The 110,529-nt window shown below is 61.6% G+C and carries 114 protein-coding genes, 1 tRNA gene and 2 pseudogenes (2 of these 117 running past the window's edge); 42 read left to right on the top strand and 75 right to left on the bottom strand.

The features are described 5' to 3' along the window. On the bottom strand, positions 1 to 1,515 hold the 5' portion of the coding sequence (locus AC0L25_RS03155; protein WP_473594169.1) for an ABC transporter ATP-binding protein/permease. The gene continues 372 nt to the left of window position 1, outside the view; the window shows 1,515 of its 1,887 coding nt (coding positions 1–1,515); the start codon lies at positions 1,513 to 1,515; its stop codon lies beyond the left edge, outside the window. A gap of 235 nt (positions 1,516 to 1,750) precedes the next feature. Here AC0L25_RS03155 and AC0L25_RS03160 point away from each other — a divergent pair, with 235 nt between their 5' ends. After that, entirely contained in the window at positions 1,751 to 2,029 is a 279-nt protein-coding gene (locus AC0L25_RS03160) for a hypothetical protein (RefSeq protein ID WP_473594170.1), read from the top strand. Positions 2,030 to 2,188: 159 nt separating this feature from the next. On the opposite strand, the gene AC0L25_RS03165 is transcribed toward AC0L25_RS03160, so the two are convergent. Then, positions 2,189 to 2,869, bottom strand: coding sequence for a DsbA family oxidoreductase (locus tag AC0L25_RS03165; RefSeq protein ID WP_473594171.1), 681 nt, complete (start codon positions 2,867 to 2,869; stop codon positions 2,189 to 2,191). A gap of 23 nt (positions 2,870 to 2,892) precedes the next feature. Next, positions 2,893 to 4,713, bottom strand: coding sequence for an extracellular solute-binding protein (locus AC0L25_RS03170; protein WP_473594172.1), 1,821 nt, complete (start codon positions 4,711 to 4,713; stop codon positions 2,893 to 2,895). A 232-nt stretch (positions 4,714 to 4,945) separates the two neighbouring features. Here AC0L25_RS03170 and AC0L25_RS03175 point away from each other — a divergent pair, with 232 nt between their 5' ends. Beyond that, positions 4,946 to 5,572 (top strand): invasion associated locus B family protein, encoded by a 627-nt coding sequence (locus tag AC0L25_RS03175; protein WP_473594173.1) that lies wholly within the window; start codon positions 4,946 to 4,948, stop codon positions 5,570 to 5,572. A gap of 107 nt (positions 5,573 to 5,679) precedes the next feature. On the opposite strand, the gene hspQ is transcribed toward AC0L25_RS03175, so the two are convergent. Continuing rightward, on the bottom strand, positions 5,680 to 6,003 hold the full coding sequence (gene hspQ, locus AC0L25_RS03180; protein WP_029352484.1) for a heat shock protein HspQ: 324 nt from the start codon (positions 6,001 to 6,003) through the stop codon (positions 5,680 to 5,682). Between the two features lie 202 nt (positions 6,004 to 6,205). Further along, on the bottom strand, positions 6,206 to 7,417 hold the full coding sequence (locus AC0L25_RS03185; RefSeq protein WP_473594174.1) for a UbiH/UbiF family hydroxylase: 1,212 nt from the start codon (positions 7,415 to 7,417) through the stop codon (positions 6,206 to 6,208). A gap of 105 nt (positions 7,418 to 7,522) precedes the next feature. Here AC0L25_RS03185 and AC0L25_RS03190 point away from each other — a divergent pair, with 105 nt between their 5' ends. The 8 genes from AC0L25_RS03190 to AC0L25_RS03225 all read left to right on the top strand — a co-directional run bounded on the left by AC0L25_RS03190 (position 7,523) and on the right by AC0L25_RS03225 (position 15,804). Further along, complete coding sequence (locus AC0L25_RS03190; protein ID WP_473594175.1) at positions 7,523 to 8,413, top strand: DUF2182 domain-containing protein; 891 nt, start codon at positions 7,523 to 7,525, stop codon at positions 8,411 to 8,413. 12 nt (positions 8,414 to 8,425) lie between these two features. After that, entirely contained in the window at positions 8,426 to 9,040 is a 615-nt protein-coding gene (locus tag AC0L25_RS03195) for a DUF1326 domain-containing protein (RefSeq protein WP_473594176.1), read from the top strand. A gap of 35 nt (positions 9,041 to 9,075) precedes the next feature. After that, complete coding sequence (gene pcsA / locus AC0L25_RS03200; RefSeq protein ID WP_473594253.1) at positions 9,076 to 9,855, top strand: phosphatidylcholine synthase; 780 nt, start codon at positions 9,076 to 9,078, stop codon at positions 9,853 to 9,855. An 18-nt stretch (positions 9,856 to 9,873) separates the two neighbouring features. Beyond that, positions 9,874 to 10,851 (top strand): quinone oxidoreductase family protein, encoded by a 978-nt coding sequence (locus AC0L25_RS03205; protein ID WP_473594177.1) that lies wholly within the window; start codon positions 9,874 to 9,876, stop codon positions 10,849 to 10,851. Between the two features lie 228 nt (positions 10,852 to 11,079). Further along, positions 11,080 to 12,657, top strand: a complete 1,578-nt coding sequence (locus tag AC0L25_RS03210; protein ID WP_473594178.1) for an ABC transporter ATP-binding protein — start codon at positions 11,080 to 11,082, stop codon at positions 12,655 to 12,657. Next, complete coding sequence (locus AC0L25_RS03215) at positions 12,654 to 13,766, top strand: ABC transporter permease (RefSeq protein WP_473594179.1); 1,113 nt, start codon at positions 12,654 to 12,656, stop codon at positions 13,764 to 13,766. Before AC0L25_RS03210 ends, AC0L25_RS03215 begins: the two co-directional genes overlap by 4 nt. Then, a complete protein-coding gene (locus AC0L25_RS03220) occupies positions 13,766 to 14,686 on the top strand; it encodes an ABC transporter permease (protein ID WP_473594180.1) in 921 nt (306 codons plus the stop codon). The genes AC0L25_RS03215 and AC0L25_RS03220 overlap by 1 nt, the downstream gene beginning before the upstream one ends. A gap of 50 nt (positions 14,687 to 14,736) precedes the next feature. Continuing rightward, positions 14,737 to 15,804, top strand: a complete 1,068-nt coding sequence (locus AC0L25_RS03225; protein ID WP_473594181.1) for a BMP family ABC transporter substrate-binding protein — start codon at positions 14,737 to 14,739, stop codon at positions 15,802 to 15,804. A 170-nt stretch (positions 15,805 to 15,974) separates the two neighbouring features. Here the strand turns inward: AC0L25_RS03225 and rimO are convergent, their stop codons facing one another. Continuing rightward, positions 15,975 to 17,288 carry a 30S ribosomal protein S12 methylthiotransferase RimO gene (gene rimO / locus AC0L25_RS03230; RefSeq protein ID WP_473594182.1) on the bottom strand — a complete coding sequence of 438 codons (1,314 nt, stop codon included), beginning with the start codon at positions 17,286 to 17,288 and terminating at the stop codon, positions 15,975 to 15,977. A 183-nt stretch (positions 17,289 to 17,471) separates the two neighbouring features. After that, positions 17,472 to 18,158, bottom strand: coding sequence for a TerC family protein (locus AC0L25_RS03235; RefSeq protein WP_473594183.1), 687 nt, complete (start codon positions 18,156 to 18,158; stop codon positions 17,472 to 17,474). Between the two features lie 206 nt (positions 18,159 to 18,364). Here AC0L25_RS03235 and AC0L25_RS03240 point away from each other — a divergent pair, with 206 nt between their 5' ends. From AC0L25_RS03240 to AC0L25_RS03250, 3 genes are all read left to right on the top strand, one after another. Next, positions 18,365 to 19,162, top strand: a complete 798-nt coding sequence (locus tag AC0L25_RS03240) for a helix-turn-helix domain-containing protein (RefSeq protein ID WP_473594184.1) — start codon at positions 18,365 to 18,367, stop codon at positions 19,160 to 19,162. A gap of 68 nt (positions 19,163 to 19,230) precedes the next feature. Continuing rightward, complete coding sequence (locus AC0L25_RS03245; protein WP_473594185.1) at positions 19,231 to 19,629, top strand: SRPBCC family protein; 399 nt, start codon at positions 19,231 to 19,233, stop codon at positions 19,627 to 19,629. A 29-nt stretch (positions 19,630 to 19,658) separates the two neighbouring features. After that, positions 19,659 to 20,015, top strand: a complete 357-nt coding sequence (locus AC0L25_RS03250) for a VOC family protein (RefSeq protein ID WP_473594186.1) — start codon at positions 19,659 to 19,661, stop codon at positions 20,013 to 20,015. 1,422 nt (positions 20,016 to 21,437) lie between these two features. On the opposite strand, the gene AC0L25_RS03255 is transcribed toward AC0L25_RS03250, so the two are convergent. Next, a tRNA-Ser gene (locus tag AC0L25_RS03255) sits at positions 21,438 to 21,527 on the bottom strand. A 413-nt stretch (positions 21,528 to 21,940) separates the two neighbouring features. Here AC0L25_RS03255 and AC0L25_RS03260 point away from each other — a divergent pair. From AC0L25_RS03260 to AC0L25_RS03295, 8 genes are all read left to right on the top strand, one after another. Further along, positions 21,941 to 23,167 carry a septal ring lytic transglycosylase RlpA family protein gene (locus tag AC0L25_RS03260; RefSeq protein ID WP_473594187.1) on the top strand — a complete coding sequence of 409 codons (1,227 nt, stop codon included), beginning with the start codon at positions 21,941 to 21,943 and terminating at the stop codon, positions 23,165 to 23,167. 114 nt (positions 23,168 to 23,281) lie between these two features. After that, entirely contained in the window at positions 23,282 to 24,448 is a 1,167-nt protein-coding gene (locus tag AC0L25_RS03265; protein WP_473594188.1) for a D-alanyl-D-alanine carboxypeptidase family protein, read from the top strand. Between the two features lie 63 nt (positions 24,449 to 24,511). Continuing rightward, positions 24,512 to 25,186 (top strand): dTMP kinase, encoded by a 675-nt coding sequence (gene tmk / locus AC0L25_RS03270; RefSeq protein ID WP_473594189.1) that lies wholly within the window; start codon positions 24,512 to 24,514, stop codon positions 25,184 to 25,186. Continuing rightward, positions 25,183 to 26,238, top strand: a complete 1,056-nt coding sequence (locus AC0L25_RS03275; protein ID WP_473594190.1) for a DNA polymerase III subunit delta' — start codon at positions 25,183 to 25,185, stop codon at positions 26,236 to 26,238. The genes tmk and AC0L25_RS03275 overlap by 4 nt, the downstream gene beginning before the upstream one ends. Before the next feature lie 30 nt (positions 26,239 to 26,268). Continuing rightward, positions 26,269 to 27,873, top strand: a complete 1,605-nt coding sequence (gene metG / locus AC0L25_RS03280) for a methionine--tRNA ligase (RefSeq protein WP_473594254.1) — start codon at positions 26,269 to 26,271, stop codon at positions 27,871 to 27,873. Next, on the top strand, positions 27,873 to 28,667 hold the full coding sequence (locus tag AC0L25_RS03285; RefSeq protein WP_473594191.1) for a TatD family hydrolase: 795 nt from the start codon (positions 27,873 to 27,875) through the stop codon (positions 28,665 to 28,667). The genes metG and AC0L25_RS03285 overlap by 1 nt, the downstream gene beginning before the upstream one ends. 3 nt (positions 28,668 to 28,670) lie before the next feature. Continuing rightward, on the top strand, positions 28,671 to 29,492 hold the full coding sequence (locus tag AC0L25_RS03290; protein ID WP_473594192.1) for an MBL fold metallo-hydrolase: 822 nt from the start codon (positions 28,671 to 28,673) through the stop codon (positions 29,490 to 29,492). Between the two features lie 12 nt (positions 29,493 to 29,504). Beyond that, on the top strand, positions 29,505 to 29,975 hold the full coding sequence (locus tag AC0L25_RS03295; protein ID WP_473594193.1) for a YbaK/EbsC family protein: 471 nt from the start codon (positions 29,505 to 29,507) through the stop codon (positions 29,973 to 29,975). Between the two features lie 17 nt (positions 29,976 to 29,992). Here the strand turns inward: AC0L25_RS03295 and AC0L25_RS03300 are convergent, their stop codons facing one another. Then, the gene (locus AC0L25_RS03300; protein ID WP_473594194.1) at positions 29,993 to 30,652 is read right to left on the bottom strand and encodes a TetR/AcrR family transcriptional regulator; all 660 of its coding nucleotides are present in this window, start codon (positions 30,650 to 30,652) and stop codon (positions 29,993 to 29,995) included. Positions 30,653 to 30,895: 243 nt separating this feature from the next. Here AC0L25_RS03300 and AC0L25_RS03305 point away from each other — a divergent pair. Together AC0L25_RS03305 and AC0L25_RS03310 are read left to right on the top strand one after the other, a co-directional pair. After that, positions 30,896 to 31,643 (top strand): annotated as a pseudogene (locus AC0L25_RS03305) (homocysteine S-methyltransferase family protein). 294 nt (positions 31,644 to 31,937) lie between these two features. Continuing rightward, positions 31,938 to 32,849, top strand: a complete 912-nt coding sequence (locus tag AC0L25_RS03310; RefSeq protein WP_473594195.1) for an agmatinase — start codon at positions 31,938 to 31,940, stop codon at positions 32,847 to 32,849. 78 nt (positions 32,850 to 32,927) lie between these two features. Here the strand turns inward: AC0L25_RS03310 and AC0L25_RS03315 are convergent, their stop codons facing one another. From AC0L25_RS03315 to AC0L25_RS03325, 3 genes are read right to left on the bottom strand one after another with little or no spacing between them, the layout of a single operon-like run. Further along, positions 32,928 to 33,644, bottom strand: a complete 717-nt coding sequence (locus AC0L25_RS03315; RefSeq protein ID WP_292513732.1) for a Bax inhibitor-1/YccA family protein — start codon at positions 33,642 to 33,644, stop codon at positions 32,928 to 32,930. A 21-nt stretch (positions 33,645 to 33,665) separates the two neighbouring features. Next, positions 33,666 to 34,439, bottom strand: a complete 774-nt coding sequence (locus tag AC0L25_RS03320) for an anti-sigma factor family protein (RefSeq protein ID WP_473594255.1) — start codon at positions 34,437 to 34,439, stop codon at positions 33,666 to 33,668. Positions 34,440 to 34,447: 8 nt separating this feature from the next. Further along, complete coding sequence (locus AC0L25_RS03325; protein ID WP_473594196.1) at positions 34,448 to 34,966, bottom strand: sigma-70 family RNA polymerase sigma factor; 519 nt, start codon at positions 34,964 to 34,966, stop codon at positions 34,448 to 34,450. 339 nt (positions 34,967 to 35,305) lie between these two features. On the opposite strand from AC0L25_RS03325, the gene AC0L25_RS03330 reads away from it, so the two are divergent. The 3 genes from AC0L25_RS03330 to mazG all read left to right on the top strand — a co-directional run bounded on the left by AC0L25_RS03330 (position 35,306) and on the right by mazG (position 38,791). After that, a complete protein-coding gene (locus AC0L25_RS03330) occupies positions 35,306 to 36,475 on the top strand; it encodes an OpgC family protein (protein WP_473594197.1) in 1,170 nt (389 codons plus the stop codon). A gap of 184 nt (positions 36,476 to 36,659) precedes the next feature. After that, positions 36,660 to 37,844, top strand: coding sequence for an amino acid aminotransferase (locus tag AC0L25_RS03335; protein ID WP_473594198.1), 1,185 nt, complete (start codon positions 36,660 to 36,662; stop codon positions 37,842 to 37,844). Positions 37,845 to 37,966: 122 nt separating this feature from the next. Continuing rightward, complete coding sequence (mazG, locus tag AC0L25_RS03340; RefSeq protein WP_473594199.1) at positions 37,967 to 38,791, top strand: nucleoside triphosphate pyrophosphohydrolase; 825 nt, start codon at positions 37,967 to 37,969, stop codon at positions 38,789 to 38,791. Between the two features lie 9 nt (positions 38,792 to 38,800). On the opposite strand, the gene hflX is transcribed toward mazG, so the two are convergent. The 8 genes from hflX to dusB form a co-directional block, all read right to left on the bottom strand. Then, complete coding sequence (gene hflX, locus AC0L25_RS03345) at positions 38,801 to 40,189, bottom strand: GTPase HflX (RefSeq protein ID WP_473594200.1); 1,389 nt, start codon at positions 40,187 to 40,189, stop codon at positions 38,801 to 38,803. Then, positions 40,190 to 40,435 (bottom strand): RNA chaperone Hfq, encoded by a 246-nt coding sequence (gene hfq / locus AC0L25_RS03350; protein ID WP_006202172.1) that lies wholly within the window; start codon positions 40,433 to 40,435, stop codon positions 40,190 to 40,192. Between the two features lie 145 nt (positions 40,436 to 40,580). Then, positions 40,581 to 41,441 (bottom strand): D-amino-acid transaminase, encoded by an 861-nt coding sequence (locus tag AC0L25_RS03355; protein WP_473594201.1) that lies wholly within the window; start codon positions 41,439 to 41,441, stop codon positions 40,581 to 40,583. 187 nt (positions 41,442 to 41,628) lie between these two features. Then, positions 41,629 to 42,990: a nitrogen assimilation response regulator NtrX gene (gene ntrX / locus AC0L25_RS03360; protein ID WP_065008746.1), complete on the bottom strand. Its 1,362-nt coding sequence runs from the start codon at positions 42,988 to 42,990 to the stop codon at positions 41,629 to 41,631. Next, entirely contained in the window at positions 42,980 to 45,310 is a 2,331-nt protein-coding gene (locus AC0L25_RS03365) for a sensor histidine kinase NtrY-like (RefSeq protein WP_473594202.1), read from the bottom strand. Before AC0L25_RS03365 ends, ntrX begins: the two co-directional genes overlap by 11 nt. A gap of 170 nt (positions 45,311 to 45,480) precedes the next feature. Continuing rightward, the gene (gene ntrC, locus AC0L25_RS03370; protein WP_473594203.1) at positions 45,481 to 46,941 is read right to left on the bottom strand and encodes a nitrogen regulation protein NR(I); all 1,461 of its coding nucleotides are present in this window, start codon (positions 46,939 to 46,941) and stop codon (positions 45,481 to 45,483) included. Next, complete coding sequence (locus AC0L25_RS03375; protein WP_192363203.1) at positions 46,938 to 48,080, bottom strand: two-component system sensor histidine kinase NtrB; 1,143 nt, start codon at positions 48,078 to 48,080, stop codon at positions 46,938 to 46,940. Before AC0L25_RS03375 ends, ntrC begins: the two co-directional genes overlap by 4 nt. Then, positions 48,077 to 49,105, bottom strand: a complete 1,029-nt coding sequence (gene dusB / locus AC0L25_RS03380; RefSeq protein ID WP_473594204.1) for a tRNA dihydrouridine synthase DusB — start codon at positions 49,103 to 49,105, stop codon at positions 48,077 to 48,079. The genes AC0L25_RS03375 and dusB overlap by 4 nt, the downstream gene beginning before the upstream one ends. 235 nt (positions 49,106 to 49,340) lie before the next feature. On the opposite strand from dusB, the gene AC0L25_RS03385 reads away from it, so the two are divergent. Continuing rightward, positions 49,341 to 50,570 (top strand): bifunctional 2-C-methyl-D-erythritol 4-phosphate cytidylyltransferase/2-C-methyl-D-erythritol 2,4-cyclodiphosphate synthase, encoded by a 1,230-nt coding sequence (locus tag AC0L25_RS03385; protein WP_473594205.1) that lies wholly within the window; start codon positions 49,341 to 49,343, stop codon positions 50,568 to 50,570. Next, positions 50,567 to 51,076 (top strand): CinA family protein, encoded by a 510-nt coding sequence (locus tag AC0L25_RS03390; protein ID WP_473594206.1) that lies wholly within the window; start codon positions 50,567 to 50,569, stop codon positions 51,074 to 51,076. Before AC0L25_RS03385 ends, AC0L25_RS03390 begins: the two co-directional genes overlap by 4 nt. On the opposite strand, the gene AC0L25_RS03395 is transcribed toward AC0L25_RS03390, so the two are convergent. The 14 genes from AC0L25_RS03395 to AC0L25_RS03460 form a co-directional block, all read right to left on the bottom strand. Next, entirely contained in the window at positions 51,052 to 51,510 is a 459-nt protein-coding gene (locus AC0L25_RS03395) for a type II toxin-antitoxin system RatA family toxin (RefSeq protein ID WP_473594207.1), read from the bottom strand. The genes AC0L25_RS03390 and AC0L25_RS03395 overlap by 25 nt on opposite strands. A 12-nt stretch (positions 51,511 to 51,522) precedes the next feature. Beyond that, on the bottom strand, positions 51,523 to 52,488 hold the full coding sequence (lipA, locus tag AC0L25_RS03400; RefSeq protein WP_473594208.1) for a lipoyl synthase: 966 nt from the start codon (positions 52,486 to 52,488) through the stop codon (positions 51,523 to 51,525). Between the two features lie 133 nt (positions 52,489 to 52,621). Next, on the bottom strand, positions 52,622 to 52,879 hold the full coding sequence (locus tag AC0L25_RS03405) for a GlsB/YeaQ/YmgE family stress response membrane protein (protein ID WP_352951474.1): 258 nt from the start codon (positions 52,877 to 52,879) through the stop codon (positions 52,622 to 52,624). A gap of 96 nt (positions 52,880 to 52,975) precedes the next feature. Further along, complete coding sequence (lpdA, locus tag AC0L25_RS03410) at positions 52,976 to 54,439, bottom strand: dihydrolipoyl dehydrogenase (protein ID WP_473594209.1); 1,464 nt, start codon at positions 54,437 to 54,439, stop codon at positions 52,976 to 52,978. A 217-nt stretch (positions 54,440 to 54,656) separates the two neighbouring features. After that, positions 54,657 to 55,295: an SGNH/GDSL hydrolase family protein gene (locus tag AC0L25_RS03415; RefSeq protein WP_473594210.1), complete on the bottom strand. Its 639-nt coding sequence runs from the start codon at positions 55,293 to 55,295 to the stop codon at positions 54,657 to 54,659. 141 nt (positions 55,296 to 55,436) lie between these two features. Further along, positions 55,437 to 56,846, bottom strand: coding sequence for a pyruvate dehydrogenase complex dihydrolipoamide acetyltransferase (locus tag AC0L25_RS03420; protein WP_473594211.1), 1,410 nt, complete (start codon positions 56,844 to 56,846; stop codon positions 55,437 to 55,439). 18 nt (positions 56,847 to 56,864) lie between these two features. Next, positions 56,865 to 58,295 carry a pyruvate dehydrogenase complex E1 component subunit beta gene (locus tag AC0L25_RS03425; RefSeq protein ID WP_473594212.1) on the bottom strand — a complete coding sequence of 477 codons (1,431 nt, stop codon included), beginning with the start codon at positions 58,293 to 58,295 and terminating at the stop codon, positions 56,865 to 56,867. 15 nt (positions 58,296 to 58,310) lie between these two features. Beyond that, the gene (gene pdhA, locus AC0L25_RS03430; RefSeq protein WP_473594213.1) at positions 58,311 to 59,357 is read right to left on the bottom strand and encodes a pyruvate dehydrogenase (acetyl-transferring) E1 component subunit alpha; all 1,047 of its coding nucleotides are present in this window, start codon (positions 59,355 to 59,357) and stop codon (positions 58,311 to 58,313) included. A 171-nt stretch (positions 59,358 to 59,528) separates the two neighbouring features. Continuing rightward, positions 59,529 to 59,852, bottom strand: coding sequence for an FtsB family cell division protein (locus AC0L25_RS03435; protein WP_473594214.1), 324 nt, complete (start codon positions 59,850 to 59,852; stop codon positions 59,529 to 59,531). Between the two features lie 187 nt (positions 59,853 to 60,039). Next, on the bottom strand, positions 60,040 to 61,314 hold the full coding sequence (gene eno / locus AC0L25_RS03440) for a phosphopyruvate hydratase (RefSeq protein ID WP_473594215.1): 1,275 nt from the start codon (positions 61,312 to 61,314) through the stop codon (positions 60,040 to 60,042). Between the two features lie 405 nt (positions 61,315 to 61,719). Then, complete coding sequence (locus AC0L25_RS03445; RefSeq protein ID WP_473594216.1) at positions 61,720 to 62,085, bottom strand: PRC-barrel domain-containing protein; 366 nt, start codon at positions 62,083 to 62,085, stop codon at positions 61,720 to 61,722. Between the two features lie 83 nt (positions 62,086 to 62,168). Beyond that, positions 62,169 to 62,372 (bottom strand): dodecin family protein, encoded by a 204-nt coding sequence (locus AC0L25_RS03450; protein ID WP_352951465.1) that lies wholly within the window; start codon positions 62,370 to 62,372, stop codon positions 62,169 to 62,171. Positions 62,373 to 62,474: 102 nt separating this feature from the next. Further along, entirely contained in the window at positions 62,475 to 63,305 is an 831-nt protein-coding gene (gene kdsA, locus AC0L25_RS03455; protein WP_473594217.1) for a 3-deoxy-8-phosphooctulonate synthase, read from the bottom strand. Then, on the bottom strand, positions 63,302 to 64,210 hold the full coding sequence (locus tag AC0L25_RS03460) for a VOC family protein (RefSeq protein ID WP_473594218.1): 909 nt from the start codon (positions 64,208 to 64,210) through the stop codon (positions 63,302 to 63,304). Before AC0L25_RS03460 ends, kdsA begins: the two co-directional genes overlap by 4 nt. Before the next feature lie 128 nt (positions 64,211 to 64,338). On the opposite strand from AC0L25_RS03460, the gene AC0L25_RS03465 reads away from it, so the two are divergent. Then, the gene (locus AC0L25_RS03465; RefSeq protein ID WP_281034054.1) at positions 64,339 to 64,464 is read left to right on the top strand and encodes a hypothetical protein; all 126 of its coding nucleotides are present in this window, start codon (positions 64,339 to 64,341) and stop codon (positions 64,462 to 64,464) included. Positions 64,465 to 64,492: 28 nt separating this feature from the next. Here the strand turns inward: AC0L25_RS03465 and AC0L25_RS03470 are convergent, their stop codons facing one another. Next, positions 64,493 to 64,783 carry a Dabb family protein gene (locus AC0L25_RS03470; RefSeq protein WP_473594219.1) on the bottom strand — a complete coding sequence of 97 codons (291 nt, stop codon included), beginning with the start codon at positions 64,781 to 64,783 and terminating at the stop codon, positions 64,493 to 64,495. Between the two features lie 105 nt (positions 64,784 to 64,888). After that, positions 64,889 to 65,023 (bottom strand): hypothetical protein, encoded by a 135-nt coding sequence (locus AC0L25_RS03475; protein ID WP_473594220.1) that lies wholly within the window; start codon positions 65,021 to 65,023, stop codon positions 64,889 to 64,891. Between the two features lie 148 nt (positions 65,024 to 65,171). Between AC0L25_RS03475 and AC0L25_RS03480 the strand changes: the two are divergent. After that, positions 65,172 to 65,440: pseudogene (locus AC0L25_RS03480) on the top strand (class I SAM-dependent methyltransferase); the annotation flags it as partial. Positions 65,441 to 65,560: 120 nt separating this feature from the next. Beyond that, a complete protein-coding gene (locus tag AC0L25_RS03485) occupies positions 65,561 to 66,553 on the top strand; it encodes a glycerophosphodiester phosphodiesterase family protein (RefSeq protein WP_473594256.1) in 993 nt (330 codons plus the stop codon). Between the two features lie 96 nt (positions 66,554 to 66,649). Here AC0L25_RS03485 and AC0L25_RS03490 read toward each other — a convergent pair whose 3' ends face one another. Continuing rightward, a complete protein-coding gene (locus AC0L25_RS03490; RefSeq protein ID WP_473594221.1) occupies positions 66,650 to 67,915 on the bottom strand; it encodes an NAD(P)/FAD-dependent oxidoreductase in 1,266 nt (421 codons plus the stop codon). A 246-nt stretch (positions 67,916 to 68,161) separates the two neighbouring features. On the opposite strand from AC0L25_RS03490, the gene AC0L25_RS03495 reads away from it, so the two are divergent. After that, entirely contained in the window at positions 68,162 to 68,764 is a 603-nt protein-coding gene (locus AC0L25_RS03495) for a 5-formyltetrahydrofolate cyclo-ligase (RefSeq protein ID WP_473594257.1), read from the top strand. On the opposite strand, the gene AC0L25_RS03500 is transcribed toward AC0L25_RS03495, so the two are convergent. Then, positions 68,761 to 69,234 carry an Lrp/AsnC family transcriptional regulator gene (locus AC0L25_RS03500; RefSeq protein ID WP_023675099.1) on the bottom strand — a complete coding sequence of 158 codons (474 nt, stop codon included), beginning with the start codon at positions 69,232 to 69,234 and terminating at the stop codon, positions 68,761 to 68,763. The two genes, AC0L25_RS03495 and AC0L25_RS03500, sit on opposite strands and share 4 nt — an antisense overlap. Positions 69,235 to 69,393: 159 nt before the next feature. Here AC0L25_RS03500 and ald point away from each other — a divergent pair, with 159 nt between their 5' ends. Both ald and AC0L25_RS03510 read left to right on the top strand, forming a co-directional pair. Next, entirely contained in the window at positions 69,394 to 70,509 is a 1,116-nt protein-coding gene (gene ald / locus AC0L25_RS03505; RefSeq protein WP_473594222.1) for an alanine dehydrogenase, read from the top strand. A 201-nt stretch (positions 70,510 to 70,710) separates the two neighbouring features. Then, positions 70,711 to 72,012 carry an outer membrane protein gene (locus tag AC0L25_RS03510; protein ID WP_473594223.1) on the top strand — a complete coding sequence of 434 codons (1,302 nt, stop codon included), beginning with the start codon at positions 70,711 to 70,713 and terminating at the stop codon, positions 72,010 to 72,012. A 239-nt stretch (positions 72,013 to 72,251) separates the two neighbouring features. Here the strand turns inward: AC0L25_RS03510 and AC0L25_RS03515 are convergent, their stop codons facing one another. The 7 genes from AC0L25_RS03515 to AC0L25_RS03545 form a co-directional block, all read right to left on the bottom strand. Further along, complete coding sequence (locus AC0L25_RS03515) at positions 72,252 to 72,719, bottom strand: DUF1203 domain-containing protein (protein ID WP_473594224.1); 468 nt, start codon at positions 72,717 to 72,719, stop codon at positions 72,252 to 72,254. A 77-nt stretch (positions 72,720 to 72,796) separates the two neighbouring features. Next, complete coding sequence (gene dapB, locus AC0L25_RS03520) at positions 72,797 to 73,603, bottom strand: 4-hydroxy-tetrahydrodipicolinate reductase (RefSeq protein ID WP_473594225.1); 807 nt, start codon at positions 73,601 to 73,603, stop codon at positions 72,797 to 72,799. Between the two features lie 316 nt (positions 73,604 to 73,919). After that, positions 73,920 to 74,477 (bottom strand): OmpA family protein, encoded by a 558-nt coding sequence (locus tag AC0L25_RS03525; RefSeq protein WP_473594226.1) that lies wholly within the window; start codon positions 74,475 to 74,477, stop codon positions 73,920 to 73,922. Positions 74,478 to 74,575: 98 nt separating this feature from the next. Beyond that, the gene (locus tag AC0L25_RS03530; RefSeq protein WP_473594227.1) at positions 74,576 to 75,139 is read right to left on the bottom strand and encodes a GNAT family N-acetyltransferase; all 564 of its coding nucleotides are present in this window, start codon (positions 75,137 to 75,139) and stop codon (positions 74,576 to 74,578) included. Then, a complete protein-coding gene (sseA, locus tag AC0L25_RS03535) occupies positions 75,139 to 75,996 on the bottom strand; it encodes a 3-mercaptopyruvate sulfurtransferase (protein ID WP_473594228.1) in 858 nt (285 codons plus the stop codon). The genes AC0L25_RS03530 and sseA overlap by 1 nt, the downstream gene beginning before the upstream one ends. 51 nt (positions 75,997 to 76,047) lie before the next feature. Further along, positions 76,048 to 76,791, bottom strand: coding sequence for an alanyl-tRNA editing protein (locus AC0L25_RS03540; protein WP_473594229.1), 744 nt, complete (start codon positions 76,789 to 76,791; stop codon positions 76,048 to 76,050). Continuing rightward, the gene (locus tag AC0L25_RS03545; RefSeq protein ID WP_473594230.1) at positions 76,791 to 77,825 is read right to left on the bottom strand and encodes a cysteine synthase A; all 1,035 of its coding nucleotides are present in this window, start codon (positions 77,823 to 77,825) and stop codon (positions 76,791 to 76,793) included. The genes AC0L25_RS03540 and AC0L25_RS03545 overlap by 1 nt, the downstream gene beginning before the upstream one ends. Positions 77,826 to 78,038: 213 nt before the next feature. Between AC0L25_RS03545 and AC0L25_RS03550 the strand changes: the two genes are divergently transcribed. Beyond that, positions 78,039 to 78,860, top strand: a complete 822-nt coding sequence (locus AC0L25_RS03550; protein ID WP_473594231.1) for an SDR family oxidoreductase — start codon at positions 78,039 to 78,041, stop codon at positions 78,858 to 78,860. Between the two features lie 239 nt (positions 78,861 to 79,099). Here AC0L25_RS03550 and AC0L25_RS03555 read toward each other — a convergent pair whose 3' ends face one another. Continuing rightward, positions 79,100 to 80,533: a DEAD/DEAH box helicase gene (locus AC0L25_RS03555; RefSeq protein WP_473594232.1), complete on the bottom strand. Its 1,434-nt coding sequence runs from the start codon at positions 80,531 to 80,533 to the stop codon at positions 79,100 to 79,102. 390 nt (positions 80,534 to 80,923) lie between these two features. Between AC0L25_RS03555 and AC0L25_RS03560 the strand changes: the two genes are divergently transcribed. Both AC0L25_RS03560 and AC0L25_RS03565 read left to right on the top strand, forming a co-directional pair. Then, positions 80,924 to 82,456, top strand: a complete 1,533-nt coding sequence (locus AC0L25_RS03560; protein ID WP_473594233.1) for an acyl-CoA carboxylase subunit beta — start codon at positions 80,924 to 80,926, stop codon at positions 82,454 to 82,456. Positions 82,457 to 82,461: 5 nt separating this feature from the next. After that, entirely contained in the window at positions 82,462 to 83,535 is a 1,074-nt protein-coding gene (locus AC0L25_RS03565; RefSeq protein WP_473594234.1) for a M48 family metallopeptidase, read from the top strand. A 34-nt stretch (positions 83,536 to 83,569) separates the two neighbouring features. Here the strand turns inward: AC0L25_RS03565 and AC0L25_RS03570 are convergent, their stop codons facing one another. Together AC0L25_RS03570 and AC0L25_RS03575 are read right to left on the bottom strand one after the other, a co-directional pair. Then, a complete protein-coding gene (locus tag AC0L25_RS03570) occupies positions 83,570 to 85,573 on the bottom strand; it encodes a hypothetical protein (protein WP_473594235.1) in 2,004 nt (667 codons plus the stop codon). Continuing rightward, the gene (locus tag AC0L25_RS03575; protein WP_473594236.1) at positions 85,570 to 87,102 is read right to left on the bottom strand and encodes an NAD(P)H-hydrate dehydratase; all 1,533 of its coding nucleotides are present in this window, start codon (positions 87,100 to 87,102) and stop codon (positions 85,570 to 85,572) included. The genes AC0L25_RS03570 and AC0L25_RS03575 overlap by 4 nt, the downstream gene beginning before the upstream one ends. Before the next feature lie 397 nt (positions 87,103 to 87,499). On the opposite strand from AC0L25_RS03575, the gene AC0L25_RS03580 reads away from it, so the two are divergent. Next, a complete protein-coding gene (locus AC0L25_RS03580; RefSeq protein WP_006205430.1) occupies positions 87,500 to 87,838 on the top strand; it encodes a P-II family nitrogen regulator in 339 nt (112 codons plus the stop codon). Positions 87,839 to 87,892: 54 nt separating this feature from the next. Beyond that, positions 87,893 to 89,302: a type I glutamate--ammonia ligase gene (gene glnA / locus AC0L25_RS03585; protein WP_287342273.1), complete on the top strand. Its 1,410-nt coding sequence runs from the start codon at positions 87,893 to 87,895 to the stop codon at positions 89,300 to 89,302. A gap of 167 nt (positions 89,303 to 89,469) precedes the next feature. Here glnA and AC0L25_RS03590 read toward each other — a convergent pair whose 3' ends face one another. Continuing rightward, positions 89,470 to 90,510 carry a glutamine synthetase beta-grasp domain-containing protein gene (locus tag AC0L25_RS03590; protein ID WP_473594237.1) on the bottom strand — a complete coding sequence of 347 codons (1,041 nt, stop codon included), beginning with the start codon at positions 90,508 to 90,510 and terminating at the stop codon, positions 89,470 to 89,472. Between the two features lie 317 nt (positions 90,511 to 90,827). Between AC0L25_RS03590 and AC0L25_RS03595 the strand changes: the two genes are divergently transcribed. After that, complete coding sequence (locus AC0L25_RS03595) at positions 90,828 to 91,022, top strand: DUF2735 domain-containing protein (protein WP_473594238.1); 195 nt, start codon at positions 90,828 to 90,830, stop codon at positions 91,020 to 91,022. Positions 91,023 to 91,109: 87 nt separating this feature from the next. Here the strand turns inward: AC0L25_RS03595 and AC0L25_RS03600 are convergent, their stop codons facing one another. The 7 genes from AC0L25_RS03600 to AC0L25_RS03630 all read right to left on the bottom strand — a co-directional run bounded on the left by AC0L25_RS03600 (position 91,110) and on the right by AC0L25_RS03630 (position 99,417). Next, complete coding sequence (locus AC0L25_RS03600) at positions 91,110 to 92,999, bottom strand: MFS transporter (RefSeq protein ID WP_473594239.1); 1,890 nt, start codon at positions 92,997 to 92,999, stop codon at positions 91,110 to 91,112. 280 nt (positions 93,000 to 93,279) lie between these two features. Continuing rightward, positions 93,280 to 94,071 carry an ATP12 family chaperone protein gene (locus AC0L25_RS03605; protein ID WP_473594240.1) on the bottom strand — a complete coding sequence of 264 codons (792 nt, stop codon included), beginning with the start codon at positions 94,069 to 94,071 and terminating at the stop codon, positions 93,280 to 93,282. 11 nt (positions 94,072 to 94,082) lie between these two features. Continuing rightward, positions 94,083 to 94,958, bottom strand: coding sequence for a DMT family transporter (locus AC0L25_RS03610; RefSeq protein WP_473594258.1), 876 nt, complete (start codon positions 94,956 to 94,958; stop codon positions 94,083 to 94,085). Between the two features lie 50 nt (positions 94,959 to 95,008). Then, positions 95,009 to 95,989 carry an RluA family pseudouridine synthase gene (locus AC0L25_RS03615; protein WP_292515827.1) on the bottom strand — a complete coding sequence of 327 codons (981 nt, stop codon included), beginning with the start codon at positions 95,987 to 95,989 and terminating at the stop codon, positions 95,009 to 95,011. A 132-nt stretch (positions 95,990 to 96,121) separates the two neighbouring features. Further along, positions 96,122 to 96,499, bottom strand: coding sequence for a fluoride efflux transporter CrcB (gene crcB / locus AC0L25_RS03620; RefSeq protein WP_029352249.1), 378 nt, complete (start codon positions 96,497 to 96,499; stop codon positions 96,122 to 96,124). A 68-nt stretch (positions 96,500 to 96,567) separates the two neighbouring features. Beyond that, positions 96,568 to 97,878 carry a replication-associated recombination protein A gene (locus AC0L25_RS03625; protein WP_473594241.1) on the bottom strand — a complete coding sequence of 437 codons (1,311 nt, stop codon included), beginning with the start codon at positions 97,876 to 97,878 and terminating at the stop codon, positions 96,568 to 96,570. A 51-nt stretch (positions 97,879 to 97,929) separates the two neighbouring features. Further along, positions 97,930 to 99,417 (bottom strand): DegQ family serine endoprotease, encoded by a 1,488-nt coding sequence (locus tag AC0L25_RS03630; RefSeq protein WP_473594242.1) that lies wholly within the window; start codon positions 99,415 to 99,417, stop codon positions 97,930 to 97,932. 133 nt (positions 99,418 to 99,550) lie between these two features. On the opposite strand from AC0L25_RS03630, the gene AC0L25_RS03635 reads away from it, so the two are divergent. Both AC0L25_RS03635 and AC0L25_RS03640 read left to right on the top strand, forming a co-directional pair. After that, complete coding sequence (locus tag AC0L25_RS03635; RefSeq protein ID WP_473594243.1) at positions 99,551 to 99,829, top strand: hypothetical protein; 279 nt, start codon at positions 99,551 to 99,553, stop codon at positions 99,827 to 99,829. Continuing rightward, positions 99,830 to 100,177, top strand: a complete 348-nt coding sequence (locus AC0L25_RS03640) for a hypothetical protein (protein ID WP_473594244.1) — start codon at positions 99,830 to 99,832, stop codon at positions 100,175 to 100,177. A gap of 66 nt (positions 100,178 to 100,243) precedes the next feature. Here the strand turns inward: AC0L25_RS03640 and rplQ are convergent, their stop codons facing one another. From rplQ to rplP, 19 genes are all read right to left on the bottom strand, one after another. After that, complete coding sequence (rplQ, locus tag AC0L25_RS03645) at positions 100,244 to 100,675, bottom strand: 50S ribosomal protein L17 (protein ID WP_077377576.1); 432 nt, start codon at positions 100,673 to 100,675, stop codon at positions 100,244 to 100,246. A gap of 136 nt (positions 100,676 to 100,811) precedes the next feature. Beyond that, on the bottom strand, positions 100,812 to 101,822 hold the full coding sequence (locus AC0L25_RS03650; protein ID WP_023799278.1) for a DNA-directed RNA polymerase subunit alpha: 1,011 nt from the start codon (positions 101,820 to 101,822) through the stop codon (positions 100,812 to 100,814). Positions 101,823 to 101,922: 100 nt separating this feature from the next. After that, positions 101,923 to 102,312 carry a 30S ribosomal protein S11 gene (gene rpsK / locus AC0L25_RS03655; RefSeq protein WP_023799279.1) on the bottom strand — a complete coding sequence of 130 codons (390 nt, stop codon included), beginning with the start codon at positions 102,310 to 102,312 and terminating at the stop codon, positions 101,923 to 101,925. A 139-nt stretch (positions 102,313 to 102,451) separates the two neighbouring features. Further along, positions 102,452 to 102,820 (bottom strand): 30S ribosomal protein S13, encoded by a 369-nt coding sequence (rpsM, locus tag AC0L25_RS03660; RefSeq protein WP_029352234.1) that lies wholly within the window; start codon positions 102,818 to 102,820, stop codon positions 102,452 to 102,454. A 191-nt stretch (positions 102,821 to 103,011) separates the two neighbouring features. Beyond that, on the bottom strand, positions 103,012 to 103,632 hold the full coding sequence (locus tag AC0L25_RS03665; RefSeq protein ID WP_473594245.1) for an adenylate kinase: 621 nt from the start codon (positions 103,630 to 103,632) through the stop codon (positions 103,012 to 103,014). After that, the gene (secY, locus tag AC0L25_RS03670; protein WP_065008707.1) at positions 103,629 to 104,969 is read right to left on the bottom strand and encodes a preprotein translocase subunit SecY; all 1,341 of its coding nucleotides are present in this window, start codon (positions 104,967 to 104,969) and stop codon (positions 103,629 to 103,631) included. The genes AC0L25_RS03665 and secY overlap by 4 nt, the downstream gene beginning before the upstream one ends. A 191-nt stretch (positions 104,970 to 105,160) precedes the next feature. Next, positions 105,161 to 105,634 carry a 50S ribosomal protein L15 gene (gene rplO, locus AC0L25_RS03675; protein WP_029352230.1) on the bottom strand — a complete coding sequence of 158 codons (474 nt, stop codon included), beginning with the start codon at positions 105,632 to 105,634 and terminating at the stop codon, positions 105,161 to 105,163. Between the two features lie 22 nt (positions 105,635 to 105,656). Then, positions 105,657 to 105,854: a 50S ribosomal protein L30 gene (gene rpmD, locus AC0L25_RS03680; protein ID WP_006205449.1), complete on the bottom strand. Its 198-nt coding sequence runs from the start codon at positions 105,852 to 105,854 to the stop codon at positions 105,657 to 105,659. A 25-nt stretch (positions 105,855 to 105,879) separates the two neighbouring features. Then, positions 105,880 to 106,443, bottom strand: coding sequence for a 30S ribosomal protein S5 (gene rpsE / locus AC0L25_RS03685; protein ID WP_006333394.1), 564 nt, complete (start codon positions 106,441 to 106,443; stop codon positions 105,880 to 105,882). 80 nt (positions 106,444 to 106,523) lie between these two features. Further along, on the bottom strand, positions 106,524 to 106,883 hold the full coding sequence (gene rplR / locus AC0L25_RS03690; RefSeq protein WP_473594246.1) for a 50S ribosomal protein L18: 360 nt from the start codon (positions 106,881 to 106,883) through the stop codon (positions 106,524 to 106,526). A gap of 85 nt (positions 106,884 to 106,968) precedes the next feature. Then, positions 106,969 to 107,502, bottom strand: a complete 534-nt coding sequence (gene rplF / locus AC0L25_RS03695; protein WP_023799285.1) for a 50S ribosomal protein L6 — start codon at positions 107,500 to 107,502, stop codon at positions 106,969 to 106,971. Between the two features lie 92 nt (positions 107,503 to 107,594). Further along, positions 107,595 to 107,993 (bottom strand): 30S ribosomal protein S8, encoded by a 399-nt coding sequence (gene rpsH, locus AC0L25_RS03700; protein ID WP_006205453.1) that lies wholly within the window; start codon positions 107,991 to 107,993, stop codon positions 107,595 to 107,597. Positions 107,994 to 108,005: 12 nt separating this feature from the next. After that, entirely contained in the window at positions 108,006 to 108,311 is a 306-nt protein-coding gene (gene rpsN, locus AC0L25_RS03705; protein ID WP_029352223.1) for a 30S ribosomal protein S14, read from the bottom strand. 27 nt (positions 108,312 to 108,338) lie between these two features. Beyond that, the gene (gene rplE / locus AC0L25_RS03710) at positions 108,339 to 108,917 is read right to left on the bottom strand and encodes a 50S ribosomal protein L5 (RefSeq protein ID WP_023799287.1); all 579 of its coding nucleotides are present in this window, start codon (positions 108,915 to 108,917) and stop codon (positions 108,339 to 108,341) included. Continuing rightward, positions 108,910 to 109,224 (bottom strand): 50S ribosomal protein L24, encoded by a 315-nt coding sequence (rplX, locus tag AC0L25_RS03715; RefSeq protein WP_013531428.1) that lies wholly within the window; start codon positions 109,222 to 109,224, stop codon positions 108,910 to 108,912. Before rplX ends, rplE begins: the two co-directional genes overlap by 8 nt. Before the next feature lie 12 nt (positions 109,225 to 109,236). Next, positions 109,237 to 109,605, bottom strand: coding sequence for a 50S ribosomal protein L14 (rplN, locus tag AC0L25_RS03720; RefSeq protein WP_006205457.1), 369 nt, complete (start codon positions 109,603 to 109,605; stop codon positions 109,237 to 109,239). A gap of 71 nt (positions 109,606 to 109,676) precedes the next feature. After that, positions 109,677 to 109,916 carry a 30S ribosomal protein S17 gene (gene rpsQ / locus AC0L25_RS03725; protein ID WP_023799288.1) on the bottom strand — a complete coding sequence of 80 codons (240 nt, stop codon included), beginning with the start codon at positions 109,914 to 109,916 and terminating at the stop codon, positions 109,677 to 109,679. An 11-nt stretch (positions 109,917 to 109,927) separates the two neighbouring features. After that, positions 109,928 to 110,128, bottom strand: coding sequence for a 50S ribosomal protein L29 (gene rpmC, locus AC0L25_RS03730; RefSeq protein ID WP_023799289.1), 201 nt, complete (start codon positions 110,126 to 110,128; stop codon positions 109,928 to 109,930). 13 nt (positions 110,129 to 110,141) lie between these two features. Continuing rightward, on the bottom strand, positions 110,142 to 110,529 hold the 3' portion of the coding sequence (rplP, locus tag AC0L25_RS03735) for a 50S ribosomal protein L16 (protein WP_023799290.1). The gene runs 26 nt beyond the window's last position; 388 of the gene's 414 nt are visible here — the last part of the coding sequence; the start codon falls outside the window, past its right edge — the gene reads right to left on this strand; it ends in the stop codon at positions 110,142 to 110,144.

The following is a 110,529-nucleotide window of genomic DNA, read 5'->3' on the forward strand; positions in this document are numbered from 1 at the left end:
GTTCATTCCTTCGCGGCTTTCATCGGCCATGTTTTCGATGAAATCGCCAAGGCCCGCTCTGTGCAGAGCCGATGCAACCTGCGTGTCGGTATAATCGCGCTCTGAGCCGGGCAGGCAGACCAGTTGCTTCAGCGAGACCTGCTGCAGCTTGACCTCCTGGGCGGCATAGAAACTTTCGACCCCTTCCGGGAAGACGATGGTACCGCGGCCATAGGGCCACAAGCCGTTGATCGCCTTGATCAGCGATGTCTTGCCGCAGCCCGATTCGCCCTTCAGGAACGTCCACTCGCCGCGCCGGAAGCGCAAATTCGCAGCGCTCAGGAAGGGTGTGGCGTCCTCGCCCTGATGGGTCAGCTCCAGTTTCTGGATGGTCAAGCCGAAAACCGGGTTCTGACGATCATAGCGGAAATCGGAGCAGCCGGTGAGACTGTAGAATTCCTGTGGGTGCTGGACGTTTTCGATCGCGTTGGCGAGTTCGGTCACGCGTTGGCTGTTGGCCCGCAGAGCCGCAATGGAAGGCATGACATGGATGAACCACGAACACTGACTGATCAGCGAGTTGACCATCTCGGAGCCGGTTATGTAGCCCTTGAGATCGAAACGGTTATGGATGTAGGGCACCAGGCCCGGCGCATAGGCGACAATGCGGGCGCCGATGAAATTGTAGACCAGCTCGAAAGAACGGTAGCTGGTGTTGACGATGTTCAGCCTTGCCCAGGTGCGGTCGATGTCGACATAAAGCCGGTCGTGCATGGTCTTTTGCACATTCTCGCCCTGCGAGGCGGCGACGTGGAAACTGCGGCGCAGGAACGTCGTCAACTCGCCGCGATAACTGCCTTCGGACTGCTGCATCCGGATGTTGAGCCGCTCCAGCAGTCTGCCGAGCTTCACCGCGATCCAGGTGTTCAGCGGCACGTATATGGCGACCGCCAGGAAAGCCAGGGCCGCGCTGCCGTAGCTGCCGAGGAACTCCAGCCCTTTCACCTCCGCCGAGGTTTCAAGCAGTTTCTGGCCGACGAAATAGAGCGATGTGGCGACAGCCATCACCCCCATGGCGAGGCCGATCGCTCCGCCGGTCATGTCCTTGATCGACTCCTGGACGCGCTGGTCGATGTTGTCGGGAGCAGTAGCGCCGGAGGAACCATGCTGGGCATGAAAATGCGTGTGATTGGTGTCGAGAAGCGCTGCGTTGAAACGGCTGTCCAGCCAGCCGCGCCATTTGCGATGCAGCGTCGCGGAAACAAAAGTGCGGATGCCGGTAAAGCCCGCGTCCTTGAGCACGACCAGAAGGATGAGCACGCCGGCGTTGGTCAGCAGCGATGCGAGCGGCGTGGTGTTCGCGGCATCGTGGTAGAAGGCGATCGAGTTGACCAGTTCCCCGGATGCTTCGGCGAACCAGACGCCGGCCTTGCTGGAGAGCGCGGTAAACAGCGCGATGACCAGCGTCAGCGTCCAGGCCTCCACCCAGCGGTCCGAGAACCAGTAGGCCCGCATCAGTCCCCAGAAGCTGCGCATCGAGGAAACCGGTGTCAGGAGCGGCGGCCTTGCGGCACCGCGGAGCCATTTTTCCGATATTGAATGTCGCTCTGGTCTACCGACCCGAATCACAATCCCGCCCAAACCTCTTTTAGTTTTGTTACAGACAGTAACACCAATTGATCATTTTCAATTATCTTTTCTCGGGCTGCGAAGGATTGATCCGCTCGCCGTTGCCATCAAGCAACAGAATTCAGGACTGCAATGTCATGCCATGTCGTTCCCGAAGGAACGTTATCTGTGTAGTTTCAATGGTTTACTGATCCGTTCGCGCGGGCGCCGGCATCTTCCCCATGGGAAGCTCTTTCCACAGTTTTGTGAAGGCAAGAGCGAGGCCGATCAGCCGATTTTTATGCTGCTGAAGATGGACGCGCGCGAAAAAGTGCCGTCTCGAGACGTCTTTGTTGCCATGTCGGACCTGGCGGCGGCCGGAAAAGTAACCGGAATGGGGTTGGCTGAAGCGCTGCGCAGGGATGCCGCCAAGCTCGCCTAATGGAAACAGCTGCAGCAAAGGGGTCGCTTTCTTGCAAGTCGTCAACCAGGGCAAATCGTCAGCCAAGGGACAAGTCATCAACCAAGGGATCAACCTGCACCAGCAGCAACGGCACTGATTTTCGTTAGCAACGCCAAGGTAACGGTGGAGGAGCGCCTATCAGTTCGCTTTCTCCAACTCGCCCCGCGCCTTGGCCGCCGCGACCTGCCGAATGGCGTCGGTGAGCGTGTCAGCGTCCTGCGCGCCCATCACCGCATACCTGCCCTCAAGCAGGAAGCACGGCACGCCCGTGATACCCATGCGCGAAGCGGTGGCGATTTCGGTGCGCACCGCCTCGGCATCGGCGTCCGTCGGCAAAAGCGTCTCGACCACGGATGCATCCATGCCGGCCTCGCGGGCGGCGTTGATCAGCACGACATGATCGCCGAGATTGGCGCCTTGCTCGAAATTCAACTGGAACAGACGTCGCACCAGCCGGTTCTGCATAACCTCGCCGGCGGCACCAGCCCAGCGGATGACGCGGTGCGCGTCCAGCGTGTTGGGCGCGACCTTGATGGCGGCGAAGGCGAAGTTGATCCCCTCGGCTTCGCCCAGTGGCTCGATGCGGGCGTGGATCTCGCGGACGCGTTCGTCGCTGCCGAACTTGGCCACCAGGTACTCGCGGCGATCTTTGCCTTCGGGTGGGATGGTCGGGTCGAGCTGGAACGGCCGCCAGCGTATGTGCACGTCGACATCGCTTGCCGCGGCGATCGCTTTGTCGAGCCGCTTCTGGCCGATGAAGCACCAAGGGCAGACGACATCCGAGACCACATCGACGGTAATCGACTTCTCGTCGCTCATCCTGGTCTCCTGTTCCGAAGAGGTCACTTCGGCTTGCGCCACCATGTCGGCAGTCGATAGCCAGATATGGGGGTCTTTCGCGGATGTTCCAGATAGCTCCAGTAGGCGAGCCATTGCTGCGTGTTGTGCTGCATCGGAACCATGTAGTGGCCGGAGATCAACAACCTGTCGAGGACCCGGACGGCGGCAACATAATCTTCGCGGCTGCGGGCGTCGAGCATCGCCTCTAGTGCGGCATCTATCGCCGGATCGGCGACGCCGGCGAGGTTGAATGACCCTTCGGCATTGGCGGCCGCTGACCCCCACCGTCCGAGCTGCTCGATGCCCGGCGACAGCGAGTTCTCGAAGCCGCTGGTGCCGATCAGCACATCGAAATCGAAACGTTGCTTGCGCGACTGGATCTGGTCGCCGTCAAGGCTGCGGATGGTGACAGCGATGCCGATCTTCGCCAGCGTGCGCTGGTAGATGGCGGCAAGGCGCTCCTCGTTCTGCGAGGCGGTCAGGATCTCGAAGCCGAAGGGTTCCCCCTCGGGATCGAGCATCACTCCATCCTGCAACGTGTAGCCCGCGCCCTTCAATATGTCGAAGGCAGCTTTCAGCACCTTGCGGTCCTGGCCCGAGCCGTCGGTGACGGGTGGCCGCCAGGTGCCGTCCATGACATCGGCTGGCACACGACCCGGGTAGGGTGCCAGAAGCGCCTTTTCCCTGTAGTCGGCCGGATGGCCGAGCGCGGAAAGCTCGGAATTCTGCCAATAGCTCATGGTGCGCATATACTTGCCGCCAAACAAGTTCTTGTTGGCCCATTCGAAGTCGTAGAGCATGCCGAGCGCGCGTCGAACGACCGGACTGGAAAACTTCTGCAGCCGTGTGTTGAACAGAAACCCCGTCACCACAGGCGGGATCCCGGTGTCGAACGTTTCGGCGATCACGTCGCCCTTGTGGAAGGCCGGGAAGTCGAGATCGCGCTCGCGCTTGACCGGATCGCTGTCGTCGTCGATGGCGCAGATGCCTTTCTTGAAAGCTTCCAGCTTGGCGTTGGCATTGAGGAAATATTCTATGGTGATCTGGTCGTAATTGTCGAAACCGCGCTTGGCGGGGATGTCCTTGCCCCAATAATTTGGGTTGCGCTTGAACACGATGCGCTGGCCGGGCGCCACATGCGCCACGGTGTACGGGCCGCTGCCGATCACCGGGTTCAGCGTGGTCCTGTCGAAGGTCTCCTTGTCGAAAGCGTGCTTCGGTATGATCGGCGTCATCGCGATGACCAACGGGGTCTCGCGGTTAGCCTTGTCATTGAATTGAAAGCGCACGCTGCGGTCGCCGATTTTTTCGAGTTTAGCGACCATGCTCATACGGGCGCTGTAGGGTGGCCGGCCTTTCTCGGTAAAAACGTCGTACGTGAACAGCACGTCTTCCGCAGTCACCGGTTGGCCATCCGACCACTTGGCGCTCGGATCGAGGTGGAATTCGATGCTCTTGCGCTCCGGATCCATGTCGGCAGTGTCGGCAAGCAGGCCATAAAGACTGAAGGCTTCATCGTCGTTGCGCTGCATCAATGGCTCGAAGACGAGATTGCCGAAAATCCTATCGATCATGCCGCGTGCCGTTGTGCGCAGGCTTTTCAGGATGAACGGGTTGAGATTGTCGAAGCTGCCGACGACGCAATAGGTGATGCTGCCGCCCTTCGGCGCATCGGGATTGACGTAGTTGAAATGCGTATAGTCGGCCGGCAGCGCCGGCTCGCCTTGCATGGCGATCGCGTGTTTCGGTTCAGACACAGCTGGCTGAAGCGAAAGTGTGATAGACGAGATCGCGGCGATCAGCCAAACAAGAACGCGGCCCATGACCGTCTCCTTACTGGGTCGGCTTGATGATTCGGAGCGCACCCTAACATGAGCCGGCCGCCTCCCGGCCAATCGCGAGCTCAAGAATTGCGACTATCGGGCTGGATTCGGCACCGCTTGCAGTGTAACACGCCGTTCGAAGTCATTCTGTTGCCTCATTTCGGCAACAGTTAGCTGGACCACACGGCGCGAAGAAGCCGGTCCTGGGATCATTTGAGAGGAAGTGCACGATATGACGAGCCTGAACAGCAACGCGTACCGCTTGTCGGTCATGGCCGCTGGCGTGGTCGGCTTTCTGGGCGCACAACTTCCCGCTGCTCTTGCGCAGCAGCAGCAGATTCCGCAGGGCTGGTTCAAAGCCTGCACCAAGCAGGAAGACGTCGACATCTGCAATGTCCAGAACATCACCACTGCCGGCAACGGCCAGCTCGTCACCGGCGTCAGCCTGATCGAATTGAAGGGCAAGGTGAACCGCAAGGTGTTCCAGGTGACGGTTCCGACCGGCCGCCTGGTTCCTCCCGGCATTGGCCTGCAGATCGATGCCGGGAAGGCGCAGAAGCTCGATTATGTGATCTGCTTCCCTGACCGGTGTGTGGCGGAAGTGCCGCTGACCGACCAGCTCGTCGCCTCCTTCAAGAAGGGTTCGAACCTGACGCTCACCTCGGTCAATTTCCAGAACCAGCCGAACCCGATCAAGGTCGCGCTGACCGGCTTTAGCGGCGCCTTCGACGGGCCGCCGCTGCAGCAGTCGGACATCGAGGATCGGCAGAAGAAGCTTCAGGATTTCGTTGCCAAGAACAATCAGGACTTCGCCAAGAAGCTCAAGGAAGAGCAGGACAAGGCGAAGACCGCCAACTGATCGCCCCTCAGGCGCAATTTCTAAGGAAAAAGCGGGGTCATGCCCCGCTTTTTTTCGTTTCGGCCAGCCATTTCCTGATCCCGGTCAGGCCCGCAATTTCGTCAAGGTCAATGTCTTGACTGGCGTCTCGGCTCGTAGCGCCCGTCCGGCCTCTTGTCGAACATCTCGCCGATCTCCGGATGCCGCACCGGTTCGCCAGACTGATCCTCGAGCAGGTTCTGCTCAGACACATAGGCGATGTATTCCGTTTCCGAATTCTCAGCGAGCAAGTGGTAGAAGGGCTGGTCCTTGCGCGGCCGCACATCCGCGGGGATCGCCTCGTACCATTCGTCGGTGTTGGCGAATTGCGGGTCGACATCGAAAATGATGCCGCGGAACGGAAACAGCCGGTGGCGCACCACCTGCCCGATCGAGAATTTGGCTGTTTTCATCATCGTACTCACCACTAAGTCCTAGGAGCGCCGCGTCCTTGGAATGCGCAAAGACTCTCTAAGACTTTGAATTTACGCATTACGCTTCAAAAAATCGAGCCCGACTTAGGGCTGATACCTGACCCTACTTGACGCAGACGCCGCATCAATTCAATGCCGCAGCGCTTGACGCCCCGTCACTACGGGCTAGCCCGAGGGCGTGCTACCGCTTGACTTGTTTTCTTAAGCCGCCGACGAGCGCCGCAAAACCACTGCCGGGCCGCAGCCCTTCGCGCATGAAAAAGGCGCGAAGCGGCGCGAAGCCGCCGAGCACGCCGAGGCCAGCGCTGCGCGCCATCTGTGCCGGCAGCATGTCCGAGAGCAGCGACTTGTTGAGCAGGTTGACCGCACTGCTGCGCGCCAGGATGTCGGGCCAGCGCTTGAAATCATAGGCTGCGAGTGCCTTGACGGTGCCCGGGTCAGCCCTGTTTTTGCAAGCAATTCCAACCAGATCATCGATATCCCTGATACCAAGGTTGAGACCTTGCGCGCCGATCGGCGGAAACAGATGGGCGGCTTCGCCGACAAGGGCCACCCGGTTACGCGCGAAGCACCGGGGCGTCACGCCGGAAAGCGGGTAGATCTGCCGGCCGGGTTCGACAGAAACCCGGCCCAGCATCGATTGCATCCGCTGTTCGACCCGCATCGAAAGCGTAGCATCGTCCAGTGCGGCGAGTTCTTTCGCCGTTTCCGGTTCTACTACCCAGACAAGGCTGGACCGGTTGCCGGGCAGGGGAACCTGGGTGAACGGACCGGTCTCGGTGTGGAATTCGGTCGAGGTGAAAGCGTGGTCGCTGCGGTGTCCGAAATTGAGAACCAGTGCGGCCTGCGGATAGGACCGCGCGGATGTCGAGATGCCGGCAGCCTCGCGGGCCGGCGACAGACGGCCATCGGCAGCGACCGCGAGCGATGCTGCAACCTCGCTGCCGTCAGACAGGATCGCATGGGCATGATCGGCGTCGAGGCGCCAGGTCTCCACCATCGCTTTTCGCCATTCGATGCCGGAATGCGCGGCAACAGTCCCGGCAAGTGCGGGGTTGAGCGCGCTGTTGGGCAAGTTCAGCCCGAACTGCTCCTCGCCGATTTCGCTGGCACGAAAAATGACCACCGGGCTGCGGATCAGCCGGCTGGTTGCATCGACGATGCGCATCACCTTCAGCGGTGCGGCTTTGGACCTCACCTCATCGAGGACGCCCAACCGTTCTAGGATATTCAGGGCCGGGTTCATCAAGGCCGTCGTGCGGCCGTCTTGGCCATTTGCCTCAGGTCCGACGAGCGTTACGGGAAAGCCGGCATCCGCAAAACCAAGCGCTGCGATCAGCCCTGCCGGGCCGTTGCCGGCAACCAGTATCCGTGCTGTCTCCCGATGGTCCAAATTCGGCTTCCCGGTTGCGATGCGAGGCGGTCGGTCCGACCTGAATGAGCTATAGGTCAGATCATGTAGCTTGATCAACGCGGCGATTCGGCCCATTCGATTGCCATGATCGGCCAAGACCATGATTTCAGTCATCTCGACCGTTTCGGCCGTGCCGCGGCGAGCGTCTCGCGCAATCCTCGACTGGCGGTGAACATCGTTTTGGGTGCCGGCGTCCTCCTGGCCTGGCTGCTTCTCGGCGCCATGGCGATTCGCGGCGCCGAAAGCCGGGTTCCGGGCATCGATGCACCCGGTGACACATTGCTCAGATATCTGCCGCAACTGCCGCTGCCGGATTTTCTTGAGCGCTTCTTCACCCTTTGTCTTGCACCTGCGCCGCTCGACGGGGGCAGCCGCGCGCAGGCCGGATCGCTCATCGTCATGTGGTTCCTGATGGCGGTCGCCACCATGCTGCCCTCGGCGGCGGCGATGATCCGCACCTATTGCGAGATCGCCGATACCGCGCGGATCAAGGCCGCACCGGTCGTCCATCCGCTGGTCCTGGTCGCCGGTTATCTCAGCGTGTGGTTGGCTGCGTCGGCAGCGTTCGCGGCGCTGACGCTCATCGTCCACGCCTCATCTGTGCAGATACTCGATCCGGTGGTCGGAGCGATCGGAGCAGCCGCACTTTTGGTTGCCGGCCTCTACCAGTTCAGCGGCCTGAAGGAAGCCTGCCTGATGAAATGCAAAAACCCGTTCTCGATCCTGTTTTCGAACTGGAGCGCGCGGCCCGGCCGGATTTTCCGGCTCGGCATGGAACAGGGCGTCTGGTGCCTCGGCTGCTGCTGGGCGCTGATGCTGGTGATGTTCGCCGTCGGTGTGATGAACGTGTTCTGGATGGCGCTGATCGGCCTGTTCACCTTGATCGAAAAACAGACGACGGGCAGGCTGCCAACCCGGATCGCCGGTGCGATACTGCTTGTCTGGGCAACCACCCTGCTAGTAATCTCGGCATAGGGAGAGAATTCGATGGCAGATCAAGGCTGGGCAATGAAGGGAGAGCTGGTGCTCTCCTGCAATTGCACGGTTTTTTGCCCTTGCGTGCTGTCTCTCGGCAGTCATCCGCCGACCGAGGGCTATTGTCAGACCTGGGCGGGGTTCCGCATCGATGCCGGCCATTTCGGCGAGGTCGACCTGTCCGGCCTCAACCTTGGGCTGGTCATGGAAATCCCCGGCTATATGAGCCGCGGCAACTGGACCGCCGGACTGTTCATCGACAAGCGCGCCTCAGTCCACGCGGTCAAGGCATTGACGAAAATTTTCACCGGCAAGGCCGGCGGAACCACCTCGCTGCTCTCCATCCTGGTCGGAAAGTTTCTTGGCGTCGAGCAAGTACCGATCACCTACGAGACGCGTGACAGGACGCGGATCTTCCAGATACCGAAAATCATCGACGGAGCGGTGACGCCGATCCCGGGCAAGGACCGCGACAAGGATACGGTGATCAGCAATTCGGAGTACTGGATCGCACCGGAAATCATCGTCGCCAAGTCCGACAAGAGCAAGATGCGTGCCTTCGGCCGCAACTGGAATTTTGCCGGCCGCTCGGCCGAAATCTGCAAGCTGGACTGGCGGGGCCCGTGAGCAAAAGAACAACGGCCAGGAAAATCACTGACAGAATTCCGAGGCCAAAGAAGAAAGTCACGTGGCCGCAGGCGCGCGCGTTTTCGGTCCATCTGCTAACCGCGTCGGGCTCGTTCCTGGCGTTTCTGTCGCTGGTGGCTGCGAGCGAGCAGCGCTGGACGGCGATGTTCTGGTGGCTGGGGCTGGCGCTGTTCGTCGACGGTATCGACGGGCCGATCGCCAGGAAACTCGAGGTCAAGGAAATCCTGCCGACATGGTCGGGCGAACTCCTCGACAACATCATCGACTACGTCACCTACGTGCTGATACCGGCCTTCGCGCTTTACCAGCGCGGCTTCATGGGTGAGGGCCTGTCGTTCCTGTCGGCGGCGATCATCGTGGTGTCGAGCGCGATCTACTATGCCGACACCGGTATGAAGACCAAGGAAAATTTCTTCAAGGGGTTTCCGGTGGTCTGGAACATGGTGGTGTTCACGCTGTTCGTCATCGATCCGGGACAATGGGTTTCCTTCGCCGTGGTCGTGGTGGCCGGCATTCTGACCTTCGTGCCAATCAATTTCATCCACCCGGTGCGGGTGGTGCGGCTGCGCCCGATCAACCTTGGCATGACGCTGCTATGGTGCGCTTTCGGAGCGCTGGCGCTGGCGCAGGCAGCTCTTGCCGCCTTCTACGACCAGATCGGTGTCTTGGGTGAGCAGGTTAGTGTCTTCACCAAGATCGGCATCACGGTCACCGGGCTTTACCTCGCGTGCATCGGCGGTATCATGCAGCTCTTTCCAACGCTCGGCGCCAAGCCGGACGACAATAAAGCTTGATCCCAAGAGAGCCAGAAAATGTCCAAAGCGATCCGTATCCACGCCAATGGCGGTCCGGAGGTTCTGACCTATGAGGACGCCGATCCGGGCCAACCCGGCTCAGGACAAATCTTGGTCAAGCACACGGCGATCGGCCTCAATTTCATCGACGTCTATCATCGCTCCGGCCTTTATCCGCCGCCAGGCGGTTTCCCGCTTATACCCGGCAGCGAGGCGGCCGGGGTGGTGGTGGAAGTGGGCGCGGATATCGACTGGCTGAAGCCGGGCGATCGCATCGCCTACGCCGTGACGACTGGCGCCTATGCCGAGCAGCGCGTGATCGCCGCCGACCGCGTGGTGAGGGTGCCGGACGGCATCAGCGACGAGCAGGCGGCCGCCATGATGCTGAAAGGGATGACGGCGGAGTATCTGCTGCGCCGTACCTTCAAAGTGAAGGCGGGCGACACGATCCTGTTTCACGCGGCGGCCGGAGGCGTCGGACTGATCCTCGGCCAATGGGCCAAGCATCTTGGCGCAACCGTGATCGGCACCGCCAGCTCCACCGACAAGATCGAACTCGCCAAGGCGCATGGCTTCGACCATGTCATCAACTACCGCGAGCAGGATTTCGTCGCCGGTGTGCTGGCCATCACCGGCGGCATGAAATGCGATGTCGTCTATGATTCGGTAGGCAACGACACCTTTCCGGCCTCGCTCGACTGCCTGAAGCCGCTCGGCATGTTCGCCAGCTTCGGTCAATCGTCAGGACCGGTCCCGCCGTTCAGCATGTCGTTGCTGGCCCAGAAAGGTTCGCTGTTTGCAACCCGTCCGACGCTGTTCGTCTACAATGCCAGGCGCGAAGACCTGGAGGCGTCCGCCGCCGCGCTGTTCGAAATCGTGCTCAGCGGCGCGGTCAAGATCAAGATCAACCAGCGCTACGCGCTCAAGGATGCTGGCAAGGCGCATTCCGACCTTGAAGGCCGCAGGACGACCGGGACAACCATTCTTGTCCCCTGAGCCTTGCTATCGCTTAGAGCGGCGTGCGTCCACTTGGACGCACAAAAGCACGCTCTAACATTTTAATCTACGCATCGTGCTTTCCGAAAATCGATTTCGATTTTCGGGCCGATGCGTTAGGTTTCCGCTGAAATTCTTGAAGCTCTTTCAAGACGGGTGCCGCTTTGCGATGACAGCAGGCCGCGCATACGATGCCTGCGGGAACACAGAATATATCTGGCAAACCAGATGGGAGGCACTGTGAGTGCAAATCAGGACGACGCAAACCTGCTTGAGGTCCGTGGCCTTACCAAAACGTTCGGCACGCTGACCGCGTGCGACCATGTCGATCTCAACGTCGCAAAAGGCGAAATCCACGCGTTGCTCGGCGAGAACGGCGCCGGCAAGTCGACGCTCGTCAAAATGCTGTTCGGAACACTGGAGCCCAATTCGGGCGAGATTTTCTGGAACGGTCAGGCGGTCACGATCACCAATCCCGGCCTTGCGAAGAAGCTCGGCATCGGCATGGTGTTCCAGCATTTTTCGCTGTTCGAGGCGCTGACGGCGGCCGAGAACATCGCGCTGTCGCTGGACGACGGTTCGCCGATCAGCACGATTGCCGCGAAGGCAAGGGCGCTTTCCTACAGCTACGGCCTGCCGCTCGACCCGCAATCGCTGGTCGGCGACCTGTCGGTCGGTGAGCGCCAGCGTATAGAGATCATCCGCTGCCTTCTGCAGACGCCGCAGCTCATCATTCTCGACGAGCCGACTTCGGTGCTGACGCCGCAGGAAGCCGACAAGCTGTTCGCGACGCTCGAACGGTTGCGCTCGGAAGGAAAATCCATCCTCTACATTTCGCACCGCCTGGAAGAGGTCAAGCGCATCTGCGACCGCGCCACCGTGCTGCGCCACGGCAAGGTGGTTGGCCATTGCAACCCGCGCAAGGAAACCGCGGCATCTCTGGCACGCATGATGGTCGGCAACGACGTTCAGGCGGTGGTGCGCGAACCCGCCCAGGGTATCGAGACCGCGCAGCCGCTGCTTGAAATTCGCACACTCAGCCGCAGGCCGTCGACGCCGTTCTCGATCCCGCTCAGGAACATCAACCTGACGGTACGCGCCGGCGAAGTGATCGGCATTGCAGGCGTTGCCGGCAATGGCCAGGGCGAGTTCTTCGAATCCGTTTCCGGCGAGGTGCCGCAGCAGGATGCCGCCTCGGTGCGCATCCGCGGCAAGGATGCCGGCGGCCTCAGCATCACCGGCAGGCGGCTGATCGGCGCTGCCTTCGTGCCGGAAGAGCGGCTCGGCCACGGTGCAGCACCGCGCATGAAGCTTTCGGAAAACCTGCTTCTGTCGCGCCATGCCACCGACGGCAAGGTGTTTGTCGGCGCCGGCGGCATGGTCAAAAGCGATGCGATCTATGCCGCTGCCCAGCGCATCATCAAGTCGATGGATGTGCGCAAGAGCGCCCCGGACCCGGAGGCGGCAGCGCTTTCAGGCGGCAATCTGCAGAAGTTCATTGTTGGGCGCGAACTCGACCGTAGGCCAAGCGTCATGGTCGTCAATCAGCCGACATGGGGCGTCGACGCTGGTGCGGCCGCCCACATTCGCCAGATGCTGATCGAATTGGCGCGCAGCGGCTCAGCGGTGCTGGTCATCAGCCAGGATCTCGACGAATTGTTCGAGATATCCGACGCGATCGCGGTGATGCACAATGGCGAATTATCGAAGCCCTTGCCGATCGCTGAGGCCACGTTTGAAAAGATAGGACTGCTGATGGGCGGGGCCGAGCCCGGCCACGCCGAACACGCTCTGGAGACGTCATGATGCGCCTCGAACTCGTCAAACGGCCGCAGCGCTCGATGCTGTTCTCGGCGCTGTCGCCCTTCATTGCGTTCGTGTTGACGATCATTGCGGGCGCCATCCTGTTCGCACTGCTTGGCGTCAATCCTTTGAAGGCGTTCCAAATTTACTTCCTCGAGCCGGTCAGTCAGGTCTGGCAGCTGCATGAGCTGGCGATCAAGGCGGCACCGCTCATCCTGATCGGGGTCGGCCTGTCGGTCTGCTACAGAGCCAACATCTGGAACATCGGTGCAGAAGGCCAATTCATCCTGGGCGGCATCGTCGGCTCGAGCATTCCGGTGCTGTTTCCGCAGTTTGAAGGGCCGCTGGTGCTGCCGCTGATGCTGCTGTTCGGCATGGTCGGCGGTGCCGCCTATGCCACCATTCCCGCTGTGCTCAAGACGCGCTTCAACACCAACGAGATCCTGACCAGCCTGATGCTGGTTTATGTCTCGCAGCTGTTCCTCGACTGGCTGGTGCGCGGACCGTGGCGCGATCCGAAGGGTTTCAATTTCCCGCAGACGATACAGTTCAACGATTCGGCCATTCTCCCCGAACTGATGCCGGCCTCCGGCCGCGCCAATTGGGGCTTCGTGTTCGCGCTGGTCGCGGCGGTGCTGGTCTGGATCCTGATGAGCCGCATGCTGAAAGGCTTTGAGGTCCGCGTGCTCGGCTCAAGCCCCAGGGCAGGGCGCTTCGCCGGCTTCGGTATCAACCGAATGGTGTTCTTCGCCTTCATGCTGTCGGGTGCACTCGCCGGACTTGCCGGCATCTCGGAGGTCTCCGGCGCCATCGGCCAGCTGCAGCCGGTGATTTCGCCCGGCTACGGCTTTGCCGCCATCATCGTGGCGTTCCTCGGCCGGCTCAATCCGCTCGGCATCGTCGCTGCGGGCCTGGTGCTGGCACTGACCTATCTCGGCGGCGAGGCGGTGCAAAGCGCGCTCGGCATCTCCGATAAGGTGGCGCGCGTGTTCCAGGGCATGCTCCTGTTCTTCGTGCTCGGCTGCGACACGCTCATTCACTACCGCATTCGTCTGATCGGCTTTGCCGCGCCGAAGCTTGAATCCGCGCCGAAGCTGGAGGAGGCCCGCTGATGGACATCACCGTCAACATTCTTTTGACCATCGCAACCGCGGCGACGCCTTTGCTGATCGCGGCGATCGGCGAGCTGGTGGTCGAACGTTCCGGCGTGCTCAATCTCGGTGTCGAAGGGATGATGATCATGGGGGCGGTCGGCGGTTTCGGCGCCGGCTATCTCACCGGATCGCCGTGGATCGGGTTGTTGGCGGCGATCGCCTTGGGTGCGGTGTTTTCGCTGCTGTTCGCCGTCATGACGCTGTCGCTGGCCACCAACCAGGTGGCGACCGGCCTGTCGCTGACGCTGCTCGGCCTCGGGCTTTCCGGCATGATGGGCACTAGCTTTGTCGGCCAGCCCGGCGCGAGGCTGCCAAACCTCGACATTCCCGGCCTGACAGCGATCCCCGTCCTCGGCAGGTTGTTATTCGGCCAGGACCCGATCTTCTACATTTCGATTGCATTGACCGCCGCGGTCATGTGGTTCCTGTTCAGGACCCGCACCGGACTCACGCTGCGCTCGATCGGCGACAGTCACACATCGGCCCATGCCCTTGGCATCCAGGTCAACCGCTACCGCTACCTGGCAGTGATCTTCGGCGGCGCCTGTGCAGGCCTTGCCGGGGGCCACCTGTCGCTGGTCTATACGCCGCAATGGGTGGAGAACATGACCGCCGGGCGCGGCTGGATCGCGTTGGCGCTGGTCGTGTTCGCGTCATGGCGGCCATGGCGGGTGCTGGCTGGCGCCTATATCTTCGGCGCGGTATGGATCGGCCAGCTTCATGCACAGGCTTTTGGTATTCCGGTTCCCTCGCAACTGCTTTCTTCATTGCCCTATCTGGCAACCATCGTGGTTCTCGTTCTAATCTCGCGTAACAAGCGTTTGACGATGATGAACACACCGGCTTCCTTGGGGCAGCCATTCGTTCCGGATCGTTGACAATAAAAACAAACGGGAAGCTCCAAGGCTTAACTCAGAGAGGTAACACGATGAAAAAACTGCTTATTGCGCTGGTAGCCACGGCGGCAGCATTGTCGGCGGCGGTGACCGCCGAAGCGCAGGAAAAGCTGAAAGCCTGTTGGGTCTATACCGGCCCGATCGGCGATTTCGGCTATTCGTACCAGCATGACCAGGGCCGTCTGGATGTAGAGAAGGCACTCGGCGACAAGGTCGAGACCGCTTATCTGGAGAACGTCTCCGAGGGTCCCGATGCCGATCGTGCCTTCGAGCGCCTGGCGCGCGAAGGATGCAAGATCATTTTCGGCACGTCATTCGGCTTCATGGACCCCGAAGTGAAGGTCGCCAAGAAGTTTCCCGACGTGATGTTCGAACACGCGACCGGCTACAAGACGGCCGAAAATCTCGGCATCTACAACGCACGTTTCTACGAAGGCCGCTACATCCTCGGCCAGATCGCGGCCAAGCAATCGAAGTCGGGCGTCGCCGGCTACATCGTTTCGTTTCCGATTCCCGAAGTGGTGATGGGCATCAATTCCTTCATGCTCGGCGCCCAATCGATCAAGCCAGATTTCAAGGCGAAGATCGTCTGGGTCAATTCATGGTTCGATCCGGGCAAGGAAGCCGATGCCGCCAAGGCTCTGTTCGACCAGGGTGCCGACATCATCGTCCAGCACACCGACTCGACCGCTCCCCTGCAAGTCGCCGAAGAGCGCGGACTGCAGGGCTTCGGCCAGTCTTCGGACATGATCAAGTTCGCTCCCAAGGCACAGTTGACCTCGATCGTCGACGATTGGGGCCCGTATTATATCGGCCGGGTGAAGGCTGCACTCGACGGCACCTGGAAGCCTGGCAATGTCTGGCTGGGCATCAAGGACGGCGCCGTTAAGATGGCCCCTTACACCAACATGCCCGATGACGTGAAGGCGATGGCGGAAGCCACCGAGAAGAAGATCGTCGAAGGATGGAACCCGTTCACCGGGCCGATTGCCAAGCAGGACGGCACGCCGTGGCTGAAGGAAGGCGAAGTCGCCGACGACGCTACGCTGCTCGGCATGAACTTCTACGTCAAGGGCGTCGACGACAAGCTGCCGCAGTAAGCGCAGACGGGGCCAATCATGAGAAGGAAGGGCGCCGCATGGCGCCCTTTCGCTTTGCGCATGACCCCGAAATCGGGATCGATTTCGGAAAGGATCATGCGCAAAATCAAAGTGCTACAGCGTTCTTTGCGCGTCCGAAATGACGCGTGGTGCTGTAGAGCGAGATACGATCAGACCGCCGAACCGTAGAGATCGTAGGCGTCGGCACGGTCTATCTTAACGGTGACGATGTCGCCGGCGCGCAACGGGCGCCGCGACTGGATATGCACCGAGCCGTCGATTTCGGGTGCGTCGTATTTGGTGCGGCCCTTCGCCGAGGTACCATGCGCCTCGTCGATCAGGACAGGCAGGCGTTTGCCGACCTTCCTGGCAAGCTGCGTCGCCGAGATCTTCTGCTGGCGCTGCATGAAGCGGTGCCAGCGCGCTTCCTTGATTTCCTGCGGCACCTGTTCGAGGCCGAGATCATTGGAGCGGGCGCCCCTGACCGGCTCGTATTTGAAACAGCCGGCGCGATCGATCTTGGCTTCGTCCAGCCAATCGAGCAGCATTTCGAAATCGTCGTCCGTCTCGCCGGGGAAGCCGACGATGAAGGTGGAGCGGATCGCCAGATCCGGACAGATTTCGCGCCAGCCGCGAATGCGGTCGAGGGTCTTTTCGCCACGGGCAGGCCGGCGCATGTTCTTCAGAACCTGCGGCGAGGCGTGCTGGAACGGGATGTCCAGATAGGGAAGGATCTTTCCTTCGGCCATCAGCGGGATGACATCGGCGACATGCGGGTAGGGGTAGACATAGTGCATGCGTACCCAAACGCCGAGCTTGCCGAGTTCCTCCGACAGATCGAGGAATTTCGCCCGCACTTCGCGATCGCCGAACATGCTGGTCTGGTATTTGATGTCGATGCCGTAGGCGCTGGTGTCCTGCGAAATGACCAGTATCTCCTTAACGCCGGCCTTGGCCAGTTTCTCGGCTTCGCGCAAAACGTCGGCCGCCGGCCGCGAGACGAGGTCGCCGCGCAGCGCCGGGATGATGCAGAAGGTGCAGCGGTTGTTGCAGCCTTCCGAAATCTTGAGATAGGCATAGTGGCGCGGCGTGAGCTTGACGCCTTGCGGCGGCAACAGGTCGACATAGGGATCGTGGCTCGGGGGCGCGGCCTCATGCACCGCAGCCATCACGCTCTCGTATGCCTGCGGACCGGTGATGGCGAGAACGTTGGGGTGTTTCTCGCGGATGACGTCAGGTTCGGCGCCCAGACAGCCGGTGACGATGACCCTGCCGTTCTCCGAAAGGGCGGAGCCGATGGCGTCGAGCGATTCATCGCGAGCCGAATCAAGAAAGCCGCAGGTGTTGACGACGACCAGATCGGCGCCGTCATGCTTGCGCGCGATCTCGTAGCCTTCGGCGCGAAGGCGTGTGATGATGCGCTCTGAATCCACGAGGGCTTTTGGGCATCCAAGGCTGACGAAACTGACGCGAGGGGCAGACATGTGCGGTTTCCAATGGACGCGGGCCGGAAACCCTAAGGCCCGGCCCGGAAGTCTCGATACATGTTGATCTTTTGAACTTTCGCAGAAGCTCAATTGCACGGCGCAATAGCATAGTTCCGCAATCAAGCAAACCGAGGAATGGCTTGGCGCCGCTCGGCGGGCCTGCACTGCCAAGGGTCAGGCTCAATGACCGCCCGGTCCGAACCAGGGCGCCAGGAATGCAAACTGTTCGGGGAACTGCTGCACGGCACCATCCAGAAGCATCTTCACGGCGACGTAGAGAATGATCACGAGGCCGATATAAGCAATCCAGCGGTACTTATGCAGGAGGCGTGCGACAAACGAAGCGGCGAAGCCCATCAACGCAATCGACAGCGCCAAGCCGATGATCAGGACCGTCGGATGGTCCATCGCCGCGCCTGCGACTGCAAGGACGTTGTCGAGAGACATCGAAACGTCGGCAATGACGATCTGCCAGGCTGCCTGAGCGAAGGTCTTGCGCGGTCCCTTGCCGCCAATCGTCCCGCTTTTGTCGTAATCGACATTCGACAACGATTCCGTCGCGTCATGTTCCTGCTCGTGGCTGACACGCAACTCGCGCCACATCTTCCAGCACACCCAAAGCAGCAGCAGGCCGCCGGCTATGAGGAGAATCGGGCCGATGGTGAGGAGCCACTGAGTGATCAGGGCGAAGAAGATGCGAAGCACGGTGGCCGCCACAATGCCGACGAGAATCGCCTTCTTGCGCTGATCCGACGGCAGGCCTGCCGCAGCAAGGCCGATGACGATGGCATTGTCGCCGGCAAGCACAAGGTCGATGGCGATGACCTGGAGCAGGGCCGACAGGCCAGCGGCGGTAAAAATTTCCATCAGCTGGAATTTCCTTGCTTAGTCGCCGATCGTTCACGTGGAGTGCCCGGACGCCCTAACGTGTATGGTTCCCGCGCGTCAAGAGACCGCTTGAGGACAAGGCCGGCAAACCGCCTGATCGGGGGTAGAAATCGCCGAGAGCCGCAATAGATTTCGGGGACCGAAGAGTACGACGCCTTAGAAAGTGTTCCTCACAGGAGAGGCTCGTGACGTCTGACGACAACACACCCGTCCTTTCCGGGGCGCCCATCCTTTCCCAAGCAATCGGGGAGTACCGCGAGGTCGATCCTCCGGCCGCACTCGATGGGCATTTCCAGTGTGTCTGGTCCAATACATTGCGCCCGGACGCGGGGAACTTATCGGCCGTGGTCCCCGACGGCTGCGTCGACATCACCTGGATCGACGGCGATCTGGCCGTAGCGGGCCCAGACGTGGCCGTTGTCCTCTCTGCGCTGACACCTGGCTCTACCGTGATCGGTACCCGCTTCCGACCGGGTGCGGCAAGCCGGTGGCTCGGCCTGCCGATGTCGGAGATCGTTGGCCGCCGGTTGGCGCTCAGCCACTTCTGGGGAGCGCTGGCGCGCGAAATCGCCCAGAGAATTGGCGATGCATCCTCCACGACGGAGCGGATGCGGGCGATGCAAGCGGCACTCTCTAGGCTTGCGCCCGATGTCGAGCCGCCGCCTGCGGACATGGGATTTGCCTTCAACGCGCTGAAAACGGAAGCAGCCGGTCCGGGCATGGCGGTGATCCTCGACCGGCTCGACGTCAGCCCGCGAACGCTTCGCCGCCGCTGCCAAGAGGCTTTCGGTTATGGTCCAAAGACGCTCGACCGCATTCTCCGCTTCCAGCGGTTTCTGAACCTGGCGCGGCAGTCCGCCGAGCCGCGCCTAGCCGATCTTGCGTTCGAGGCGGGTTATTCCGACCAGGCGCATCTGACGCGCGAGGTGCGGCGCCTGTCGGGCTTCTCGCCCGCGACGGTTCTGCGACAGCTCGGCGCCTGAACTGGCCGTTTCGTTCAATACGCCACAGCCAGCTCCGTCTAGTCTGCCTTCGTTGAAAGGAGGCAGATATGACCGTCTACAAATCCCGCATCATCACCGTGCCCATCGACCGGGACTGGCGCGAAGTCTATGACTTCGCCTCCATCCCGGAGAATTTCCAGCGCTGGGCGGCAGGCCTCGGCCGGCACTTCGAAAGATCGGGCGAAGAATGGACCGCGCAGGACCCCGACGGCCGGCTCATCCGCATCCGCTTCTCCCGGCCCAATGAATTCGGTGTCCTCGATCACATCGTCTTTGCCGAGGACAAGGAAACCCGCAATGCGGTGCGCGTGGTTCCCAACGGGACCGGCGCCGAGGTCATGTTCGTGCTGTTGAGGACGCCGGAGATGACGGAGGAGATATTCGCTGCCGACGCCGAGGCCGTGCAGCGCGACCTCAATACCCTGAAGGCAATGCTCGAACGCTGAGTTTCCAAAAACCGCGAAAGGAGAAGACCATGGCCAAATCCAGCAACGACAAGCGCATCGACTATGTCGAGTTTTCCGTCGGCGACATCACGCGCTCGCGCGGCTTCTATGGCAAGGCCTTCGGCTGGTCCTTCAAGGACTATGGGCCGAGCTATTGCGAGTTCAACGACGGCCGCCTGACTGGCGGCTTCGCCCTCGGCGGCCAGGGCAAGGCGGCAGGCGGGCCGCTGGTGATCCTCTACGCCGACCAGCTCGACGAGACCCAGCGCCACGTCGAGGAGGCCGGCGGGAAGATCGTCAAGCCCGCCTATTCCTTCCCGGGCGGCCGCCGCTTCCACTTCTCCGATGCGGACGGCTACGAATTGGCAGTGTGGTCGGAGAAGTGAGGAAGCGGAAAGGGGCGCCGAGCCGAGCCGGCGCCTCTTTCGAATGGGTTGGACGCCCACCAAGGATCCGATTGTACGGCTGGTTGTCGCTGCGCTAAACCTCCTCAAAGGTGCCGGCGCTGCTGTTTAAGCGATGTACAATTATTGTCCGATGGCGTAGCCCCCGCATCGCCAGACGGTCCTCCTCTATTCCTGCAGATCGTTGCGATCAAACTCAAACCACTTCGGGTTGAATTTGATCGCAGGTAACGCAAGTTTATCTCATCCGCCTTTCCGCGACGGACGGCGGAATTGATGGGTGCTTCAAAGTCCTTTGCCAGTCTGCGGTTGCGGTTAATCCAGGCAAAAAGCGTTCGACCTCACGACACCAAAGCACTCGATCTTACAGACGTGAGCTATGACCGAAATAGGTGATGGGCATGGTGAGCGACTTTCAAAACGGGCTCTTAACCGCAGAGCGTTGAGTTATCGCAACGCCCCTTGCGCGGCCAATAGCTTGTGCTTTTCGAAGATCGCTAGCTTCTGCGGATAAGTGATCCGCACCTTGGCGTTGCACCCGTCGCATCTGAAGTGCGCGATCGTTCTCAGCGCAGAGCCCTTCCTTACTGCCGGATGCGAGCAATCCGGACAGTCGAATGTGAGGACAACGTCCAACAAGTCTTCGGCTAAACCCATTTCCATCCCCTTCACAAGCGCTGTGGCTACACTCTGGCGAGACTCAATGGGCAATTACGATGCCAATCCGGCTGTGCCAAAGGGGGACTAGAACTATTCGCCTCGGAACACCGCCAAACTAGTGCGCTTTCTCTGCGCCCTTTGAGCGACGAAAACCGGACTGCCTCCAGAAATTCGCGCTCACTGGTAGTAATATTTCGGAAGATTGCGACAATCGTCGCCGCCAAGGCTTCGGCATCGCGACTTAAAGGATCGATGTGTTCATCTGCGCAAACTTGATCAAACATGCGCTCCCAAATCATGAGGCGGGTGCGATTGAAACGCCGGCGCGGCATTTGCGAGCGTCCGGCCCGCTCGTGCACAAGAAGCCGGTCTTCTCAAGAAACGCGTCTTGAGTGGTTGTTCCCGGTTACAAGCTTTTGTCATGCCGCAAACGGTAGGACAAAGAATAGAACGCCTTTGTTGCGCGTATCATTGCGCAGGCTATCGCAAGCTGCGCCTCAAACTTGGCGTTTTCCTTTTATGTCGTGTTATGCACGGGCCGCGGCGCACTCGGGTTGAGCGATGCCGTTCTGCTATTTCTGGAGGCGACGAAGCCGGATGAGTTGGCGTTGCACGGCCGAGAGCACTGAGCACCGCTCTTGTTCCCAAGCTTATCGGAGCAGGTTCAGAAGCGAAGCAACCTGTGCGCTGAATTCAACGTAGGTATGCTGGTATTGTAGATCATCCAGCAATATCAATGGTATCTGGCGGAGGGAGTGGGATTCGAACCCACGGTGGGCTTGCACCCACGCCGGTTTTCAAGACCGGTGCCTTAAACCGCTCGGCCATCCCTCCATCGTGATTTTTCAACCACTTGGATGCTCGTCCTGATCTCAACTCGTACCGGTTGACGCTGCCTGCGCCTAGAGATCGTCCGCGCCTCAATGCTCTAGTGCGCCTAGCGAAGTCCTGTCAACCGGCCGCGGCCCTTTCGTGTCAGCGTCAGGGCATCGACGCTTGACGGCGAGGCTGAAGCAAGGCGAACAGCGAGCGCCGAGGGTCGAAAAGCGGTGATTTTTCACAGCGATCGCCGCGACGGTTTGTGCCACAATCTCGCCCGGTTCCGACCACAATGGGTTAATACGGTAATAAACAATTCCTGTGCACAAGGGATTGCGAATCAAGGTGGCGCTGGCATTTGTCGGGTGGGTTTTGGCCCTGCCGACGGTTAAGTTGCGGTGTCTTTGTTGAGAGGGGACAATCGAAAAATGCAAAGCACGGCGCGCCCGCGTCTTCGTCGCGCTTCCGCGTTCGCGTTGCTTGCCTTGTCGGCTGCCTTGCTGGCGGCTTGCGCCGCGCCACAGCCGAAGGCGATGGTCAACAAGAAACCCCGCTCCAAGGAATATTTTTCCGAATCCGAATACGGCGTGAAGGCCAGCCCGCGCGTCACCTTCAAGATGTCGGGCCTGCAGCGTGGCGGCGGACGCGACCAGCTCGGCAAGCCCTATCAGGTGCGCGGCAAGTGGTATTACCCGAAGGAAGACAAGCGTTATGCCAAGATGGGTCTCGCCTCCTGGTATGGCGAAGCCTTCCACGGGAGGCTGACCGCCAACGGCGAAGTCTACGACATGACACATCTGACCGGTGCGCATCCGACAATGCCGCTGCCGAGCTATGCACGCGTCACCAATCTGAAGACCGGCAGCTCGGTCGTCGTGCGCGTCAACGATCGCGGTCCTTACCATGACGGGCGCATCATCGATGTGTCGAAGCGCGCCGCCGAAATGCTCGACTATGCCAATATTGGCACGGCCAAGGTGAAGGTCGAATATGTCGGCCGGGCGCCGCTTCACGGCAATGACGACCAGTATCTGATGGCCTCTTACCATCCCGGCAACAGGGCGCCGGATCCGTCGGACGGCCTGCCCACCGGTGTCATGATCGCCATGAACGGACCATCGCCGAGCACGGCGTTGGCCGCCGCCGCTGCCTTTCCCGGTCAGTTGACGAATTCCGCATCAGCAGAGCCTGTCGTGGCGGCGCAGACGCCGGCCGCTGGGAGTGTGACGCTGCCCGATTTCGGGCCGATCGTGCCGGAACGCCCGCAGATCGGTCTGCCGCCGCAATCGCCGTTCAACGTAGCGACGCTGTCTTACGCGAACGAACGCGTGCAGCGCGCCTCCAATGTCTTTGCCGCGCTGGATGGCGCCGGCATGTCGCCCGCCGAAATCCTTCAATCGTGGAAACGGCAGATTCCTTCGGCCGCTTCGCCCACGGACTATATCGCGGCGGGCTCGTTCGAGTATGCCGCCGAGGCGCAGCGTGTGGCAACCCAGCTTTCCGGCTTCGGCAAGACCGAAATCCAGCGCTCCGAATTCGAGGGTAAGGACTGGTATTCGGTCAATCTCTATTCGGATGGCCATAGTGGTCTGGACGAGATGCTGCAGGCGGCATGGTCGCATGGCGCACCAGACGCGCTCGTGGTTCGGAACTGACCGGCAAAACCTGAAGTTTTGCCCTGTTGTCCATCGCGCGGTTGATCGGCCGGGACAAAGCCTGATAACTTGTAGAGCTTGCCGAGAAATACCGGCTGACAGGTCGAACTTCTCATGAAATTTCGCTTCGCCGCGCCTCTCGCCGGGCTCCTGGGTTTTGGCCTCCTGCTGCTTTCGCTGGCGCCGGCCGCGGCGCAGCTTTTCGAGACCAAGGCCGAGCAGGCCTTCATGATCGATGCCGAAACCGGAACGGTGCTGTTTTCCAAAGATGCCGACAGGCCAATTCAGCCGGCGTCGCTGGCCAAGCTGATGACGATGGAGGTGGTTTTCAACGCCATCAAATCGGGGCGCGTAACGCTCGACGACACATTCGTGGTAAGTGAGAACGCATGGCGCACCGGCGGCGCGCCATCCGGAACGTCGACAATGTTTGCCAAGCTGAAGTCAACGATCCGGCTTGAAGACCTGATCCAGGGCGTGACGGTTCAGGCCGCCAATGACGGCTGCATCATCATCGCCGAAGGTTTTGCGGGATCGGAGGCGAATTTCGCGACTGAGATGACCGAGCGCGCAAGACAGATTGGCCTCGATAAATCGACATTCGTCAATTCAACCGGTCTGCCGGCCGACGGTCAGCAGACGACGGTTCGAGAGCTTGCGCTTCTGGCCCTGCATATCTGGCGCGAGTACCCGGACCTCTATCGCTATTACGGCCAAAAGGATTTCACCTGGAACAAGATCACCCAGAGGAACCGCAACCCTCTGCTGGCGATGGATATCGGCGCCGACGGCCTGGCGATCGGCAGGAGCGAGTCATCCGGGTTTGGCGTCGTCGGCTCGGTCAGCCACAGTGGCAGGCGGGTCATTGCGGCGATGAGCGGCCTGGCAAGCGACCGCGAGCGCGCCGAGGAAGCGCGAAAGCTGCTCGACTGGGGCCTTCGTTCCTTTGAGAAAACCGAGATTTTCGCCAAGGACGAGGTGGTCGGCGAGGCCCAGGTTTTCGGCGGTGTGAAATCCGGCGTGGCGCTGAAGGCAAAAGCGCCCGTGGTCATCTTCCTGCCCATCGCCAACCGCGACAAGCTGACCGCCAAGATCGTCTATGACGGGCCGGTTGCAGCACCGGTGGAGGAGGGGCAACCAGTGGGTGCATTGCGGGTCTGGATCGGTGATACGCTGAGCCAGGAGACGCCGCTTTTCGCCGCCGAGTCGGTTGGCGTCGGCTCGCTGCCGCAACGCGCGCTCGATGCCGCCAAGGAACTGGCGGTTGGTTGGCTGCGTTAGCACCACGGCGTGGACCTTTTCTCAAGTCAGGACTATTACGGTCCCCCAGCATGGATAAAGGCTTTGGCGTACGGGTTCTTCATCACCTTCGAAGGCGGAGAAGGGGCAGGCAAGTCGACGCAGATCGAACGGCTGGCCAGGAAGATGCGTGCTAAGAAATACGATGTCCTTGTCACGCGTGAGCCGGGCGGCTCGCCGGGCGCGGAGGCGGTGAGGCATGTCCTACTTTCAGGCGCTGCCGAGCCATTCGGCCCCCGGATGGAGGCGCTGCTTTTCGCCGCCGCGCGTTCCGACCATGTCGAGCAGGTCATCCGGCCGGCGGTCGAACGCGGCTCGATCGTGCTTTGTGATCGCTTCATGGACTCCTCGCGCGTTTACCAGGGCGTCACTGGCGGCCTCGACCCGGCGTTCATGGGCGCGCTGGAGAAGGTCGCCATCAACGGCATGGTCCCCGATATGACGCTGATCTTCGATATCGACCCGGCCGAAGGGCTGCGGCGCGCTACGGCACGGCGGGGCACCGATGCCGGCGCCGACCGCTTCGAAAAGGAAACGCTTGATATCCACCAGCGCCGCCGCGAAGCCTTTCTGGCAATCGCCGCGGCAGAACCCGAGCGCTGCATCGTCGTCGACGCGTCCGCCGACCCCGACACCGTGGAGAATGTCGTCACCGCTGCCGTGTTCGCGGCGCTGGAGACGATGACGCCGGCGCACAGGAAGCAGGCGTCGCCAGGATGATTTTCGAACGGATCGCGCCAGAACAGCACGACACGCTCGACGGCGTACCGGAGCCGTCCGAGACCCTGCGTCTGGTCGGGCATGGCCAAGCGGCGAATATGCTGGCCGCCGCCTATCGCTCCGGGAAGCTGCCGCATGCACTGATCTTTGTCGGGCCGGTTGGCATCGGCAAGGCGACGCTCGCCTTTCATCTGGCGCATCATCTGCTGAAGCATCCCGAATTCGCACAGGCGCCGGACGTTCTCGCCGTTCCTGATCCGGCGTCATCGCTGTTTCGCCAGATCGCAACCGGCGCGCACCCTTCGGTGCTGCATCTGACCCGCCCGCCGAACGACAAGACGAAGAGCTTTAAGACGGTCGTCACCGTCGACGAGATCCGCAAGGTCAGCCGCTTCCTGTCGCTGACCTCGCATGACGGCAGCTACCGGGTGGTGATCGTCGATCCGGCCGACGACATGAATACCAATGCTGCCAACGCTTTGTTGAAGAATCTTGAAGAACCACCGGCACGCACACTGTTCATCCTCATCGTCCATGCGCCGGGCAGCCTTTTGCCGACGATCCGCTCGCGCTGCCAGATGGTGCGGCTGACGCCGCTCGATGCCGAGAGCCTGATGACGGTTCTGGAGAATTTCGAACCACCGCCACCGGACGATCCCGCGGCGCGCGCGGCACTGGCGAAGCGGGCAGGGGGCAGCGCCCGCACCGCAATCCTGCTGACGCAGTATGGCGGGTTGGAAATCGCCGAGACGCTCGACGCTCTGGCGACGGCAAGAAAGAGCGATGTTGCCGGCGCCTATCGGCTTGCGGAGGCCGTCGCCGGGCGCGACCAGGCGATCCAGTTCGATATCTTCAATCGCCGTGCGCTCGATCTGCTCTCGACCGGGGCGAGCCAGGCGGCGCTGGCGGGCGATCTGGCGCGGGCCAAAACGCTGTCGGATACTTGGCACGAGGCTTTGAACGCTATATCTGAGACCGACACCTACAATCTCGACAAGAAGCAGCACGCCTTGACCATGATCGACCGCCTGAATTCTGCAATGCGAATGTGACGGCCCATCGGGATGGCAATCGCCGTTTCGATGCGATATCTCACCGACATCTTTCATTCAGACATTCATGACGGCTCATCCATGGCACGCGAAAAATACTACCTCACGACGCCGATTTTCTATCCGAACGGCAAGCCGCATATCGGTCATGCCTACAATGTCATCGCCAGCGACACGCTGGCCCGCTTCCAGCGGCTCGACGGCAAGGACGTCTTCTTCGTCTCGGGAACCGACGAGCACGGTTTGAAGATGCAGCAGACGGCGGACGCCGAAGGCCTGACGCCGAAAGCGCTTGCCGATCGCAACTCGGCGATCTTCCGCTCGATGCTTGAAGCGACCGGCTGTTCGAACGACGTTTTCATCCGCACCACCGAGGAGCGCCACTACAAGGCCTGCCAGGCGATCTGGACCCGCATGGCGGAAAATGGCGACATTTACCTCGACCGCTATAGCGGCTGGTATTCGGTGCGACAGGAAGCCTATTTTGACGAGGCCGAAACCAAGGTCGGCGACGACGGCATACGTCGCGAACCGCTCGGCTCGCCCGTCGAATGGACCGAGGAAGAGAGCTATTTCTTCTGCCTTTCCGCCTATCAGGACAGGCTGCTCGCGCTCTACGAGAACAGCCCCGAATTTGTCGGACCGGCGGAGCGGCGCAACGAAATCGTCAGCTTCGTCAAATCCGGACTGAAGGATCTGTCGATCTCGCGGACCACGTTCAAATGGGGCGTGCCGGTGCCGGGCGACGACAAGCATGTGATGTATGTCTGGGTCGATGCACTGACCAACTACATCACGGCTGCCGGTTATCCGGATACGGCCGATGACAGATGGTCCTTCTGGCCGGCGAACGTCCACGTCATCGGCAAGGACATCGTCCGCTTCCACGCCGTCTACTGGCCGGCCTTCCTGCTGTCGGCAGGGATCGAACTGCCGAAGCGCGTGTTCGCGCATGGCTTTCTGTTCAACCGCGGCGAGAAAATGTCGAAGTCGGTCGGCAATGTCGTCGATCCGTTCGCGATGATCGAGCATTACGGCCTCGACCAGGTGCGCTATTTCTTCATGCGCGAAGTGCCCTTCGGCCAGGACGGTAGCTACAGCCACGACGCCATCGTCAACCGCACCAATGCCGACCTCGCCAATGATCTTGGCAATCTGGCGCAGCGCTCGCTGTCGATGATCGCCAAGAACTGCGGCGGCGTGGTGCCAAAGCGCGGCGAACTGAGCGATGCCGACAAGGCGATCCTCGATCAGGCAAGTGCGGCCCTTGTCACGGCACGCAAGGCGATGGCCGAACAGGGCATTCATCTGGCGCTGGCGGCGATCTTTGGCGTGGTGGCTGAAGCCAACCGCTATTTCGCCGGGCAGGAGCCATGGGCGCTGAAGAAGACCGATCCCGTGCGCATGGAAACCGTGCTGTGGACGACGGCGGAGGTGATCCGGCGCATCGCGATCCTTTGCCAGCCCGTCGTCCCGACCTCGGCGGCAAAGCTGCTCGACATGCTGGCGGTGCCGGCTGACAGCCGCGACTTCGCGCATGTGGCCGAGGCTCATGCGCTGGTTTCAGGCACGGCTCTGCCAGCACCGGAACCGGTGTTTCCACGCTATGTCGAGCAAACGGATGCGAACATCTGATGTTGGTCGACAGTCATTGCCATCTCGACTTTCCGGATTTCGCAGAGGAGCGGGCGGCCATCGTCGCCCGCGCTTTAGCCGCTGGAATCGGTCGCATGGTGACGATCTCGACGCGTGTGAAGCGGTTTCAACAAGTACTTGAGATCGCTGAATCTTTCAACGAAGTCTATTGCTCGGTCGGCACCCATCCGCACAATGCCGCCGAGGAGCTGGACGTGACTGTCGAGGAGCTTGTCCGGCTGTCCGCTCATCGCAAAGTGGTGGCGATCGGCGAGGCCGGGCTCGACTATTTCTACGATCATGCGCCGCGCGATGCGCAGGCGCAGGGCTTTCGCATCCATATCGCCGCCGCGCGTCAAACGGGCCTGCCGCTGGTCATCCACGCGCGCGATGCCGACAGCGACATGGCTGATATCCTCGAGGACGAAACAGGGAAGGGCGCCTTCCCCTTCATCCTGCACTGTTTTTCGTCCGGGCGTAGACTGGCCGAAGTCGGCGTGGCGCTCGGCGGCTACGTTTCCTTTTCCGGCATCCTGACCTTCAAGAATTCGGCCGAGCTGCGCGCCATCGCCGCCGATGTGCCACGCGACCGCCTGCTGGTCGAAACCGACGCGCCATACCTCGCGCCGATACCGTTTCGCGGCAAGCGCAACGAGCCTGCGTATGTGGCGCATACAGCCAAGGTGCTGGCCGAAACGATCGGTGTCAGCGAGGCCGAAATCGCTGCCGTCACCACGGACAATTTCTTCCGGCTGTTCGAGAAGATGCCGCGCCCAAACCCGCTGAGCTCCTGACGCATGAGCGGCCGGCTGCGCCTCACCATTCTCGGCTGCGGCTCATCGCCGGGCACGCCGCGCATCACTGGCGACTGGGGCACTTGCGATCCGGCTAATCCGAGGAACCGGCGCATGCGCACCGCAGCGCTCGTCGAGCGGATCGCGGCAAACGGCGACAGGACCACCGTCGTCATCGACACCGGGCCAGATTTCCGCGAGCAGATGCTGCTGGCATCGGTCAGGCGCATCGATGCTGTCGTCTATACGCACCCCCATGCCGACCATATCCACGGCATCGACGATTTGCGTGGCTTTGTGCTTGAGCAGCGTCATCTCATCGATATCCACGCCGACCAACCCACCATGCTGCGGTTAAGGGAAGCTTTCGGCTACTGTTTCGAAACACCGCTGGGCAGTTCCTATCCGCCCATCGTCGAGCCGCATATCATCGACCACGTCAGACCGGTCGTAATTGAAGGCGAGGGGGGTGCCCTCACCCTCGTGCCGCTGCCGCAGATCCACGGCGACATCATATCGCTTGGTTTTCGCATAGGCGGGCTCGCCTATTGCCCCGATATTAGTGATTTCCCGGACGCTACCGCCGAACGGCTGCGGGATTTGGACGTGCTGGTCATCGACGCGCTGCAATACAGGACGCATCCGAGCCATCTGTCGCTTGGCCAGGCACTCGGCTGGATTGAAAAACTGGCGCCGGGAAAGGCCGTTCTGACGCACATGCATGTGCCGCTCGACTATGCCGCGGTGATGGCCGAGACGCCGGCCGATGTCGAGCCGGCTTATGATGGTATGATAATAGAAATCCCTTTTGAACCAGCACGATAGGTTCTGTTCTTCATGACTGGCAGCATTGATCGTGTGACCAAGGCAGCGGCCGATGCCGGCCTCGACATCGAAATTAGGCGCATGGGTGCCTCCACCCGCACCGCCGAGGAAGCCGCCGCGCAATGCGGCTCCACAGCGGCCCAGATCGTCAAATCTTTGGTGTTCCAGGGGGAAACCAGCGGAAAGCTGTTTCTCTTCCTGGTTTCCGGCTCCAATCAGCTGGATCTAGCCAAGGCTGCCGCACTGACCGGCGAGCCGCTGAAGCGCGCCGACCCGCGGCAGATCCGCGACGAGACCGGATTTGCCATCGGCGGCGTGGCGCCGATCGGCCATCTGATTGCGATCCCGGCGTTCGCCGACGAAACGCTGCTCGGTTTCGACCGCATATGGGCAGCGGCCGGCGCGCACGACGCAGTGTTCGCAGCCGAGCCACACGCAATGATCAAGGCAGCGCAGGCTGTCGTAGCGACGCTGGCAGCCTGAATCGAACGTGCCGGACCCTATTCGGCGGCGATGGCGGTGGGGGTGGGCGGCAGCATGATGTCGGGCGTAGCCAGCGCGAACAGCATCTTTACTACGCTGCGGAAGGCGAGGATCTGGCGTCCGAGGACACGGGGATCGCCGAGCCCCCGCGACATGATGATGCCGCCATCGATCACACAGGAGAACATGATGGCCACGTCGTCGAGATCCATGCCTTTGCGGGCAGGATAAACGGTCCCGATCTCGTTCAGCGCATCGCGAAACCGCCCGTTCCAGGAACGTACGGCGTCGGCGGCGATGTCGCGAACGTTGCGATCGAAAAGGCGTTCCTGATAGGTGAACGTCGCGATCAGGCAGCCGGGGTGGCCGTTCGGCAGGTCACCCATCAGCTCGGCAAGCAGCTTGAGCGTGATCAGGAACGATTGCAACGGATCATCGGACAACTGCCGGCCGCGGTGAAATACATCATCGAAGATGCGGTCGTTCTCCTCGACGTAGCGCAGCATCAAGGCGCGGGCGAGTTCGTTCTTGTCCTTGAAATGATAGAAGAAGCCGCTCTTGGTGATGCCGGCTTCGGCGATCACCTCTTCGATGGACGTCGCGCCGAACCCCTTGGCGAGCACCGACGCCTCGGCGATCTCCAGAATGCGTTCGCGCGTTTCCGCACCCTTGCGCATGACCGAATGCCCTCAAATTTACTGTACCGGCGGTATGGTTTTCACACCCGCCAACATCGGCACCGATAGCAATACGACCGGCCCAGCGCGGCTATCCGTCTGTAATTACTGCGGTTTCCGCTTCGATGGAGTACCGGACCACAAGCCTTCTACCGCACCGCCGGCACGTGCTGCTAAAACTTGGCTATTCCGAACCGACCGCCACCAGGGCGACACGGTGTCATCTTACCACTGGAGACAAACATGGCCAAGTACCGCCAGAATCTGCCACAACTCGCCAATAGAACATTCCTGAGTGATGGCGGCATGGAAACGACCCTCATCTTTCACGAAGGCCTCGACCTTCCGCATTTTGCTTCATTCACGCTGATGGCAACCCCTGAAGGCCGGCAGAAACTGAGGGAATATTACGTCCGTTATCTGACCATTGCGCGCAGCAGCGGGACCGGCTTCATCCTCGACACGCCGACGTGGCGGGCCAACCCGGATTGGGGAACCTTGCTCGGCTACGGGCCGGAAGCGCTACGCGCCGTCAACGAGGCCTCGATCGAGTTTCTTCTCGACCTGCGCAAGGAGTTCGAGACCGCGGAAACGCCCTGCGTCATCAGCGGCGCGATCGGACCGCGCGGCGACGGCTACAAAGCCGGCAAGATGGACGCCAACGAGGCGGAAGCCTATCACGCGACGCAGATCGAGAGTTTCGCGCGGACCGAGGCCGACATGGTGGCGGCCTATACGCTCACCAATTTCAAAGAGGCAATCGGCGTGGCGCGGGCGGCCAAGGCGCATGCCATGCCGTGCATGATCTCGTTCACCGTGGAGACCGACGGGAAGTTGGTGACCGGGATGGCGCTCGGCGAGGCGATAGACAGGGTCGACGATGCCACGGACGGTGCGCCGGCCTACTATATGCATCCTAGGCGGCTGCTGCGGCACTGACCACCGGCACATCGCGGCGATCTGCGAGGCCTGCGTGCCGCAAGCGGCGTAAGGAGGACCTGTGTGCGTCCAACGAGACGCACACAGGTCAACCGCAGCTCCGCTTGGTTTCAAGGAACAAGGAACTGCGGTTGGGCCGAAAGCAGCGCAATCAAACCCACATCGCAGTTCCATAACCTATCTTATGCGACTTTGGCATGGGTGGAATCTCAGCGTGAACCGACGAAAGACTCTCTGATTTTTGCGTCGATTGGCTTAGCGTAGGATTTCGCCGCTACCGCAAACGACCCGATCCTGCACCCTCAACACCAAAATCTCAGCTAACCATCATTAAGATCATCAAGAAATGACCGCCTCGCCTCCCTTTCTTGGCTTTCCCGATCGCCTCGCCGATGGTCGCATGCCCCGTGCGGTGATCTTCGGAGCCGGTCACGGCAGCACCTATCCCGGCAAGGACAGCAGCGGCTATGCCTTGGCAGCCGATGCCATCCGCGCTGCGAGCCAGGTCGATGCCGAGCTCGTCGAGCACTGGGATTTCGATCTCGGCGGTCCCCTGTTCGACGGCAAGCCGGTCTGCTGCATCGACGACGGCGACATCCCGACCACCATGCATGACAATCCCGGCAACCGAGCCCGGATCGAGGCGAAGACGCGCGAGATCCTGGCATTGCCGGCCGTACCGATCCTGCTCGGCGGCGACGATTCCGTGCCCATTCCTTTCCTCGCCGGCTTTGCCGATCACGGGCCGGTCTGGATCCTGCAGATCGACGCCCATATCGACTGGCGCGACGAGTTGCATGGCGAGCGCTACGGCTATTCCAACCCGATGCGCCGGGCGAGCGAGATGCCGCATGTCGCCGGTATCGTGCAGGTCGGCATCCGTGGCGTCGGCAGCGCACGCCTCAGCGAAATCGAAGCGGCGCGGCGCTATGGCAGCCGCTTCGTGACCGCCCGCGAGGTTCACGCCCAGGGCGTCGACGCTGCTCTCCGGCATATTCCGGAAGGAGCGCGGATCGTCGTCACCCTCGACTGCGACGGCCTCGATCCCGGCATCATGCCGGGCGTGGCGGCGCGTACGCCCGGCGGCCTCACCTACACGCAGGTGATCGACCTGATCGCGGGCCTCGGCAGGCGGGCCAGGATCGCAGGATTCGACCTTGTCGAGCTCTATCCTCCGGCCGACATTGACGGCCTGTCGGCCCTGACCGCCGCGCGCCTTCTCGTCAATGTGATCGGCACCATCGACCGGCAGGTTTGAAGCATCGCCCCGACCGGCTGCGCAACCCACGTCGCGGCTCCAAACCGCTGCCGCGACATGCAGGTTGATTTGATGGGCCTATTCGCGCTCGCCAGTGAAGTTCAGCAGCAGCTGGAAGATGTTGATGAAGTTCAGATAGAGCGAGAATGCACCGAAGACGGCGAGCTTCTGCTGCGATTCCGCACCGAAGTTTTCGGCGAACTGCTCCTTGATCGTCTGCGTATCCCAGGCGGTGAGACCGATAAAGACGGCGATGCCGATCACCGAGATGGCGAACTGGAGCGCAGTCGAGCCGAGGAAGATGTTGACGATGCTGGCAATCACCACGCCGATCAGGCCCATGATCAGGAAGGACGAGAACTGGGTCAGGTCGCGTTTGGTCGTGTAGCCGTAGAGGCTGGTCGCGCCGAACATGGTGGCGGCGATGAAGAAGGTGCGCGCGATGCTGGTCCCGGTGAAGACCAGGAACACGGACGCCAGCGACAGGCCCATGACCGCACAGAATGCCCAGAACATCGCCTGAGCGCCGGCCGCGGACATCGTCTGTATCCGGAACGAGAACAGCAGCACGAAGGCGAGCGGTGCCAGCATCACCACCCACTTCAACGGGCTGGAAAAGATCGGCACGTAGAGGGCTGGCGTGGAAGCCACCACGAAGGCGATCACGCCGGTAACGACGAGGCCAACTCCCATGTAGTTGTAGACGCGCAGCATGTGCTGGCGGAGGCTTTCGTCATAGACGGCGCCGGTTTGGGCTCCGACGCCGGTGCGGTATCCTAGATTGGGGGTGTTCATGCGGGCTCTCCTTTGTGAAGGTCAGTAAAGCGTGTTGGCGAGCGTTTCTGCGGTGCGATCGAGATCGCGGACGCCGCTTCGGGCGACGACTGCGTAAGCAACTTCGCCGATCTGGAAATAGGCCGAGGAAATTTCGCCCGACGGGGCGACGGTCGGCTGGACCACGTCGAACGTTCCGGGCCTGATCGCGAACAGCGAGACCAGTCCCAGATCCCTTGTTTCGACAGCCATCTCGACGCTCGGGCCGAACTGCGATGGATAGATCTGCACGTCGCGGACCTTCCAGCCCTTGGGCAGCGACGGCATGACGATCGCCGTGGCGGCGCGGATTTCGTCCGCATCGTAATTCGGCGCTTCGGGCTGGGATGACATGGCCTCGCGCATGATCGTCGTCCTGTGCGCACGGATCGCCTCCTCCAGATAGACAGGCGGCTGGGTCGAGGCGACGACTTTCGTCACCGATATCGGCCCGACGATTCCGTTCGCCAGCCAGCCCGCAGCCACCAGGACTGCGACTGCCGCAGCCCGCTGCAACGTGCGTAAGGCGCGCCCTCGAGCCAGTCCCCGTTCCAGCCGCCGTGCCGCATCGGCCGTTGCCGGCCGCGCCATGCCCTTGGATCCGGCAAGCGCCACGCGCAGTTCGTCGCGCGTCCTGAGGTCGGACATCACGCGAGCGGCCGCCTCCGGACGGGCGGAAAGAAACGCCTCGACTTCGATGCGGCGGGCAACGTCCAGCTGGTCGTCGACATAGGCGTCGAGGTCGGCATCGGTCACCGGGTCGCGCGGTTCGCTCATCACAGACATCACGGGCCTCCCACGATCTTGAGGTGGCTTTTCCCAGGTGCCGGCAATTTGTCCTCCATCTCGCGGAGCGCTGCGCGCGCCCTGCCGATGCGCGACATCAGCGTTCCCAGTGGCACGCCGCTGGCCTCGGCCGCCTGGCTGTAGGTAAGTCCCTCTATGGCGACGAGATGCAGCGCCGAACGCTGCTCATCCGGCAATTTGAAAAAAGCTTCGCGCACCTGTGCCAGGCGGACGGAATGCTCCTGGGGAGCCTGCAGGATGGCGTCGACAAGATATCCGGCCTGCTCGACGCGCACCGCTTCAGACTTGCGGGACCGCAAACCGTCAATGAAAGCATTGTGGACGATCGACAGCAGCCATGCGCGCAGGTTTCCGCCGGAGCGGAATGTGCCGCGCCGCTCATAGGCACGCACCAGCGCGTCGTGCACCAGATCCTCTGCTTCTGCGCTGTCGCGCGTCAGCGAACGCGCGTAGCGCCGCAGGGACCCAAGCTGTCCTATGATATCGAAGCGTGGCATCGACCCTCTCATGTCCTGTTTACGGAGCATGGCAGGTTTTAATCCCACTCCTTGATTTTTTTGCGATCCGAGAAGGTCAAGGACAACCGGTGCAACGCCGACAGCGCGCCCACCGCTTCCTGGTCCGCGAACGATCCCTCAGTCGCTATAATTCGCCGCGCGGCTTTAGCGCACCGGGGATTTCGATGTTTATCCCTGAATTAATTAGTGACGCGGAAAATCGCGAAGGTGTCATCTTTTTCGGGGCACTTGCGAGTTATAGGCAGGAAACATTCACCGCCGAATCTTCCGTTCGCCGACGGCCCTTTGGGCCCTCCTCGTTCAACGAATCGACCCGACATGACAAGCGATGTGTCAGCCCAGCGGGATACCCGCATCGATGTCTTCCGCGCGCTAGCGTTGCTGACGATCTTCGTCAACCACGTGCCGGGGACGATCTTCGAGTATTTCACGCACAAGAATTTCGGCTTTTCCGATTCGGCCGAAGCCTTCGTGCTGATCTCGGGGATTGCCGTTGGGCTCGCCTACGGATTGAAGTTCCAGCCGGGGAATCGGTTGCTCATCACCCTGAAGGCTTGGCGGCGTGCCGGTGTCCTCTATGTCACCCACGTCATGACCACTGTCGCGACGCTGGCGATCTTCTCGGCGGCTGCATTGCATTTCTCGCGGCCCGATCTTTTGAAGCTGATCAACATCCAGATGATCATCGAAGACACGCCGGAAGCGCTGCTCGGCATCGCGGCGCTCGGGCATCAGATCGGCTATAACAACATTCTTTCCATGTATGCCGTCGTACTTCTGATGATGCCGCTTTTCCTCTGGATCGGCACTTTCAGCCTGCGCCTGATGCTTGCTGCGTCCGCTCTCCTCTGGCTCATCGTCGGCATTTTCCAGATCGCGCCTTCGAATTTTCCCGGCGACGGCTTCTGGTTCCTGAACCCGCTCTCCTGGCAGTTTCTTTTCGTCATCGGGATCGCCGGCATGCTGCATATCAAGCGCGGGGGCGAAATCCGCTTCAACTGGATGATGGCGAGCGCGGCCGTCGGGTATCTCGTCGGCGCGCTGATTTGGGTGCGGCTGCCGCTGTGGGGCATCGAGACGGCCTCCGGCCTGCCTACCGTGCTGACCGGCTTCGACAAGACGTTCCTGTCGCTGTCGCGCCTCATGCACATTCTGGCGATCGCCTATCTGATCGTGGCAATCCCGGCGCTTTCCAACCTGGCGAAAACGAGGCCCGGGCACCCGCTCGCGGTTCTCGGCAAGCACTCGCTGCCGGTCTTCGTCGCCGGAACGATCCTCGCCATGATCGCGCAGGTCATGAAGGTCAGCCCAGGCGGGCTCCTCTATGACGCAATCCTGATCTCGACAGGCATCGCGCTGCAGTTCGGCTTCGCTTATTACCTCGAATGGTTGCCGCGGATCGGTTGGGGCGGCAAGAAGCAGCAACCTGTCGCCGCCTGCCGTCTGCCGCCCTCAAGCTGGCGTCATAGAACGGCGTCGACCAACTGACATGCTGAAGGTCGCATTTGCCTGCTGCGCCCTCCCCATTCGTGTCGTGGAAATGACGAGTGCGACGAGCCGTGCCGATTGAGACTCGTCTCCCGGTTTGGCGGTTTTCAGCCTGGTGCAAATGAAAGCGCTGGCGCAGCACGGCCGATTTGCGTATCACTCCGCCGCCAACGGAACCGTGCCGATGTTTGAAGACCTCCAGTCTGCCCCAGCCGACAAGATCCTTGCCTTGATCGGCCTCTATCGCACCGATCCCCGCCCCGGCAAGGTCGACCTCGGCGTCGGCGTCTACAAGGATCGCGATGGCAAGACGCCGGTGATGCGCGCCGTGCGCGAAGCCGAAAAACGGATGCTGCAGAGCCAAGACACCAAAACCTATCTCGGCCTTGCCGGCGATACCGGCTTCAACACAGCGATGACGGGGCTGGTCTTTGGCCCTGCGGCCGAGTTTTCACGCATCCGCGCGGCGCAGGCACCGGGCGGCTCTGGCGCGCTGCGGCTGGTGGCCGAACTGCTCAAGAGGACGCGATCCGACGCGACGATCTGGCTGTCGGACCCGACATGGCCGAACCACATGCCGGTGATGCGCGCCGCCGGCCTGCAGATACGCGAATATCCCTACTTCGACGCTGCATCAGGTGCTGTTCGCTTCGCGGACATGATGAGCGCGCTGGCGTCCGCCAAGAGCGGCGACGTGGTGCTGCTGCATGGTTGCTGCCACAATCCGACAGGCGCCAATCTGGACACCGAGCAGTGGGCCGAAATAGCCGACCTGGTCATCGAGCGCGGCCTGCTGCCTTTTGTCGACATTGCCTATCAGGGTTTTGGCGAAGGCCTCGGCGCGGACGCCATCGGCTTGCGCCTGCTGGCGGCGAAAGTCCCGGAAATGGTCGTTGCCTCGAGCTGCTCGAAGAACTTTGCCGTGTATCGTGACCGTGTCGGTGCGGCGATGATCCTGGCCAAAGACAGCGCGCAGGCGGATGTGGCAATGAGCCAGATGCTGTCGGCTGCCCGCGCCATGTACTCGATGCCGCCGGACCACGGCGCGGCCGCGGTGCGCATCGTGCTTGAAGACGCCACGCTGCGCGCCGACTGGGAAGCTGAGCTTGAGGAGATGCGCCTGCGCATGCTGCGGCTTCGGGTGCAGTTCGCCGAAGCGCTGCGGCGGCAGTCCAATTCCGATCGCTTCGATTTCGTCGCCAGCCATCGCGGCATGTTTTCCCGGCTTGGCCTGTCGGAAACGCAGGTCGAGCGGCTGCGTGCCGAGCACGGTGTCTATATGGTCGGTGACAGCCGCATCAACGTCGCCGGCCTGCCGGAGGACGGAATGGACGCGCTCGCCAAGGCGATCGTCTCCGTACTCGACTGAACACTTTGCTTGACCATGATCGTTTCCACTTTTCGGGATCATGGCCTGCGCAACTGTGGACAATGCGGCCTTGCCGGCTGACAGTATTTGCCGAGTGATCGGTGCACGATAGCATTCGACCGATGAAACCCTCGAAAGATATTTCCCGGCTGATCGAAATCATGGCGGCGCTGCGGGCGCCGGAAACCGGCTGCCCGTGGGATATCGAGCAGGATTTCTCGACCATCGCGCCCTACACGATCGAAGAAGCCTACGAGGTGGCGGATGCGATCGCGCGCGGCGACCTGGACGATCTGCGCGATGAGCTCGGCGACCTGCTGCTGCAGGTCGTCTACCATGCGCAGATGGCCGAGGAGGCCGGTGAATTCGCCTTTGGCGACGTGGTCCAGGCCATTACCACAAAAATGATCCGCCGCCATCCGCATGTCTTCGGCGACGAGAAGGCGCGCAGCGCCGGCATGGCCAAGGGCATGTGGGAGAAGATCAAGACCCAGGAAAAAGCGGATAAGCGAAACGCCCGCCTCGCCCGCGGGCACGATCCTGAGGATCATGGCAACGGTTTTCTGGACAGCATTCCGGTCGCCCTGCCCGCTTTGACCCGGGCGCTCAAGCTGCAGGAAAAAGCGGCCCGCGTCGGCTTCGACTGGAGCGAGGCCACGCCGATCCTCGACAAGATCGAGGAAGAGATCGGCGAGTTGCGCCAGGCCCTTGCCAAGGGCGATACGGCTTCGATCAAGGACGAGTTCGGCGACGTGCTGTTTGCCGTCGTCAATCTCGGGCGTCATCTCAAGGTCGATTCCGAAGCGGCCCTCAGCGGCACCAACGAAAAATTCCGGTCGCGGTTCCACTATGTCGAGCAAGCACTGAAAGCGTCCGAAAACACTCTGGAACGGGCGACGCTCGATGAGATGGAGGCGCTTTGGCAGCAAGCCAAGAGCGCGAAGTAACAGCGATTATCAGTTGTTTTTACGGCGCAATCTGCTTTCTATCTCTTCATGCGCGGTTTGCGTCGCCTTGAGCGCGACGGTCACGCCGCCATCTTCATTGTCGGTGCGCGAGACGACGTCGCCATTGCGGTAGAGCCAGTCGACGAGCCCGAGCTGTTCAGGCTTGAGCGTGACGGTCAGCGTTTCCAGTTCGCCAGACACTCTTGTCTCGATGATCGCCTTCAGCACATCGATGCCCTCGCCGGTGGCGGCCGATATGGCAATCGGCGGCGCCTTGTTGCCGTCGATGCCGTCGGCGAGCAATCGCGCCCGGTTGCCTTCATCGAGCCGGTCGATCTTGTTCCACACTTCGATGACGCGCTTGCTGTCGCCGGCATCGACGCCGAGATCGGCGAGGATGCGCTCGACATCCTCGGCCTGAGCGGCCGTGTCGGGGTCCGAAATATCGCGCAGATGGATGACGAGATCGGCCTCGACCACCTCTTCCAGCGTAGCCCGGAAGGCCGCGATCAGATGCGTCGGCAGATCCGAAATGAAGCCGACGGTGTCCGAAAGGATGACCGGCGTGCCGTGCGGCAGTCGCACCCGACGCAGTGTCGGGTCCACCGTGGCAAACAGCATGTCCTCGGCCAGTACCCCTGCTCCGGTCAGCCTGTTGAACAGCGTCGACTTGCCGGCGTTGGTATAGCCGACGATCGCCACCACCGGGAACGGCACCTTCTTGCGCTTGGCGCGGTGCAGGTCACGGGTGCGCCGCACCGTTTCCAGCTCGTGCTTCAGCTTCTTGATCTTGTCCTGCAGGGCACGGCGGTCCGACTCGATCTGCGTTTCACCAGGACCACCGAGGAAACCGGCGCCGCCGCGCTGGCGCTCGAGGTGGGTCCAGCTTCGCACAAGCCGGCCCTTCTGATAGTTGAGGTGAGCCAGATCGACCTGCAGCGTTCCTTCCTTGGTCCGCGCGCGCTCGCCGAAAATTTCCAGGATCAGTCCGGTGCGGTCCAGCACCTTGGCGTTCAATTCCTTTTCCAGATTGCGCTGCTGGACCGGCGTCAGCGGATGGTCGACAATGACCAGTTCGGCACGGCCCTCTTTGACGATCTCGGCGAACTCCGCGACCTTGCCGCTGCCGAGCAAGGTTGCGGGCCGCGGGTCATTGACGGTCACCACCGCGGTATGGATCGGGTCGAGGTCAATGGCCTGGGCAAGGCCAACCGCCTCGTTGTGGCGGGCCTCGGCAGAACGCGTCAGGCGCGGACGATTGGTGTCTTCGTCGCCGCGCGGCTGGCGGGTAAGCACAGGCACGATGACCACGGCCCGGGTCGGGCCTTCGGCTTCCGTCCCCGGCTGATATGCTGGTTTTTCGCGAACGCTGCGGTCCGCGTCTTTCTTACGTGCCAATCAGGCGCCCTGGCTTTCCTCGCCATCGAACATCTGAACCGGCTGGCTCGGCATGATCGTGGAAATGGCGTGCTTGTAGACGAGCTGGGAATGGCCGTCTCGACGCAGCAGAACACAGAAATTGTCGAACGAAGTGACCACCCCGGTCAGCTTCACGCCGTTGATGAGAAAGATGGTGAGTGGGTTTTTGCTTTTGCGAACTGAATTCAGGAACAGGTCCTGAAGATTTTGCGATCGTTCCGCCATTGTTCTTGTCTTTCGCCGATCCCCTTCGGTTTGCAAGCCAATGCGCCAAATTACCCGGCACGTGTCAAGCGCGCAAACACCATCTTGCCGTCAATAACGACAAGCAGAACGAGATATATTGATGTTCATTCCACCTGTGCGGTTATCAGGCTGGACTTTTTTCCGCAACGTCAAAAAAGGCTTGCCGCAAGGAAAGTGTTATCGAGCCCGGATGGCCGTTGGCGACGGGAGCACCGTCGATCGCCACGATCGGCATGGCGATCGTGGTGGCGGAGCTGATGAAAACCTCGCGCGCGGCTTTGGCTTCGGCGACCGAAAAGCCGCGCTCCTCGATCTTCAGGCCGAGCTTGGCGGCCACTTCGAACAGCGTGGTACGGGTGATGCCTCGCAGGATGCCGTGCTCGGCCGGACGCGTGACCAGCACGCCATCCCTGGTGATGATCCAGGCGTTCGACGATCCACCTTCCTTCACGGTGCCGTCGGCATCGACGAACCAGGCTTCCTGGGCGCCGGCTTCCTTGGCCTTCTGCTTGGCGAGCACATTTGGCAACAGGCCGACCGACTTGATATCGACCCGATCCCAACGGTTCTCCGGCACGGTGATAACCTTGATTCCGCTTTCGGCTCTCTTCGCGGCAGCAGCGGGGTCGGCTTTCCTGGCGGTCACCACCAGCGACGGCTTCGTGCCCGCCGGAAAAACAAAGTCACGGCTGGCGACGCCACGCGTCACCTGAAGATAGACCAGGCCATCGGTGACATGGTTGCGGCGGACCACCTCGCGCATGATGATCGGCAATACGCCCCGCGTGACCGGCCAGTCGATCGACAATTCGGTCAGCGAACGGTTCAGCCGCACGAGATGGCGAGGCATATCGACGATGAAGCCGCGCGCCACCTCGCAGACCTCGTAGACGCCATCGGCGAACTGATAGCCACGGTCCTCGATATGCACGAAAGCGTCGGCGTGAGCGACATAGCGCCCGTTCACATAGGCAATGCGCGGCATGGGGCACCCCTGGAGAAGTCAGCGCATGACCCCGAAAATCGAAATCGATTATCGGGGTCATGCGCAAAAATCAAAATGCTACAGCGTCCTTTGAGCGCCCCAAAAAACCCGCGGCGCTGCAGCGCTTTCTTATGCGATTCCGCCGCCGCCGTAACCGATAATTGCATAGGCCAGGATGGATTGGCTATCAGACGCCCAGCGACTTCAGCTTGCGGTGAAGCGCCGAGCGCTCCATGCCGATGAACTCGGCCGTTTTCGAGATGTTGCCGCCAAAACGATTGATCTGGGCGATCAGATAGTCCTTCTCGAACTGTTCGCGCGCTTCACGCAACGGCAGCGCCATGATGTGCTGATCGGATTGGTTTGGCGTGCGCGGCATGACATCGCCGATCTCGGCAGGCAAGAGATCGGCGGTGATCGGTGCATCGATATCGTCGCCGCGCGCCAGGATCATCAACCGCTCGACGTTGTTGCGCAACTGGCGGACGTTGCCTGGCCAGTTGTGTGCCTGCAGCACCGCCAGCGCGTCGTCGCCGATGCGCCGCGGCCGGATGCCGGCCTGGCGGGCGATCTGCTTCATGAAATTGTCGACAAGATAGGGGATGTCCTCCCGCCGCTCGGCCAATCCCGGCACCATGACCGGAACCACCGCCAGACGGTGATAGAGATCCTCCCGGAAACGACCGTCGGCGATCATCGCCTCCAGGTTCTGCGAGGTCGACGAAATGATTCGGACATCGACCTTGACCCGTTTGGTGCCTCCTACCCGCTCGAACTGCTGTTCGACCAGCACGCGCAGAATCTTGTTTTGCGTTTCGCGCGGCATGTCGGCCACTTCGTCGATGTAGAGAATGCCGCGATGGGCTTCCTCGAGCGCGCCGACCTTGCGTTCGACACCGTTTGATTCTGTGCCGAACAGCTCGACCTCCATGCGTTCGGGCGTGATGTTGGCAGCGCTCAGCGTGACAAATGGTGCGCTCTTGCGCGCCGACAGCGTGTGGATGGCGCGTGCCGCGAGTTCCTTGCCCGACCCGGACGGGCCGATGATCATGACGCGGCTGTTGGTCGGCGCAACACGCTCGATGGTCTGGCGCAACTGGCTCATCGCCGACGACATGCCGATCAGGTCGAAGGTTTCGCCGCTGCGCAGCTTGAGATCAGAAACCTCGCGTCTCAGTTTCGAGGTTTCAATTGCACGTTCGGCGATGAGGATCAGCCTGTCGGCCTTGAACGGTTTCTCGATGAAGTCATAGGCGCCGCGGCGGATGGCCGAGACCGCCGTCTCGATGTTGCCGTGGCCCGAGATCATCACCACAGGCAGGCTTGGGTGCATCGTCTTGATCTCGTCCAGCAGCGCCAGTCCGTCCAGACGTGAGCCTTGCAGCCAGATGTCTAGGAAAATCAGCCTCGGCGCGCGGTCGGCGACCGCCGCCAGCGCGCTGTCGGCATCGAATGCCGTGCGGGTTTCGTGACCTTCGTCGCTTAGGATACCGGCGACAAGTTCGCGGATGTCTTCCTCGTCATCGACGATGAGAATGTCAGACGCCATTACCGACCTTTTCAGTTTCTCTTTCGTTTTCCGTCTTGCCTTCGCCGCGCGATGGCACGGTGGCGGCGAGCGGCAGAATGATGCTGATCATCGCGCCTCGCCCGTCGTGGAAAACCGCCGGCGCATCATGTAGTTCGAGCCGGCCGCCATGGTCCTCCACTATCTTCTTGACGATAGCGAGGCCGAGCCCCGTGCCTTTCTCGCGTGTCGTCATGTAAGGCTCGAGCAATCGCTGGCGATTCTCGCGCGGCAAGCCCTTGCCGTTGTCGATGACATCGATGCGAATCGCACCATTCTGGCGCCCGGCTTGAATCCGGATTATGCCGTGCGAGCGGTCCTTTTGATCAAGTCCGTCAATCGCCTCGGCCGCATTCTTGATAACATTGCCAAAAGCCTGCGCCATCAGGCGGCTGTCGAAAGTGCCTTTGAGCGGCTCGTTGCCGAACACTCGCTCGAAGGTGATATCGGAGCGGCTCACTTCGACGAGGAATGAGGCTTCGCGCAACGATTCGCGCAAATCGAGGGCCTTCATTTCGGGCTTGGGCATGCGTGCGAAAGCGGAGAACTCGTCGACCATGCGGCCGATGTCCTCCACTTGCCTGATGATCGTGTCGGTGCACTGATCGAAAACCTCGCGGTCTTCGGTGATGACCTTGCCGTAGCGGCGCTTGATGCGCTCGGCGGAAAGCTGGATCGGTGTCAGCGGGTTCTTGATCTCGTGGGCGATGCGCCGCGCTACATCCGCCCAGGCCGAGGAACGCTGCGCCTGAACCAGATCGGTGATGTCATCGACCGTCACGACATAGGATTTCTCCTCGGAACCGTCGTCGCCGGCCTCGACCGTGATTTGCACGTTGAACGTGCGCTCGGTACCGGCGCGATAGAAAGTCACTTGCTCGCGGTGGACAGGCTTGCCGGACTTGCGGCCGATCTCGAAGACGCGGCCGACATGGGGCAGCACGGCGGAGAGGTTTTGCCCGAGTGCGGCGGTGGCGGATATGGCCAGCATCGTTTCGGCCGACCGGTTGACGATGGTGACGATGCCATATGGATCGACCCCAATGACGCCGGCGGTGACACCGGCAAGCACGGCCTCCGAAAAGCGCCGCCGCTCGTCGATCAAATCTTTGGCGGACAGAATCTCGTTACGCTGCGATTTCAGTTCCAGCAGCATCTTGTTGAAGGTGTCGCCGAGCGAGGCGACGTCGCCGTCGGAGGGCCGAACCGGCACCGCAACGTCGAGATTGCCGGTCGCGACCTCGTCGGCCGCGCCGATGAGTTGGCGGATTGGCCGCACCAGGCGGTCTGCCACGGCAATGCCGGTCCAGATGGCGGACAGAATGATGATCAGCGTCAGCGACAGGTAGGGAAGTGCGAAGGCCACCTGCGAGGTGCGGCGATTGTCTTCCAGACCGCGATATTCGTCGGTATTGGATCTGACAATCTGCCGCGCCTTGATCACCTCGGGATCGACGAGCCGGATAGTGTAGAGATAGAGCCCTTCGATCTCGCGCAGCTTGACGATGGCGCCCATGATGTTGCGCGTCTTCGGCTCGATCAGCACCGGCCTGCCGTCGGCGGCACTGGCCATGGCGCCTTCCGGCGGCTCCGGCATGGCAAAATCGGCGTCGGTCTTGGCGCTCATGACGAATGAACCGTCGGGCCTGACCAGGGCGGCATGGGCCAGCGAGCGGCCGACGGCTTCCTTGTTCATGAGATCGAGGAAGCCGGTTCGATCGAGGCCGTAGAGCGTGCGGGAGGCGTCGAGATCGTAAGCCATCGACAGGGTCGTTCCCTGGAGATTGCGGGCGTTCTCCTGCACGTAGGCATCGGCGATCGACAGCGACGAATTGACGATTGTCTTGGTGCGAATCTCGAACCAGCGATCAAGGCCGATGTCGAGCGTGATCGAGGCGATGATCGCCACCATGATGGCGGGAATCGCGGCGACCAGCGCGAACATGGCGACGATCCGCACATGCAGCCGCGACGCCGCCTTGCCGCGCCGGCGCGCCATCAAAATGCGATGCACTTCGCGGCCGACCAGCGCGATCAGGAACAAGATGAACGCCGCATTGAGGGCGATAAGCGCCAGCGTCGTCCTCTCGTCCGGCGTGATCGGCGTGGCGCCGACGAGAATGGCGAAGGAGATCGCTGCCGTAACCAGCGCACCGGCAATTGCCACCACGCCCGGCAGCGCAAGCAGCCGGCGCCCGTCCCGTGTGCCAGGTTCGCTGAAAAGCGTTTTGCTCGGTGTCGGTGCCTGTGAAGCCATGTCGCCGTCTAGAGCCAGTGAATGCGTCGGATGTATGCAACGCATTGTGGCGATTATGCAACAAGTGTGACCTGGACGGAACTGTTTCGGTGATCGATCCCCCGAAAAGGCTTCGCTCTGTCGCACCAGCCCAAAAATCGGAATCGATTTTCGCAAAGCACGATGCGACACTTAAAGTGCTAGAGCGAACTTTCTACGTCCGAGCGGATGTCGTTTTAAGCCTGCCTGGTCGACTTGTAGACGTTGACGCCGAGTTCGCGAATCTTCTTGCGCAGCGTGTTGCGGTTGAGTCCGAGGAGCTCCGCAGCCTTGATCTGGTTGCCGCGGGTTGCCGTCATCGACGCAAGCACCAGCGGATATTCGACCTCGGAGAGGATGCGCTGATAGAGGCCGGCGGGCGGCAAATCGCCGGCGAACGAAGCAAAATAGCGCTGCAGAAAATGTTCCACCGCCTGGCTGATAGACAGATCGTCGGGAATAAGGTTGCCGCCACCGGGAACGACCGGCCTCTCGCCGGTCTTCAGTTCCGCCTCGATGATTTCGGCGGAAATCTCATCCTGCGAATAGAGCGCGGCCAGCCTGCGGACAAGATTTTCCAGCTCGCGCACGTTGCCTGGCCACGGATAGCGCTTCATCAGCTCGATGCCGCCTGTGGAAATGCGCTTGGTCTGCAGGCCTTCGCTGGCGCCGAGCTTGAAGAAGTGCCGGACGAGATCCGGAACGTCCTCGGACCGCTCGCGCAGCGCCGGTAGCCTTAGCGGCACGACATTCAGGCGATAGAACAGATCCTCGCGGAAAAGCCCCTGATTGATCAGCGTGCGCAGATCCTTGTTGGTGGCGGCGACGATGCGGACGTCGGTTTTGATCGGCGTACGGCCGCCGACAGTGGTGTACTCGCCCTGCTGCAGGACACGCAGCAGGCGCGTCTGCGCTTCCATTGGCATGTCGCCGATCTCGTCGAGGAAGAGCGTGCCGCCTTCGGCCTGCTCGAAACGGCCGGTGGAGCGGTTCTGCGCACCGGTGAAGGCGCCCTTCTCGTGCCCGAACAGTTCCGATTCGATCAGGTCGCGTGGGATCGCCGCCATGTTGATCGCGACGAAGGGGCCGCCGCGGCGGCGGCCGTATTCGTGCAGCGCGCGCGCCACCAGTTCCTTGCCGGTGCCCGATTCGCCTGAAATCATGACCGTCAGGTCGGTCTGCATCATGCGCGCCAGCATGCGGTAGATATCCTGCATGGCGGCCGAGCGGCCAACCAGCGGCATCGTTTCCGGCGGCTCGTCGGCCCGCGCATCGATCTTCGGCCGTCGGGGCTCGGAAAGCGCCCGGTTGACGATGTTGAGAAGCTCGGTCAGGTCGAACGGTTTCGGCAGATATTCGTAGGCGCCGGTTTCGGAGGCGCGAATCGCGGTCATGAACGTGTTCTGGGCGCTCATAACGATGACGGGCAGTTCCGGCCGTGCCTTCTTGATGCGCGGCAGCATGTCGAAGGCGTTTTCGTCCGGCATGACCACGTCGGTGATGACAAGATCGCCCTCGCCCGCCGCCACCCAGCGCCACAGCGTCGAGGCGTTGGACGTCACGCGCACCTCATGGCCGACGCGCGAAAGCGCCTGATTGAGCACGGTGCGGATGGCCGCATCGTCGTCGGCGACGAGAATATTGCCGCGAACCGTCATTTGCGGTCTCCTTCGCCATCGTCGTCTGTGCCGAACGGCGTTTCTTTCCAGGCTGGCATCAGGATGCGGAAGGTGGTTGCGCGCGGCGTCGAATCGCATTCGATGATGCCGCCATGCTCGCCGACGATTTTCGCGACCAGCGCCAGACCAAGCCCCGACCCGTTAGGCTTGGTGGTGATAAAGGGATCGAACAGGATCGGCAGGATATCTTCGGAGACGCCAGAACCGTTGTCGCGCACGCAAAATTCCAGCGGCAGCGACACGCGGCCCTGCGTTCCCGGAACGGAAACACGGATGCCCGGCCGGAACGCGGTCGACAGAGTGATCTCGCCTTGCGGATCGCCGCCAATGGCCTCGGCTGCATTCTTGACCAGATTGAGGAACACCTGGATGAGCTGGTCGCGGTTGGCGAAAACCGGAGGCAATGACGGATCATAATCCTCCAATATCTTGATCCGTTTGGCAAAACCGTTCTTGGCAATCGCCTTCACATGGTCGAGCACGACATGGATGTTGACCGGATAGCGGTCGATGGGCCGCTCGTCGGAAAACACCTCCATGCGATCGACCAGCGAGACGATGCGGTCGGTCTCGTCAGTGATCAGCCGGGTCAGGGCGCGATCTTCGTCGGAAGCGGACAGTTCGAGCAGTTGGGCAGCACCCCGGATGCCGGATAGCGGGTTCTTGATCTCGTGGGCAAGCATCGCAGCAAGGCCGGTCACCGAACGTGCCGCACCGCGATGCGTCATCTGCCGGTCGATCTTGTCGGCCATCGATCGTTCCTGGAACATCACCACGACGGAGCCCGGGAATTCCGACACCGGCGCGACATAGAGGTCGACGACCTTCTCGATGCCGAGGCGCGGCGACGATACGTCGACCCGGTATTCGTTGACGGGTGCCCGGCGCTCGCGCACCTGGTCGACAAGCGTCAGCAGTGGGCTGCCGAAGGGAATGAGCTTGGGTAATGTGTTGCGGGCGAGCATGGTCGCGCTCGAGCGGAAGAAATCTTCGGCATCGGCATTGGCGAAGGTGATGACCCCTTCAGCATCGACCATAATCACCGGGCGGCGGATGGTGTTGAGTACGATGTGGGCGGCGTCCGCCATATCCATGCTCTGTGCAACGGTGGCATTCATGCTGCGCTCCGCAGGTTCATCGCCTCGGCAGCGCGTGAAAACACCTCGCGCAACGCGGCAACGACGCGGACGGGCTCGAAGGAGGTGAGGATGGCCTTTCGCCGCTCATCGACGACGCCAACGGCGTGGCGGTCGAGATACCAGCCAAGATGCTTTCGCGCCTGGCGCACGCCGCTTTCGATGCCGTAGAGCGTTAGCATGTCCTCGTAGTGGGCAACGACGTAGTCGGCCAGCGCTTGCGGACTTTCGGGCACATCAGGCGCCGCCTCTTTTGCCGCGGCTGCCGCGATGCTGCCTGCTGTCCAGGGCGCGCCATAATGCGCGCGGCCGATCATCACCGCGTCGGCGCCCGACTGGTCGAGGATCATTGCTGCCTCCGCCGGCGAGCCGACATCGCCATTGGCGACGACCGGGATCGACACAGCCTGCTTTATGCGCGCGATGGCGCGCCAGTCCGCCTTGCCCTGGTAGAACTGGCAACGCGTGCGGCCATGCACCGTCACCATCTTGACGCCCGCCTGCTCCGCGCGGCGCGCCAGCAGCGGCGCGTTGAGCGCGCTTTCGTCCCAGCCGAGCCGCATCTTTACCGTGACCGGCACCTCGACGGCGCCGACCACCGCCTCGATCAACGACAAAGCGTGATCGAGATCGCGCATCAGCGCCGAACCGGCATAGCCGCCCGTCACCTTCTTGGCCGGGCAGCCCATGTTGATGTCGATGATGTCGGCGCCCTCGCCCGCCGCTATACGGGCGCCCTCTGCCATATGCGCCGCCTCACGGCCGGCAAGCTGGACCATGTGCACGGGCAGCCCGGAATGGCGGATGCGCAGGCCGCAACCGGCTCTGCCCCTGGCAAGTTCGCCGCTCGCCACCATCTCCGACACCACCAATCCGGCGCCATGCGCATAGGCACGCTGCCGGAACGGCTCATCGGTTATGCCCGACATAGGCGCGAGAAAAGCGCGATTTCGGATTCTCACACTACCCACGTCCAGCGGCGAAGCCAATTTGGTCAGGTCAAGCATGCACAAAAACCAAGCATTTTTTATTACTGCACATTCTCTAGCCACAATGACAGCGATGTGCAACGCGAAATGACGTCACATTAAGGCGCATTTGGGAAAATGCTGGCCTTCGGCCGATACCCGCGCCTTAAGCGGCGTGCGTCCTTGGGAAAGGGCGCTCGGCACTTTGCATCTGCGCAGGATCTCTTCCGAAAAGCGATTCCACTTTTCGGGATCATGCGCTAAGCGTCTCGGCATGACAGATGCAAGCGAAAAGCAAGCTTTGGCTGCAGACGACAGGATTGCCGTTGTGATCGTCGCTGCCGGCCGCGGCGCGCGCGCCGGTCAAGCCGACGGACCGAAGCAATACCAAAAGATCGGTGGCCGTGCCGTCATCGCGCGCACATTGGACGTGTTTTTGGCGCATCCGAGAATCGGACCTGTCGTCGTCGCCATTCATGCCGACGACAGCGCGCTTTTTCGCAGCGCCGCCGGCGCCAACGCCGATCGGGTCATCACGGTGACCGGTGGCGCGTCGAGGCAGGACTCCGTCCGGCTCGGATTGCTTGCGCTGAGAGGCCCTGCGCCGCGCCGGGTCCTGGTCCATGACGCCGTCCGCCCGTTCGTCGACGCGGAATTGATAGACCGCACGGTCGCCGCCATCGGCGAGCGCCAGGCAGCGCTGCCTGCCCTGCCCGTCGCCGATACGCTGAAACGTGAATCGGCCGCCGGCATGATCGGCGAGACGGTTTCCAGGAACGGGCTTCATGCCGCCCAGACGCCGCAGGGCTTTCCGTTCTGGCCGATCCTGGCCGCCCATGAAAAGGCCCATCATCTGGGCAAGGCGGACTTCACCGACGACGCCGCGATTGCCGAATGGGCGCATATTCCGGTAAAAATCGTTCCGGGCTCGCCGGACAATGTCAAACTCACCTGGGCAAGGGATATCTCGATGGCGGATCAGCGGCTTTCCGGCGAACGGCCGCGTTTTCCTGACATCCGTACCGGCAATGGCTACGACGTCCATGCCTTCGAGCCCGGTGACCATGTCGTCCTGTGCGGCGTCGTCATCCCGCACGACCAGAAACTGTCCGGCCATTCGGACGCCGATGTCGGCCTCCACGCCTTGACCGACGCACTGCTCGCCACCTGCGGCGCCGGTGACATCGGCACGCATTTCCCGCCGTCGGATCCGCAGTGGAAAGGCGTGGCCTCGCGGATATTCGTCGAACATGCGGCAAAACTGGTGCGCGCGCGCGGCGGGCGCATCGCCAATGCCGACATCACGCTGATCTGCGAGGCGCCGCGGGTCGGCCCGCATCGCGAAGCAATGACCGAAACCCTTTCGGCAATGCTGGCAATTTCCCGGGACCGTATCTCGATCAAGGCGACGACCAACGAAAAGCTCGGCTTCGTCGGTCGCGAGGAAGGCATAGCGGCCATCGCGACCGCCAGCGTCGTGTTTCCAGGGGATGTCCCGGAATGAGCAACAACGATCTCGCAGATGCCTTGCTTCAGGCCTGCCAACAGCGCGGCATCATGCTGGCGACGGCCGAGAGCTGCACCGGCGGCATGATCATCGCCGCCCTGACCGACATCGCCGGCTCTTCCACGGTGGTCGACCGGGGTTTCATCACCTATTCCAACGAGGCCAAGACGGAGATGCTCGGCGTTTCCGCCGCCACGCTTGAGGCGCACGGCGCGGTCTCGCGGGAAACTGCGGTCGAGATGGCGCAGGGCGCCCTGACCCGTTCGCGCGCCGGACTGACCCTTGCCGTTACCGGCATTGCCGGTCCAGGCGGCGGCTCGACAGAAAAGCCCGTCGGCCTGGTCTGGTTCGGTATCGCCTTGACTGGCCGGCCGGTCGTCAGCGAATGTCAGTTGTTCGCCGACAAAGGCCGCAATTTCATCCGCCGGGCTACGGTCAAGCATGCGCTTGAACTGGGCTTGCGTGCACTCGCTGCGGATCAGGCTGCCGGCGCTGGCCCATAGATGACGTCGGCGCGCTTCTCGAACGCCTCAGAGAACATGCGGAACGCCCGATCGAACATCGCTCCCATTACCGCACCCAGAATACGGCTCTTGAATTCGTAGTCGATGAAGAAGCAGACGTTGCAGCCGCCGTCGGCCGGCTCGAAGCGCCAGACATTGCTCAGATATTTGAACGGACCGTCGATGTATTTGACGTCGATGGCGTTCTCGTCAGGCTTTAGCAGCACCTGCGTGGTGAAAGTCTCGCGGATCGCCTTGTAGCCGATGCTCATGTCGGCGATGAGCAGTGTGCGGCCGTTGCGTTCCTTGCGGGAGCGAACCGTAAGTGCCTCGCAAAGCGGCAGGAATTGCGGATAGGATTCGACATCGGCGACCAGAGCGAACATCTGTTCCGGCGTATGCGCAACGCGGCGATGGGCTTCGAATTGTGGCATGAAACCAGTGTGTTAGGCGGGCTTCCTGAGAAACGCTTCCCGTGCCGCGCGCAGCTTGGCGAAATCGTCGCCGGCGTGATGCGACGAACGCGTCAGCGGGCTCGATGCCACCAGCAGGAAGCCCTTGGTCTTGCCGATCGTCTCGAAGGACTTGAATTCCTCCGGCGTGACGAAACGGATCACAGGGTGGTGTTTCTTCGAAGGCTGCAGATATTGGCCGATGGTCATGAAGTCGACATTGGCCGACCGCAGATCGTCCATCAACTGAAGGATTTCGTTCCGCTCCTCGCCCAGGCCAACCATGATGCCGGATTTGGTGAAGATCGACGGATCGAGTTCCTTGACCCGCTGCAGGAGCCTGATCGAATGAAAATAGCGGGCGCCCGGCCGGACTGTCAGATAGTTCGACGGCACGGTCTCCAGATTGTGGTTGAACACGTCCGGCTTCGCCGCCACCACGATCTCCAGCGCGCCTTCCTTGCGCAGGAAGTCCGGCGTTAGGATTTCGATCGTCGTCGAAGGCGTTGCCGCCCTGATGGCGTGGATGACCTCGGCAAAGTGCTGAGCTCCGCCATCGGCGAGATCATCGCGGTCGACCGAGGTGATGACGACATGGGTCAGACCCATTTGCTTGACGGCATGGGCGATGCGCGCCGGTTCATCGGGATCAAGCGCGGTCGGAATGCCAGTGGCGACGTTGCAGAAGGCACAGGCGCGCGTGCAAATCTCACCCATGATCATGAAGGTGGCGTGCTTTTTTTCCCAGCACTCACCGATATTGGGGCAACCGGCCTCTTCGCACACCGTCACCAGTCTGTGCGATTTCACGATTTCGCGCGTCTCGGCATAGCCTTTCGACATCGGTGCCTTGACGCGGATCCAGTCGGGCTTGCGCAGCACATCCTGGTCAGGCTTGTGCGCCTTTTCAGGATGCCTCAGGCGCGGCGCATTGGCGATCGTGTCGAGGACGGTGACCATCAGAAATCCAGTTCATTCGCGATCGCCTTCCGGCGTTCGCTTTCATAAGTCATCTAGGACTTTTTCGCTGCAAAGAAAAAGGCTGCGGCGGCGCATGCCGCCACAGCCGTTTTCGCATGGCAAAAGTTCAGCACTAACGGCGCACCATGCGCCCTACCCAGATCAGCAGGCAGGCGCCGATGAAACCGGTGATCAGATAAGCGATCCAGCCGGTGCCGAAGGCGCCGATGTTGAGCGCCTGCAGGATGGCATTCAGCACGATCGCGCCGACGATGCCCAGAACGATGTTCATCAAGAGGCCCATGTTGCTTTTCATGAACATCTCGGCAAGCCACCCTGCCAGCCCGCCGATGATGATGGCTGCGATCCAGCCCACGCCATTCACGTCCATATGCCCTCTCCTCTGGTGATAAATGCATCCGGAAACGAATTACCTTACAGTTGAGTTCCTTGGCTCTCACCTTTTGAGTCTCACGCGGTCAATTTATCACGCGTTCAGCGCGCGGCCATAGGCGTCGAGCACGCTTTCTTTCATCATCTCCGACAGCGTCGGATGCGGGAAGATCGTGTGCATCAGTTCTTCCTCGGTGGTCTCCAGGTTCATCGCCACGACAAAGCCCTGGATCAGCTCGGTCACTTCGGCGCCGACCATATGCGCGCCGAGCAACTGCCCAGTCTTCTTGTCGAAGATGGTCTTGACGAAACCCTGGTCTTCACCGAGCGCGATGGCTTTGCCATTGGCGGCGAACTGAAAGCGGCCGACGCGGATGTCCTTGCCCTCGGCCTTCGCTTTCGCTTCGGTCAACCCGACGGAGGCGACCTGCGGGTTGCAATAGGTGCAGCCCGGAATCTTCAGCTTGTCAGTGGCATGCACGCCGGGGAAATTGGCGATCTTCTCCACGCACACCACGCCTTCATGTTCGGCCTTGTGGGCGAGCATAGGGGGGCCGGCAACGTCGCCGATGGCATAGATGCCGGGCACATTGGTGTTGCCGTAGCCGTCGACGACGACGCAGCCGCGTTCGGTCTTCACGCCGAGCGTTTCGAGGCCGAGGTTCTCGATATTGCCCTGCACGCCGACGGCCGAGATCATCCGGTCGGCGGTGATCTTCTCAACCTTGCCGTCCTTCATCTCGACATGCGCGGTGACCGAGTTCGCACCCTTTTCGACCTTGGTGACCTTGGCCTCGAGGATGATCTTCATGCCTTGCTTTTCGAACTGCTTTTGCGCGAATTTCGAGACCTCGGCGTCCTCGACCGGCATTACCGCCGGCAACAACTCGACCACCGTCACCTCCGCGCCCATGGTGCGGTAGAATGAGGCGAACTCGATGCCGATTGCGCCCGAACCCATCACCAGCAGCGATTTAGGCATCTCCTTCGGCACCATCGCTTCGAAATAGGTCCAGATCAGCTTGCCATCGGGCTCGATGCCGGGCAGCGCACGCGGCCTGGCGCCGGTCGCCAGGATTATGTGCTTGGCGGTATAAGTGCCCTCACCCTTGACGCCCTTGGGCGCCGGCGGCTGCGGCTCCATCGGCTTCTTCGACGATTTCGACACGACGATCTCGCCCGGTTTATCGCCGGAAGCCGCCTTGGAGAGCTTGGCTTCGCCCCAGATGACGTCGACCTTATTCTTTTTCATCAGGAAGGCGACGCCGCCGTTGAGCCGCAGCGAGACCTTTCGCGAGCGGTCGACCACGGCAGCGGTATCGACGCTGACCTTGCCGTCGATCTTCAAGCCGTAGTCCTTCAGATGATCGGAATAGTGCATGATCTCGGCCGAACGCAGCAGCGCCTTGGTCGGGATGCATCCCCAGTTGAGGCAGATGCCGCCGAGATGCTCGCGCTCGACGATCGCTGTCTTGAAGCCGAGCTGGGCGGAACGCACCGCCGTGACATAGCCGCCGGGGCCGGAGCCGATGATGATGACGTCGTAGTTCTCAGCCATTATGTGGTCCTTATTGAAGCGAGGCTTCACCGAAAGAAGGCTTCGGTATCGAAATTGGCTCGTACCTCGGTATTGAAGGCGCGAAAGCTGGCTCGTGCATCAGTATCAAAACGGCGTCTGAGACCCAGAGCCCTAAAAATGCGTAACCTGTAAGAAGCCGACTTCGACGGCCTTGCCATAGCCATCCAAAGGCCAATGATCAGACTTGCGTCGACCATCATGTCGCTAACATGACGCGCACCAGCGGTGCCAGCGCCTCGCCAATGTTGCGCGTATTTTCCGCATCAAGATGGACGCCGTCGAGCGGCGTGGTCTCGGCCACCGTGCCGGCATCGAAAAAGCCGCAGCCGGCCTCGTCGGCAAGGGCGGAATATTGCGGCGCCAGCCGCTTCGAAGCTTCGTCGCCGCCGGCGAACATTTCCTTGAACTCAGCATTGTCGGTACGGCTGACTGCGGGCGGCGCGACGAGCAGGATCTGCGGCGCCGGCCAGTCGAACGGGTAGTCATGGCCACGCACGATCTCGATCAGGCGCTGCATGCCCTGTTTGGCGGCGACCGGATTGCCGTGGATCCACGGCTTCATGTCGTTGGAGCCGAGCATGATGACGATCAGGTCGAGCGGCGCATGTGTCATCAGCACCGTCGGCAGCACTCTGGCGCCGTTACGGTCGGCGGCGGCCAAATGGTCGTCGAAAGCTGTTGTGCGGCCGTTCAAGCCTTCGGCGATGACCTCGATATCGCCTCCCAATGTCGCCTGCAGCACACCCGGCCAGCGGTCCTTGAGCGGGTGGCGATCCAGATTTGCCGCATCGTAGCCCCAGGTCAGCGAGTCGCCGTAGCAAAGGACCGTTTTCATGCGTTTGCCCCCCTCCTGAAATCTGCCCGCGCGCGCCTCACTCGCCAGCGCACCAACAGCCGTTGCACATGATCGTTGCGACGCCGGAAAGGCTGAAGGCAAAAAGGCTGGTGAAGAATTTCCGCACCGCCCTATTCCTTTCTAGACCAGCATGCCCATCGGGTTTTCGATCATGCGCTTGAAGGCGACGAGCAGTTCGGCGCCGAGCGCGCCGTCGACGGCGCGGTGATCGGTCGACAGCGTTACCGACATGATTGTCGCGATCTTGACCTCGCCGTTCTTGACCACCGCGCGCTCCTCGCCGGCGCCGACCGCCAGGATCGTCGCATGCGGGGGGTTGATGACGGCGGCAAAGTCCTTGATGCCGAACATGCCGAGATTGGACACCGCGGTGGTGCCGCCCTGATATTCTTCCGGCTTCAGCTTGCGGCTGCGGGCGCGGCTGGCAAGGTCCTTCATCTCGTTGGAGATAACCGACAGCGTCTTTTCGTCGGCGCGCCGGATGATCGGCGTGATCAGCCCGCCGGGGATCGACACGGCGACACCGACATCGGCATGCTTGTGCTTGACCATGGCGCTCTCGGTCCACGACGCGTTGGCATCCGGCACAGCCATCAGCGCCATTGCCATCGCTTTGATGACCATGTCGTTGACCGATAGCTTGTAGGCCGGCGCCTCACCCTTGTCGGTCTTCTTCACCGGGGCGGCTGCGTTGATCTGCGTGCGCAGCGCCAGAAGCGCGTCAAGCTCGCAGTCGAGCGTCAGGTAGAAATGCGGAATGGTGGTCGTGGCCTCGACCAGCCGACGCGCAATGGTCTTGCGCATGTTGTCATGCGGGACAAGCTCGTAGGAGCCGTCGGCAAACAGTTTCAGCACCTGGTCGTCCGACATTGGCTTGGCTGCGGCCGCGGGAGCCGGAGCGCCGGCGGGTGCCGCTTTCGCGGCCGCTGCCGCCTTGGCGCCGCCGCTGGAAATCGCTGCATCGACATCGGCCTTGACCACGCGGCCATGCGGGCCGGAGCCGGTCACATCAGAGACATCGACACCGGCTTCCCTGGCGATGCGACGGGCAAGCGGCGAGGCGAAGGTGCGGCCGTCCGACCCGCTGATCTCCCCCCTTGTGGGGGAGATGGCCGGAAGGCCAGAGGGGGGCGCCTCGCTCCTTGCGGCTGGCGGGACAGCGCCCCCCTCTGTCGACTTCGTCGACATCTCCCCCACGGGTGGGGAGATTGGCGCCTTATCTTGCTTTGCCTCGGCCTTTGCCGGCGCCGCGCCGTCACCGTTTTTCGGGGCAGCCGCCGCATCCTCGCCTTCGGCCGCGAGCACGGCGATCAGCGCGTTGACCTTGACGCCTTCGGTGCCTGCCGGAACGACCAGCTTGGCCACCGTGCCTTCGTCGACCGCTTCGACTTCCATCGTCGCCTTGTCGGTCTCGATCTCGGCGATCACGTCGCCTGGCGAAACCTTGTCGCCCTCCTTGACCAGCCACTTGGCAAGATTGCCCTCTTCCATCGTGGGCGACAGGGCCGGCATGGTGATGTTGATCGGCATGTTTTCCTCCCGCCCTGCTCAGCGATATGTGACGGCTTTGACTGCCTCGACGACCTCGCCGACATTGGGCAGCGCCAGCTTTTCAAGGTTCGCCGCATAGGGCATTGGCACGTCCTTGCCGGCAATGGTGATGACCGGCGCGTCGAGGAAATCGAAGGCGCGCTGCGACACCTGGTTGGCGATATGGTCGCCGACCGAGCTCTGCGGAAACCCTTCTTCCACCACCACCAGCCGGTTGGTCTTCCTGACCGAGGCGATGATGGTGTCGAAATCGAGCGGACGAATGGTCCTGAGGTCGATGACCTCGGCATCGATGCCCATGCCGCGCAATTCGGCCTCGGCCTTCACCGTGTAGGTCATGCCGATACCGAAGGAGACGATGGTGACATCCTTGCCTGACTTGTGGATGCGCGCCTTGCCGATCGGCAGCACGAAATCGTCCATCTTCGGCACGTCGAAGGACTGGCCGTAAAGGATCTCGTTCTCGAGGAAGATGACCGGGTTCGCGTCGCGGATCGCGGCCTTCAGCAACCCCTTGGCGTCGGCGGCGGTGTAAGGCATCACCACTTTCAGGCCGGGAATGTGGCTGTACCAGGCGGCATAGCACTGCGAATGCTGGGCGGCGACACGGGCGGCCGCGCCGTTCGGCCCGCGAAAGACGATAGGCGCGCCCATCTGGCCGCCGGACATATAAAGGGTCTTGGCAGCTGAGTTGATGATCTGGTCGATCGCCTGCATGGCGAAGTTGAAGGTCATGAACTCGACGATCGGTCTCAGGCCGGCCATCGCCGCGCCAACGCCGACGCCGGCAAAACCGTGTTCGGTGATGGGCGTATCGACGACGCGCCGCGCCCCGAATTCCTGCAGCAGCCCTTGCGTGATCTTGTAGGCGCCCTGGTACTCGGCGACCTCCTCGCCCATCACGAAGACGTCGCCGTCTCGACGCATCTCCTCGGCCATCGCGTCACGAAGTGCCTCGCGCACCGTGGTCGAGACCATTTCCGTGCCGGCCGGGATGTCGGGATCGGCGGCTGCCTTCGTGGCGGGGGCAGCGGGAACGGACGCCTTCGGCGCCTCGCCGGCATCCTGCGGCGCGGCCTTCGAGCCTTCCTCGGCTGCGTCGGTGCGCTGCCCGCCGTCTGAAACGGAATCCTGGGTAGAAGCCGGTGCAGCCTTGGTCTCCTTGCCGATATCGGCGGCGCTCTCGCCGTCCTGCAGCAGCACCGCGATCGGCGTGTTGACCTTCACGCCTTCGGTGCCCTCGGCAACCAGGATCTTGCCGAGCGTGCCTTCGTCGACGGCCTCGACTTCCATCGTGGCCTTGTCGGTCTCGATCTCGGCGATAACGTCACCGGCGGCGACCTTGTCGCCCTCGTTCTTCAACCATTTGGAAACATTGCCCTCTTCCATGGTCGGCGAGAGAGCGGGCATGAGAATTTCGATCGGCATGTCCTTGCCCTCTCGTTACAATACGATGTCGGTCCAGAGCTCGGACGGATCCGGCTCTGCGTCGTTCTGGGCAAATTCGGCGGCGTCGGCGACAATGTCGCGGACCTCCTTGTCGACGGCCTTGAGCTCGTCCTCATCAGCCCACTTCTTGTCGAGCAGGCGCGCCTTGACCTGCTCGATCGGGTCACGCTCTGAGCGCATCTTCTGCACTTCTTCCTTGGAGCGGTACTTTGCCGGATCGGACATCGAGTGGCCGCGATAGCGGTAGGTCTGCATTTCGAGAATCAGCGGCCCCTTGCCGGCGCGGCACCATTCGGTTGCGAGATCGCCGGCTGCCTTGACCGCGCGGACGTCCATGCCATCGACCTGGATACCGGGGATCTTGAAGGAGGCGCCGCGCTGCGAAAAATCCGTCTCGGCCGACGAACGCGATACCGAGGTGCCCATGGCATAGCGGTTGTTCTCGATGATGTAGATCACCGGCAGCTTCCACAGCGAGGCCATGTTGAAGCTTTCATAGACCTGGCCCTGATTGGCGGCGCCGTCGCCAAAATAGGTCAGCGTCACATTGTTGTTGCCGCGATAGCGGTTGGCGAAGGCGAGACCGGTGCCGAGCGAAACCTGCGCCCCGACAATGCCGTGGCCGCCGTAAAAATGCTTCTCCTTGGAGAACATGTGCATGGAGCCGCCCTTGCCCCTGGACAAGCCGCCGCGGCGCCCCGTCAACTCGGCCATGACGCCGCGCGGCGACAGTTCCATCGCCAGCATGTGACCATGGTCGCGGTAGGCGGTGATCATCTGGTCGCCATCGATCAGCGCCATCTTCATGCCGGTGACAACTGCTTCCTGGCCGATATAGAGATGGCAGAAGCCGCCGATGAAGCCCATGCCGTATAGCTGGCCGGCCTTTTCCTCGAAGCGGCGGATAAGCAGCATGCGCCGATAGGCGTCAAGCTCCTCGTCTTTGGTGAAGTCGACAGGTTTGGGGGCCGAAAGCCCCGCCGATTTGCCGTCGGATCTGGATTTTGATTTGGCAGGCGCTTTTCTGGCGGCGGTGGCCATGCATCACTCCCTGTTGGCGTCTCTTGCGGACACTGAGGGAGATCAGTTCTCCCCACCGATTTGGAGAGGCTAACACGCGGGAAAGCGTTTCGCCATGCTGAAAAATGCATGGCTGACATGCATCTAAGCGATTAAAATCATTGAAAATATCGTCGATTAACTTGAATTTAGTTATCTTGCCATAGCTGGCAACATGATGGTGATTTCGTCGGCATGGGACATATTGAGCGCCTTGCGCGCCCGTTCGTCGAGCATGTCCTTCTCCAGCGTGCCCTGATGCATCAGCTGAACGCGCCGCTGCAGGTCGACCCGGCGCGCCTTGACGGCATCGAGCTTACTTTGCAGACCGACGGCCTCGGCTTCCAACCGATACTTGGAATAGATGCCAAATTCACCATGATAGGCGTGGAAACCGAAATAGGCCAGGAATGCTACGCAGAGCGAGGGAATGATCAGCCGTCCGGTGTTTCTCTGCTTGTGCTGACGTGTCCACATGATCCAAATCCCTTAGGGCGCCCCGCGTCCTCCTGGACGCGCAAAGGACGCTCTAACACTCTGCGACCTGGCCCTTTCTCGCCCGATTGTGCTTAATGGACGGTTACGGATGACCGGATTTGGCGGTGTTGAAACAAAAAGGGCGAGGAATGCCCCCGCCCTTTTCATTCCGGATATTTCTGTGGGCTCAGCCTTTCACGATCGACTTGCCGGCGTAGAGCGCCTGCTTGCCGAGCTCTTCCTCAATGCGGATGAGCTGGTTGTACTTGGCCATGCGATCCGAGCGCGACAATGACCCTGTCTTGATCTGCCCGCAATTGGTGGCGACGGCGAGATCGGCGATGGTCGAATCTTCGGTTTCGCCCGAGCGATGCGACATGACAGCAGTGTAGCCGGCTTTGTGCGCCGTCTCGACGGCGTCGAGCGTTTCGGTCAAAGAGCCGATCTGGTTGACCTTGACCAGGATAGAATTGGCGACGCCCATGTGGATGCCGTCGCGCAGCCGCGCCGTATTGGTGACGAACAGATCGTCGCCGACCAGCTGGGTTTTCTTGCCGATGAGGTCGGTCAGCGTTTTCCAGCCGTCCCAATCGTCCTCGGCCAACCCATCCTCGATCGTGATGATCGGATAATCCGCCGCAAGCTTGGCCAGATATTTGGCCTGGGTCTTCGGATCGCGGGTCTTCTTCTCGCCTTCATAGACGTAGTTGCCGTCCTTGAAGAATTCGGTCGCGGCGCAATCGAGGCCGAGCGCAACCTCTTCGCCCGGCTTGAAGCCAGCCTTCTCGATCGATTCCATGATGAAATCGAGCGCGGCGGGCGCGCTTTTCAAGTTAGGGGCGAAGCCGCCCTCGTCGCCGACATTGGTGTTGTGGCCGGCGTCCTTCAGCCGCTTCCTCAACGTATGGAAGATTTCCGAGCCCCAGCGCACCCCGTCACGCAGCGTCGGCGCACCGATCGGCAGGATCATGAATTCCTGGAAGTCGATAGGGTTGTCGGCATGGGCGCCACCGTTGATGATGTTCATCATCGGCACCGGGAGCACATGCGCCTTGGTGCCACCGACATAGCGGTAGAGCGGCAGGCCGGCCGCTTCCGCCGCAGCCTTGGCGACAGCCAGCGACACGCCGAGGATGGCGTTGGCACCGAGCCGGCTCTTGTTGGGCGTGCCGTCGAGCTCAATCATCGTCTGGTCGATGTGGATCTGGTTCTCGGCTTCCATACCGCCGATCGCCTCGAACAGCTCGCCATTGACGGCCTCTACCGCCTGCAGAACGCCCTTGCCGAGGTAGCGGGCGCCGCCGTCGCGCAGTTCGACCGCCTCATGCGCGCCGGTCGAGGCGCCGGAGGGCACCGCAGCGCGGCCCATCGAGCCGTCTTCGAGCACGACGTCGACCTCGACGGTCGGGTTTCCGCGGCTGTCCAGGATTTCACGCCCGACAATGTCGATGATGGCAGTCATTGCGATGTCCCCGATTGATCTGACGAAGCGTCGGGCACGTCTTAGCCAAAGTGCTGCAAAACGCAATCGGGGCGTCCGCAAATATTGCCGCCACCTCCGCCACATCGATTCACGAAGCACAAATTGCTGTCATCATAAGTCATGTCAGTCATAAGTCTTGGCGGCATGCGGCTTTCTGGTTTATGCTCGCGCTGCGCGGGGCGAAACAGGAGGAGTTTCGCCATGTCTCAGTTGAGCGGTATTGTGAGTTTGTTCCTGATCGCGGCGGCGTTTTTGACGTCGTGTGACACTCAGCAGCCTCAACAGGGCGCGGTAGAGTTGTCGACCCTTGCGGCGGAGTAGATATCCTGCAAAAAGACCCCCGGTTCACAAACCGGGGGTCTTTTTGATTCCGGCAGAGCAAGGTCAGTGCCAGTAAGGCTCGACCTTGTAGTAGCTGTATGAAGCATCACGCGCCGCCTCGCTGTCGGCGCCCGTCAATTCATCGATCGAATAGGCGGGAGCAGCCTGCAGTTGCTCCTTCGTGAACGGTACGACGTAGCCGCCCTCGTTCTCGTCGTAGTCGAGGCTCGCCCACGGAATGGCGTGGTACTTCTCGCCGATACCGAGAAATCCGCCAAAGCCGATCACGGCAAACATGATGCCATTCGACAGCTTGTCGAGCATGACATCCTCGATGTCGCCGATGTGCGTGCCTTCCGTGTTGTAGACGGATGTGCCGATGACCCGCGAGGCAGCGATGGCTTCAGTGTGTCCTGTCTGGGTTGTCATTTGTGTACTCCTCGTTGTCGTTGACGCTATGCCTGACAATGAGGGGCGCGGATGAAGGTTCCAGACTTTTCGACGCTAATCGATCATTCAGCGAGGATGAAGGTGACCTTCATGTTGACGCGGTAGGCGGAGATCTTGCCGTCCTCGACGACGACCTTCTGGTCCTGGATCCAGGCGCCTTCGACGTTCTTCAATGTCTTTGCGGCGCGGGCAATCCCCTGTTCGATGGCGTCCTGAAAGCTGTTATTCGACGATGATGTGATTTCGGTGACGCGGGCGACGGACATGGCTTCCTCCTCCAAGGCACTCGGTTGCCTGGGCAGCGTACAACCGGCGCCTGTTGATCACAAGTTTCGGGCTCGGAATTAGGGCTGGACCGCTGAACTTGCTCAGCCCTTGGCGACGCGATCGAATGCCATCAGCCTTTCAAGCAGCGCCCGAAGGTCCTTCAGCGGCACCATGTTGGGACCATCGGATGGGGCGTTGTCGGGATCCTGATGCGTCTCGATGAAGACGCCGGCGACGCCGACCGCAACCGCGGCGCGCGCCAGCGTCTCGACGAAGCGCCGATCGCCACCCGTGGAGCCGCCCTGCCCGCCCGGCTGCTGCACGGAATGCGTGGCGTCGAAAATCACCGGTGCGCCGATCTCGGCCATAATCGGCAGGGCGCGCATATCGGACACCAGCGTGTTGTAGCCGAAGGACGCGCCGCGCTCGGTGACCAGCACATTGGCGTTGCCGGAACCGGTGATCTTGGCGACGACGTTCTTCATGTCCCACGGTGCGAGGAACTGGCCCTTCTTCACATTGACGACCTTGCCGGTTCTTGCTGCCGCGATCAGCAGATCGGTCTGGCGGCTGAGGAAAGCCGGAATCTGCAGGATATCGACATGCGGCGTCACAAGCGCGCACTGTTCCTCGGTATGGATATCGGTCAGGATCGGCAGCGAAAATGCCTTGCGCAGATCGTCGAAGACCGGCAGCGCCGCATCGAGCCCGGCGCCGCGCGTGCCGCCAAGCGAGGTGCGGTTGGCCTTGTCGTAACTGGTCTTGTAGACGAGGCCCAGCCCCAGCTTCTCAGTCAGTTCCTTCAGCGCCCCAGCCATGTCGAAGGCGTGCTGGCGCGATTCGAGCTGGCACGGGCCGGCAATCAGCGACAGCGGCGCGGTGTTGCCGAAGACGACATTGCCGACGGTTACGGACGAATTGGGCTTGCTCATGCTATCTCCCGGAAAATGAAGGTCGCACCCTGCCCGGATGCCGGCCGCACGACAATATCATTGCCACGTATGTCATGTTCGACCGAACTGGCTGCCAGCAGCTTTGCGACCATGCCCGAGAAGCGAACGGAAAAGACGATCCCCGCGAAGCGGAGTCCCGATGGCGCGCCGGCAGGTATGCCGAAGCGCGTCTCGAAAGCGACCGGGTCAAACAGGGTCAAGGTTGCGTTCGGCAGGCCAAACGCAGTGCTGCTCTCTTGTCCGGCAGCCGGACTGCGCGTCGCGATCGAAATCAATCGGTGCTGTTTGGATGGCTCGTCGCTGACCGCCACGACTTCGATGATGCCGGTTGCGCCATTGGCATGGATCTGCAACGCGGTGCGGTCTACTTTCGGCGCATTGATCCGCTCGCAGGCGAACAGGAATGCGTCCGTCGCCCCGGTGCCGGAGGCGAAGGCCAGTTTGAACGATGCCGTGTCGCTCTTTCCCGCCGCGTCGGTGAAGGCGCGCGAAAAGCTCAGCATGTCTCCGGCAGACAGGCCGGCTTCGATGTAGCGCGCGTGATCGGCATGCGCATTTTCGGTGCCCAAGACCAGGGCCGAAAATCCCTCATTGCCGCCGCTGTCGCGATAGGCACGATCGCGCGCGACGAAGACGTTGCCGTCGGCGATCGCTTTCGCCGCCGCTTGCTCGTTGCCCACCGCCAGCGGCTCGAGATAGGTGCCGTCCTCAAGGAAGACGCAGCAGTTTTCCGTCCCAAAAGGATGGACGCCGGTCGGCGCCACGACAAAGCCAAGCGAAACCAGCCGCTCCCGCGCCACATCGAGGCTCGCGGTTGGCAGCACCAGATGGTCAAGCGGATAGGGGCCTGGCGGATAAGAGCCTGCTGTCATCGTCTCGGTCATGCCGGCGCGGTGTGCATCATTCCGGAATTTGGTTCAAGAGCCTCACCTGACGCCGAAGGATGGCGTGGCCGCATTACGCGAACTTCCGGAATACTTGCCGCTGCCGGAAACCAACCTACGTGATCCAAATGAGAAAGATCCTGTTCATAACGGCAGCGGTCGTCGCGATGGCTGTTCTCGCCATGCTGGTCTGGGACGCGCCAAAGCGGCCGGGCGCCGACCCGACCGAACCGACCGCCGCTCAGACGGAGTAACGTTGCTCCTGCTTCGGTCACTTTCTCTTCAGGTTGCAGCCACAACATCCGCCGAATATCGCAATTCGCGCAGCGGTTTGACCTGGCTGGTCGTCTCGGCATAGAGCGAATGCGCCTTGTAGGCGGCCAGAGCGGCATCATCCTCGAACTCGGCATAAACGACCACGTCGATCTCGTCCGAAAGCGGGTCGACCTTGGTGTTGAGCGTCACCTCGAAAAGGCGGGAATGGGGGATGTTGCCCAGTGCCAGCAAGCCTGTGCGTACGGCCTCGACATCCTCTTTGTGCCGCGCGCTGAAGAAAACGATATGCCGGATCAACCCCAGCCTCCTCGATCGATGTGCAAGCGTGTTTTGTGTGGGCAAACCGGTCGCGTCAACCGGCAACGATGTCGCGGCGACAACGCGTTGGGCGGAGGAAAGAACCTACACCATACTGGTGACGTAGCGCACGACGCGCGTTATCTCCCTGACCGTTTTGTCGAGATAGCTGCCCTGATTGTAGAGTCCGTCCCAGATCAGGAAAAACGTGACGGCGCAGATGGCGATGACATAACGCATAGCTAAAACTACTGCATCTGGGTGGCTGCAACCATAGTGATTCCGGCGTTGAGCAGCGCCCTCCCCCAAAATCTATCCATTGATCCGTGTTCGCTTGCCTTGGCTCTTGAAGTTCCCTGCGATGAGGTGAAAGATTGCTGCGGGGATTCATCGCGCCCGGCCGGATTTCATCTAGCGTTACGTCTTCCCGGGCGGCATGCTGCCGATCCTGAAAACGCTCGGCAAAAGACCATGGCCTTTCTCACCTGCGCGAGCGCGTTTCCCGGACGACTCGCTCGCCGAATGGCGCCACCGCTTCTGGGCGTCATGGGAAAAGATCGTCCCGCTCGATTTCGACGACCGCTTCAAGAAGCTCTGGAGTTTTACCTGCACTATTGCGAAGCCGGCTTCCGCGCCAGCTACATCGATGTCCGCTAGGTGGTTTGTAGGGCTTAGGCCGGCGACGTCATCGCCCTGATTTGGGCCATCGCATCATTGGGCGATTGCCGTGAAAAAGTCCGATCTCGACGCAAGATGCGGCGCAAGAATCGGAATCACATCATGCGCAAACGGACAATCCTCCTCATTGCCATTGTTGTCGCTGTGGGCGGCATTTGGCTCAACAACAGCTCGCTGCTGTCAAGCCGTCCAGCCGGCACCCCGGCCGTGCTTGCGCATCGCGGCTTGGCACAGGATTTCGACCGCAAGGATCTCGGCTCCGACACCTGCACGGCCGAACGCATGCTGCCGCCACGCCATCCTTTCCTTGAAAATACGATTCCCTCGATGGAAGCCGCCTTCGCGCTTGGCGCGGACGCGCTCGAACTCGACGTCCACCCGACCAAGGACGGCAAGTTCGCGGTCTTCCACGACTGGACGCTTGACTGCCGCACCGAAGGCAAGGGAGAAACGCGCGCCCATGCCATGTCCGAGTTGAGGACGCTCGATGTGGGCTATGGCTACACGGCGGATGGCGGCAAGACCTTCCCGTTTCGCGGCAAGGGGATCGGCATGATGCCGTCGCTGGACGAGGTGCTGCAGCGCTTCCCGAACCGCCGTTTCAACATCAACATCAAGAGCAACGACCAGGCGGAAGGCAAGGCATTGGCCGCCTGGCTCGCCACGCTGGCGCCAGCCGAGCGTGCCAGCCTGACGGTCTACGGCGGCGACAAGCCAGTCGCGGCGGTCAAGGCGGCGCTGCCGGACATGCATACGCTGAGCCGCGCGTCGCTGACCCGATGCATCATGCGCTATGCAGCGCTCGGCTGGAGCGGCTACGTTCCGGAGGCGTGCCGGCGAGACACCCTGCTCATCCCGATCAACGTCGCCCAATGGCTATGGGGCTGGCCAGACCGTTTTCTGGACCGGATGGATAGCGTCGACACCCGCATCTACCTGCTCGGCCCCTATGCCGGCGGCGGCTTTTCGCAAGGGCTCGACGATCCCGAACTAATCGACCAGTTGCCTGACGGCTATTCCGGCGGCATTTCCACGGATGCGCTGGACGTTGTCATGCCCGTGATCAAGCGACGTTTTGGCCCGCCTGCGTGAAGGCGACGGATACCACGCTGCGGTTTCGAATCGACGCGCAAAACCTCGCTTTCGCAAAAGCGCGCTTTCAAAGCGTGATGCGGTACTTGGCAAACGTCAGCTCCTGTCGTCGTCGCCTTGGGTGATCAGCCGCGCGCTGCGCTGACCTGTCGCGTAAATCCATAACCAGCTCAGCGAAACCGCGAGCCGGTTACGGAAGCCGATCAGGAAATAGATGTGCGCCAGACCCCACAGCCACCAGGCCAGCCGGCCGGTGAGCTTGATCCAGCCGAAATCGATCGCGGCGGCGCGCTTGCCGATCGTCGCCAGATCGCCGTCATGCTTGTAGCGGAAAGGCCGCGGGGTCATGTCGCCGGCAAGCCGGGCCTTGATCGTCGCGGCGACAAGCCGGCCCTGCTGCTTGGCGGCGGGTGCTACGCCGGGCACCATGCGGCCATCTGGGCGCAGGACGTGTGCAGCGTCCCCGACGACGAAAATCTCCGGGCTGCCCGGCACGGTGAGGTCGGGCTCGACCAGCACCCTGCCCGCACGGTCCGCTGCCGCCCCCAGCCATTCGGCAGCCGGCGAGGCGGCGACGCCTGCTGCCCACAGGATAGTCCTGGCCGGCAGCTGCGTGTCGCCGAAGATGACACCCTCGGCGTCGCAGCGTGTAACGGGCCGACCGAGTTCGACCGTCACCCCGAGCCGCTCGAGCGCCTTGCTGGCATAGTCGGAGAGTTCTGGCGCGAAATTGGGAAGGATGCGGTCACCGGCCTCGATCAGCACCACGCGCGTCTGCCGCGTATCGATGCTGCGGAACTCGCCGCGCAGCATGTCGTGCGCCAGTTCAACAATGGTGCCAGCCAGTTCCACGCCGGTCGGTCCGCCACCAACGATCGCCAGCGTCAGCAGCGCTTGGCGCTTGGCGGGATCGGTTTCCCGCTCGGCCTGCTCGAAGGCCAGCAGAATGCGCCGTCGAATGGTGGTGGCATCCTCCAGCGTCTTCAACCCTGGGGCGAAAGGCTCCCATTCGTCATGGCCGAAATAGGCGTGGCGGGCGCCGGTGGCCAGCAGCAGCGTGTCGTAGGCGACCGCGCCGCCATCATCGAACAGCACGCGCTTGCCGACGCGGTCGACGCCGCTGACGGTGGCGAGCAGCGTCGTCACGTCCTTGCGCTTGCGCAGGAGATGGCGGATCGGCCAGGCGATTTCCGAGGTCGCCAGCGCCGTGGTCGCCACCTGGTAGAGCAGCGGCTGGAAGAGATGGTGGTTGCGCTTGTCGATCATGGTGATGCGCACCGGCGCACCGTCAAGCGCGCGGGTGAATTCGAGCCCTCCAAAGCCCGCCCCGACGACGACGACATGATGCCTGGAATCGTTCATCTCATTCACTCCGGGAGAACAGGTTGGCCGGGAGAGCAGGCTGGAGAGCAATTTAGCCAAATTTGATGTAGGGACTTTTGTGCACTGCAACAACATCCGACTGCCGACTACCCGCCCTAAGATGTCGCGAATGTACATGCCCTATCCTGCCGCCGAGTATAATTTCATTGAAACTGACGACAGGAGTGGAACTTGGGTAGTGATCATGACGACGGTCCGGGGCAATATTCCTCGCCGCCTTGCTTCATGCATGAGCTCGACCCGGAATTCCGGACGCCCCTATCCGATTGGACCGACGTGAAGCGATGGCGCAAGGCCGAGCGCGAGCGGCTGATTGCGGCGCGCCTCGCTATCTCGGCCGACGCTCGGACGGCAATGTCGCAGCGCATCGGCGAAAGTCTCGACGCGGTGATCGGCGACATCGCCGGCCGGATGGTCAGCCTCTACTGGCCGTTCCGCGGCGAGCCGGATTTGCGGCCCTGGATGGCTTCCGTCAATGAGCGCGGCGGCCGTACGGCACTGCCTGTTGTCGTCGAAAAAGGCCGCCCGCTTGTCTTTCGCGCCTACGCACCGGGCGACCGGCTTGAGAAGGGCGTCTGGAATATCCCGATCCCGGCTGAAGGCGATCCGGTGCTGCCCGACATCGTCATCTCACCGATCGTCGGCATCGATCCGGGACAATACCGGCTGGGTTATGGCGGCGGCTTCTTCGACCGCACACTGGCGGCGATGCCGTTCAAGCCGCTGGTCATCGGTGTCGGCTACGAGTTGCAGCGTATCGCCACCATATATCCGCAGCCGCACGACATCCCGATGGACCGGGTGGTGACGGAGGCGTTCAAGGCCTAAGCAAGTTCCGGCTTCATCCCCACCGCCGTCCGGTCGACGATCTCGCGCAAGGCGAAGGATGAATTGATCTTCGTGACGTGCGGCATCGCCGACAGCCATTCCTTGTGGATGCGCTCATAGTCGACGAGGTCCTTTGCCGCGATGCGCAGAATATAATCGTATTCGCCCGACATCAGGTGACAGGACAGGACATTCGGGCAGCGCTTTATCGCCGCCTCGAAATCCGACAGCGTCTTCTCGAATTGCCCCGACAGCGATATATGCACGATCGCCGTCATCTGGTGGCCAAGAGCGGCATTGGAAAGCCGGGCGTGGTAGCCTCGGATGGTTCCGGATTTCTCCAGATTATCCAGCCGTCGCGAACAGGCCGACTGCGACAGGCCCACCTTCTCGGCAAGCGCCGCATTGGGTATCCGTCCATCCTTCTGCAATGTTTCGAGAATGGCGATATCGATCCTGTCGAGCGGCATTTTTCGGGATTCCTGCGACAATCCAGCCATTTTCCGCAACGATTATCGAACCGTACTCTTCTGCGCAAGCGCATTCGCAAACACTTACGGGACGATTCGTGGTTCACTATCTCTAAACAGGGAACGTGCCTCAAGGGGCCGGATCAGGAGAAGAAGAAGATGCGCGTCGGCTGCCCACGGGAAATCAAGAACCACGAATACCGCGTCGGCCTGACGCCGGGCTCGGTCCGCGAATATGTCGCGCATGGTCACGAAGTGCTGATCGAGACCGGCGCCGGCGCCGGCATCGGCGCCGACGACAACGCCTATCGCGCAGCCGGCGCCACCATCGCCAAGACGGCCGCCGACGTGTTTGCCAAGTCCGACATGATCATCAAGGTCAAGGAGCCGCAGCCCGGCGAATGGGTTCAGCTCCGTGACGGCCAGATCCTCTACACCTATCTCCATCTAGCTCCGGACCCGGAGCAGACCAAGGGCCTGCTGGCCTCGGGTGTGACGGCCATCGCGTACGAGACGGTCACCGACGACCGTGGCGGCCTGCCGCTGCTGGCGCCGATGTCGGAAGTCGCCGGCCGCCTGTCGATCCAGGCCGGCGCCACCGCGCTGCAGAAGGCCAATGGCGGCCGCGGCGTGCTGCTCGGCGGCGTGCCCGGCGTGCTGCCCGGCAAGGTCACTGTGCTCGGCGGCGGCGTCGTCGGCCTGCATGCCGCCCGGATGGCGGCTGGCCTTGGCGCTGACGTCACTATCATCGACCGCTCGATCCCGCGCCTGCGCCAGCTCGACGATATCTTCGGCGGTCGCGTCCACACCCGCTACTCGACCGTCGAGGCGCTGGAAGAGGAATGTTTTTCGGCCGACATCGTCGTCGGCGCGGTGCTGATTCCGGGTGCTGCCGCGCCGAAACTCGTTTCGCGCGAGATGCTGTCGGGCATGAAGAAAGGCTCGGTGCTTGTCGACGTCGCCATCGACCAAGGCGGCTGCTTCGAGACCTCGCACGCCACAACTCATGCCGCGCCGACCTATGAGGTCGACGGCGTCATTCACTATTGCGTCGCCAATATGCCGGGTGCGGTGCCGGTCACTTCGGCCCACGCCCTCAACAACGCGACGCTGCATTACGGCCTGCAGCTCGCCGACAAAGGCCTGAAGGCGCTGATCGACGATCATCATTTGCGCAACGGCCTGAACGTCCACAAGGGCAAGATCACCAACCGCGCGGTGGCCGAAGCACTCGGCTATGAGTTGGTCGAACCGAAGGCCGTTCTCGCCGCCTGAACCCGCCGCTCATTCCTCTCCAGACAGAGCCGCCGACGCCCTCGGCGGCTCTTTTTTCCACAAGCAAATTTCACGGATTGCGATTGGCTGACCGGCTTTGCCCGTCATGCTTGCAATGTGCCTTTTCTGTGGCTTTTTTGTTACAGCCGCCAACATGGGCAGGTGCTAGACGGGTTGTGGGTTTTTCAAAAGGTAGGGGCAATGACCAGCAAACGATTCGCAAAATCTCTTCTTCTTGGCGCAGTTTCCGTTCTGGCTGTCGGATCGGTTTCTCATGCCGCGGACGCCGTTGTGCCGGTCGTCGAGACGTCGGCCTTCAACTGGAGTGGCATCTATGTCGGCTTTGGCGTTGGCGCCGGCGCCAATGTCCACGAGCTCAGCAGCGATTTCCTTCCCGGCTTCTCGTTGAACGGCATTGGTGGTGAAGGCGTATACGGTGAACTGACCGTTGGGTACGACTATATGGTGTCGCCGCGCTTCCTGATCGGCGGACTTTTGGACGCCCATGCCGGCAACATTGAAACCACGCTCGATGTTGCTGGATTCGATGCTTCGGTCCGCGAGACCTATGGTTTCGACGCTGGTTTGCGGGCTGGTTACCTCTTCACGCCAAACACTTTGGGCTATGTGCTCGGCGGCTATTCCTGGCAGAAATACGAACTCGACACCAACGCTGGTTTCGATCTCGATTGGGATCAGAGCGGCTACTTCGTCGGGGCCGGCGTTGAAACGGCCATCACCAGTAACTGGACCATCAAGTCAGAATATCGCTATACCCGCTTCAGCACTAATGATGATCTGCTTTCGGATTTCGGTGTGCCGGATGGTGCCCTCAATCTCGACGAATCGCGGCATACGTTCCAGGTTGCGGCCAACTATCGCTTTGGCGCCCAGAATGGCGGCGTCGCTTCTTTTGAAGCGCCTGCCTACAACTGGACCGGCTTCTATGTCGGCGGCGCCGCCGGCGCGGGTGCGTCGGTGCATCAGATCGAGGTTCCGCCGCTTGGCGGGCTCGAGTTCAACGGGCTCGGCGGCGAAGGCGTGTTCGGCGAATTGAACGTCGGCTACGACCATGATTTCGGCAGCTGGGTCGCAGGCGTCATGGTGGATGCCCGCTACTCCGGCATGACTTCGGAACTTGAGGTCCCGGGCGGGTCAATCAATCTGGATACTGATTACGGATTCGATGTGCTTGGCCGTGTCGGTATGAAAGTCAACGAATCAACCCTCGCCTACGTGCTCGGTGGTTACAGCTGGCAGCACTTCGATCTGAACGCGTCTTCACCCATCGGCGATATCCTCGATTGGGACTCCAGCGGCTTCTCGGTGGGTGGTGGTCTGGAAACGGCCATGTCCAGCAACGTGACCGTTGGCCTCGAGTACCGTTATTCGCAGTTCTCCGAGAAGGATTTTTCGTCGGACCTTGGGCTGCCGGACGACACTCTCACCTCCACGCCTTCGTTCCATACCGTCCGCATCGACGCGAAGTACAAGTTCAACTAAAACCGTCCAGACAACAGTCAAAGCCCGCCGGTCATTCCGGCGGGCTTTTTCTTTGGGCGGAAGAAATGCGGGGCGAACAGGGCGGGCAACAAAAAAGCGGAGCCAAAGCCCCGCTTCCTCTGATGTCGAGACTTCCCGCCGGTTCATCCGCGGTCGGCAAAATCGATCGACAATCATTCCGTAACGCGACAATGCGACAGGCGTACGACAGCTGCGATCGATGAATACCGCCCGGATTGTCACGCGCGCTCGATACGGCACTGGTAGCAATTGTTGCGCGCCGAGCGGACATGCACATAGGCGATCTCGTCGCGCTCGAACAAGGTTTCGGCCCGCGCCGCGATGGCGCCCGTCGGGATGACGCCGCCGCTGCCATAGACGATGCGGTCGTCCCTGCCGTAGCCGCGCACGATGTAGTCGGCGCTTTCGAGCATTTCTGGAATCGCCTCGGCTTCGGCAGCGCGCTCGCAGCCCTCGGCATGCAGAAAGATTGGTCCGGTTTCGGCGTAGGGCTGCAATTCCGGAAATGGCCGGTAGGCCAGGATGAGATAGACGTCGCCGGCGGCCACGTTCTTCAGGCAGTGGCGGCAAGGCACGCCGTCACCGTCGGATATTTTCCGCTCTGGTATCAGGCCATAAGCATCCGGCGCGCCGCGCTGCAAGGCTCTCACATCTTCGGTGGGCAAGGCTTTGAACTGGATGCTCATGCGAAATCTCCGGTGTCGTCGACCGAAAATTACGCCGCTGCACCAGCGCCTTCCCACCCGATTCTTGCCAATTTGAATCAGTCCATCAAGGCGTCGAGACCGCGCACCAGTCCTGTGATCTCCTGTACTCGCCTGATAGCGAGCAGTGTGCCGGCCACGTAAGGAGCAGCGGACGAGCCGGCGTCGTGACGAATGGTCAGCCGCTCGTCGGGCAGGCCGAACAGCACCTCGCAGGACAGGATGTAGGAAGGCAGGCGAAGCGCATGCACCTGCACCCCCTCGCCTGTACCAACCGCCGCACCGCGGGTTCCCGGCACACCCGAGACCTCCGAGACCGGCCGCACCGTCGAAGCCTTGCGGACATCAGCCAGCGCTTCGGCAAGCTCGCGCGCGGTGCCAGACGGCGCGTCGGGTTTCTTGGCGCTCGCATAGTCGATCACCTCGACATCCGGCACGTATTTCGCTGCCATCAAGGCAAACCGCTTCATCAGCGTGGCGGTGATCGAAAAATTGCCGGCTGCAATGACGCCGACACGATTGGCGCGTGCTGCAGCGTCGATGTCGCCGAAATCGGTCGCACCCAGGCCCGACGTGCCGATCACAACGTGCCGCCCCTTCTCTATGGCCAGCAGCGCATGGTCTTTCACCACGTGCGGCTTGGTGTAGTCGACCAGCACGTCCGACGGTACCTCCAGCGCCTCGGCCAGCGAGGCGGAAACGGTGATGCCATTGGCCGGCATGCCAACCAGGAGGCCGGAATCCTGCCCCGCGCCGCTGCGTGACACAGCCCCGGCCAGTGCCATGTCGCCTTGCGCCCCGATCGCCGGAACCAGCGCCTTGCCGACCCAGCCGGTCGCACCGGCCATCACCACCCGAATCGTCATCGTTTGATCCTCCATCACCATTGGAGCGCCACGCGTCCTTTTTGGACGCGCAAAGAACGCTTCAATATTTAAGTCTGCGCAGCGTGCTCTCCGAAAATCGATTCCGATTTTCGGGCCGATGCGGTAGGCTTTGACCGACAGCGATATGGAAAGAGCGCGGCTCATTCAAGCTAGGCTCTTTTTCGGGTGTTGATCCAGACCGCAGTGACTGAGCCTGTTTCGAAAATCACAGTGGCGAGTCAGATGAAGGTGTTTTCGAGAATCGGAAGCGCGGAAAACGCCTTCAGATGGCCGCCAACGCGGATTTCGGACAGGCTCAGCGGATGAAATCGTCGAAGCGGCGCAAGGTCACCCGGCGATTGCGCCAATTCTCGTTCTGCGTCTGAACGAGCAGGAACTCCTCGCCGTAGCCGACGGTTTCCAACGTATAGCCCGGCACGCCGAATTCGCGCACCAAGGTGCGCTTCAGCGAGGCGGCGCGCTGTTCGGACAGGATCTGGTTCGATTGGAAGGAGCCGACCGCGTCGGTATGGCCTTCGATCAGCACGCGGGCACCGGGGTCTCGCCGCAGGATGCGCCGGAGCGCATCGGCGATATTTTCGATCTTGCCATATTGCGATTCGGAAATGGCCGCCGAGCCAAAGGCGAAATTGATCGACTGGATATCGATCGAACGGGCCATGCGCCGCAGGTCCGGTCGCCTCTTGAATTCGCGGATGGTGACGCGCTGGTTCGGGCGCAGCTTAACGCGGGGCGCGGCCTCGAGCTGACGCTCGATCGTCGCCGCCGAAGGCGTGGTTGCCTGGGCGGCGGCAAGGGTCGGCACGGCGAGGGCCGCAATCAGCGCGGCGGCAAATGTGCGTCGGGTCAGCATGTCTTTCTCCTTCGGCCTCTGCCGCATCGATGGTGCCGGCAAGATGGCAAAGACAAGCTGAAGCATTGATGAACAATAGGTTCAGTTTGCGGAGAAAATCATGGCCGCATGACGCTGGCCGCACGCTCGGCGAAGGTCATTGGATGCACGATCTCCTTCTTTTGCGCGACCGGTGCAAAGCCGAGCTTCTGGTAGAGCGGCAATGCCGCCGGATGGTCGAGCGTGCAGGTCTGCACCGTCACCCGCCTTGGGCCGTGCGACCAGGCGGCGGCGATCGCCGCACCCAGGAACCAGCGGCCGATGCCTTGGCCGGTCGCGTGCTCCATCATGCCGAAATAGGCAAGTTCCACTTCTTCCGGCAGATGCGGCTTTAGGTCGAAGAAGCCGGCCGGCGACCCATCGAGATACAGCACCCTGATGTCGCGGTCCTCGCGATGGATGCCTGCAAAAAGCTCCTCGTCGCTCAGCCTCAGCACGTTGACCCAGTGCCATTTGCGGCCTACCCGATCCATCAAATAGCGGTAGAAATGCAGCGGAATGCCTTTGGTCTTCAGCAGCGCGATCTGGCGGTTGTACGGCACCGGCGGCGCATAGGCCGGCGGGACATGCATTTCGAGAAACGTCACCGTGACCTCGATGTCTTCAAGCGCTCCGTTTTCCATCACTGTCGATCCTTGCCCGTCACGACGGGCGTATCGTCAAGCCCACCCCATTCCGTCCATGAACCGTCGTAGAGCCTGTTGTCGGTATGGCCAAGCGTCTCGAGCGCCAGCGTGATCGCCGCCGCAGTGACGCCTGAGCCGCAAGAGGTGACAACCGGCTTCGACAGGTCGATGCCGGCGTCCTCGATCACCTTGCGCAATCGGTCTTTCGACAGCAGCTCGCCGTCCTCGGCAAGCGCCGAAAACGGCACATTGCGCGCGCCCGGCATATGGCCCGAGCGGATGCCGGCGCGAGGCTCCGGCTCGGTGCCGGCAAACCGGCCAGGCGAGCGCGCGTCGGCGATCTGGCTTTCTCCGGTCTCGACGATCCGGCGCATGTCGGCCAGGCTGGCGACGCGCGCGGCATCGAAGTCGGCATGAAACACGCAGGGCGCGATCTTCGTCGGCTCGGCCGTCATCGGCCGTCCCGCTGCTTTCCAGCGGTCGAAGCCGCCGTCCAACACGTAGACCTGGAACACCCCCATGACACGGAACATCCACCAGGCGCGCGGCGCCGAGAAGAAGCCCGGACCGTCATAGACAACAATGGTGTCGTCGGCCGAAATGCCCATAGCGCCGACATACTGGGCAAAATGCTGCGGCGACGGCAGCGTGTGCGGCAGTGGCGAATCGGGATCCGAAACCGCGTCCTGATCAAAAAACCGCGCACCCGGAATGTGCGCCGCGTCATACTCGGCGCGCGCGTCGCGCTTCTGCGCCGGCAGATACCAGGACGCGTCGACGATGGTCAGGCCAGGCTCGCCGAGGCGCCTCTGCAACCAGTCCGCATCGACGGTGAAAGGGCTGTCTTCGGCCATTCTTCTTCTCCTGCCCGTCTTTGACAATTTGTCTATCAGGCCGGCTGTTTATCAGGCCGGCGGCATCGGTCCAAAGCGTATTCGGAAGCGCCGGTTCTCGCGACCCTTCTTCTCGATCTTGCCGATATGGATCTCGCCGACTTCTCCAGTGCTCTTCACATGGGTGCCGCCGCAAGGCTGGCTGTCGATCGAGGCGTTCTCGCCAATGCAGACCAGGCGGATCTTGCCCGTGCCGACGGGTGGCCGAACATTCTTGGATTTCACCAATCCCGGATTGGCCGCCAGTTCCTCGTCCGTGATCAGCCTGACATAGACCGGGTGATCGGCCCGTACCAGTTCCATCAACCTGGCCGTCACGTCTTCCCTGGTGAAGCCGGCATTCGGAATATCAAAATCGATACGGCTGTCGTCCTCGGAAACCGAGGCGCCGGTGATCGGGAACGGGCAGACGACGGTGAGCAAATGGCAGGCTGTGTGCATGCGCATCAGCAGATGCCGCCGCTCCCAATCGACGGCGAGCTTTATCGGTTCGCCGACCTCAAGCACCGCCTGCTCAGGCTGCGGCACATGAATGATCTCGTCCTTGGTCTCACCGGTGATGGTGGCGGCAACTGCGATCAGGCTGCCATCGGCGCGTTCGAGTGTGCCCGTATCGCCCGGCTGCCCGCCCGACGTGGCATAGAAGATCGTCCGGTCCAGAATGATGCCACCACGATCGTTGATGGCGACCACCACGGCATCAGCCGTCCTGAGATAGGCGTCGTCGCGAAACAGGGCGTCCGTCCTGTAAGCCATCACGCAACCTTTTCGAACGGCACCGAAATTGTGCTTCGCTGTTCCATCCAACCCGGCACCGGCAGTTTCTTTTGGCGCAGGAATTCAGGGTTGAACAATTTCGACTGATAGCGCGTGCCGTAGTCGCAAAGCACGGTCACGATGGTGTGGCCGGGACCCATCTCACGCGCCAACCGGATGGCGCCGGCAATGTTGATGCCGGTCGAGCCGCCGACGCACAGGCCTTCCTCCTGGATAAGGTCGAAGACGATCGGCAGTGCATCCTCGTCCGTAATCTGGAAGGAGAAATCCGGCGTGAACCCTTCCAGATTGGCGGTGACCCGCCCCTGCCCGATGCCTTCGGTGATCGAGCTGCCTTCGGATTTCAGCTCGCCGGTGGTGTAGAAACTGTAGAGCGCCGCACCGAGGGGATCGGCGAGCGCGATCTTGACGTCCTTGCTCCTGGCCTTCAGCCCGAAGGCGACGCCGGCCAGTGTCCCGCCGGAGCCGACCGCCGAGACGAAACCGTCGACCTTGCCGCCGGTTTGGGCCCAGATTTCCTCCGCTGTAGTGCGGGTATGGCCATCACGGTTGGCGACGTTGTCGAACTGATTGGCCCAGATCGCGCCGTTCGGCTCGGACCTGGCCATCTGCTCGGCCAGACGGCCCGACAGTTTCACGTAATTGTTGGGGTTCTTGTAGGGAACGGCAGGCACCTCGATCAGCTCGGCGCCGAGCAATTTGATCGTGTCCTTCTTCTCCTGGCTTTGTGTCTCGGGGATGACGATCACGGTGCGGTAGCCGAGTGCCTTGGCGACCAGCGTCAATCCGATGCCGGTGTTGCCGGCCGTCCCCTCGACGATGACCCCGCCCGGCCTCAAGAGCCCGCGCTGCTCGGCGTCGCGGATGATGAACAGCGCGGCGCGGTCCTTCACCGATTGGCCCGGATTCATGAACTCGGCCTTTCCCAGGATCTCGCAGCCGGTTTCTTCCGAGGCTTTGTTGAGGCGGATCAGAGGCGTATTGCCGATCGCTTCGATCACAGAACGGGGCATGGAGATTCCTTTATGCTTGCGGCGGAACCCTAGAAACCCGAAGCTTCGGTTTCAAGGCAAGAATTTGTCTGGTCCAGCGGCATTTCTGGGCTGCAATTTCCTAACACAGATGTCGCGTTCCGCCATTCGTTGAAGCTCCCACTGAAAAGCGCGCTTTTCATCCGATTTCTTCATCGCTAGAGCACAGGCTACGAAAAAGTCGCAGGGCATAGCATGACACTCTATCGGGCCAACCCGAGGCACGGCGTCGCCTGGATTACGGGCGGCAGCAGCGGCCTCGGCCGTTCACTGGCGAAGGACCTTGCGGCGCAAGGCTATGCCGTCGCGGTGACGGCACGCGACGACGATCCGATCGATACGCTTGTTGTCGAGACGGCGCAGATGCCGGGCCATGTCACGGCCTATCCATGCGACGTCACCGACGAGAAACGCATGGCAAAGACGGTCGCCGCGATCGAGAAGGATCTTGGCCCGATCGTTTTGGCCGTCTTCAATGCCGGGAGCTATATTGCGACCGCCGGCGAAGACCTCAGCGTCCGTAGATTTCGCCAGTCCTTCGATGTCAATTATTTCGGCATCATCAACGGCCTGGTGCCGGTCATCGAACGCATGCGCGTCCGCGCCCGCGGCCATATCGTCCTGGTCGGTTCGGTCACCGCCTATTTCGGCTGGCCGACCACGGCCGCGTATGGCGGCACCAAGGCGGCGGTCAATATCCTCGCGGAGTCGCTGAAGTACGATTTCGACAAGATGAACGTCCGCATCCAGGTGATAAATCCGGGCTTCGTCGACACCCCGCTGACCGAGAAGAATTTGTTGCCGATGCCCGGGCTGATGCCCGTCAATCGCGCCTCGCGCCGCATGGCGCGCGGCATCAAGTCCGGCGGCTTCGAAGTCACCTTCCCGCGCCGCTTGAGCTGGGGCCTGAAGCTGCTCAGAATCCTGCCGAGACCGTTCTGCCGATGGGTCATCAGCACCGCGACCCGCTGGAAGGCGCGTCCGCTGAATTTCGACCGCAAGCCGCCGAGCGAATAGACGGGCCTTCAAAGTTGGCGATCCCGCCGCCGGCGGGACGTCGTTGCCTGGTTGCCATCGCGGCCATAGGTTGCGGATTGTTGCGTGGAGTCTGCGATGGGGCGAAGGATCGTGCTCACGGAGTAACGGGCGCGTCCAGGAAAATGAAAAAGGCGACCGAAGCATCGCTCCGATCGCCCTTTTTTCAGTTCTCGCAAACCAAGCCAAGCCCGCGGGCTCAGCCGGTTCTAACTATCCGGTTACGCAGCTCGCGCCGCTGGCCGCTTGCCGCCGAAACGACGCTTGTTGTTGCCCTTGAAGGGCTTGGCGCCTTCCGGCTTGCGCTCGCCGACAAAGGCAGGCTTGTCCCCAAAACGCTTCTTGCCGAAGCCATTGTTCTGGCCGCCTGGCCGCCTGCCGTCGCGACGGCCATTGCGGTCGTTGGCCGGCTCGAAACTGCGCTCGTTCTTTTCGGCAGGATTGCGCTGCGGATCGGGGCTGCCGAGATGATCGGCAACGATCGGCAGCTTGGTGCGGATGATGCGCTCGACCTGGCGCAGCTTGCTGTTTTCGGAGGGATCGCAAAGCGTGATGGCGATGCCGTCCATGCCGTTACGGCCGGTACGGCCGATGCGGTGGACGTAGCTCTCCGCCTCGTCCGGCAGGTCGAAATTCACCACGTGGCTGATGCCGGGCACGTCGATGCCGCGCGCCGCGATATCGGTCGCCACAAGAATACGCACCGAACCCTCGCGGAAATCGTTCAGCGCCTTCTGGCGGGCGTTCTGCGACTTGTTGCCGTGGATGACGGCGGCCTTGAAGCCGTCGCGCTCGAGGTCCTTGGTCACCCTGTCGGCGCCATGCTTGGTGCGCGAAAAAATGATGACGGACTTCATCGCCTCGTCGGCAAGCATCGTCGACAGCACCTGGCGCTTCTGCTTGGTGCGGGCAAAGACGACGCCCTGTACGATTTCGGCGGCCGCGGTGCTGTGAGGCGCCACTTCGACGCGGATCGGGTTCTTCAGCAGGCCCTTCGCCAGTTCGGCGATTTCGGCCGGCATGGTCGCCGAGAACAGCACCGTCTGACGGTCCGGCGCGGTCGCCCTGGCGATGCGCTTGACGTCGTTGATGAAGCCCATGTCGAGCATGCGATCGCCTTCGTCCAGCACCAGCCATTTGGTGTCGGCAAGAACGAGGTCGCCCTCACGCACCAGGTCGGTCAGCCGACCGGGCGTGGCAATCAAAATGTCGACGCCGGGAGCAATCTTTTTCACCTGGCTGAAGCGCGAGACGCCGCCAAGCACGAGTGCTGTCGAGACATGCGCGCCCTTGGCGAGCAGCTTGATCATCTCTTCGATCTGCACGGCGAGTTCGCGCGTCGGCGCCAGGATCAGCGCGCGAGCGGTCTTCGGCCGGCGCTTGGTGCCGAGCGCGATGATCTTCGACAGGATCGGCAGCGCGAACGCCGCGGTCTTGCCGGAACCGGTCTGGGCGATGCCGAAAATGTCACGGCCTTCCAGCTGCGGCGGGATCGCCTGAGCTTGGATCGGCTTCGGATCGGTGAAGCCTGCGCGATGGGTGGCCTTGAGCAGCGCGCCCGTAATTCCAAGTGCTGCGAAACCTGAAAGTTCCCCAGTGTCCTTACCGGTCAGAGTGTTTCCGTTGGTACCGGTCAGAGTGTTTTCGTTGGTCAAAATATTCTTCTTTCACGCGGCTCCTGGCCGCAAACATCGATGGCGGCAGGGCGCAACCTGCCGTCGAAAAAACTGTCATGAAACGACAAGGCGGCGGACGTCATCGTCCGCACGGCTGCGCTGTCGTGCCCGCAGGCATCATGCCACGGGGCTTTTTCGCCGCCTTGCCGATATGTCGGAAAGAGGGAAAACAGACGCAACCAGTCTCATTCGTCGAGAAGGCCGGATAGGTCCCGGCCCAAGCGCCTATATCGCCGCATATGGCCCAGTTCGCCGCGAAATGCAAGGGGCCTCATGCTGCAGCGCAGCGAAAGCCGTGGCGAAGCGGCGCTTGCGCTCCCCGGCCGCCATGATTACCACAAATCAGCTTTCCGTTTTGGGGATCGACCGATGAAGGACGTGCTGAAGGAACTCGAGCGCCGCCGCGACATGGCGCGCATGGGCGGCGGCCAGGCCCGCATCGACGCTCAGCACAAGAAGGGCAAGCTCACCGCGCGCGAACGCATCGACGTCTTTCTCGACGACGGCTCGTTCGAGGAGTTCGACATGTATGTCGAGCATCGCTCGACCGATTTCGGCATGGAGAAGACCAAGATCGCCGGCGACGGCGTCGTCACCGGCTGGGGTACCGTCAACGGCCGCCCGGTCTATGTCTTCGCCAAGGATTTCACCGTGTTCGGCGGGTCACTGTCCGAGGCTCACGCCGAAAAAGTAGTCAAGGTGCAGGAAATGGCGTTGCGCAACCGCGCGCCGATCATCGGCTTCTACGACGCCGGCGGCGCCCGCATCCAGGAAGGCGTGGCAGCACTTGGCGGCTATGCCGAGATATTCCAGCGCAATGTGCTCGCCTCCGGCGTCATCCCGCAGATTTCAGTGATCATGGGCCCCTGTGCCGGCGGCGACGTCTATTCGCCTGCCATGACCGACTTCATCTTCATGGTGCGCAACACCTCCTACATGTTCGTCACCGGGCCGGACGTGGTAAAGACCGTCACCAACGAGACGGTGACGGCCGAGAGCCTCGGCGGCGCCTCAGTCCACACGACGAAGTCCTCTATCGCCGACGGCGCTTACGACAATGACGTCGAGGCGTTGCTGCAGATGCGCCGGCTGGTCGATCTGCTGCCCGCCTCCAACACGGCTGATATCCCCGAGATCGAATGCTACCAGTCGGTCTCCGATCACGATCTGTCGCTCGACCGGCTGATCCCCGACAACGCAAACAAACCCTACGACATCAAGGAATTGATCTTTAAAGTTGCTGACGAGGGTGACTTCTTCGAGATCCAGCAGAATTTTGCGAAAAATATCGTCACCGGCTTCGGCCGCGTCGAAGGCCGCACGGTCGGCTTCGTCGCCAACCAGCCGATGGTGCTGGCCGGCGTGCTCGATTCGGACGCTAGCCGCAAGGCGGCGCGGTTCGTGCGCTTCTGCGACTGTTTTTCGATTCCGATCGTCACCTTCGTCGACGTTCCAGGCTTTCTGCCCGGCACCGCGCAGGAATATGGCGGGCTGATCAAGCACGGCGCCAAGCTCTTGTTCGCCTATGCCGAGGCGACCGTTCCGAAGATCACCGTCATCACCCGAAAGGCGTATGGCGGCGCTTATGACGTGATGGCGTCAAAGCATCTGCGCGGCGACATGAACTATGCCTGGCCGACGGCGCAGATCGCGGTGATGGGCGCTAGGGGCGCGGTCGAGATCATCTATCGCAAGGACATTGGCGACGCAGAGAAAATCGCCGCGCATACAAAGGCTTACGAGGATCGCTTCCTGTCGCCCTTCGTCGCCGCCGAGCGCGGCTATGTCGATGAGGTGATCATGCCGCATTCGACCCGCCGTCGCATTGCGCGTGCGCTCCGCATGCTGCGCAACAAGGATATGCAGAACCCCTGGAAGAAACACGACAACATTCCGCTGTGACATCGATGATGTCGCGTCTGGTCCTCTACACGGGAGAGCACTTCGGCAGGTTTGCCATCCTGCTTTTCGTTCTGCCGCTTTTCTGCCCGGTGCTCCTCTGGCTGCTGCTCCTTGACCGGCATCCGCTCGCGCTTATTGCGGGCGGTGTTATTGCCGTGCCGGCTGCAATGCTGGCTTTCGTTCTGTTAATTGGGGCATTGTTTGCCGGTTTTCGGCCTAGCAGGGCGGAAGGGGTTACTCGAGAATCGGCCCCAAAATTGTGGGCAGTGTGGGAAAGCGTGGCTGGCAAACATCGCGCCAGCCAGTCGACGATTGTGCTAAGCAGTGACCTGAACGCCAGCATAGGGGAAGAGCGCCCGTTTCTGGGTCTGCTCGGCCGTCGAGCGATCTTGACCGTCGGTATCCCGTTGCTTGCCGTGACCGACGAAAAGGCGTTTTCGGCAATCCTTGCTCACGAGAACGCTCATCTGAAAAACAGGGACACAAATGGCGGCCTCAATCTCGCCGAGCTCGACAAAAGCTTCGATTTGATCTTCGAATATGCTCCTCCCGGAAAGACCGTTTCCGGCAGCTTGTTTTACTGGATACTGGCTCCGCTGTCGTACTCTCTGGAACGTGAAGGAATACGGCTATCGCGACGAGCGGAAATCGATGCCGATCGTCATGCGGCAATGTCAGGCGATTCGCACGAAGCAGCGCGCGCCCTGCTCCTGATCGCCGCAGCCGATAAATTCTTCGATGATCGGGTTCACAATCCGCTAAAGCGTGAGTTGCTTGGCGCGATGGCACCGCCTCGCCCGCCGCTTGATAGAGTTCTGGCGGTGTGCAGCGACTTGTCGAGTACGAGCCTTCTGCAAGAATATGCACTCAAGGCCTGGGACGCCCCCGATGACGAGAAAGCGGACCATCCACCATGGTCGGAACGTCTGACTGCTCTTGGATATAGCTCCGTTCCAACGATAGAGCCGGTTTCGGCTCCTGCCCTGTCGAGCCTGCTGAGCAATGAAATGGTCGCAGAGCGGGTTCGCCATTTCGACAGTGAATGGACATCGAAAATCGCCGATTATCTCGATCGGTAGGCGATCCCTCTGGATTGTTGCGACGAGCTACCGATCACTCCGCTTCCGCCGCGCCAAACCCCGCCCCCATGGTGGCGCGGACAGCGCCCGCCCAGGGTGTCGCATGGTTGTCTATGCGCATCTGGAAAATGAAGTAGGTCGGCGAGCAGAAGCCGATACCTTTCACCTTGCCGACGCCAGGCGTATCGGGCGGCAGCGACTGGCACATATAATCCTCGCGGCAGAAATGATTGGCCGAGCAGGCCGGCCTGTTGCCGCGGTTGACCGCGCCGCCGAGGCACTGGTCGAAATTGTTGGTTGCCACGCAAATGTCGAATTTTTTGCCGCCGACCAGCCCGCAGATTTCGTTCGGCATCGGCTTGCCCGGCTTGAATCCGGCAAAGGCACGGTCCTTGTCATTGCAGCCGCGGTAGGCGAGGCCGGCTGGCACCCCAATCTTCGGCGGGCGGCAAGTGTAGGCGGTGCGCGAAATGTCGGTCGCGAAGGCCGCGAACTGGCCTGATATGCTGTAGCGGTCATTGAAAGGCTGCGCCGGGTTGCTGGTGATCGAGCCGGTCAGGCATGGATGGCCGGAGAACATCTTTTCGCTGTCTTCGGACAACAGGCATTGCGCCAATTTCGTCCGCACGCCCGACGCGGTCGCCAGCGCCGTGCAGACGGTGCCGCCGCCGCATTGCCAGGTCGTGCCGAAGCGGGCCGCATCCTCCGGCGTCAGGCACGGCATCGCCATCTCGGCCGGTGCGTAAGCGACCTCGCCGGCGCCCTTCCATGCGGCCGGCGGCGCGAAGGACAGCGGGCGGAAACGGTTCGGCTCCTTGCCGTCGGCGGTCGCGCGCAGCCAAGCCTCGCGCCGCGGCATCTCGGCATGTAGGTGCGGCGAGATTCCGATCTCGATGCGGTTCAGCGGCGAGGTCGTCTTGTCGTCGAGGCCGATGAAATGGAAACCCGCGGTCGAACCCGCTTGATGGCAACCCTGGCAGGCGCCATTATCCAGCCGCTCGACCAGCGCTTCCGGCGTGCGCACCAGCTTCAGCGCGGAATAGTCGAGCCCAGAAAAATCCGCGGGCTGGAACAGCGGCGTGAACGGGTGATTGGCCTGCCTTGCGCTGCCGAAAGTCGACCACGAGATGACTTTCTTCGCCAGGAATTCATCCGGGATTTCGTACACGCCGAGGTCGACCGCCGCGAGATTGGCGCTGATATAGTCGGCAAGTTTTGCTTTCAGCGCGGCCTCGTCGGCAAGCCGTGCCGCGTCGGGCGTGTTTTCCAGCGGTTTCTCGCGGATTTCAGCGCCGTCGATGCCGAAAATCCGCATGAGATAGGCGGCCTGCCCGCCGAATTCGGTCTCCTGGCCGGAGGGAAAGCGCACCATTTGGGCATTGAGCTCGAGCTGCTTGAAACTCAGCCCGGCTTTTTCAAGCGGCCCGCCGATGAGCCAGCCGGTATCGACTGTCTCGTCGAGCTGCGGCGTCCAGCGCCCGGCAACGCCCACGCAGCCGCCGTCGGCGTCCGGCGCGGCGCTGTAGATGGCATTGAAGTTGAACGGCAGGCGCGAGGCCTGGACCTTGCCGTTTTTCTTGAAGCTGTAGGCAAGGCGATAGATGAAACGGACCTCGCCGCAGGCTTCGTCGCCCCGCATATCGGCGAAATCACGCCGGTCGAGCCGGTTGACGACACCGACCAGCCGGAAGCGCGCGGCGTCGGTCTTCAGCCAGCGCATGTCGATGATGCGGCCGACATTGCCGTCGGTGACTTCGTAGAGCGGCCGCCCGCCAGCCTTCATCTCGGCCCGCAGTGCGGCGACATCGCTTGCAACCGTCTCGACAATCTGATGATAGGCCGGCGCCGTGTCATAGAGCGTCTTCAGGTCGCCCTTGCCATCGACGCCGAAAATGCCGGCGAAATCAAAACCCCTGGCGTCGAGGGCGGCGAGTACGGCCGGATCGTCGACGACCATCACCGGACCTTCTGCACGCGCGAGATTGGCTATGAAGAGGTTGGCGAAAATCGCAGCGATCAAGGCGAGCCGGCGGTTCATTCAGCGGTCATCCCATTGCGATTTTCGATAATCTCGCGCAGCACCGGCACCAGCGCCAGCGGCAAGTCATCGGCGATCAGCCCTGGCCCGAAATGGCTGCCAGCCTCGGCATGGATCCAGACCGCTGCGCAGGCAGCTTCGAAGGCCGGCATGCCTTGCGCCAGGAAGCCGGCGATGATGCCCGACAGCACATCTCCCGAACCGGCGGTGGCCAGCCATGGCGCGCCGTTGCCGTTGATCGCTGCTCTGCCATCGGGCGCCGCGATCACCGTGTCCGCGCCCTTGTAGACGACGATGGCGCCGGCGCGCTCGGCGGCAGCGCGCGCCTTGGCCAGCTTGGACAGATTCTTGTCTCCGGCGATGTCCGGAAACAGCCTGGCGAATTCGCCCTCATGCGGCGTCAACATCAGCGCCGGCGCGTTCGGACGACGGGCGGCTTCGAACAGAACGTTCGGCGCATCGCGAAACGAAGTGATGCCATCGGCATCGAGTACCAGGCCGTCGACCTTACCGTCTTGCCGCTGCCCGGTTGCCAGCACGCCGAGGGCAAAATCCCGTGTTTGTTCGCCGACGCCAAATCCGGGTCCAAGGACGAAGGCCGACGGCCGGCGGCTGCCGATGAATTCCTGTACGTCCGCAACGCTGTCGGCCTTGCGCAACATTATCGAAGTCAGATGTGCGGCATTCACCTGCACGGCGTTCGCCGGCGACAGCACGGTCACCGCCCCTGCCCCGCTCCTGGCCGCGGCAAGCGCAGATAGCCGTGCGGCACCCGTCGCCGATGGCCCGCCGGAAAAGACGCCGACATGGCCGCGCCTGTATTTATGCGCGTCGACGGCCGGGACGGGGAAATTTTCGAGCCAAAGCGGCGGGATGTTCTCGAAGGTGAGCGGTTGAAGCTGGGCAACGATCTCGTCGCTAATGCCGATATCGGCAAGCACCAGTTCGCCGCACATCTCGCGCCCCGGCAACAGCAGATGGCCCGGCTTTTTGCGCGCGAACGTCACCGTGATTCTGGCGCTGAATGCCTGGCCGAGAATCTGGCCGCTCTCGCCTGACACGCCTGAGGGCAGATCGACCGCAACGACAGGCAGGTTCAGTTCTGTCGCAACCTCGACCGCTCTGGCGGCATTGCCGGACAGCGGCTTGGACAGCCCTGCCCCATAAAGCGCATCGACCAGGATCGAACCTTGATCGGCAACGAACTCCGATAGAGACCGAGGCCTGACCGGGCATTCCGACGCGGCGAGCGCCGCGTCGCTGCCGGCTTTGGGCGAGCCGGATGCCCACAGCAAGACGTCGACGGCGCTATCCCTAAGAATGCGGGCGACGACATATCCATCGCCGCCGTTGTTGCCGGGTCCGCACAACACGTGGACGCGCCTGGCAGCTGGAAAATGGGCGAGCACCACGGCAGCGACCGCGGCACCTGCATTGCGCATCAGGCCAATGCCGTCGCGTGGTCCGGCGGAGATCGTCAACCGGTCGGCCTCAGCCATTTCGACCGGAGACAAAACTTCGTTGTTCATGGATGCCGATCCGCATTGGCTCAAGCTCGATCCTTGTGGTCAAACCCCGGTCCTTGTGTTCAAACATTGTCCAGTTTTCGGTTCGAAGCAAACGGTGATGAGATGGCACGATCTGTAAGCACATCGTTGGGGACAATGGCTTCGCCGAAGCACATTTGCCTGCGAAATGCTCTGTCTGCCCAATTATTGTGCGGACGGAAGGAACGACAATGTGTAGGTTCCCAGTATCCATGACGCATCCAACGCAGCGAATGACGCGAATTTACCCCCCAACGCGGCATGGCATCGAAATCGCGTGATACCGCTTCAAATCCCTCAAATTGGCACAGTTCGTGCTTGAAGGAGGCGCAAGCGGGGCTCACAACCCGTCTTTTTGGCAGTGGAGGCCACTTTTTACATGAAAAAGATCGAAGCGATCATCAAGCCATTCAAGCTAGACGAAGTGAAGGAAGCGCTTCAGGAGGCCGGGCTGCAAGGCATCACCGTTACTGAGGCCAAGGGTTTTGGCCGCCAGAAGGGCCATACCGAACTCTATCGCGGCGCTGAATATGTCGTGGATTTTCTGCCCAAGGTGAAGATCGAGGTCGTGCTCGGCGACGACGCGGTCGAAGGCGCGATCGAAGCCATTCGCAAGGCGGCCCAGACCGGCCGCATCGGCGACGGCAAGATCTTCGTCTCCAACATCGAGGAAGTCGTGCGCATCCGCACCGGCGAAACAGGGATGGACGCGGTCTGAGGATTCTGATTTCAGATCATCTCCTCGAAACGTCATCAGACAGGGAAACATGACATGACGACAGCCAAAGACATCATGAAGCAGATCAAGGACAACGACGTGAAATTCGTTGACCTGCGCTTCACAGATCCGAAGGGCAAGCTGCAGCACGTGACGATGGATGTCGTTGAGGTCGAGGAAGACATGTTTGCCGACGGCGTCATGTTCGATGGGTCCTCCATCGCCGGCTGGAAGGCGATCAACGAGTCCGACATGGTGCTGATGCCCGATACCGAGACGGTGCATATGGACCCGTTCTTCGCGCAGTCGACCATGGTCATCCTGTGCGACATCCTCGATCCGATTTCGGGAGAATCCTACAACCGCGACCCGCGCGGCACCGCCAAGAAGGCTGAAGCCTACATGAAGGCGGAAGGCATCGGCGATCAGATCTTCGTCGGCCCGGAAGCCGAGTTCTTCGTGTTCGACGACGTCAAGTACAAGGCCGATCCGTACAACACCGGCTTCAAGCTCGACTCCACCGAATTGCCGTCCAACGACGACACCGACTACGAGACCGGCAATCTCGGTCACCGTCCGCGCATCAAGGGCGGCTATTTCCCAGTGCCGCCGATCGACTCGGCGCAGGACATGCGCTCGGAGATGCTGACGGTGCTCGCCGAAATGGGCGTGCGCGTCGAAAAGCATCACCACGAAGTCGCCGCTGCCCAGCACGAACTCGGTATCAAGTTCGACACCCTGGTCCGCAACGCCGACAAGATGCTGATCTACAAATATGTCGTGCACCAGGTCGCCAACGCCTATGGCAAGACGGCCACCTTCATGCCGAAGCCGGTCTTCGGCGACAATGGTTCGGGCATGCATGTCCACCAGTCGATCTGGAAGGAGGGCAAGCCGACCTTCGCCGGCAATGAATATGCCGGTCTCTCGGAGAGCTGCCTGTTTTACATCGGCGGCATCATCAAGCACGCCAAGGCGATCAACGCCTTCACCAACCCGCTGACCAATTCCTACAAGCGTCTGGTGCCGGGCTACGAAGCGCCGGTGCTGCTCGCCTATTCGGCGCGCAACCGCTCCGCCTCCTGCCGCATTCCATTCGGCTCGTCGCCGAAATCCAAGCGCGTCGAGGTCCGCTTCCCCGATCCGGGTGCGAATCCCTACCTCGCGTTTGCCGCCATGCTGATGGCCGGCCTCGACGGCATCAAGAACAAGATCCATCCGGGACAGCCGATGGACAAGGATCTCTACGACCTGCCGCCGAAGGAACTGAAGAAGATCCCGACCGTCTGCGGCTCTCTGCGCGAAGCTCTCCAGAGCCTCGACAAGGATCGCGGCTTCCTGAAGGCCGGCGGCGTCTTCGACGACGACCAGATCGACAGCTACATCGAGCTCAAGATGGCCGAAGTGATGCGCTTCGAAATGACCCCGCATCCGGTCGAGTACGATATGTATTATTCGGTCTGACCGGATCGGCTAAGGGACAAACAAAAACCCCGCCGGAGCGATCCGGCGGGGTTTTTGTATGGGATGGAGAACACTCAATCCAGCAGTTGGTGTTAGCCTGGCTAAACGCCAACGCGACGGAGAGCAGTCACGGCGCAGACAGAAGAGGTCTACGCTGTGCCGAGTGCTCAAGCGGCAGCCGAAACCTGGGCGCTGGCCGGGACGGAGGCGATCGTCTTCAGGATCTGGGAAGCGATCTGGTAGGGGTCGCCCTGCGAGTTCGGGCGGCGATCCTCGAGATAACCCTTGTAGCCATTGTTGATGAAGGAATGCGGCACGCGGATCGAGGCGCCGCGGTCTGCGATGCCATAGCTGAACCTGTTCCATGGCGCGGTCTCATGCTTGCCGGTCAAGCGCTTGTCGTTATCCGGCCCATAGACGGCGATGTGGTCCATCAGGTTCTTGTCGAAGGCCGCCATCAGCGCCTCGAAATAGGCCTTGCCGCCGACTTCGCGCATATGCGCGGTCGAGAAGTTGGCGTGCATGCCGGAACCATTCCAGTCGGTGTCGCCGAGCGGCTTGCAGTGGTATTCGATATCGATGCCGTATTTCTCGGTGAGGCGCTGCATCAGGTAGCGGGCCATCCACATCTGGTCGGCGGCCTTCTTGGAGCCCTTGCCGAAAATCTGGAATTCCCACTGGCCTTTGGCGACCTCGGCGTTGATGCCTTCATGGTTGATGCCGGCGGCAAGGCAGAGGTCGAGATGCTCCTCGACGATCTGCCTGGCGACGCTGCCGACATTGCTGTAGCCGACGCCGGTGTAGTACGGGCCTTGCGGCGCAGGGTAACCGCTTTCTGGGAAGCCGAGCGGGCGACCATCCTTGTAGAAGAAATATTCCTGCTCGAAGCCGAACCAGGCGCCCTCGTCATCGAGGATGGTGGCGCGCTTATTGGAAACATGCGGCGTCACGCCGTCCGGCATCATCACTTCGCACATGACGAGCACGCCATTGGTGCGCGCGGGATCCGGATAGATGGCGACCGGCTTCAGCACGCAGTCGGACGAGTGGCCCTCGGCCTGCATAGTCGAAGAACCGTCGAAGCCCCACAGCGGAAGCTGGTCGAGCGTCGGGAACTCGGCATATTCCTTGATCTGCGTCTTTCCGCGAAGGTTGGGAACCGGGGTATATCCATCGAGCCAAATGTACTCGAGCTTGTATTTCGTCATTCTAGCCTCTCGTTGCTTTGATCACCGAACCTTGGACGGCGCCGGCGTGCCAGCCACCCTGCAGCCGACCTGCCGGATTATTAAAAAGCAATTCGTGTGCCATTTTCACCGGTAAAGGATGCGACAAAACTGACGCCGCGTCCCGACAAATTCGCTGCGTCGTCATCGCAATGCGTCCGGATCAATCACAAGCGTGTTTTGTATAAATAATAGGCAGTTACTGATCTTTTTATAATCATATTGCCTAACTGGATTGCAGAACCTATCTTCGGCAAAGCTTGAATCGGCAAGGCTCTGCAAAAGAAAGGAGACCGACAATGGAAATCACTCCTACCCGTCAGTCGGCCAAAATCCTGATGTTCCCGGTGGCAGCGCGCGCTTCTGCCTTAAATTTAAGCGGAAAGGCTAAGTTCGCGGCAGAACTTGCTTCATTGCGCATCCGTACGGACTTCGGAAGCGGCTGGTATCACGACGCGGCCATCGAGGAAGCGAAACAGGACAGCAAGAGCTAAGCCCTTCCTTCGCATCGCTTTTGACGAATTATAAAGCCCGGCGCGATAACTCGCGCCGGGCTTTGCGTTTTTGCCATCAAGCCAGGATCAGGTCTTGGCGTGCAAGTTCGTTCCCAGCGTATCCCTGACGAAGATCATACCGATGATCAGCGACATCGCCGCGATCACCACCGGATACCAGAGGCCGTAATAGATATCGCCCTTGTAGGCGCTGAGCGCGAACACCGTTGCTGGCAGCAGGCCCCCGAACCAGCCATTGCCGATGTGATAGGGCAACGACATGCCGGTATAGCGGATGCGTGTCGGGAACATCTCGACCAGGATCGCGGCGATCGGCCCGTAGACCATGGTCACGTAAAGGACCAGGATGAACAGGATGCCGATGACCTTTGCCCAGCTGACCTGTTCAGGGTCGGCAAACATCGCAAAGGCGCCTGCTCCCGGGACACTGTAGACGGTGATCTCGGGCGCTCCCGCCGCGGCCTCATCGGCCGTCAGCAGCTTGTCCTTGATCGCCTGGTCGGCGGCAACCGTCGTCTTGTCCCCGGCGCGGATTGCGGCGGCGTCGAGCTTCAGTTCCGGATTGGCCGCGACGAAGGCGTCAAGCTTCTGGTCGGCGACCTTGGCCGCAGCTCGCTTGAGCGGATAGCCGCCGTCCTGCAGCGCAATGTTGATTGCCTTCTTGAAGGCGGCGTCGCTTGAAGCTGCCTTGTCTGCGGCTGCCACGGCATCATAGGACGCCACCGTTTCGGTGCCGATCTTGACACTGGCCGCAGTCCCCGGTGCCGCTGTCGTGACAACGTCATAGGGCACGGAGCTCTTGGCAAGGAAGTCCGTCGCAATGTCGCACGACGTGAGAGGCTTGCGTGTTCCAGTCGGATTGAACTGGAACTTGCAGTCGCCAGGCGCCGCGGTAATCGTGGCACGGGTGTTTTGCTGCGCAGTGGCGAGCGCCGGATTGGCTGCCCAGGTCAGCGCTTTGAACAGCGGGAAGGTGGTGACGATCGCCAGCGCCAGGCCCGCCATGATGATCGGCTTGCGGCCAATCTTGTCGGAGAGCCAGCCGAACACGACGAAGAAGATCGTGCCGAGCGCCAGCGCGATGGCGATCATGATGTTGACCGACTGGCCGTCGACCTTGAGCACGTTCTGCAGGAAGAACAGCGCGTAGAATTGGCCGTTGTACCAGACCACGGCCTGCCCGGCAGTAAGGCCGAGAAGCGCCAGAATGGCGATCTTGGCATTTTTCCATTGGCCGAACGCTTCCGTCAGCGGCGCCTTGGAACCCTTACCTTCGTCCTTCATCCGCTGGAATGTCGGCGATTCGGCAAGCGACAGGCGAATCCAGACCGAAATGCCCAGCAGGATCGCTGAAACCAGGAACGGAATGCGCCAGCCCCACTCCGCGAAGTCCTCCTTGCTCAGCAAATTCTGCACGGTCAGGATGACGATCAGCGACAGGAACAGGCCGAGCGTGGCTGTCGTCTGGATCCACGACGTGTAGAAGCCACGACGGTCGTCGGGTGCATGTTCGGCGACGTAGGTCGCGGCACCGCCATACTCGCCACCGAGCGCCAGGCCTTGCAGCATGCGCAGCGCAACCAGGATGATCGGCGCCGCGATGCCCCAACTGGCCGCGCCAGGAAGTATGCCGACCAGGAAGGTCGACAGACCCATGATCAAGATGGTGACAAGAAAGGTGTATTTACGGCCGACGAGATCGCCGATGCGGCCGAACACCAGCGCGCCGAACGGGCGCACAAGGAAGCCTGCGGCGAAAGCCAGCAGCGTGAAGATGTTGCGCGTTGTTTCGGGATACTGCGTGAAGAACGCAGCGCCGATCGCCGCCGCCAAAGTGCCGTAGAGATAAAAATCATACCATTCGAAAACGGTGCCGAGCGAGGAGGCGAAGATGACCTTCTTTTCCTCTCGCGTCATTCCGCGGCTTGCCCTGCCGGCGGTCGCTGCCATTGCCATGAATTCGTCCTCCCGTGATATCTCGCTGTTCTTGATGCTGCGCGGTGTCATGCCTAGACACGAACTCGGGCAGCGATCGCCGCAAGAAATGACAGAAAGCGCCGCCCGGAGGCAGCCCGCCTTTGGGATTATGACTTTGGTCCAATGCATCGGCTCGAACATCGGAATTCGATCTTCGGAAAAGCACGACGCATAATTTCAAAGTGTTAGAGCGTACTTTGTGCGTCTGGACGCACGTCGCTCCAATGTGCAACACGAAACGACGGGCCGGCGATTGCGGTCAGCCCTCGAGCGCCCCGATTAGACCGACCGCCGCCATGAAATCGCGCTTGCGGGCCGAGCGGCGAGCGACAGCCTCCGCGTCATGGCCCCAGTGCTCGGCCTGCCAGTCCTCGTCGACATGGCCGGCAGTCCAGGCGGCGTCGCCGTCGATCTCGCCGAAATCGACGGCCAGCGCCAGCAGCGCCGATCCCGTCAACGACGTCATGACGTGGATGGCCGCCAGCCGCAGCGGGTCGGCACGCTGGGCAAGATGAACACCGAGCACCGCAATGCTCTCGCGCGGCTGCTCGACATGGATCACTCCTTCGGCGAGGTGAAACCGGGCGCCAAGCGCGCTCCGCGCCCAGTCGATGACGGGATCCCAATGTTCGTTCTGACGGTCGACCAGCCCTTGCGGGGTCTCGGCGCGATAGCAGAGCAGGTCGGACGAGGCGAAGCGCAGAACGTCCTCCAGTACCGCTTGCGGGTCGCTGGCGACCCCGTCGATGGCCGTATTGACCAGACGCATGACCGGCATCGTCACCGGGTCGATGGTGTCACCTTGCGCAGCAAACTCGTCGGCGACCAGAGCGGCCGCTTTTTCTGTCGGCAGCACCAGCAGCGCCTTGCCCGGCGTGCGGACCGGCTTGCCATCGAGATGAACGGCAAAATCAGCTTCGGCCGATGCGACCGAAACGGCTTTGTAGAAGCGTTTTGGCAGATGCGTCTTCATCTGGATTTGGGCACGGCGCACCGGATCCGGATCGGAAAGCTGCTTTCCCGCTTCGAGGTCGTTGAGAATATCGCGCATGCCGGAGCCTTTCATCCGGGGATCTGTTTTCGGGCCGGCCGGTTCACGATGATCAGTCCGGCTGCGATGAGGCCGAGTGCCAGGAAAATACGAACAGTCAGCGGCTCGTTCAAGAAGATGGCGCCGCACAGCACGCCGAACACCGGCGACAGGAAGGTGAAACTCGACAGGCCCGATGCCGGATAGCGCCGCAGCAGCCAGAACCAGAGCACATAGGTGAAGGCGACGATGTAGACCGCCTGAAAAAGCAGAGCCAAGGTCGGCAAAGCGGCGAAGTCGCGGACGGGCGGCCCGGCGAAAGGCAGCACCAAGGCGCCGACCACGGCAGCGCCGGCCAGTTGATAGAGCAGCAATTTCTCGGCGCTCGTTTCCGCCAATTTCGTCCGCTTGATGACGATGTAGGTCAATGCCCACAGAATGCCGGCGCCAAGACTGAGCAGGTCACCGGTCAATGTCGCACCATTATCGGCGCTCAACTGGTCGGAAAACACCGCGACCAATCCGGCGAATGCGAGCAGAAGTCCGACGAGCCGGCGCGCGGTGATGCGTTCGTTCAGCAGGAAATGCCCGCCGACCAGCACCCAGAACGGCATGGTGTTGACCAGCAAGGTGTTGCGTGCAACGGTCGTCTGTTCGAGCCCGACATAGAGAAACAGGAACTCGAGACCAAAAAGCGCGCCTGCCAGAATGCCGGCGACAAGCGTTCCGTCGCGGCTGAAAAGCACAATGCCGCGCCAGCGGCACCAGACGAGGACGCACAGTCCACCAATGACCGACCGTGCGATCGACAGGAAAACGGGATCGTAGCCGGCATAGGAGATTTTGGCAGCGACGTAGTTCAGCCCCCAGGAAAAGGTCAGCCCGACCATGATGGCGGCGGCCGCCATGTCGACCCTGTCGCGGCGGTCAAGCGTATCGGTGGCGATACCCACTGGACCTAGTCCTCCGCGCTCGCATCGTCGAAGCCGATCAGGTTCCAGCTCTGGCGCATATGCGGCGGCATCGGTGCGGTGACGTCGATAAAACCCTTGTCGGGATGCGGGATGACGATGCGGCGTGCGTGCAGATGCAAGCGGTTCTGCATGCCGCCGGGAAAATCCCAATTGGTGTCGGCCTCGAAATATTTGGGATCGCCGATGATCGGGCAGCCGATGTGAGCGGCATGGACGCGAAGCTGGTGGGTGCGGCCGGTGTAAGGCTCCATCTCCAGCCAGGACAGGGTCTGCGCCGCCTGCTCGATAATCCGGTAATAAGACACCGCGTGGTCGGCGCCCTTTTCGCCATGCTTTGCAACGCGCACACGGTCGCCGTCGGGAGTCGGCTCCTTGATCAGCCAGGTCGAGATCTTGTCCTCGCGCTTTGGCGGCACGCCTTTGACCAGCGCCCAGTAGGTCTTCTTGGTCTCACGCGCCCGGAACGCCTCGGCAAGCTTCATGGCAGCGAGCCTGGTGCGGGCGACGACGAGCACGCCTGACGTGTCGCGGTCGAGCCGGTGCACCAGACGCGGTTTCTCGCCCTTCTGGTTGCGCCAGGCTTCCAGCATGTCGTCGACATTGCGGGTGACGCCCGAGCCACCCTGGACGGCAAGGCCGGCAGGCTTGTTGAAGACGAAGACTTTCGGATCTTCATGGATCAGCATCTTGGCAAGAACGTCGGCGTCGCCCTGGTTGCGGATCGAGTGGCCGGTGAGCGGGCTTTCACCCTTCTTGTCCACTTCGAGCGGCGGGATGCGAACCGTCTGGCCCGGCTCGACGCGGGTATCGGCCTTCACCCTGCCGCCATCGACACGGATCTGGCCGGAGCGCAGCAGCTTTTGCAGATGGCCGAAGCCAAGACCCGGAAAATGGGTCTTGAACCAGCGATCGAGCCGCATGCCCGCCTCGCCGGCCTCTACCGTGATCTGTTCAACGCCTGCCATTATCTCGTTTTACCCGTTTCTAGCGCATGACCTAAAAATCGATTTTCGGAAAGGGTCATGCGCAAAATCAAAATGCTACAGCGTCCTTTGCGCGTCCTAAGGGGCGCGGCGATGTAAGCGGGGCCAATAGCATTAAGGCAGGCTTCTTGCGAGCCAAAGACCCAGAAACAGCGCAATTATCGCCCCAATGAGGCTGGCAAGGGCATATCCGAACGCCGGCAGCGTCGCGCCACGCTCCCACAGCGTCGCGAAATCGAGCGAAAAGGCGGAGAAGGTGGTGAAGCCGCCGAGGATGCCGGTGGCAACGAACAGCCGAAGCTCGTTCGATCCGCCGTAGCGCCGCGCCAGGGTCGTGATGAACAGACCCATGGCAAAGGAGCCGACAATGTTGATCGCCATCGTGCCCCAGGGAAAACTCGGGCCGACAAGACGCAGCGCGACGAAATTGGCAACGTGGCGTAGCCCCGCACCAATAGCGCCGCCCGCGGCAACGAGGAGGAGATTAATCATCGCCGTCTACTGCCCTTACAGGTTGGCTCGGTCAATCCCTGCGCCCTGAGCGGAAAATTGCGGCGAGCCTACTTTTCCCGCCCGCCGCGCAGCTTCGCCCAATAGTCGAGCCGTTTCCTGATATCACGCTCGAAACCGCGCTCGGGCGGATCATAGAATGTGCGGCGGCCCATCTTTTCCGGAAAATAATCCTGTCCGGAAAAAGCGTCCGGCTCGTCGTGGTCGTAACGGTAGCCGGCGCCGTAATCTTCTTCTTTCATCAGTTTGGTCGGCGCGTTGAGGATGTGTTTGGGCGGCAGCAGTGAGCCGAACTCCTTCGCCGCCTGAGTGGCGGCCTTGAAGGCGGTGTAGACGGCGTTGGATTTGGGCGCGCTGGCGAGATAGACGGTGGCCTCGGCGAAGGCGAGCTCGCCCTCTGGCGAGCCCAGATAGTCATAGGCATCCTTGGCGGCATTGGCGATGACCAGCGCCTGCGGGTCGGCCAGCCCGATATCCTCCATCGCCATGCGCACCAGCCGGCGGCCGAGATAGAGCGGATCCTCGCCGGCGTCGAACATGCGGGCGAGATAATAGAGCGCGGCGTCGGGGTCGGAACCGCGCACCGATTTGTGCAGCGCCGAGATTAGATTGTAGTGGCCGTCCTGGCCTTTGTCGTAGATCGGCGCCCGGCGCTGAACGATGCGCTGCAGGCCCTCGGCGCCGAACACCTCGCCTGACTTGGCGGCGCGCCAGACCTCTTCGGCCAGCGTTAGCGCCGCGCGGCCATCGCCATCGCTCATGCGGATGAGCATCGCCCTCGCCTCGTCGTCGAGTGGCAGCGCCCTGCCCTCGGTCTCCTCGGCACGCGCCAGTAGTCTTGCGATGCTGTCCTCACCGAGCGAATGGAAGACCAGCACGCGCGCGCGGGACAGAAGCGCCGCGTTCAGCTCGAAGGACGGGTTCTCGGTGGTGGCGCCAACCAGCACGACGGTGCCGTCTTCCATGACAGGCAGAAAACTGTCCTGCTGGGCGCGGTTGAAGCGATGGATCTCGTCGACGAAGAGCAGCGTCTGACGGCCGTTGGAGCGGCGCAGCTTCGCCGCCTCGAACACTTTCTTCAGGTCGGCGACACCGGAAAACACCGCCGATATCTGTTGGAAGGCAAGGCTGGTTTCGCCGGCAAGCAGCCGCGCGACCGTGGTCTTGCCCGTCCCGGGCGGCCCCCAGAAGATCATCGAGCCGAGCGAGCCGGAGCCGATCAGCCGCGTCAGTGCGCCGTCGGGCCCAGTCAGATGCTCCTGGCCAACGACCTCGCCGAGGTTCTTCGGGCGCTGCCGGTCGGCCAGCGGCCTGCCGGGCGGCGCCTTTTCCGGTTCATCGACGCTGAACAGATCGGCCATGCACTTCGTTTCGTTGGAGCGCGATCTCGTCCGTAGGATCGACGCTCGGGCTCAGTAACGCAACACCTGGCGCAGTATCTGCCCGCCGCGCTCGACGGTAAAGCGCCACCAGCGCGTCTCCTGCATGGCCGCCTGTTCCAGGGTCGCGGCGGTATCGATGGTCAAGCCATTGACCTCGCGAACGATATCGCCCGGCTGGAAGCCGAAACCGGCTGCGGGCGTACCGCGATTGATGTCGATCACGGTAACACCCTTGACATCGGTGCGCATGCCGAGCCGCTGGGCGAGCCGCGGCGACAGTTCCGCAACCTTCGCACCGGAGAACGGGCTGCGACCGCGCAGTGTCACTTCCGCGAGTTTTGCACCTTCCGGCGCACGCTCCAGCGCGATGTCCATCGTCGCTTGCTGGCCTTTGCTGAGGACGGCGAAGCTGGCGTTGGTGCCGATCGACAGCGTCGCCATCCGGTAATCCAGCGCCTCGATACTCTCGACCGGCGTGCCGTTGAGCGACAGCACGACATCGCCGGGCTTGAGCCCCGCCGTGGCCGCCGGCCCTGCTTCTTCGACGGACGAAACCAGCGCCCCGGTCGGGGTTTCCAGGCCGAGCGATTCGGCGATCTGCGGCGTCACGCGCTCGAATTCGGCACCGATATAGGGCCGCTCGAAGAAGTCGCGGCCGGCCTTGGCCGCATCGGCAAACGCGCGAACCATATTGGAGGGAATAGCAAAGCCGATGCCGATCGAGCCGCCGCTGCGGCTGTAGATCGCAGTGTTGATGCCGACCAGTTGGCCACCCATGTTGATCAGCGCACCGCCGGAATTGCCGGGGTTGATCGCAGCGTCGGTCTGGATGAAGAAACTGGAATCGGAAACGCCGATGTGGCTGCGGGCAAGCGCCGAAACGATGCCGCTGGTGGTGGTCTGGCCGACACCGAACGGGTTGCCGATGGCCAACAACAGGTCGCCAACCTCAAGCGCGTCGGAATCGCCGATGGCGACGACCGGAAATGGCTTGTCGGAGGAGATCTTGAGCACAGCGAGGTCAAGCGTCTCGTCCTTGAGCAGCACCTTGCTGTCGAATTCACGCCCGTCCGCGGTGGCGACCTTGACCTGATCGGCGTCCTGGATGACGTGGAAATTGGTGACCACTATGCCTGTCGGGTCGACCAGCACGCCGGAGCCGAGCGAAGACTGCGCACGCGGCTGCGAACGGCCGAAGAACTCTTCGAAGAAAGGATCGCCGTCGAAGGGCGACCTCAACTTGGCCGTTTGCGAAGCATAGACATTGACCACGGCCGGCGCCGTCTGCTTGACCAGCGGCGCGAAGGACAGTTGCACCTCCTCGCGGCCGAACGGCACGCGCTTGTCTGGACCGGAGGTGGCATTTTCGCCTTCGGCGCCGCGCAGCATGTCGGTCAGCACATCGGACAGACCGGGATCGGCCTTGGTGTCCTGAGCCAGCGCCTGCCTGGCCGCCGGCACGACTGGCAGCGCCATCAAGGCGCAGAGTAGAACAAGGGACATCCGTTTTACGCGCATTCCGAATCCTCCGGGTCGGGCGCCATTGTCCCGACGATTGTGCAAAATGAAAGGCTAAGGTGATGAAATCGAATTATTTGGGTAGCAAAGCAGCTATAGGTCAGCTTGAAACCGGAAAGCCTTGTCGGCCCTCATGAAAAAACAACTCGTTTCATTCCGTGACTTTTTGAAGACCGGCACTTTGGGGCCTGTGTCCCCCGGTATGAAAATGATCGAAATTGCCAAAGAGCTTGGTGCGCCGGACGGCTGGCTGACCGAGTATGCGGAGACGGTGCCCGATTATTGGTTTTATGGGACGCTTGAGGTCTCGTTTGACAAAGACCCGCCATACGAACTGGATTGGTTTCAGATCGAACATGTGCATGCCATTCGCGGCAAGACCGAACGCATAACGGACCAATTTGCTCTTTAAATGGATGGGTTCAGCAGCAGAACAAAGCCATCGGAATTCCTGGCTGCGGGCCTGTGGACACCAGAAGAAGCTATGGTCTTCTACACCGCATCGAGGGACGACATCGACCTGAACATCTGCGTGGGGCCCATCCAGATTTATTTCCGCGTTGTTACTGACTTCATCGAAGATCGGGACGCCGAAAAATATCTAAGCGGCGTGACTGTGTCCCAATTGATAAGCGATATCGATCACCGAACGGAAATCGATAGTATTTATTCCTATTCGCATCCCGCAATCGAGCAGATTACAAACGCGATTGATTGGAGGCCGATAGGCGGAAGAGACTACCTTAACTTTGCTCGGTAAGAGGTAGCTATCCTACGAAAAAGGGGCCGCTCGGGCCCCCTTAAACTCTTTCAGCAAAACCGAAGCTTATGCGGCTGCGGCTTCCTCTTCGGCGCCTTCGGCCTCGATGCGGGCACGGTCGCCGGCTCCCTTGGCCGAGGTGTCGCGATCGACGAACTCGATGACCGCCATGGCGGCATTGTCGCCGTGACGGAAGCCCGCCTTCATGATGCGCAGATAGCCCCCGTTGCGGGTGGCGTAGCGCGGCGCGATTGTGTCGAACAGGCGCTTGACCACGCCTTCATTGCCGATCTGGGCAATCACCTGGCGGCGGGCATGCAGATCGCCGCGCTTGCCGAGCGTCACCAGCTTCTCGACGATCGGACGCAGATCCTTCGCCTTCGGCAATGTGGTGAGGATCTGCTCATGCTCGATGAGCGACACGGCAAGATTGGCAAACATCGACTTGCGGTGGCTTATGCTGCGGGCGAACCGGCGGCCTTTAAATCCGTGGCGCATGGCTCTTCTCCTGGTGTTGTGGGCGGTTGGCCCGGCTGTTTCGTTTTGTGAATAGTCAATAGTGAATGGTGAATGGAAGGGCTCTACCTCTCCGAAGTCGCCGACCGGCGACCATTCACCATTCTCAATTCACCGGTCAGTATTGATCTTCGTAACGCTTGGCGAGGTCTTCGATGTTTTCCGGCGGCCAATCCGGCACTTCCATGCCGAGGTGCAGGCCCATCGCCGCCAGGACTTCCTTGATCTCGTTCAGCGACTTGCGGCCGAAGTTCGGGGTGCGCAGCATCTCGGCTTCGGTCTTCTGGATCAGGTCGCCGATATAGACGATGTTGTCGTTCTTCAGGCAGTTGGCCGAACGCACCGAAAGCTCGAGCTCGTCGACCTTCTTGAGCAGCGCCGGGTTGAAGGCAAGCTCGGTCACCTGCTCGGCGGCGACTTCCTTCTGCGGCTCGTCGAAATTGACGAACAGGCCAAGCTGGTCCTGCAGGATGCGGGCGGCGAAAGCCACCGCGTCCTCGCCCGAGATCGAACCATCGGTGTCGATCGTCATGGTCAGCTTGTCATAGTCGAGAACCTGGCCCTCGCGGGTGTTCTCGACCTTGTAGGAGACCTTCTTGACCGGCGAGTAGAGACTGTCGACCGGGATAAGACCGATCGGCGCGTCTTCAGCACGATTGCGGTCGGCCGGAACATAGCCCTTGCCGGTATCGACGGTGAATTCCATGCGGATTTCAGCGCCTTCGTCCAGCGTGCAGATGACGTGGTCGGGATTGAGGATCTCGACGTCGCCGACCGTCTGGATGTCGCCGGCGAGAACTGCGCCCGGTCCCTGCTTGCGCACGACCATGCGCTTGGGGCCGTCGCCTTCCATGCGGATGGCGATTTCCTTGATGTTCAAGACGATGTCGGTCACGTCCTCGCGCACGCCGGCGATGGACGAGAATTCATGCAGAACGCCGTCGATCTGCACGGCGGTCACAGCCGCGCCACGCAGCGAAGACAGAAGCACGCGACGCAGCGCGTTGCCGAGGGTGAGACCAAAGCCGCGCTCGAGCGGCTCGGCGACCAGCGTGGTCAGCGTCTTCTTCTTCGACGAAAACTCGATCTTGTTCGGCTTGATCAGTTCCTGCCAATTTTTCTGGATCATGATGCTTTCCTTCCGTTGACCCGCCACCATCCAATCGTGGCGGGCGACCTGGAATGCCGTGGAGGAACGCTACTGGCGTTCGCGCGGCGTTCGGTATTCTTTAGACGCGGCGCTTCTTGCGCGGGCGGCAGCCATTGTGCGGGATCGGCGTCACATCACGGATCGAGGTGATGGTGAAGCCGGCTGCCTGCAATGCGCGCAGCGCCGATTCACGACCGGAGCCGGGTCCGCAGACCTCGACCTCGAGCATGCGCATACCATGTTCCTGTGCCTTCTTGGCAACGTCCTCGGCCGCCATCTGGGCAGCGAACGGGGTCGACTTGCGAGACCCCTTGAAGCCCTGAGCTCCCGCCGACGACCAGGCAATCGAATTGCCCTGCGCGTCGGTGATGGTGATCATCGTGTTGTTGAAGGTCGAGTTGACGTGGGCAACGCCTGACGAGATATTCTTGCGTTCGCGACGGCGAACACGTGTGGCTTCCTTGGCCATGATGGTCCTTTCAGTTGATCTCTACACCGCCGTAATGCCAGCGGCTCCACCAGGGAGAAGGCAGTAGCGGAATACGGCAGTAGGGCAGTATGTCTGCCGATCCTATTGCCTTACTGCCCTACTCCCGTACTGCCCTAAATTACTTCTTCTTGCCGGCGATCGACTTGGCCGGGCCCTTGCGGGTGCGCGCATTGGTATGCGTGCGCTGGCCGCGAACCGGCAGCGAGCGGCGATGACGCAGGCCGCGATAGCAGCCGAGGTCCATGAGCCGCTTGATGTTCATCGACACTTCGCGGCGCAGATCGCCCTCGACCTGATAGTCGCGGTCGATCGTCTCGCGGATCTGCAGCACTTCCGCGTCGGTCAGCTGGTTGACGCGGCGCTCGGCCGGGATGCCGACCTTGTCGACGATCTCCTGGGCGAAGTTCTTGCCAATGCCGTGAATGTACTGAAGCGCAATGACGACGCGCTTGTTGGTCGGAATGTTGACGCCGGCTATACGAGCCATGTTCTTCTCTTCTCCATGTGGGCCGGACAAGCCGGCGCTATCAAAGTTGCCCCGCGTCCGGTGGAGGCCGGCCCATGCGGGAGTTTCCAGTTCAAAGCGGCTGCCTTGCCCTTGCGGGCAAGCAAGCCTCATGCCTGATAGGAAGACGGGCCGCCATACCCCAGCGAACCGCTCCAGTCAAGCGTAATCGTTTATTTTCCGTGCGCAGACCCTTGGGCCGCCCCTTGCGTCGCAGCCGTGAGCACCACTTCGATCTGTCGCGTCACCGCATCGATGTCGGCCATGCCGTCGACACCTCTGAGCTTGCCCTTGGCATAGTAGTAGCCGATCAGCGGCGACGTTTTCTTGTAGTACTCCTTCAGGCGCTCTTCGAACACCGCCGGGTTGTCGTCCTTGCGCACCGGCAGACCCGCGGCCTTGGCCTCTTCGACGCGCTTGCCGATTCGACCAACCAGCGCCTTGTCGTCGACGACAAGTTCAATGACGGCGTCGAGCGTGAGGCCGCGATCCGAGAGCATCGATTCAACCGCGTCCGCCTGCACCAAGGTTCGCGGGTATCCGTCAAGGATGAATCCCCCGGCGCAATCGGCCTGATCGATACGTTCGGCCACGATGGCGTTGACGATGGCGTCGGAAACCAGTTCGCCAGCATCCATGACAGCCTTGGCGCGCTTGCCGACTTCGGTGCCGGCCTGAACAGCGGCGCGCAGCATATCGCCCGTGGAGAGTTGGGGTATGCGGTATTTTTCTACCAGTCTTTGTGCTTGCGTCCCCTTGCCCGCCCCTGGCGGTCCAAGCAATATCAACCTCATCTGGCCTTTTTCCCCCCGCGCAGCTTCGACTTCTTGATCAGGCCCTCATACTGGTGCGCGATCAGGTGACCCTGAATCTGCGCCACCGTATCGAGCGTTACACTGACCACGATCAGAAGCGATGTGCCACCGAGGTAGAATGGTACGCCAGTCGCTGAAATCAGGAACTCGGGCAGCAGACACACCAGCACCAGATAGATGGCGCCGACGACGGTGATGCGGGTGAGAACATAGTCGATGTAATCGGCGGTGCGCTCGCCCGGACGGTAGCCCGGAATGAAACCCGAATGCTTCTTGAGCTGGTCGGCGGTGTCCTTCGGGTTGAAGACGATCGCCGTATAGAAGAAGGCGAAAAACACGATCATCGCCGCATAGAATGCCATATAGAGCGGCTGGCCATGGCCGAGTGCCGCCAGGACGGTGCTGGCCCAGGCTGGCATGTTGGTCGTCTGCGAGAAGCCGGCGACCGTCGCCGGCAGCAACAGCAGCGAAGAGGCGAAGATCGGCGGAATGACGCCGGCCGTGTTGAGCTTGAGCGGCAGGTGCGAGGTGTCGCCCTGGAACATGCGGTTGCCGACCTGGCGCTTCGGATACTGGATCAGCAAGCGCCGCTGGGCGCGCTCGAAGAACACGATCAGCGCGATGACGACGACGGCAAGAACGATGATCGCCAGGATCAGGCCGGTCGACAGCGCGCCGGTGCGGCCAAGTTCCAGCGTGCCGGAGATGGCTTGCGGCAGGCCGGCGACGATACCGGAAAAGATGATCAGCGAAATGCCGTTGCCGATGCCACGGGCGGTGATCTGCTCGCCGAGCCACATCAGGAACATGGTGCCGCCGACCAGCGTGATGACGGTCGAGATGCGGAAGAACATGCCGGGATCACTGACGATGCCGTTGCCGCCCTCCAGTCCGACCGCAATGCCGTACGCCTGGACCAGGGCCAAAAGCACGGTACCGTAGCGGGTATACTGGTTGATGACCTTGCGGCCCTGTTCGCCTTCCTTCTTCAGCGCCTCCAGAGTCGGGATGACGGAGGTCATCAGCTGCATGATGATGGAAGCGGAGATATAGGGCATGATGCCGAGGGCAAAGATCGCCATGCGCTCCACGGCGCCGCCGGCGAACATGTTGAACATGCCAAGCACGCCCTTGCTCTGCGACGAGAAGGCCTGGGCAAAAGCGTCGGGATTGATGCCGGGCAGCGGGATATAGGTGCCGAGGCGGTAGACGAGCAGCGCGCCGATGGTGAACCAGATGCGCTTCTTCAGATCCTCCGCCTTGGCGAAGGCCGAGAAATTCAGATTCGAGGCTAGTTGTTCAGCAGCCGAAGCCATGCCTGATTCTCCGCTTGGTCACGCTCGATGGCCCGCAACTCAGGCGGCGCGTGTCACCGAAGCTCACGAGATAAGCTCCGGACTGCAAACATGCAAGCGGCCGCGTTGACGCGGCCGCCATATTGATCGGATCAAAGCGCAATCGAAAGCGAAACGTGTCCCACTCTTGCCGATCGCGCTTCAAATCGCCGTTACTCGGCGGCTGCCTTTTCCGGCAGCTTCACCGAACCGCCGGCCTTTTCGATCTTCTCGATGGCCGCCTTGGAGGCGCCGGCCACATCGAAGGCGAGCTTCGACTTGATGTCGCCGTCCGAGAGGATGCGCACGCCGTCCTTGACGCGGCGGATGACGCCGGCCGCGACCAGCGCTTCGGCCGTCACTGTCGTCTTGGCGTCGAGCTTCTTGGCGTCGAGCGCGGCCTGGATGCGGGCGAGCGACACGACGGCAAAGCTCTTGGCGAAGATGTTGTTGAAGCCACGCTTCGGCAGGCGCCGATAGAGCGGCATCTGGCCGCCCTCGAAGCCGTTGACGGCGACGCCGGAGCGCGCCTTCTGACCCTTGACGCCGCGACCGGCGGTCTTGCCCGAGCCGGAACCGATGCCGCGGCCAAGACGCTTCTTGGAATGCGTCGCGCCGTCCTTGTCACGCAGATCGTTGAGTTTCATCTGAGTTCTCCTGCGCTCTGGTTCAGCCCTCGTCCACGACGCGGACGAGATGCTGGACGGCAGCGATCATGCCGCGCACAGAGGGGGTGTCCTCCAGCGTGCGCTGCTTGTGCATCTTGTTGAGGCCGAGGCCGACCAGCGTCGCGCGCTGCTCCTTCGGCCGGCGGATCGGCGAACCGATCTGCTCGACGGTGATGGTCTTGGTTGCTTTCTTGGCCATGGTCAAAATCCCTGGTCAGATCAGACTATTCTTCGGCCGCAACGGCGGTGCCGCGGCGGGCCTGAAGGGTCGAATACTTGATGCCGCGCGCAGCAGCCACATCCTTGGGATGCATCTGGCTCTTCAGCGCGTCGAAGGTGGCGCGAACCATGTTGTACGGGTTCGACGAACCCATCGACTTGGCGACCACGTCATGCATGCCGAGCGTCTCGAAGACGGCGCGCATCGGGCCGCCGGCGATGATGCCGGTACCCTGCTTGGCGGCGCGCAGCAGAACGCGTCCGGCACCCCAGCGTCCCTCGACGTCGTGGTGCAGCGTACGGCCCGAGCGCAGCGGCACGAAGATCATGTCGCGCTTGGCCGATTCGGTCGCCTTGCGGATCGCCTCAGGCACTTCGCGCGCCTTGCCATGACCGAAGCCGACGCGGCCCTTCTGGTCGCCGACGACGACGAGTGCTGCAAAGCCGAAGCGCCGGCCGCCCTTGACGACCTTGGCAACGCGGTTGATGTGGACGAGCTTGTCCACCATGCCGTCGTCGCGCTCTTCGCGATCACGGCCGCGGCCGCCATCCCTACGTTCCTGTGCCATATCCTGTTCCTTGTTTTTTTCCGGAAGCACGGTTGATAATGATATCCGGTTGCCTCTGTGGGGTTGCCGGGGGCGAAATTTTAGAAGCTCAAGCCACCTTCACGGGCGGCCTCGGCCAGCGCCTTGACGCGGCCGTGATAGATGTACGGTCCACGATCGAAGACGACTTCCTTGACGCCGGCCTTCGAAGCGCGCTCGGCAATCAGCTTGCCGATTGCCACAGCGGCGGCAGTGTCGGCACCGGTCTTGAGCGAACCCTTGAGGTCCTTCTCCAGCGTCGAGGCGGCAGCGATGGTGTGGCCGTTGGCGTCGTCGATGACCTGGACGTAGATATTCTTCGACGTGCGGTGGACCGACAGACGCGGACGCTCGCCGGCGACCTTCTTGATCTGGCGGCGGACGCGCTGAGCGCGGCGTTGTGTGGATTCTTTCGAGCCCATGATATTAGTTCCTTGCCTTCAAAAAACGGGGGCAACCCTATGCGGTAGGACAAGCCTCCCGCGACCGCTCCCCGCGGCGTTGAAATTACTTCTTCTTGCCTTCCTTGCGGACGATCTTCTCGCCAGCGTAGCGGACGCCCTTGCCCTTGTAAGGCTCGGGACCGCGATATTCGCGGATCTCGGCAGCAACCTGGCCGACCTTCTGCTTGTCGATGCCGGTCACGGTGATTTCCGTCGGCTTCGGCACGGTGATCGTGATGTCCTGCGGCGTTTCGTAGACGACATCATGGCTGAAGCCGAGCGCCAGCTGCAAGTTCTTGCCCTGCATGGCGGCGCGATAGCCGACGCCGGTGATCTCGAGCTTCTTTTCGAAACCGTCCTTGACGCCCTGCAGGATGTTGACGATCTGCGTGCGCGACATGCCCCATTTGGAGCGGGCGGTCTTGGTCTGGTCGCGCGGCTGGACAGCGATCTCGCTGCCTTCCATCTTGACCAGCACTTCGTCGTTCACCACGAACTTCAGCTCACCCTTGGGGCCCTTCGCCGTGACGGTCTGGCCGTCGACGGTCGCGGTCACGCCCTGCGGCAGCGAAACGGGTTTCTTTCCAATACGAGACATTTTGTTGTCCTCGTCACTTCTCTTGTTTCAGGTCTCTGTTTTCGAATATGTGTCCGAAAACCGGATTCCGCTTTCCGGGATCGCGCTCCAGATCAGAAGATCTGGCAGAGGATTTCCCCGCCGACATTCTGTTCACGCGCTTCGTGGTCGGCCATCACGCCCTTCGGTGTCGAAAGGATCGCGATGCCGAGGCCGTTGGCGACGTGCGGGATCGACTTCGCCGAAACGTAAACGCGACGGCCCGGCTTCGAGACGCGGGCGATTTCGCGCACGACCGGCGCACCGTCGAAATACTTCAGCTCGATCTCGATTTCGGACTTGCCGTTGTCGAAGTCGGTCTGGCTGTAGTCGCGGATATAGCCTTCCGCCTTCAGCACGTCGAGGACGCGGGTACGCAGGCGCGAGGCCGGCGTCGAAACGCTCGACTTCTTGCGGCCGTAAGCGTTGCGGATGCGGGTCAGCATATCGCCGAGAGGATCGCTCAATGACATGTTATGTCCTCCTTACCAGCTCGACTTGACCAGGCCCGGGATCTGGCCGTTGTTGCCGAGATCACGAAGCGCGATGCGCGATACTTTGAGCTTGCGATAGTAGGCACGCGGACGTCCGGTGACCTCGCAGCGGTTGCGGATGCGGATCTTGGCCGAGTTGCGCGGCAGTGCCGCAAGCTTCAGCTGAGCGCGGAAGCGCTCTTCCATCGGCTTGGACTGATCCATGATGATCGCCTTGAGGGCCTTACGCTTGGCAGCGTACTGGTCCACAAGCTTGCGGCGCCTGTTGTTCTTCTCGACTGAGCTGGTCTTTGCCATTTCAGATTTTTCCTTTTCTCGCTGCCGTTACTGGCGGAAGGGGAAGTTGAAGGCCTTGAGCAATGCCCTGGCTTCGTCGTCCGTCTTCGCAGTCGTACAAACGATGACGTCCATGCCCCAGATCTGATCAACCTTGTCGTAGTTGATCTCCGGGAACACGATGTGTTCCTTGATGCCCATGGCATAGTTGCCACGGCCATCGAAGCTCTTCGGATTGAGCCCGCGGAAGTCGCGGACGCGCGGCAGCGCGATGTTCACGAGACGGTCGAGGAACTCATACATGCGTTCCTTGCGCAGCGTGACCTTGGCGCCGATCGGCATCTTTTCGCGGACCTTGAAGCCGGCGATCGAGTTGCGGGCGTGCGTGACGACGGCCTTCTGGCCGGCGATCAGCGCAAGATCTTCCGCCGCGATCGAAGGCTTCTTCGAATCACCGGTCGCTTCGCCGACGCCCATGTTCAGCACGATCTTGTCGATGCGCGGAACCTGCATCTCGTTCTCGTAGCCGAACTGCTCCTGCAGCGCCTTGCGAATGGTCTCGTTGTAGACCTGCTTGAGGCGCGGCGTGTTCTGGGCAGTCGCCTGCTTGGTTTGAGCCTTAGCCATTGATGACTTCTCCCGAGCGCTTGGCGACGCGCACCTTCTTGCCGTCCTTCTGGAAGATGAAACCGACGCGGGTCGGCTTGCCATCCTTGGGGTCGGCGAGCGCGATGTTCGACAGCTGGATCGGCGCTTCCTTGGTGATGATCCCGCCCTCTTGGGACTGGGACTGCTTCTGGTGACGACGGATCATGTTGACGCCGCGCACCAGCGCGGTGTCTTCCTTCGGCTGTACCGAGAGGACTTCGCCCGAACGGCCCTTGTCCTTGCCGGCCAGCACGACGACCTTGTCGCCTTTTCTAATCTTCTGCATTGGTCCGGCTCCTTACAGCACTTCAGGCGCGAGCGAGATGATCTTCATGTGGTTCTTGGCGCGGAGTTCGCGCGGAACCGGTCCGAAGATACGCGTGCCGATCGGCTCTTTCTTGTTGTCGACGAGAACGGCTGCGTTCTTGTCGAAACGGATCACGCTGCCGTCCGGGCGGCGGATGTCCTTGGCCGTGCGAACCACGACCGCCTTCATCACATCGCCCTTCTTGACGCGGCCGCGCGGGATGGCTTCCTTGATCGACACCACGATGATGTCGCCCACAGAAGCGTATTTCCGCTTCGAGCCGCCCAGCACCTTGATGCACATGACACGACGGGCGCCGGAATTATCCGCGACGTCGAGGTTTGTTTGCATCTGAATCATGACTGGCCGCCTTCTTCTCTTCTAACGGGACGGGCTCAAAGCCCCTCCCCGGTCTGTCCAAAATTCGTTGTTTACGCCTGGTCCGAAGACACGACGGTCCAGCGCTTGTCCTTGGAAATCGGCTTCGATTCCTGGATGAACACCTGATCGCCGACCTTGTGGGCGTTGTTCTCGTCGTGCGCCTTGTACTTCTTGGTCATGCGCACGGTCTTCTTCATCACGGGATGCGTGAAGCGCCGTTCGACCTTGACGACAACCGTCTTCTCGTTTTTGTCGCTGACGACGGTGCCCTGCAGAATGCGCTTTGGCATGGTTTTCGTCCTTAAGCCTTCTTAGCCGCGGACTTTTCCGCAGCGATGGTCTTGATACGCGCAATGTCCTTGCGGACCTGCCTCACGCGCGCGGTCTTCTCGAGCTGGCCGGTGGCCTTCTGGAAGCGCAGGTTGAACTGCTCCTTCTTCAGGCTGGCCAGTTCGTCGGTCAGCTGGTCCTGGGTCTTGGTCCGAATGTCTTCGGCTTTCATGATCAGCCCGTCCTTATTCTGCGATGCGCTGTACGAAGCGCGTCCTGACCGAGAGCTTGGCCGCGCCAAGACGCAGCGCCTCACGGGCGGTTTCCTCATTGACGCCGTCGATCTCGAACATGATGCGGCCGGGCTTGACGCGCGCCGCCCAGTAATCGACCGCGCCCTTGCCCTTGCCCATGCGGACTTCGGTCGGCTTCGACGTCACCGGCACGTCCGGGAAGATACGGATCCAGACGCGGCCGGCGCGCTTCATCTCGCGGGTGATCGCGCGGCGGGCCGCCTCGATCTCGCGCGCGGTGACGCGGTTCGGCTCAAGCGCCTTCAGCCCGAAACCGCCGAAATCCAGATTGGTGCCGCCCTTGGCGGCACCATGGATACGACCCTTGAACTGCTTGCGG

The organism is Mesorhizobium sp. WSM4813 (genome assembly GCF_055811555.1).

Excerpts from the sequence above, each read along its gene's own strand:
- AC0L25_RS03160 (WP_473594170.1), top strand. The coding sequence starts at position 1,751 with ATGTCGTTCCCGAAGGAACGTTATCTGTGTAGTTTCAATGGTTTACTG.
- AC0L25_RS03165 (WP_473594171.1), bottom strand. The coding sequence starts at position 2,869 with ATGAGCGACGAGAAGTCGATTACCGTCGATGTGGTCTCGGATGTCGTC.
- AC0L25_RS03170 (WP_473594172.1), bottom strand. The coding sequence starts at position 4,713 with ATGGGCCGCGTTCTTGTTTGGCTGATCGCCGCGATCTCGTCTATCACA.
- AC0L25_RS03175 (WP_473594173.1), top strand. The coding sequence starts at position 4,946 with ATGACGAGCCTGAACAGCAACGCGTACCGCTTGTCGGTCATGGCCGCT.
- hspQ (WP_029352484.1), bottom strand. The coding sequence starts at position 6,003 with ATGAAAACAGCCAAATTCTCGATCGGGCAGGTGGTGCGCCACCGGCTG.
- AC0L25_RS03190 (WP_473594175.1), top strand. The coding sequence starts at position 7,523 with ATGATCGGCCAAGACCATGATTTCAGTCATCTCGACCGTTTCGGCCGT.
- AC0L25_RS03195 (WP_473594176.1), top strand. The coding sequence starts at position 8,426 with ATGGCAGATCAAGGCTGGGCAATGAAGGGAGAGCTGGTGCTCTCCTGC.
- AC0L25_RS03205 (WP_473594177.1), top strand. The coding sequence starts at position 9,874 with ATGTCCAAAGCGATCCGTATCCACGCCAATGGCGGTCCGGAGGTTCTG.
- AC0L25_RS03210 (WP_473594178.1), top strand. The coding sequence starts at position 11,080 with ATGGGAGGCACTGTGAGTGCAAATCAGGACGACGCAAACCTGCTTGAG.
- AC0L25_RS03215 (WP_473594179.1), top strand. The coding sequence starts at position 12,654 with ATGATGCGCCTCGAACTCGTCAAACGGCCGCAGCGCTCGATGCTGTTC.
- AC0L25_RS03220 (WP_473594180.1), top strand. The coding sequence starts at position 13,766 with ATGGACATCACCGTCAACATTCTTTTGACCATCGCAACCGCGGCGACG.
- AC0L25_RS03225 (WP_473594181.1), top strand. The coding sequence starts at position 14,737 with ATGAAAAAACTGCTTATTGCGCTGGTAGCCACGGCGGCAGCATTGTCG.
- rimO (WP_473594182.1), bottom strand. The coding sequence starts at position 17,288 with ATGTCTGCCCCTCGCGTCAGTTTCGTCAGCCTTGGATGCCCAAAAGCC.
- AC0L25_RS03235 (WP_473594183.1), bottom strand. The coding sequence starts at position 18,158 with ATGGAAATTTTTACCGCCGCTGGCCTGTCGGCCCTGCTCCAGGTCATC.
- AC0L25_RS03245 (WP_473594185.1), top strand. The coding sequence starts at position 19,231 with ATGACCGTCTACAAATCCCGCATCATCACCGTGCCCATCGACCGGGAC.
- AC0L25_RS03250 (WP_473594186.1), top strand. The coding sequence starts at position 19,659 with ATGGCCAAATCCAGCAACGACAAGCGCATCGACTATGTCGAGTTTTCC.
- AC0L25_RS03260 (WP_473594187.1), top strand. The coding sequence starts at position 21,941 with ATGCAAAGCACGGCGCGCCCGCGTCTTCGTCGCGCTTCCGCGTTCGCG.
- AC0L25_RS03265 (WP_473594188.1), top strand. The coding sequence starts at position 23,282 with ATGAAATTTCGCTTCGCCGCGCCTCTCGCCGGGCTCCTGGGTTTTGGC.
- AC0L25_RS03275 (WP_473594190.1), top strand. The coding sequence starts at position 25,183 with ATGATTTTCGAACGGATCGCGCCAGAACAGCACGACACGCTCGACGGC.
- metG (WP_473594254.1), top strand. The coding sequence starts at position 26,269 with ATGCGATATCTCACCGACATCTTTCATTCAGACATTCATGACGGCTCA.
- AC0L25_RS03285 (WP_473594191.1), top strand. The coding sequence starts at position 27,873 with ATGTTGGTCGACAGTCATTGCCATCTCGACTTTCCGGATTTCGCAGAG.
- AC0L25_RS03290 (WP_473594192.1), top strand. The coding sequence starts at position 28,671 with ATGAGCGGCCGGCTGCGCCTCACCATTCTCGGCTGCGGCTCATCGCCG.
- AC0L25_RS03295 (WP_473594193.1), top strand. The coding sequence starts at position 29,505 with ATGACTGGCAGCATTGATCGTGTGACCAAGGCAGCGGCCGATGCCGGC.
- AC0L25_RS03300 (WP_473594194.1), bottom strand. The coding sequence starts at position 30,652 with ATGCGCAAGGGTGCGGAAACGCGCGAACGCATTCTGGAGATCGCCGAG.
- AC0L25_RS03310 (WP_473594195.1), top strand. The coding sequence starts at position 31,938 with ATGACCGCCTCGCCTCCCTTTCTTGGCTTTCCCGATCGCCTCGCCGAT.
- AC0L25_RS03315 (WP_292513732.1), bottom strand. The coding sequence starts at position 33,644 with ATGAACACCCCCAATCTAGGATACCGCACCGGCGTCGGAGCCCAAACC.
- AC0L25_RS03320 (WP_473594255.1), bottom strand. The coding sequence starts at position 34,439 with ATGAGCGAACCGCGCGACCCGGTGACCGATGCCGACCTCGACGCCTAT.
- AC0L25_RS03325 (WP_473594196.1), bottom strand. The coding sequence starts at position 34,966 with ATGCCACGCTTCGATATCATAGGACAGCTTGGGTCCCTGCGGCGCTAC.
- AC0L25_RS03330 (WP_473594197.1), top strand. The coding sequence starts at position 35,306 with ATGACAAGCGATGTGTCAGCCCAGCGGGATACCCGCATCGATGTCTTC.
- AC0L25_RS03335 (WP_473594198.1), top strand. The coding sequence starts at position 36,660 with ATGTTTGAAGACCTCCAGTCTGCCCCAGCCGACAAGATCCTTGCCTTG.
- mazG (WP_473594199.1), top strand. The coding sequence starts at position 37,967 with ATGAAACCCTCGAAAGATATTTCCCGGCTGATCGAAATCATGGCGGCG.
- hfq (WP_006202172.1), bottom strand. The coding sequence starts at position 40,435 with ATGGCGGAACGATCGCAAAATCTTCAGGACCTGTTCCTGAATTCAGTT.
- AC0L25_RS03355 (WP_473594201.1), bottom strand. The coding sequence starts at position 41,441 with ATGCCGCGCATTGCCTATGTGAACGGGCGCTATGTCGCTCACGCCGAC.
- ntrX (WP_065008746.1), bottom strand. The coding sequence starts at position 42,990 with ATGGCGTCTGACATTCTCATCGTCGATGACGAGGAAGACATCCGCGAA.
- AC0L25_RS03365 (WP_473594202.1), bottom strand. The coding sequence starts at position 45,310 with ATGCGTTGCATACATCCGACGCATTCACTGGCTCTAGACGGCGACATG.
- ntrC (WP_473594203.1), bottom strand. The coding sequence starts at position 46,941 with ATGACGGTTCGCGGCAATATTCTCGTCGCCGACGACGATGCGGCCATC.
- AC0L25_RS03375 (WP_192363203.1), bottom strand. The coding sequence starts at position 48,080 with ATGAATGCCACCGTTGCACAGAGCATGGATATGGCGGACGCCGCCCAC.
- dusB (WP_473594204.1), bottom strand. The coding sequence starts at position 49,105 with ATGCTTGACCTGACCAAATTGGCTTCGCCGCTGGACGTGGGTAGTGTG.
- AC0L25_RS03385 (WP_473594205.1), top strand. The coding sequence starts at position 49,341 with ATGACAGATGCAAGCGAAAAGCAAGCTTTGGCTGCAGACGACAGGATT.
- AC0L25_RS03390 (WP_473594206.1), top strand. The coding sequence starts at position 50,567 with ATGAGCAACAACGATCTCGCAGATGCCTTGCTTCAGGCCTGCCAACAG.
- AC0L25_RS03395 (WP_473594207.1), bottom strand. The coding sequence starts at position 51,510 with ATGCCACAATTCGAAGCCCATCGCCGCGTTGCGCATACGCCGGAACAG.
- lipA (WP_473594208.1), bottom strand. The coding sequence starts at position 52,488 with ATGGTCACCGTCCTCGACACGATCGCCAATGCGCCGCGCCTGAGGCAT.
- AC0L25_RS03405 (WP_352951474.1), bottom strand. The coding sequence starts at position 52,879 with ATGGACGTGAATGGCGTGGGCTGGATCGCAGCCATCATCATCGGCGGG.
- lpdA (WP_473594209.1), bottom strand. The coding sequence starts at position 54,439 with ATGGCTGAGAACTACGACGTCATCATCATCGGCTCCGGCCCCGGCGGC.
- AC0L25_RS03415 (WP_473594210.1), bottom strand. The coding sequence starts at position 55,295 with ATGAAAACGGTCCTTTGCTACGGCGACTCGCTGACCTGGGGCTACGAT.
- AC0L25_RS03420 (WP_473594211.1), bottom strand. The coding sequence starts at position 56,846 with ATGCCGATCAACATCACCATGCCGGCCCTGTCGCCCACGATGGAAGAG.
- AC0L25_RS03425 (WP_473594212.1), bottom strand. The coding sequence starts at position 58,295 with ATGCCGATCGAAATTCTCATGCCCGCTCTCTCGCCGACCATGGAAGAG.
- pdhA (WP_473594213.1), bottom strand. The coding sequence starts at position 59,357 with ATGGCCACCGCCGCCAGAAAAGCGCCTGCCAAATCAAAATCCAGATCC.
- AC0L25_RS03435 (WP_473594214.1), bottom strand. The coding sequence starts at position 59,852 with ATGTGGACACGTCAGCACAAGCAGAGAAACACCGGACGGCTGATCATT.
- eno (WP_473594215.1), bottom strand. The coding sequence starts at position 61,314 with ATGACTGCCATCATCGACATTGTCGGGCGTGAAATCCTGGACAGCCGC.
- AC0L25_RS03445 (WP_473594216.1), bottom strand. The coding sequence starts at position 62,085 with ATGACAACCCAGACAGGACACACTGAAGCCATCGCTGCCTCGCGGGTC.
- AC0L25_RS03450 (WP_352951465.1), bottom strand. The coding sequence starts at position 62,372 with ATGTCCGTCGCCCGCGTCACCGAAATCACATCATCGTCGAATAACAGC.
- kdsA (WP_473594217.1), bottom strand. The coding sequence starts at position 63,305 with ATGAGCAAGCCCAATTCGTCCGTAACCGTCGGCAATGTCGTCTTCGGC.
- AC0L25_RS03460 (WP_473594218.1), bottom strand. The coding sequence starts at position 64,210 with ATGACCGAGACGATGACAGCAGGCTCTTATCCGCCAGGCCCCTATCCG.
- AC0L25_RS03465 (WP_281034054.1), top strand. The coding sequence starts at position 64,339 with ATGAGAAAGATCCTGTTCATAACGGCAGCGGTCGTCGCGATGGCTGTT.
- AC0L25_RS03475 (WP_473594220.1), bottom strand. The coding sequence starts at position 65,023 with ATGCGTTATGTCATCGCCATCTGCGCCGTCACGTTTTTCCTGATCTGG.
- AC0L25_RS03490 (WP_473594221.1), bottom strand. The coding sequence starts at position 67,915 with ATGAACGATTCCAGGCATCATGTCGTCGTCGTCGGGGCGGGCTTTGGA.
- AC0L25_RS03495 (WP_473594257.1), top strand. The coding sequence starts at position 68,162 with ATGCATGAGCTCGACCCGGAATTCCGGACGCCCCTATCCGATTGGACC.
- AC0L25_RS03500 (WP_023675099.1), bottom strand. The coding sequence starts at position 69,234 with ATGCCGCTCGACAGGATCGATATCGCCATTCTCGAAACATTGCAGAAG.
- ald (WP_473594222.1), top strand. The coding sequence starts at position 69,394 with ATGCGCGTCGGCTGCCCACGGGAAATCAAGAACCACGAATACCGCGTC.
- AC0L25_RS03510 (WP_473594223.1), top strand. The coding sequence starts at position 70,711 with ATGACCAGCAAACGATTCGCAAAATCTCTTCTTCTTGGCGCAGTTTCC.
- AC0L25_RS03515 (WP_473594224.1), bottom strand. The coding sequence starts at position 72,719 with ATGAGCATCCAGTTCAAAGCCTTGCCCACCGAAGATGTGAGAGCCTTG.
- dapB (WP_473594225.1), bottom strand. The coding sequence starts at position 73,603 with ATGACGATTCGGGTGGTGATGGCCGGTGCGACCGGCTGGGTCGGCAAG.
- AC0L25_RS03525 (WP_473594226.1), bottom strand. The coding sequence starts at position 74,477 with ATGCTGACCCGACGCACATTTGCCGCCGCGCTGATTGCGGCCCTCGCC.
- AC0L25_RS03530 (WP_473594227.1), bottom strand. The coding sequence starts at position 75,139 with ATGGAAAACGGAGCGCTTGAAGACATCGAGGTCACGGTGACGTTTCTC.
- sseA (WP_473594228.1), bottom strand. The coding sequence starts at position 75,996 with ATGGCCGAAGACAGCCCTTTCACCGTCGATGCGGACTGGTTGCAGAGG.
- AC0L25_RS03540 (WP_473594229.1), bottom strand. The coding sequence starts at position 76,791 with ATGGCTTACAGGACGGACGCCCTGTTTCGCGACGACGCCTATCTCAGG.
- AC0L25_RS03545 (WP_473594230.1), bottom strand. The coding sequence starts at position 77,825 with ATGCCCCGTTCTGTGATCGAAGCGATCGGCAATACGCCTCTGATCCGC.
- AC0L25_RS03550 (WP_473594231.1), top strand. The coding sequence starts at position 78,039 with ATGACACTCTATCGGGCCAACCCGAGGCACGGCGTCGCCTGGATTACG.
- AC0L25_RS03560 (WP_473594233.1), top strand. The coding sequence starts at position 80,924 with ATGAAGGACGTGCTGAAGGAACTCGAGCGCCGCCGCGACATGGCGCGC.
- AC0L25_RS03565 (WP_473594234.1), top strand. The coding sequence starts at position 82,462 with ATGATGTCGCGTCTGGTCCTCTACACGGGAGAGCACTTCGGCAGGTTT.
- AC0L25_RS03570 (WP_473594235.1), bottom strand. The coding sequence starts at position 85,573 with ATGAACCGCCGGCTCGCCTTGATCGCTGCGATTTTCGCCAACCTCTTC.
- AC0L25_RS03575 (WP_473594236.1), bottom strand. The coding sequence starts at position 87,102 with ATGAACAACGAAGTTTTGTCTCCGGTCGAAATGGCTGAGGCCGACCGG.
- AC0L25_RS03580 (WP_006205430.1), top strand. The coding sequence starts at position 87,500 with ATGAAAAAGATCGAAGCGATCATCAAGCCATTCAAGCTAGACGAAGTG.
- glnA (WP_287342273.1), top strand. The coding sequence starts at position 87,893 with ATGACGACAGCCAAAGACATCATGAAGCAGATCAAGGACAACGACGTG.
- AC0L25_RS03590 (WP_473594237.1), bottom strand. The coding sequence starts at position 90,510 with ATGACGAAATACAAGCTCGAGTACATTTGGCTCGATGGATATACCCCG.
- AC0L25_RS03595 (WP_473594238.1), top strand. The coding sequence starts at position 90,828 with ATGGAAATCACTCCTACCCGTCAGTCGGCCAAAATCCTGATGTTCCCG.
- AC0L25_RS03600 (WP_473594239.1), bottom strand. The coding sequence starts at position 92,999 with ATGGCAATGGCAGCGACCGCCGGCAGGGCAAGCCGCGGAATGACGCGA.
- AC0L25_RS03605 (WP_473594240.1), bottom strand. The coding sequence starts at position 94,071 with ATGCGCGATATTCTCAACGACCTCGAAGCGGGAAAGCAGCTTTCCGAT.
- AC0L25_RS03610 (WP_473594258.1), bottom strand. The coding sequence starts at position 94,958 with ATGGCGGCCGCCGCCATCATGGTCGGGCTGACCTTTTCCTGGGGGCTG.
- AC0L25_RS03615 (WP_292515827.1), bottom strand. The coding sequence starts at position 95,989 with ATGGCAGGCGTTGAACAGATCACGGTAGAGGCCGGCGAGGCGGGCATG.
- crcB (WP_029352249.1), bottom strand. The coding sequence starts at position 96,499 with ATGATTAATCTCCTCCTCGTTGCCGCGGGCGGCGCTATTGGTGCGGGG.
- AC0L25_RS03625 (WP_473594241.1), bottom strand. The coding sequence starts at position 97,878 with ATGGCCGATCTGTTCAGCGTCGATGAACCGGAAAAGGCGCCGCCCGGC.
- AC0L25_RS03630 (WP_473594242.1), bottom strand. The coding sequence starts at position 99,417 with ATGCGCGTAAAACGGATGTCCCTTGTTCTACTCTGCGCCTTGATGGCG.
- AC0L25_RS03635 (WP_473594243.1), top strand. The coding sequence starts at position 99,551 with ATGAAAAAACAACTCGTTTCATTCCGTGACTTTTTGAAGACCGGCACT.
- AC0L25_RS03640 (WP_473594244.1), top strand. The coding sequence starts at position 99,830 with ATGGATGGGTTCAGCAGCAGAACAAAGCCATCGGAATTCCTGGCTGCG.
- rplQ (WP_077377576.1), bottom strand. The coding sequence starts at position 100,675 with ATGCGCCACGGATTTAAAGGCCGCCGGTTCGCCCGCAGCATAAGCCAC.
- AC0L25_RS03650 (WP_023799278.1), bottom strand. The coding sequence starts at position 101,822 with ATGATCCAGAAAAATTGGCAGGAACTGATCAAGCCGAACAAGATCGAG.
- rpsK (WP_023799279.1), bottom strand. The coding sequence starts at position 102,312 with ATGGCCAAGGAAGCCACACGTGTTCGCCGTCGCGAACGCAAGAATATC.
- rpsM (WP_029352234.1), bottom strand. The coding sequence starts at position 102,820 with ATGGCTCGTATAGCCGGCGTCAACATTCCGACCAACAAGCGCGTCGTC.
- AC0L25_RS03665 (WP_473594245.1), bottom strand. The coding sequence starts at position 103,632 with ATGAGGTTGATATTGCTTGGACCGCCAGGGGCGGGCAAGGGGACGCAA.
- secY (WP_065008707.1), bottom strand. The coding sequence starts at position 104,969 with ATGGCTTCGGCTGCTGAACAACTAGCCTCGAATCTGAATTTCTCGGCC.
- rplO (WP_029352230.1), bottom strand. The coding sequence starts at position 105,634 with ATGAAACTCAACGATCTGCGTGACAAGGACGGCGCGACGCATTCCAAG.
- rpmD (WP_006205449.1), bottom strand. The coding sequence starts at position 105,854 with ATGGCCAAGAAAGCAACCAAGACCATCACCGTCGAGCAGATCGGTTCG.
- rpsE (WP_006333394.1), bottom strand. The coding sequence starts at position 106,443 with ATGGCACAGGAACGTAGGGATGGCGGCCGCGGCCGTGATCGCGAAGAG.
- rplR (WP_473594246.1), bottom strand. The coding sequence starts at position 106,883 with ATGGGCTCGAAAGAATCCACACAACGCCGCGCTCAGCGCGTCCGCCGC.
- rplF (WP_023799285.1), bottom strand. The coding sequence starts at position 107,502 with ATGTCTCGTATTGGAAAGAAACCCGTTTCGCTGCCGCAGGGCGTGACC.
- rpsH (WP_006205453.1), bottom strand. The coding sequence starts at position 107,993 with ATGTCATTGAGCGATCCTCTCGGCGATATGCTGACCCGCATCCGCAAC.
- rpsN (WP_029352223.1), bottom strand. The coding sequence starts at position 108,311 with ATGGCAAAGACCAGCTCAGTCGAGAAGAACAACAGGCGCCGCAAGCTT.
- rplE (WP_023799287.1), bottom strand. The coding sequence starts at position 108,917 with ATGGCTAAGGCTCAAACCAAGCAGGCGACTGCCCAGAACACGCCGCGC.
- rplX (WP_013531428.1), bottom strand. The coding sequence starts at position 109,224 with ATGCAGAAGATTAGAAAAGGCGACAAGGTCGTCGTGCTGGCCGGCAAG.
- rplN (WP_006205457.1), bottom strand. The coding sequence starts at position 109,605 with ATGATTCAGATGCAAACAAACCTCGACGTCGCGGATAATTCCGGCGCC.
- rpsQ (WP_023799288.1), bottom strand. The coding sequence starts at position 109,916 with ATGCCAAAGCGCATTCTGCAGGGCACCGTCGTCAGCGACAAAAACGAG.
- rpmC (WP_023799289.1), bottom strand. The coding sequence starts at position 110,128 with ATGAAAGCCGAAGACATTCGGACCAAGACCCAGGACCAGCTGACCGAC.